The 114385-nt window shown below is 40.1% G+C and carries 117 protein-coding genes and 1 tRNA gene (1 of these 118 cut by a window edge); 55 read left to right on the top strand and 63 right to left on the bottom strand.

Features of this window, described 5'->3' with window-relative positions:
- From ACM44_RS03340 to ACM44_RS03330, 3 genes are all read left to right on the top strand, one after another.
- A protein-coding gene (locus ACM44_RS03340; protein ID WP_048498690.1) for a hypothetical protein crosses the window boundary here: on the top strand, nt 1-5 show its 3' portion. Its footprint begins 244 nt before the window's first position; 5 of the gene's 249 nt are visible here — the last part of the coding sequence; the start codon falls outside the window, past its left edge; its stop codon occupies nt 3-5.
- Nucleotides 5-403: a type II toxin-antitoxin system VapC family toxin gene (locus ACM44_RS03335; protein ID WP_221247155.1), complete on the top strand. Its 399-nt coding sequence runs from the start codon at nt 5-7 to the stop codon at nt 401-403. Before ACM44_RS03340 ends, ACM44_RS03335 begins: the two co-directional genes overlap by 1 nt.
- A gap of 73 nt (nt 404-476) precedes the next feature.
- Nucleotides 477-1490 carry a cation diffusion facilitator family transporter gene (locus ACM44_RS03330; RefSeq protein ID WP_048498688.1) on the top strand — a complete coding sequence of 338 codons (1014 nt, stop codon included), beginning with the start codon at nt 477-479 and terminating at the stop codon, nt 1488-1490.
- Nucleotides 1491-1502: 12 nt separating this feature from the next.
- On the opposite strand, the gene ACM44_RS03325 is transcribed toward ACM44_RS03330, so the two are convergent.
- A complete protein-coding gene (locus ACM44_RS03325) occupies nt 1503-2039 on the bottom strand; it encodes an RNA methyltransferase (RefSeq protein ID WP_048498806.1) in 537 nt (178 codons plus the stop codon).
- A gap of 270 nt (nt 2040-2309) precedes the next feature.
- Here ACM44_RS03325 and mutS point away from each other — a divergent pair, with 270 nt between their 5' ends.
- Complete coding sequence (mutS, locus tag ACM44_RS03320; protein ID WP_048498687.1) at nt 2310-4889, top strand: DNA mismatch repair protein MutS; 2580 nt, start codon at nt 2310-2312, stop codon at nt 4887-4889.
- A 71-nt stretch (nt 4890-4960) separates the two neighbouring features.
- Here mutS and ACM44_RS03315 read toward each other — a convergent pair whose 3' ends face one another.
- Entirely contained in the window at nt 4961-6799 is a 1839-nt protein-coding gene (locus tag ACM44_RS03315; protein ID WP_048498686.1) for an ABC transporter ATP-binding protein, read from the bottom strand.
- Between the two features lie 122 nt (nt 6800-6921).
- Nucleotides 6922-7311 carry a DUF4293 family protein gene (locus tag ACM44_RS03310; RefSeq protein WP_048498685.1) on the bottom strand — a complete coding sequence of 130 codons (390 nt, stop codon included), beginning with the start codon at nt 7309-7311 and terminating at the stop codon, nt 6922-6924.
- Between the two features lie 156 nt (nt 7312-7467).
- Here ACM44_RS03310 and rho point away from each other — a divergent pair, with 156 nt between their 5' ends.
- Nucleotides 7468-9246, top strand: coding sequence for a transcription termination factor Rho (gene rho / locus ACM44_RS03305; RefSeq protein ID WP_048498684.1), 1779 nt, complete (start codon nt 7468-7470; stop codon nt 9244-9246).
- 356 nt (nt 9247-9602) lie between these two features.
- Complete coding sequence (locus tag ACM44_RS03300) at nt 9603-10199, top strand: superoxide dismutase (protein ID WP_048498683.1); 597 nt, start codon at nt 9603-9605, stop codon at nt 10197-10199.
- A gap of 58 nt (nt 10200-10257) precedes the next feature.
- On the opposite strand, the gene ACM44_RS03295 is transcribed toward ACM44_RS03300, so the two are convergent.
- The 3 genes from ACM44_RS03295 to ACM44_RS03285 form a co-directional block, all read right to left on the bottom strand.
- Nucleotides 10258-10674 (bottom strand): DUF6146 family protein, encoded by a 417-nt coding sequence (locus ACM44_RS03295; protein ID WP_048498682.1) that lies wholly within the window; start codon nt 10672-10674, stop codon nt 10258-10260.
- A 129-nt stretch (nt 10675-10803) separates the two neighbouring features.
- On the bottom strand, nt 10804-11076 hold the full coding sequence (locus tag ACM44_RS03290) for a hypothetical protein (RefSeq protein ID WP_048498805.1): 273 nt from the start codon (nt 11074-11076) through the stop codon (nt 10804-10806).
- 175 nt (nt 11077-11251) lie between these two features.
- Nucleotides 11252-12088, bottom strand: a complete 837-nt coding sequence (locus tag ACM44_RS03285; RefSeq protein WP_048498804.1) for a GLPGLI family protein — start codon at nt 12086-12088, stop codon at nt 11252-11254.
- 151 nt (nt 12089-12239) lie between these two features.
- Between ACM44_RS03285 and ACM44_RS03280 the strand changes: the two genes are divergently transcribed.
- From ACM44_RS03280 to ACM44_RS03255, 6 genes are all read left to right on the top strand, one after another.
- On the top strand, nt 12240-12569 hold the full coding sequence (locus tag ACM44_RS03280) for a HesB/IscA family protein (protein WP_048498681.1): 330 nt from the start codon (nt 12240-12242) through the stop codon (nt 12567-12569).
- A 56-nt stretch (nt 12570-12625) separates the two neighbouring features.
- Complete coding sequence (sufB, locus tag ACM44_RS03275) at nt 12626-14074, top strand: Fe-S cluster assembly protein SufB (protein ID WP_048498680.1); 1449 nt, start codon at nt 12626-12628, stop codon at nt 14072-14074.
- A 127-nt stretch (nt 14075-14201) separates the two neighbouring features.
- Nucleotides 14202-14945: a Fe-S cluster assembly ATPase SufC gene (gene sufC / locus ACM44_RS03270; RefSeq protein ID WP_048498679.1), complete on the top strand. Its 744-nt coding sequence runs from the start codon at nt 14202-14204 to the stop codon at nt 14943-14945.
- Between the two features lie 53 nt (nt 14946-14998).
- Nucleotides 14999-15997 (top strand): PDDEXK nuclease domain-containing protein, encoded by a 999-nt coding sequence (locus ACM44_RS03265; RefSeq protein ID WP_048498678.1) that lies wholly within the window; start codon nt 14999-15001, stop codon nt 15995-15997.
- A gap of 6 nt (nt 15998-16003) precedes the next feature.
- Entirely contained in the window at nt 16004-17311 is a 1308-nt protein-coding gene (sufD, locus tag ACM44_RS03260; protein WP_048498677.1) for a Fe-S cluster assembly protein SufD, read from the top strand.
- 111 nt (nt 17312-17422) lie between these two features.
- Nucleotides 17423-17932 (top strand): hypothetical protein, encoded by a 510-nt coding sequence (locus ACM44_RS03255; protein WP_048498803.1) that lies wholly within the window; start codon nt 17423-17425, stop codon nt 17930-17932.
- Nucleotides 17933-17957: 25 nt separating this feature from the next.
- Here ACM44_RS03255 and scpA read toward each other — a convergent pair whose 3' ends face one another.
- Complete coding sequence (gene scpA / locus ACM44_RS03250; RefSeq protein WP_048498676.1) at nt 17958-20075, bottom strand: methylmalonyl-CoA mutase; 2118 nt, start codon at nt 20073-20075, stop codon at nt 17958-17960.
- A gap of 94 nt (nt 20076-20169) precedes the next feature.
- On the opposite strand from scpA, the gene ACM44_RS03245 reads away from it, so the two are divergent.
- Nucleotides 20170-22719 carry a DUF5686 family protein gene (locus ACM44_RS03245; RefSeq protein WP_048498675.1) on the top strand — a complete coding sequence of 850 codons (2550 nt, stop codon included), beginning with the start codon at nt 20170-20172 and terminating at the stop codon, nt 22717-22719.
- Nucleotides 22720-22771: 52 nt separating this feature from the next.
- On the opposite strand, the gene prfA is transcribed toward ACM44_RS03245, so the two are convergent.
- The 3 genes from prfA to ACM44_RS03230 form a co-directional block, all read right to left on the bottom strand.
- Nucleotides 22772-23857: a peptide chain release factor 1 gene (prfA, locus tag ACM44_RS03240; RefSeq protein ID WP_048498674.1), complete on the bottom strand. Its 1086-nt coding sequence runs from the start codon at nt 23855-23857 to the stop codon at nt 22772-22774.
- Nucleotides 23858-24085: 228 nt separating this feature from the next.
- On the bottom strand, nt 24086-24367 hold the full coding sequence (locus ACM44_RS03235; protein ID WP_048498673.1) for a hypothetical protein: 282 nt from the start codon (nt 24365-24367) through the stop codon (nt 24086-24088).
- A 114-nt stretch (nt 24368-24481) separates the two neighbouring features.
- On the bottom strand, nt 24482-26089 hold the full coding sequence (locus ACM44_RS03230) for a fumarate hydratase (protein WP_048498672.1): 1608 nt from the start codon (nt 26087-26089) through the stop codon (nt 24482-24484).
- A 359-nt stretch (nt 26090-26448) separates the two neighbouring features.
- Here ACM44_RS03230 and ACM44_RS03225 point away from each other — a divergent pair, with 359 nt between their 5' ends.
- Both ACM44_RS03225 and fumC read left to right on the top strand, forming a co-directional pair.
- On the top strand, nt 26449-27603 hold the full coding sequence (locus tag ACM44_RS03225; protein WP_048498671.1) for an ATP-binding protein: 1155 nt from the start codon (nt 26449-26451) through the stop codon (nt 27601-27603).
- Nucleotides 27604-27785: 182 nt separating this feature from the next.
- Nucleotides 27786-29168: a class II fumarate hydratase gene (fumC, locus tag ACM44_RS03220; protein ID WP_048498670.1), complete on the top strand. Its 1383-nt coding sequence runs from the start codon at nt 27786-27788 to the stop codon at nt 29166-29168.
- A gap of 122 nt (nt 29169-29290) precedes the next feature.
- Here fumC and ACM44_RS03215 read toward each other — a convergent pair whose 3' ends face one another.
- From ACM44_RS03215 to ACM44_RS03185, 7 genes are all read right to left on the bottom strand, one after another.
- Nucleotides 29291-30940 (bottom strand): DNA repair protein RecN, encoded by a 1650-nt coding sequence (locus ACM44_RS03215; RefSeq protein ID WP_048498669.1) that lies wholly within the window; start codon nt 30938-30940, stop codon nt 29291-29293.
- A 169-nt stretch (nt 30941-31109) separates the two neighbouring features.
- A complete protein-coding gene (locus ACM44_RS03210; RefSeq protein ID WP_048498668.1) occupies nt 31110-31466 on the bottom strand; it encodes a four helix bundle protein in 357 nt (118 codons plus the stop codon).
- 65 nt (nt 31467-31531) lie between these two features.
- A complete protein-coding gene (gene porD / locus ACM44_RS03205) occupies nt 31532-32437 on the bottom strand; it encodes a type IX secretion system protein PorD (protein WP_048498667.1) in 906 nt (301 codons plus the stop codon).
- Between the two features lie 37 nt (nt 32438-32474).
- Nucleotides 32475-33680 (bottom strand): bifunctional phosphopantothenoylcysteine decarboxylase/phosphopantothenate--cysteine ligase CoaBC, encoded by a 1206-nt coding sequence (coaBC, locus tag ACM44_RS03200; RefSeq protein ID WP_048498666.1) that lies wholly within the window; start codon nt 33678-33680, stop codon nt 32475-32477.
- 121 nt (nt 33681-33801) lie between these two features.
- Nucleotides 33802-34131 (bottom strand): DNA-directed RNA polymerase subunit omega, encoded by a 330-nt coding sequence (locus ACM44_RS03195; RefSeq protein WP_048498665.1) that lies wholly within the window; start codon nt 34129-34131, stop codon nt 33802-33804.
- 61 nt (nt 34132-34192) lie between these two features.
- Nucleotides 34193-35125 carry an outer membrane protein assembly factor BamD gene (locus tag ACM44_RS03190; RefSeq protein WP_048498664.1) on the bottom strand — a complete coding sequence of 311 codons (933 nt, stop codon included), beginning with the start codon at nt 35123-35125 and terminating at the stop codon, nt 34193-34195.
- A 94-nt stretch (nt 35126-35219) separates the two neighbouring features.
- The gene (locus ACM44_RS03185) at nt 35220-35846 is read right to left on the bottom strand and encodes a TetR family transcriptional regulator (RefSeq protein WP_048498663.1); all 627 of its coding nucleotides are present in this window, start codon (nt 35844-35846) and stop codon (nt 35220-35222) included.
- A 95-nt stretch (nt 35847-35941) separates the two neighbouring features.
- On the opposite strand from ACM44_RS03185, the gene ACM44_RS03180 reads away from it, so the two are divergent.
- The 4 genes from ACM44_RS03180 to ACM44_RS03165 all read left to right on the top strand — a co-directional run bounded on the left by ACM44_RS03180 (nt 35942) and on the right by ACM44_RS03165 (nt 38472).
- Nucleotides 35942-36592 (top strand): TatD family hydrolase, encoded by a 651-nt coding sequence (locus ACM44_RS03180; protein ID WP_048498662.1) that lies wholly within the window; start codon nt 35942-35944, stop codon nt 36590-36592.
- Entirely contained in the window at nt 36573-37307 is a 735-nt protein-coding gene (locus ACM44_RS03175) for a tRNA threonylcarbamoyladenosine dehydratase (protein WP_048498661.1), read from the top strand. Before ACM44_RS03180 ends, ACM44_RS03175 begins: the two co-directional genes overlap by 20 nt.
- Before the next feature lie 8 nt (nt 37308-37315).
- A complete protein-coding gene (gene rnpA / locus ACM44_RS03170; RefSeq protein WP_048498660.1) occupies nt 37316-37693 on the top strand; it encodes a ribonuclease P protein component in 378 nt (125 codons plus the stop codon).
- Nucleotides 37694-37824: 131 nt separating this feature from the next.
- Nucleotides 37825-38472, top strand: coding sequence for a DUF4126 domain-containing protein (locus ACM44_RS03165; RefSeq protein WP_048498659.1), 648 nt, complete (start codon nt 37825-37827; stop codon nt 38470-38472).
- Nucleotides 38473-38534: 62 nt separating this feature from the next.
- Here the strand turns inward: ACM44_RS03165 and ACM44_RS03160 are convergent, their stop codons facing one another.
- From ACM44_RS03160 to ACM44_RS03100, 13 genes are all read right to left on the bottom strand, one after another.
- Nucleotides 38535-38903 (bottom strand): sulfite exporter TauE/SafE family protein, encoded by a 369-nt coding sequence (locus ACM44_RS03160; protein ID WP_241477131.1) that lies wholly within the window; start codon nt 38901-38903, stop codon nt 38535-38537.
- Between the two features lie 7 nt (nt 38904-38910).
- Entirely contained in the window at nt 38911-40536 is a 1626-nt protein-coding gene (locus tag ACM44_RS03155; RefSeq protein WP_048498657.1) for a hypothetical protein, read from the bottom strand.
- A gap of 1 nt (nt 40537) precedes the next feature.
- Nucleotides 40538-41092, bottom strand: a complete 555-nt coding sequence (locus ACM44_RS03150) for an LptE family protein (RefSeq protein ID WP_083993634.1) — start codon at nt 41090-41092, stop codon at nt 40538-40540.
- A 1-nt stretch (nt 41093) separates the two neighbouring features.
- Nucleotides 41094-42374, bottom strand: a complete 1281-nt coding sequence (locus ACM44_RS03145) for a sigma-54 interaction domain-containing protein (RefSeq protein ID WP_048498656.1) — start codon at nt 42372-42374, stop codon at nt 41094-41096.
- Between the two features lie 351 nt (nt 42375-42725).
- Entirely contained in the window at nt 42726-44159 is a 1434-nt protein-coding gene (gene miaB / locus ACM44_RS03140; protein WP_048498655.1) for a tRNA (N6-isopentenyl adenosine(37)-C2)-methylthiotransferase MiaB, read from the bottom strand.
- A gap of 289 nt (nt 44160-44448) precedes the next feature.
- Entirely contained in the window at nt 44449-45177 is a 729-nt protein-coding gene (locus ACM44_RS03135; RefSeq protein WP_048498654.1) for a TonB family protein, read from the bottom strand.
- Nucleotides 45178-45212: 35 nt separating this feature from the next.
- Nucleotides 45213-45929, bottom strand: coding sequence for an energy transducer TonB (locus ACM44_RS03130; RefSeq protein ID WP_048498653.1), 717 nt, complete (start codon nt 45927-45929; stop codon nt 45213-45215).
- 12 nt (nt 45930-45941) lie between these two features.
- On the bottom strand, nt 45942-46664 hold the full coding sequence (locus ACM44_RS03125; RefSeq protein WP_048498652.1) for an energy transducer TonB: 723 nt from the start codon (nt 46662-46664) through the stop codon (nt 45942-45944).
- 187 nt (nt 46665-46851) lie between these two features.
- Nucleotides 46852-47160, bottom strand: a complete 309-nt coding sequence (locus tag ACM44_RS03120) for a GIY-YIG nuclease family protein (protein WP_048498651.1) — start codon at nt 47158-47160, stop codon at nt 46852-46854.
- 76 nt (nt 47161-47236) lie between these two features.
- Nucleotides 47237-47545 (bottom strand): GIY-YIG nuclease family protein, encoded by a 309-nt coding sequence (locus ACM44_RS03115; protein ID WP_048498650.1) that lies wholly within the window; start codon nt 47543-47545, stop codon nt 47237-47239.
- Nucleotides 47546-47580: 35 nt separating this feature from the next.
- Nucleotides 47581-47654 (bottom strand) — tRNA-Asn (locus ACM44_RS03110).
- 157 nt (nt 47655-47811) lie between these two features.
- Nucleotides 47812-49293, bottom strand: coding sequence for an RIP metalloprotease RseP (gene rseP / locus ACM44_RS03105; protein ID WP_048498649.1), 1482 nt, complete (start codon nt 49291-49293; stop codon nt 47812-47814).
- Nucleotides 49294-49397: 104 nt separating this feature from the next.
- Nucleotides 49398-49841, bottom strand: a complete 444-nt coding sequence (locus ACM44_RS03100; protein WP_048498648.1) for a DUF6646 family protein — start codon at nt 49839-49841, stop codon at nt 49398-49400.
- A gap of 117 nt (nt 49842-49958) precedes the next feature.
- Between ACM44_RS03100 and ACM44_RS03095 the strand changes: the two genes are divergently transcribed.
- The gene (locus ACM44_RS03095) at nt 49959-50720 is read left to right on the top strand and encodes an amidohydrolase (RefSeq protein WP_048498647.1); all 762 of its coding nucleotides are present in this window, start codon (nt 49959-49961) and stop codon (nt 50718-50720) included.
- Here ACM44_RS03095 and ACM44_RS03090 read toward each other — a convergent pair.
- From ACM44_RS03090 to ACM44_RS03030, 13 genes are all read right to left on the bottom strand, one after another.
- The gene (locus tag ACM44_RS03090) at nt 50717-51019 is read right to left on the bottom strand and encodes a thioredoxin family protein (RefSeq protein WP_048498646.1); all 303 of its coding nucleotides are present in this window, start codon (nt 51017-51019) and stop codon (nt 50717-50719) included. The two genes, ACM44_RS03095 and ACM44_RS03090, sit on opposite strands and share 4 nt — an antisense overlap.
- Nucleotides 51020-51068: 49 nt before the next feature.
- Nucleotides 51069-51278 carry a hypothetical protein gene (locus tag ACM44_RS03085; protein WP_048498645.1) on the bottom strand — a complete coding sequence of 70 codons (210 nt, stop codon included), beginning with the start codon at nt 51276-51278 and terminating at the stop codon, nt 51069-51071.
- Nucleotides 51275-51586, bottom strand: a complete 312-nt coding sequence (locus ACM44_RS03080; protein WP_048498644.1) for a rhodanese-like domain-containing protein — start codon at nt 51584-51586, stop codon at nt 51275-51277. Before ACM44_RS03080 ends, ACM44_RS03085 begins: the two co-directional genes overlap by 4 nt.
- On the bottom strand, nt 51579-51791 hold the full coding sequence (locus ACM44_RS03075; protein WP_048498643.1) for a DUF6132 family protein: 213 nt from the start codon (nt 51789-51791) through the stop codon (nt 51579-51581). Before ACM44_RS03075 ends, ACM44_RS03080 begins: the two co-directional genes overlap by 8 nt.
- Before the next feature lie 2 nt (nt 51792-51793).
- Nucleotides 51794-52090, bottom strand: a complete 297-nt coding sequence (locus tag ACM44_RS03070; RefSeq protein WP_048498642.1) for a cupin domain-containing protein — start codon at nt 52088-52090, stop codon at nt 51794-51796.
- Nucleotides 52090-52455, bottom strand: coding sequence for a rhodanese-like domain-containing protein (locus ACM44_RS03065; protein WP_160303956.1), 366 nt, complete (start codon nt 52453-52455; stop codon nt 52090-52092). Before ACM44_RS03065 ends, ACM44_RS03070 begins: the two co-directional genes overlap by 1 nt.
- Before the next feature lie 11 nt (nt 52456-52466).
- Entirely contained in the window at nt 52467-53870 is a 1404-nt protein-coding gene (locus ACM44_RS03060; RefSeq protein WP_048498640.1) for an MBL fold metallo-hydrolase, read from the bottom strand.
- Between the two features lie 100 nt (nt 53871-53970).
- Nucleotides 53971-54327, bottom strand: coding sequence for a hypothetical protein (locus tag ACM44_RS03055; protein WP_048498639.1), 357 nt, complete (start codon nt 54325-54327; stop codon nt 53971-53973).
- 12 nt (nt 54328-54339) lie between these two features.
- Nucleotides 54340-55131 (bottom strand): sulfite exporter TauE/SafE family protein, encoded by a 792-nt coding sequence (locus ACM44_RS03050; protein ID WP_048498638.1) that lies wholly within the window; start codon nt 55129-55131, stop codon nt 54340-54342.
- Nucleotides 55132-55214: 83 nt separating this feature from the next.
- Nucleotides 55215-55658 (bottom strand): hypothetical protein, encoded by a 444-nt coding sequence (locus ACM44_RS03045; protein ID WP_048498637.1) that lies wholly within the window; start codon nt 55656-55658, stop codon nt 55215-55217.
- 161 nt (nt 55659-55819) lie between these two features.
- Entirely contained in the window at nt 55820-57811 is a 1992-nt protein-coding gene (locus ACM44_RS03040; RefSeq protein WP_048498636.1) for a TonB-dependent receptor plug domain-containing protein, read from the bottom strand.
- A 66-nt stretch (nt 57812-57877) separates the two neighbouring features.
- Nucleotides 57878-58735: a FixH family protein gene (locus ACM44_RS03035; protein WP_048498635.1), complete on the bottom strand. Its 858-nt coding sequence runs from the start codon at nt 58733-58735 to the stop codon at nt 57878-57880.
- A gap of 109 nt (nt 58736-58844) precedes the next feature.
- On the bottom strand, nt 58845-59207 hold the full coding sequence (locus ACM44_RS03030; RefSeq protein WP_048498634.1) for a hypothetical protein: 363 nt from the start codon (nt 59205-59207) through the stop codon (nt 58845-58847).
- A 509-nt stretch (nt 59208-59716) separates the two neighbouring features.
- On the opposite strand from ACM44_RS03030, the gene ACM44_RS03025 reads away from it, so the two are divergent.
- From ACM44_RS03025 to ACM44_RS03010, 4 genes are all read left to right on the top strand, one after another.
- The gene (locus tag ACM44_RS03025; RefSeq protein WP_048498633.1) at nt 59717-61237 is read left to right on the top strand and encodes a helicase HerA-like domain-containing protein; all 1521 of its coding nucleotides are present in this window, start codon (nt 59717-59719) and stop codon (nt 61235-61237) included.
- Nucleotides 61238-61291: 54 nt separating this feature from the next.
- Nucleotides 61292-62515 (top strand): 3'-5' exonuclease, encoded by a 1224-nt coding sequence (locus ACM44_RS03020; RefSeq protein WP_048498632.1) that lies wholly within the window; start codon nt 61292-61294, stop codon nt 62513-62515.
- Between the two features lie 173 nt (nt 62516-62688).
- Nucleotides 62689-63888 carry a diaminopimelate decarboxylase gene (lysA, locus tag ACM44_RS03015; RefSeq protein WP_048498801.1) on the top strand — a complete coding sequence of 400 codons (1200 nt, stop codon included), beginning with the start codon at nt 62689-62691 and terminating at the stop codon, nt 63886-63888.
- Nucleotides 63889-63966: 78 nt separating this feature from the next.
- Nucleotides 63967-64458 (top strand): energy transducer TonB, encoded by a 492-nt coding sequence (locus ACM44_RS03010; protein ID WP_048498631.1) that lies wholly within the window; start codon nt 63967-63969, stop codon nt 64456-64458.
- Between the two features lie 75 nt (nt 64459-64533).
- Here the strand turns inward: ACM44_RS03010 and pepT are convergent, their stop codons facing one another.
- Entirely contained in the window at nt 64534-65793 is a 1260-nt protein-coding gene (gene pepT / locus ACM44_RS03005; RefSeq protein WP_048498630.1) for a peptidase T, read from the bottom strand.
- A 160-nt stretch (nt 65794-65953) separates the two neighbouring features.
- On the opposite strand from pepT, the gene ACM44_RS03000 reads away from it, so the two are divergent.
- From ACM44_RS03000 to ACM44_RS02990, 3 genes are all read left to right on the top strand, one after another.
- Entirely contained in the window at nt 65954-66802 is an 849-nt protein-coding gene (locus tag ACM44_RS03000; protein ID WP_048498629.1) for a hydroxymethylglutaryl-CoA lyase, read from the top strand.
- 42 nt (nt 66803-66844) lie between these two features.
- Nucleotides 66845-67249 carry an OsmC family protein gene (locus ACM44_RS02995; protein ID WP_048498628.1) on the top strand — a complete coding sequence of 135 codons (405 nt, stop codon included), beginning with the start codon at nt 66845-66847 and terminating at the stop codon, nt 67247-67249.
- A 108-nt stretch (nt 67250-67357) separates the two neighbouring features.
- Nucleotides 67358-67762 (top strand): OsmC family protein, encoded by a 405-nt coding sequence (locus ACM44_RS02990; protein ID WP_048498627.1) that lies wholly within the window; start codon nt 67358-67360, stop codon nt 67760-67762.
- 7 nt (nt 67763-67769) lie between these two features.
- Here the strand turns inward: ACM44_RS02990 and meaB are convergent, their stop codons facing one another.
- Nucleotides 67770-68750 carry a methylmalonyl Co-A mutase-associated GTPase MeaB gene (gene meaB, locus ACM44_RS02985; protein WP_048498626.1) on the bottom strand — a complete coding sequence of 327 codons (981 nt, stop codon included), beginning with the start codon at nt 68748-68750 and terminating at the stop codon, nt 67770-67772.
- A gap of 22 nt (nt 68751-68772) precedes the next feature.
- Nucleotides 68773-69768: an enolase C-terminal domain-like protein gene (locus tag ACM44_RS02980; RefSeq protein ID WP_048498625.1), complete on the bottom strand. Its 996-nt coding sequence runs from the start codon at nt 69766-69768 to the stop codon at nt 68773-68775.
- Nucleotides 69769-69844: 76 nt separating this feature from the next.
- On the opposite strand from ACM44_RS02980, the gene ACM44_RS02975 reads away from it, so the two are divergent.
- Genes ACM44_RS02975 through ACM44_RS02960 form a run of 4 tightly spaced genes read left to right on the top strand, consistent with a single transcriptional unit; the run spans nt 69845 to nt 71593 of the window.
- Nucleotides 69845-70126, top strand: coding sequence for a cytochrome c (locus tag ACM44_RS02975; protein ID WP_048498624.1), 282 nt, complete (start codon nt 69845-69847; stop codon nt 70124-70126).
- 7 nt (nt 70127-70133) lie between these two features.
- Nucleotides 70134-70478 carry a tRNA-binding protein gene (locus ACM44_RS02970; protein WP_048498623.1) on the top strand — a complete coding sequence of 115 codons (345 nt, stop codon included), beginning with the start codon at nt 70134-70136 and terminating at the stop codon, nt 70476-70478.
- Between the two features lie 51 nt (nt 70479-70529).
- The gene (locus ACM44_RS02965) at nt 70530-71225 is read left to right on the top strand and encodes a 3'-5' exonuclease (protein ID WP_048498622.1); all 696 of its coding nucleotides are present in this window, start codon (nt 70530-70532) and stop codon (nt 71223-71225) included.
- 41 nt (nt 71226-71266) lie between these two features.
- Complete coding sequence (locus ACM44_RS02960) at nt 71267-71593, top strand: iron-sulfur cluster assembly protein (RefSeq protein WP_048498621.1); 327 nt, start codon at nt 71267-71269, stop codon at nt 71591-71593.
- Nucleotides 71594-71611: 18 nt separating this feature from the next.
- Here ACM44_RS02960 and ACM44_RS02955 read toward each other — a convergent pair whose 3' ends face one another.
- The gene (locus ACM44_RS02955; RefSeq protein WP_083993633.1) at nt 71612-72151 is read right to left on the bottom strand and encodes a DUF4251 domain-containing protein; all 540 of its coding nucleotides are present in this window, start codon (nt 72149-72151) and stop codon (nt 71612-71614) included.
- A 105-nt stretch (nt 72152-72256) separates the two neighbouring features.
- Between ACM44_RS02955 and ACM44_RS02950 the strand changes: the two genes are divergently transcribed.
- Together ACM44_RS02950 and ACM44_RS02945 are read left to right on the top strand one after the other, a co-directional pair.
- Nucleotides 72257-73066: a M48 family metallopeptidase gene (locus ACM44_RS02950; protein WP_048498620.1), complete on the top strand. Its 810-nt coding sequence runs from the start codon at nt 72257-72259 to the stop codon at nt 73064-73066.
- Between the two features lie 69 nt (nt 73067-73135).
- Entirely contained in the window at nt 73136-73462 is a 327-nt protein-coding gene (locus ACM44_RS02945; protein ID WP_048498619.1) for a lipopolysaccharide assembly protein LapA domain-containing protein, read from the top strand.
- A gap of 35 nt (nt 73463-73497) precedes the next feature.
- On the opposite strand, the gene ACM44_RS02940 is transcribed toward ACM44_RS02945, so the two are convergent.
- From ACM44_RS02940 to pgi, 7 genes are all read right to left on the bottom strand, one after another.
- A complete protein-coding gene (locus tag ACM44_RS02940) occupies nt 73498-74124 on the bottom strand; it encodes an outer membrane beta-barrel protein (RefSeq protein WP_048498618.1) in 627 nt (208 codons plus the stop codon).
- Complete coding sequence (locus ACM44_RS02935; protein WP_048498617.1) at nt 74108-74926, bottom strand: ABC transporter ATP-binding protein; 819 nt, start codon at nt 74924-74926, stop codon at nt 74108-74110. The genes ACM44_RS02940 and ACM44_RS02935 overlap by 17 nt, the downstream gene beginning before the upstream one ends.
- Nucleotides 74926-75678 (bottom strand): MlaE family ABC transporter permease, encoded by a 753-nt coding sequence (locus tag ACM44_RS02930; protein WP_048498616.1) that lies wholly within the window; start codon nt 75676-75678, stop codon nt 74926-74928. The genes ACM44_RS02935 and ACM44_RS02930 overlap by 1 nt, the downstream gene beginning before the upstream one ends.
- 37 nt (nt 75679-75715) lie before the next feature.
- Complete coding sequence (locus ACM44_RS02925) at nt 75716-77092, bottom strand: exopolysaccharide biosynthesis polyprenyl glycosylphosphotransferase (protein ID WP_048498615.1); 1377 nt, start codon at nt 77090-77092, stop codon at nt 75716-75718.
- Between the two features lie 36 nt (nt 77093-77128).
- Entirely contained in the window at nt 77129-77758 is a 630-nt protein-coding gene (locus ACM44_RS02920; protein ID WP_048498614.1) for a 7-carboxy-7-deazaguanine synthase QueE, read from the bottom strand.
- A 103-nt stretch (nt 77759-77861) separates the two neighbouring features.
- Nucleotides 77862-78746, bottom strand: a complete 885-nt coding sequence (locus ACM44_RS02915; RefSeq protein WP_048498613.1) for a bifunctional 5,10-methylenetetrahydrofolate dehydrogenase/5,10-methenyltetrahydrofolate cyclohydrolase — start codon at nt 78744-78746, stop codon at nt 77862-77864.
- Nucleotides 78747-78774: 28 nt separating this feature from the next.
- Nucleotides 78775-80415, bottom strand: coding sequence for a glucose-6-phosphate isomerase (pgi, locus tag ACM44_RS02910; protein WP_048498612.1), 1641 nt, complete (start codon nt 80413-80415; stop codon nt 78775-78777).
- Nucleotides 80416-80617: 202 nt separating this feature from the next.
- Here pgi and ACM44_RS02905 point away from each other — a divergent pair, with 202 nt between their 5' ends.
- On the top strand, nt 80618-82444 hold the full coding sequence (locus ACM44_RS02905; RefSeq protein WP_083993632.1) for a DUF3857 domain-containing protein: 1827 nt from the start codon (nt 80618-80620) through the stop codon (nt 82442-82444).
- 71 nt (nt 82445-82515) lie between these two features.
- Here the strand turns inward: ACM44_RS02905 and ACM44_RS02900 are convergent, their stop codons facing one another.
- From ACM44_RS02900 to lon, 5 genes are all read right to left on the bottom strand, one after another.
- Entirely contained in the window at nt 82516-83421 is a 906-nt protein-coding gene (locus ACM44_RS02900; RefSeq protein WP_048498610.1) for a DUF4349 domain-containing protein, read from the bottom strand.
- A 134-nt stretch (nt 83422-83555) separates the two neighbouring features.
- The gene (locus ACM44_RS02895) at nt 83556-84665 is read right to left on the bottom strand and encodes an AI-2E family transporter (RefSeq protein WP_048498609.1); all 1110 of its coding nucleotides are present in this window, start codon (nt 84663-84665) and stop codon (nt 83556-83558) included.
- An 85-nt stretch (nt 84666-84750) separates the two neighbouring features.
- Nucleotides 84751-85080: a hypothetical protein gene (locus tag ACM44_RS02890; protein ID WP_183325330.1), complete on the bottom strand. Its 330-nt coding sequence runs from the start codon at nt 85078-85080 to the stop codon at nt 84751-84753.
- Complete coding sequence (locus ACM44_RS02885; protein WP_048498607.1) at nt 85046-85291, bottom strand: hypothetical protein; 246 nt, start codon at nt 85289-85291, stop codon at nt 85046-85048. Before ACM44_RS02885 ends, ACM44_RS02890 begins: the two co-directional genes overlap by 35 nt.
- Nucleotides 85292-85383: 92 nt before the next feature.
- Nucleotides 85384-87789: an endopeptidase La gene (gene lon, locus ACM44_RS02880; RefSeq protein WP_048498606.1), complete on the bottom strand. Its 2406-nt coding sequence runs from the start codon at nt 87787-87789 to the stop codon at nt 85384-85386.
- A 236-nt stretch (nt 87790-88025) separates the two neighbouring features.
- Here lon and ACM44_RS02875 point away from each other — a divergent pair, with 236 nt between their 5' ends.
- The 9 genes from ACM44_RS02875 to serS all read left to right on the top strand — a co-directional run bounded on the left by ACM44_RS02875 (nt 88026) and on the right by serS (nt 98450).
- Nucleotides 88026-90173 (top strand): peptidylprolyl isomerase, encoded by a 2148-nt coding sequence (locus ACM44_RS02875; RefSeq protein ID WP_048498605.1) that lies wholly within the window; start codon nt 88026-88028, stop codon nt 90171-90173.
- A gap of 126 nt (nt 90174-90299) precedes the next feature.
- Nucleotides 90300-91250, top strand: coding sequence for an MlaD family protein (locus ACM44_RS02870; protein WP_048498799.1), 951 nt, complete (start codon nt 90300-90302; stop codon nt 91248-91250).
- A 12-nt stretch (nt 91251-91262) separates the two neighbouring features.
- Nucleotides 91263-92591 carry a (Fe-S)-binding protein gene (locus ACM44_RS02865; RefSeq protein ID WP_048498604.1) on the top strand — a complete coding sequence of 443 codons (1329 nt, stop codon included), beginning with the start codon at nt 91263-91265 and terminating at the stop codon, nt 92589-92591.
- Nucleotides 92592-92654: 63 nt separating this feature from the next.
- Nucleotides 92655-93440 (top strand): (Fe-S)-binding protein, encoded by a 786-nt coding sequence (locus tag ACM44_RS02860; protein ID WP_048498603.1) that lies wholly within the window; start codon nt 92655-92657, stop codon nt 93438-93440.
- 186 nt (nt 93441-93626) lie between these two features.
- Complete coding sequence (locus ACM44_RS02855; RefSeq protein WP_048498602.1) at nt 93627-94118, top strand: hypothetical protein; 492 nt, start codon at nt 93627-93629, stop codon at nt 94116-94118.
- A gap of 101 nt (nt 94119-94219) precedes the next feature.
- Complete coding sequence (locus tag ACM44_RS02850; RefSeq protein ID WP_048498601.1) at nt 94220-95350, top strand: glycosyltransferase; 1131 nt, start codon at nt 94220-94222, stop codon at nt 95348-95350.
- Nucleotide 95351: 1 nt separating this feature from the next.
- Nucleotides 95352-96605: an MATE family efflux transporter gene (locus tag ACM44_RS02845; protein ID WP_048498600.1), complete on the top strand. Its 1254-nt coding sequence runs from the start codon at nt 95352-95354 to the stop codon at nt 96603-96605.
- A gap of 26 nt (nt 96606-96631) precedes the next feature.
- Nucleotides 96632-97114, top strand: a complete 483-nt coding sequence (locus ACM44_RS02840; RefSeq protein WP_241477130.1) for a hypothetical protein — start codon at nt 96632-96634, stop codon at nt 97112-97114.
- A gap of 70 nt (nt 97115-97184) precedes the next feature.
- Entirely contained in the window at nt 97185-98450 is a 1266-nt protein-coding gene (gene serS, locus ACM44_RS02835; protein WP_048498598.1) for a serine--tRNA ligase, read from the top strand.
- A gap of 151 nt (nt 98451-98601) precedes the next feature.
- On the opposite strand, the gene ACM44_RS02830 is transcribed toward serS, so the two are convergent.
- Nucleotides 98602-98775 (bottom strand): histone H1, encoded by a 174-nt coding sequence (locus ACM44_RS02830; protein WP_048498597.1) that lies wholly within the window; start codon nt 98773-98775, stop codon nt 98602-98604.
- Nucleotides 98776-99162: 387 nt separating this feature from the next.
- A complete protein-coding gene (locus tag ACM44_RS02825; RefSeq protein WP_048498596.1) occupies nt 99163-100653 on the bottom strand; it encodes a catalase in 1491 nt (496 codons plus the stop codon).
- A gap of 89 nt (nt 100654-100742) precedes the next feature.
- Here ACM44_RS02825 and ACM44_RS02820 point away from each other — a divergent pair, with 89 nt between their 5' ends.
- The 6 genes from ACM44_RS02820 (at nt 100743) to ACM44_RS02800 (ending at nt 105420) form a co-directional block, all read left to right on the top strand.
- Nucleotides 100743-101696 (top strand): hydrogen peroxide-inducible genes activator, encoded by a 954-nt coding sequence (locus tag ACM44_RS02820; RefSeq protein ID WP_048498595.1) that lies wholly within the window; start codon nt 100743-100745, stop codon nt 101694-101696.
- 189 nt (nt 101697-101885) lie between these two features.
- On the top strand, nt 101886-103166 hold the full coding sequence (gene metK, locus ACM44_RS02815; protein ID WP_048498594.1) for a methionine adenosyltransferase: 1281 nt from the start codon (nt 101886-101888) through the stop codon (nt 103164-103166).
- A gap of 87 nt (nt 103167-103253) precedes the next feature.
- A complete protein-coding gene (locus ACM44_RS02810) occupies nt 103254-103742 on the top strand; it encodes a hypothetical protein (protein ID WP_048498593.1) in 489 nt (162 codons plus the stop codon).
- Nucleotides 103743-103924: 182 nt separating this feature from the next.
- Entirely contained in the window at nt 103925-104515 is a 591-nt protein-coding gene (locus tag ACM44_RS02805; RefSeq protein WP_048498798.1) for an RNA polymerase sigma factor, read from the top strand.
- Between the two features lie 48 nt (nt 104516-104563).
- Nucleotides 104564-104698 carry a hypothetical protein gene (locus tag ACM44_RS15840; RefSeq protein WP_262486469.1) on the top strand — a complete coding sequence of 45 codons (135 nt, stop codon included), beginning with the start codon at nt 104564-104566 and terminating at the stop codon, nt 104696-104698.
- A 26-nt stretch (nt 104699-104724) separates the two neighbouring features.
- Nucleotides 104725-105420, top strand: a complete 696-nt coding sequence (locus tag ACM44_RS02800) for a YjjG family noncanonical pyrimidine nucleotidase (RefSeq protein WP_048498592.1) — start codon at nt 104725-104727, stop codon at nt 105418-105420.
- 6 nt (nt 105421-105426) lie between these two features.
- Here ACM44_RS02800 and msrB read toward each other — a convergent pair whose 3' ends face one another.
- The gene (gene msrB / locus ACM44_RS02795) at nt 105427-105876 is read right to left on the bottom strand and encodes a peptide-methionine (R)-S-oxide reductase MsrB (protein WP_407637843.1); all 450 of its coding nucleotides are present in this window, start codon (nt 105874-105876) and stop codon (nt 105427-105429) included.
- Nucleotides 105877-105986: 110 nt separating this feature from the next.
- Between msrB and ACM44_RS02790 the strand changes: the two genes are divergently transcribed.
- Nucleotides 105987-107231: a DUF445 domain-containing protein gene (locus ACM44_RS02790; protein ID WP_048498590.1), complete on the top strand. Its 1245-nt coding sequence runs from the start codon at nt 105987-105989 to the stop codon at nt 107229-107231.
- A gap of 66 nt (nt 107232-107297) precedes the next feature.
- Nucleotides 107298-107645: a hypothetical protein gene (locus tag ACM44_RS02785; protein ID WP_048498589.1), complete on the top strand. Its 348-nt coding sequence runs from the start codon at nt 107298-107300 to the stop codon at nt 107643-107645.
- A gap of 6 nt (nt 107646-107651) precedes the next feature.
- Here ACM44_RS02785 and ACM44_RS02780 read toward each other — a convergent pair whose 3' ends face one another.
- Complete coding sequence (locus ACM44_RS02780; protein ID WP_048498588.1) at nt 107652-108443, bottom strand: DUF2797 domain-containing protein; 792 nt, start codon at nt 108441-108443, stop codon at nt 107652-107654.
- Nucleotides 108444-108887: 444 nt separating this feature from the next.
- On the opposite strand from ACM44_RS02780, the gene ACM44_RS02775 reads away from it, so the two are divergent.
- The 4 genes from ACM44_RS02775 to ACM44_RS02760 all read left to right on the top strand — a co-directional run bounded on the left by ACM44_RS02775 (nt 108888) and on the right by ACM44_RS02760 (nt 114118).
- Complete coding sequence (locus ACM44_RS02775) at nt 108888-109916, top strand: GDP-mannose 4,6-dehydratase (RefSeq protein ID WP_048498587.1); 1029 nt, start codon at nt 108888-108890, stop codon at nt 109914-109916.
- A gap of 130 nt (nt 109917-110046) precedes the next feature.
- A complete protein-coding gene (locus tag ACM44_RS02770; protein ID WP_002662059.1) occupies nt 110047-110268 on the top strand; it encodes a DUF2795 domain-containing protein in 222 nt (73 codons plus the stop codon).
- A gap of 88 nt (nt 110269-110356) precedes the next feature.
- Nucleotides 110357-113428 carry a preprotein translocase subunit SecA gene (gene secA / locus ACM44_RS02765; RefSeq protein WP_048498586.1) on the top strand — a complete coding sequence of 1024 codons (3072 nt, stop codon included), beginning with the start codon at nt 110357-110359 and terminating at the stop codon, nt 113426-113428.
- Nucleotides 113429-113563: 135 nt separating this feature from the next.
- On the top strand, nt 113564-114118 hold the full coding sequence (locus ACM44_RS02760) for a DUF6252 family protein (RefSeq protein ID WP_048498585.1): 555 nt from the start codon (nt 113564-113566) through the stop codon (nt 114116-114118).
- Nucleotides 114119-114385 lie beyond the last annotated feature (267 nt).

Raw genomic sequence — 114385 nt, 5'->3', positions numbered from 1 at the left:
TATAATGTATCTTTTAGACACCAATATCTGCATCCATTTTCTTCGTGATAAATTTAAAATTGCGGAAAAAATCAAAAATATTGGATTTAGGAATTGTTTAATTTCTGAAATTACAGTTTTTGAACTCTATTTTGGTGCAGAAAAAAGCGAAGATCCGAAAAAATCGTTTAGAAATGTAGATGGCTTCGTAGAAGGTTTAGAGGTAATTCCAATTATTGGCTCAGCGAAAAGATATGCGAAAGAAAAATTGAGATTGCACAAATTAGGAAAACCTGTTAATGATGAGTTTGATATGCTCATTGCTAGTACAGCATTGCATTATGATCTGACTTTAGTAACTGAGAACCTCAAAGATTTCCAAAACTTTGAGCATTTAAAAATCGAAAACTGGATTCAAAGATAATAAAGCCCGCTCAATGCGGGATTTTTTATTCTTAGACGCCTCAAACAATATTAATAAAAATATTCAAACTTAGATGCCCATCATTCAAAATTCATCCAAATCCAATTTCGCTTTCCAAAGAAATGTTGCGATTGTAGGAATCATACTCTTCATCGGAAAACTGATTGCTTGGCATCTGACCAATTCCGACGCGGTATTTTCTGACGCCATGGAAAGCATTGTGAATATCATCGCTGCATTCATGGGTTTATACTCACTCTATCTTGCAGCAAAACCAAAGGACCTGGATCATCCTTATGGACATGGAAAAGTAGAGTTTGTAACTTCCGGAATCGAAGGTGCGCTCATCATTTTTGCAGGCATCATCATCATTGTGGAAGCGGTGGATTCACTGCTCCAAGGCAATGAACCCAAAAAGCTCGACTGGGGAATCCTGATTATCGCGGCCACCGCAGTCATCAATTATTTGATGGGATATATTTCCATAAAAAAAGGAATCAAAGAGAATTCTCTCGTTTTGCAAAGCTCCGGCAAACATTTGCAGAGCGATACCTTCACCACTTTAGGAGTGGTCCTCAGTTTGGTTTTGGTTTATTTCACCCAGATTTTCTGGATTGATGCGGCAGTTGCCTTAATTTTTGGCAGCTATATCATCTTTGTGGGTTACAAAATCATCCGAAAATCATTGAGCGGAATCATGGATGAAGCGGACCTGGGAATGATTTCGCGCCTCGCAAAAATCCTGGACGAAAACCGTGAACCAGAATGGATCGATGTTCACAACATGAGGATCCAGCAACATGGAAGTGGGCTGCATATAGATGCCCATTTGACATTGCCGTGGTATTTCGAGTTGAGAAAAGCCCACGAGGAAATGGAGCAGGTCTATAAATTAATCGCCAAAAATACGGATCGAAATATTGAGTTCAATTTTCATTTGGATGACTGCAAACCTTTCTCTTGCGAGATTTGCGAATATTGGGAATGTCCAGTTCGGGAGAGACCTTTCAAAAAAAGGATTACGTGGAATCAATCGAACATTTCACAAGTTAATAAACATTCTGCCGAAACGGATTCCAGCAGTTAGAAAAGCCGGATACTATTTTAAATCTTTAAAAAATTCCCACATCACGATTCCCGCACAAACCGAGACGTTGAGCGAATGTTTGGTTCCCAATTGCGGAATTTCCAGAAAAGTATCGTAAAGCGGAAGTGCCTCATCACTCAATCCATCAACTTCGTTGCCCAAAACCAGTGCGTATTTCCCCTTTTTGTCAATATTAAATTCGGTAATAAGTTCCGAATGGGTAGTCTGCTCAATCCCAATGATTTTGAAGTTTTCTTTTTTCAAATCTTCCAAAGCAGCAGAAATATTCTTCTCATAACTCCAAGTCACACTTTCTGTGGCACCCAATGCGGCTTTGTGGATTTCGCGGTGCGGCGGTTGTGGCGTGATTCCGCAAAGGATGATTTTTTCGACCAAAAAAGCATCCGCCGTTCTGAAAACTGCTCCCACATTATGCATGCTTCGGATATTATCCAAAACCACGACCAACGAAATTTTCTCGGTCTGCTTAAAAGTTTCAACATCGATTCTACCTAATTCTTCGAGTTTCAGTTTCTTGGTGGAGGGCATTTTCGTATTTTTGACAAAAGTACTGAAGAAAATAGGAAACTTAAAGCCCGGAGAAATCTTAATGCAAGAATTTCGGCAGATTTCGTACTGATCCCAAATGCCTTTTTTGAAAATTTCGCTAAACTTTGGCCGGAAATTCAAGTTGATTGCTAAAGCGAAAGGTCTTGCATGAATTTTTACAGCGACCCAAATATTTAACCAAACAATCAATGGTATCTTTTTTTTTTGTAAATCCCTTTTTTTATCTTGCAGAAATTTTCCACATCAAAAATGGCCAAGAAAGAAACCCCTTTAATGACGCAGTACAATACCATCAAAGCGAAATATCCGGATGCTTTGCTGCTGTTTCGTGTCGGGGATTTCTATGAAACTTTCGGGACGGACGCGATCAAGGCATCACAAATTCTCGGCATCGTTTTAACCAAAAGAAACAACGGCGATTCCCAGCTGGAACTGGCCGGATTTCCGCACCATTCCATCGATTCTTATTTGCCGAAACTCGTGAGAGCAGGACTTCGAGTGGCCATCTGCGACCAACTCGAAGATCCGAAAACCGTGAAAGGAATCGTGAAAAGAGGCGTCACAGAATTGGTAACTCCAGGTGTGACTTTCAACGAGCAGGTTTTGAGCTCTAAGAAAAACAATTTCCTGCTTTCCATCCATAAGGAAAAAGAGAAATTCGGAATGGCGCTGGTTGATATTTCCACGGGAGAATTTTTGGTTTCGGAAGGTAATCTGGAGAAATTACTGCATCTCGTTTCCACTTTCGATCCGAGTGAAATCATCTACCAAAGAACCACCGAACTCCCGACTCCACTTAAAAATAAAAATTCCTTTAAACTCGAAGATTGGGCATTTCAATTGAATTATGCTTATGAAAAACTGACCAACCATTTCAAAACCAATTCGCTGAAAGGATTCGGTGTGGATGAAATGAAATTGGGAATTATCGCAGCCGGAGCAATTTTTGCCTATTTGGTTGAAGACACACACCACGCTCTTTTACAGCACATTACGAAAATACAACTCATTCCGCAGGATAATTATCTGATGATGGACCAGTTCACCTTGAGGAATCTGGAAATCGTTTATCCAAGCAATCCGCAAGGAAAATCACTGTTGGATATTATCGATAAAACCTCGACGCCGATGGGAGGAAGACTGCTGAGAAGACGGCTGATTCTCCCGTTGAAATCCGTGGATGAAATTAACCGAAGATTAAACCTGATCGAGTTTTTCAATACCGAAGATGCTTTGAAATACGAGATTCTTCAGCTTCTGAAATCCATTTCCGATCTGGACCGTTTGATGGGAAAACTGGCTTCGGAAAAAATTACGCCGAAGGAACTCGGCCACCTCCGTCAAAGTTTGATCAACATTCATCAAATCAAAAGTTTGCTTCATTCTTCTGATCAGGTTTTGGCGTGGATTCAGCCGCTGAATGATTTGGAAGATATCATTAAATATTTGCAAAACTATCTGAATGAGGAACTTCCTGTATACATTGCAAAGGGAAATGTCATTAAAAACGGGATTTCCGAAGAGCTCGACCGGTTGAGAAATCTTCAAAACAAAGGAAAAAATTTCCTGGACGAAATGTGCGAAAGGGAAACCGAACGCACCGGAATTTCGAGTTTGAAAATCAGTTTCAACAATGTTTTCGGGTACTTTATCGAAGTTAGAAATACACACAAAGATAAAGTTCCGGACGACTGGATCCGGAAACAGACTTTGGTCAATGCCGAAAGATACATCACTGAGGAACTGAAGGAATACGAGGAGCAGATTCTCGGTGCCGAAGAAAAAATCTCGAAAATAGAACACGAACTTTACCGAAAAGTTTGCGAAAATGTGATGATCTACATCGACCAGATTCAGGAAAATTCCAGAATCATCGCTGAATTGGATTGCGGAGTCGGATTGTCCGAACTGGCTGTTTCTGAAAGTTACACCAAACCGATTCTGAATGACACGCTGGAAATTTCATTGACCGAAGCAAGGCATCCCATCATTGAAAATGCGCTACCTTTAGGCGAAAAATACATTCCAAACGACCTTTTTCTCGACCGCAACTCGCAGCAGATCATTATGGTAACCGGACCGAATATGGCGGGAAAATCTGCCATTCTCCGGCAAACCGCAATCATTTGTCTGATGGCGCAGATCGGAAGTTTCATTCCCGCAAAACATGCGGAAATCGGGATTCTAGACAAAATTTTTACCAGAGTAGGAGCAACCGACAATATTTCTGCAGGCGAATCCACTTTCATGGTCGAAATGAACGAAGCGGCCAATATCCTGAACAATATTTCCGAAAGAAGCTTGATTCTACTGGACGAAATCGGTCGTGGAACTTCCACTTATGACGGAGTTTCGATTGCATGGGCAATTGCCGAATACCTCCATCAACATCCGACGCAGCCGAAAACTTTGTTTGCGACCCATTACCACGAACTCAATGAAATGACAGTGAATTTCGAGCGGATCAAGAATTACCACGTTTCCATTCAGGAGAATAAAGGAAATATTATTTTCATGCGGAAACTCGTTCCGGGTGGAAGCGAGCACAGTTTCGGGATTCATGTTGCGAAACTCGCCGGAATGCCATCCACAGTGATAAATCGGGCGAATGAAGTTTTAAAAACTTTAGAAAAAAGCCGTTCCCACAAAAGTGGTAAAGAAAAAACCAAAGCGATTACCGAGGAAAATCTTCAGCTTTCATTCTTTCAGCTCGATGATCCGGTCCTAGAAAATATCCGTGAAGAACTCACAAAAATCGACATCAATACGCTGACGCCAATAGAAGCTTTAATGAAACTGAATTCGATCAAGAAGATGATTGGGCGGTGATGTCCTAATTTGACGATGTCGTTACACTAGTTTACGAATCTGCCAACTTATTCATGGATTCCTGGAGATTCTCAATCAAAATTCTGCAATTCCACCAACTTTCGGTAGATTCCATTTTTTGCGAAAAGTTCCTGGTGGGTTCCCTGTTCTATGATTTCTCCTCGTTCCATCACCACGATCCAATCCGCTTTTTGGATGGTGGAAAGCCGGTGCGCAATGACCAGTGAAGTTCGGTTTTCCATCATTTTTTCCAAGGCATCCTGAACGAATCTTTCGGATTCTGTATCTAATGCGGAAGTGGCCTCGTCCAAAATCATGATCGGTGGATTTTTCAGCACGGCTCTTGCAATGGAGACCCTTTGTTTTTGTCCGCCAGAAAGTTTGTTGCCATCGTCACCGATATTGGTGTAATATTTTTCCGGAAGATTTTCTATGAATTGATGGGCGTTTGCAATTTTCGCTGCAGCGATTACCTCCGCTTCGGTGGCATCCGGTTTTCCCATCAAAATATTGTTAAAAATAGAATCATTGAACAAAACGGATTCCTGAGTGACCATTCCCAAAAGGTTTCGGTAATCCTGAACTTTCAATTCTTTTAAATCAATGCCATCCACCAAGATTTCACCTTCTGAAACATCATAAAAACGGGCAAGCAAATTGGCGATGGTCGTTTTCCCGGAACCAGACTGTCCCACTAAAGCGATGGTTTTACCTTTGGGAATTGTGAGGTTAAAGTTCTTCAAGATGACATTGTCCTTATCGTAATAAAACCCGATTTCTTTAAATTCCACTTGATCTTTCAGGGTAGAAATCGGAATTGGATTTTCGGCTTCATCCACTTTTAAATCATAGTCTAATACTTCTGAGACACGGTCCAGACTGGCCATTCCGCCTTGAATCGAAGAAACGGCGTTGGAGAGTTTTTTGGCGGGATCCAGAATCTGGAAAAACAGACCGATGAACGCTAAAAACGTTACCGGATCGTTATTGGTTCCGGCGATAATGCTTTGTCCGGCAAACCACGTAATCAGGAGAATGGTGATAGAACCTAGAAATTCACTCGCCGGGGAAGCCAATTCTCTCCTCCTGCTCATTCCTATTGCATATTTCTGCCAGTTGTCATTTGTGGTATTGAATCGGTTTTTCAGAATTTTATCGGCATTGAAAATTTTGATGACTTTGGAGGATTTCAAAGTTTCATCCACCAACGAAAACAGGTTTCCCAATTCCTCCTGAGCTTGGGTCGCCTTTCTTTTCAGGCTTTTCCCCACGAAGGAAATGATCCAGCCCATGATCGGGAAAACCAAGAGCGAAAATAAAGTCAGTTTTGCGTCTAAAAGAAAAAGCGTGATCAGCGTGGAAATAATCATGAAAGGCGAATTGATCAAATCCACCAAAGCACCCATAATTCCGCCTTCCACCGCACCAATATCGTTTGAAATCCTCGAGATCATGTCGCCTTTTCGCTGTTCGGTAAAAAACGAAACGGGGAGTTTCAAAAATTTGTCATACATCGCCGTGCGGAGATCTTTGGTAATTCCAACCCGGTAATTAACCAAAAAATAGGCTCCCAAATACCTGAAGAGATTTCGGAGCAAAAATGCAATCGCGGTAATTCCACAAAGCCAGGCTAAAACGGTTACCGCTCCAAGTTCATTGATATTGAGCTGAATTTTGTAATAAGCCATTTCTTTAAGGTAACCGAAATAATCGCCTAATCTTCCGCTGTAGATGGGTGCTTTCGAGATATCCACGCCGTCATCCAGCTTGAAAACGATCCTCAGAATTGGCAGCATCGTGATCACCGAGAAAATGCTGAGCAGCGAGTATAAAATATTAAAGAATATACTCCCGAAAAAATATTTCCGGTGGGGTTTAGCGAAAGAAAGAATTCGGTTGATGGGCTTCATTCAATGAAATTAAGTCGCAAAATTACATAATTTCAATTTGATGGAAACCATCTTGGCAGTGGGAACAAGAAAAAAACAGTCCCAAGAAGGAACTGTTTCACTCAAAAAAAATCGTTGTGAGTTTAGCGGAGCCTGTCCACAGATTTTACGAGCCTTTCATCTTTCCGGATGTAGATGTTTGCGATGAACAAACAAATAATAGACAATAACGGAAAAATAGGCTCAATACCCTTCTCAGGAAAATCAATTCCTCCGGATAAAGTGAGTAGCCAATACGCCAATAAACCGAGCAACAAAGCGTTTATCATCATGCTGATATTATTCAGCTGGATCTGTCTTTTTCTTTCCTTATAACTCAGAATACTAATGAATCCAAACAAGACCAAAACCACAGAAGCGATGGAAATAAAAGGAGTCGGTCCGAATAGCGAAAAATCCTGCCCGGTAATGAACAGAAAAACCGCGCCCAAAATCGCCAAAAATATCCAGACGGTCTGTATTCTTTGTAACATCTTATCTGATTGTGAATTGCAAAAATAGCGATATTTTTTTGCATAATTAAATATTTAGCGTAGATTTGCACTATTATTGATCTGATTAAGAAAAGTCGCCCGACTTAATCTTCTTACTTACACACACTTATATAACACCTTTTTTACGTAACATTTATGTTCAACATCGAAACGTTAAGGTCGAAATCCGCTCTGGATTTGGACAAAATCTCGAAAGATTTAGGCGTTAAAGTTGCTAAAAACAGCACCGATAATGATAAAATTTTTGCCATATTAGACTTTCAGGCGTCTAACACCAAAGTAGCAAAAGATTATTACAACGCCACCGAAACCCCTATGAATACAGAAGACAAAACCACTCCTGCAGTGAAAAAGCCGGCAGCAAAAAAACCGGCAGCAAAAAAGAAGACCGAACAACCGGCAGAGATTTCCGCAGAAATTCCTTTCGAAAAAACGGAAATCATTGAAGCGAAACCCACAGACGAAATCACGGAAAACGCTCTGCAAGAGACAAAAACACAGACTCCTGCCGAACCAAATAGAAATCAGCAGAAGAAAAAAAGACAAAGAATCCCGAATCCGAAAGAGGAAGCGACTCCTGAACCAGTTGCCGCAGGAAATTCCACAGAAAAAGAAACCAGTCCGGAACAACCAAAACCTCAGCCAACAAACGAAAATCCAAACAGGAACCCCAACGGAAACGGAAATCAGAATCAAAACGGAAATCAGAACAAACAACAGCACCAACACAAGAATCAAAATAAAAACAAAAATCAGAATGCCGAAAACCAGGATGAAAACTCTAAAAAGGATTTCAATTTTGATGGATTGGTGACCATTGAAGGCGTTTTGGAAATCCTTCCGGATAACTACGGATTCCTTCGCTCTTCAGATTTCTCTTACATTTCCTCCCCGGATGACGTGTATGTTTCTACCAACCAAATCAGAAATTATGGTCTGAAAACAGGTGACACGGTAAAAGGAATTGTTCGCTTGCCAAAAGAAGGTGAGAAATATTTTTCCTTATTAAAACCTACAGAAGTCAACGGGAGAGATTTGGAATTCATCAAAGACCGGGTTGCTTTTGAGTTTTTAACACCACTATTCCCTGAGGAAAAATTCAACCTGACCGGGAAAAACTCCACCCTCTCCACAAGAATCGTGGATTTATTCACGCCGATTGGAAAAGGACAAAGAGCAATGATCGTGGCACAACCGAAAACCGGTAAAACCATGTTGCTGAAAGACATCGCGAATTCTATTTCTGCAAACCATCCGGAAGCCTATATGATGATTCTTTTGATCGACGAAAGACCGGAAGAAGTAACCGATATGGAAAGAAGCGTAAATGCGGAAGTAATCTCTTCAACCTTCGACGAACCTGCAGAAAAGCATGTGAAAGTGGCAAACCTTGTTCTTTCTAAAGCGCAGAGAATGGTGGAATGTGGCCATGATGTGGTGATTCTCCTCGACTCGATTACAAGATTGGCTAGAGCTTACAACACCGTGACTCCAGCTTCCGGGAAGATTCTTTCCGGCGGTGTGGATGCCAACGCGCTGCACAAACCGAAAAGATTTTTCGGAGCGGCAAGAAATATTGAAGGTGGCGGTTCTTTAACCATTATCGCAACCGCATTGATCGATACCGGTTCCAAAATGGATGAAGTCATTTTCGAGGAATTCAAAGGAACCGGAAATATGGAACTTCAGCTTGACCGAAAAATCGCCAACAAACGAATTTATCCGGCAATCGATTTGGTGGCCTCAAGTACCAGAAGAGATGATTTGCTCCTGGATGACACTACTCAGCAGAGAATGTGGATCCTAAGAAAATACCTTTCAGACATGAATCCTGTGGAAGCCATGGAATTCGTGCACAAAAACATCAAAGCAACTCTAAACAACGAGGAGTTCTTGATGTCGATGAACAAATAAACAAATGCCAAGTTAAAAATGAGTTTGCTTTGCAGTGGGTTCTTATTCCTATTAAAATGCAATCGGCTTTATCCATGAATTAACTGCAGCTTTGGCAATATCTTTTAAAGAGATGCTTTTTTGGCATCTCTTTTTTGCTTGCATAAAACTCCAAATCCAGATGGATCGATTATAGGGTAAATTCAATATTACATAAATTTTGGATATCTCATTTCGCATCAAGAACGTGAAGCATCGTGAAGAGATCATTCCACCGATTTCATCAATGTTAAAGATTTATTAAAGTGATTCCTCTATTTTGGAATTGGTCTAAATAATGGCTAAATTTGGGTATTCATTAATTAAACATCAAAATTATGGCATTCGAATTACCGAAATTAGGTTACGCTTATGACGCACTAGAACCTACGATAGACGCAAGAACGATGGAGATTCACTACACGAAACACCATCAAGCATATGTGACCAATTTAAACGCTGCAATTGCAGGAACCGATTTGGAAGGAAAATCCATTGAGGAAATCTGCAAAACAGGAACCGACAAAGCTGCCGTTAGAAATAATGGTGGAGGTCATTATAACCACACCCTTTTCTGGGACATCATGACTCCCGGTGGAAGCAAAGAACCGGTAGGAAACGTGAAAAACGCCATCGAAGCTTATGGCGGATTTGAAAAATTCAAAGAAGATTTCGCAAATGCCGCTAAAACCAGATTCGGTTCAGGATGGGCTTGGTTGTGCAAAAAAGCCGACGGGTCCGTTGCAGTTTGCTCCACACCAAATCAGGACAACCCTTTGATGCCGGTCGCAGATTGCCAAGGAACACCGGTTTTGGGACTAGATGTCTGGGAACATGCTTATTACCTTCATTATCAAAACAGAAGACCAGATTATGTGACCGCATTCTTTGATGTGATCAACTGGGACAAAGTGGAGGAAAAATTCAACAAATAAACAATCAACTAGACCATAAAAAAGGTTCGGGAAAATTTTCCCGAACCTTTTTTGTTCTCTACCGAACTTCGCCCATGCTCAAATTATTCATTTTAAGTCCATACCTCCACTGCACGAACGCAAAAACCTGGTACAGTTTATATTCTAACTTTAAACCATAATTTTCCTGGGGATCATAATCGATAAGATTTTCTATGATATTTGGAAATTTTCTGGCGTAATAATAAGAATTCCACTCGCTGACCAGAAAAGTGTTTTTTGTTTTCAGATAAGATTCCGAATACATTCCAACTGGTTTCGCAACCGCGTTTAGGAAATAGTTCCATTGCGGATCCAGGACTTCCAAATCCCATTCACCGTCATCATTTTTCTCGGGCTTCAGCGCGACGGTTTCACTGCTTTTCGGTGCAGTTTTCGTTGGCGCGCAATTGAGCGTGAGGAGAAAAATTCCAAGTAAAAAAAATACTTTTTTCATTTAGTTTGTTGATTTGTTGGTTGATCAAATATACGCACTCCTCATCCATCATAAATCAAGCCATGTTTTATCTTCCAAAAAAACCTCCCAGTAAGCTGAGAGGTCTAACCAAATTAAAATAATGAAACGCTATTTGTTTTCCTTATACCTTTTGTCTGGGGTTCCGTCTTTTTTCAGATGCATATTGGCTTTGTACCTTTTATCCGGAGTGCCGTCCTTTTTCATTTTTGCGGCTGGTTTTGTCGCTTCTGCTTTTGCCGCCATAGTTTCTTTTTTCGCTTCAGATTTGGTTGCTTTTTCAACTTTTGCCGGAGCTTGTTTTGTGGTTGTTGGCGCCACTTGCTGTGCATTTGCCAATCCCATTCCTAGAACCAGTGAAAATGCTGCTAATAATTTTTTCATAGCTTTTTTGTATTTGTGAATTGATTTTTGCATTGTAAAATTACACATATTTTTTGCTGCAAAATTGGTGTAGATAGACTTTAACCAAACTTTATCGCTTCTTAAAAAAACATTAAACCTACATTCAAATTAAAGTGCACAATTTTAGGCTTAGAACTTTTATTCACTAAAAAAATCATTTCAGCTCTATCGGATTATTGCTCTTTCTGATCTCTTCCTTTAATCGTTCCTCCATCTGTTTTCTCCTATTTGGATCTGGCGTTCTCATTCCGCCGCCACGTGTTTCTCCGCCAAACCCGCCTCTGCCGGTACTCATTTGCGCAGCAAAAAACGAGGCCGGATCTTTCCGGAATGCTTCGTTCTGCTTTTCGTAATCTTTCCTTTTTACTTTAATCACTGTTCCTCTGGAATCTGGATTTTGAATTTCAGTAATTTTTTTTGCTTCTTTTAAGTCAAAAGAATAATCACCGGCGGCATCTTCCACCTTTGCGATTAAACCCGGAAGTCCTGAGAATTTATAAGGACCGTCCTGAATCGGCATATCGGTAATAAACCACGCATACCATTTTCTTCCCGCAAATTCTGCTTCCGCTTTCTGTGTTTTGTAGTCTCCGATTTTTAAGGTTTCCGGGGTAATCTTCCAATCGATTGCGCGGTCTTCTTCATAGGAATACTGATCTCTGCCAATTCTAGATTTGAAGGTTTTCACACCGGTTTTAAGGTCTTTTTCAATGGTATAATCAATACTGGAACGCAAACTCTGCATTTGGTTTCTGTCGAAATTAAAACTTCCCGTTTGCCGCGCTCTGCTGAAAATGGAATCTCGTTTCATGGATTTTTCGGAATAGAAAACTGACTTTTGCCCGCTCACATCCAAATAGGCATTTTCCGTCCGCACGTCGTTGGGATTCGCAGAGTCAGGCTTCATGGTCACCTGATAGATAAATCGGTTGGCCTGCCCAAAGCAAAGCTGCGCAGAAAGTCCAAGTAAAAACAATACTAAGTTTTTCATATTTTTTTTAATATTTAAATTTTTGATGCCCAAATCTAGCAATAGTTAAAATAGGTTTTCCCATACGACCAAAATAAATGTGGGTGAACCACTTTGGTTTTCATTTTATTATTGTTAATTTTGCAATCTAAAATCATTCTAAATAAAAATAGTGATAAAAGTTAGCGATCAAGCAAAAGAAAAAGCAGCAATTTTAATGCGGGAAGACGGTTTCAATCCTGAAACCGACTTTATAAGAGTCGGCGTGAAAAGCGGCGGTTGCTCCGGTTTAGAATATGTTCTGAAATTCGATAACGAAAAAACCGATGCAGACCAAATCTTTGAAGACAATGGTGTGAAGATCATAGTCGATAAAAAATCAATTCTTTATCTGGCCGGAACTATTTTGGAATATTCCGGTGGATTAAATGGAAAAGGATTCATTTTCAACAACCCAAACGCAAACCGAACTTGCGGATGTGGTGAGAGTTTCTCGCTTTAAGAAAGTTTAGAAGAGAAATTTAAAATGTCGCCTTTGGGCGAATTAAGAAAGAAAAAATGGCTAAATATACCGAAGATGATTTAAGAGAAGATCTTAAAACAAAAGAATACGAAGCAGGTTTCTATACCGATATCGAATATGAGGAATTCCCGATCGGATTGAATGAGGAAATTATCAGAATGATTTCCGTCAGGAAAAACGAGCCCGAATGGATGACGGAATGGCGTTTGGAATCCTACAAAATCTGGCTGAAAATGGAAGAACCCAACTGGGCAAACGTGAAATATGAGAAACCCGACTTCCAATCAATCGCCTATTACGCCGCTCCGAAGAAAAAACCAGAATTGGCGAGTTTGGACGAAGTGGATCCGGAACTGCTGAAAACTTTCCAAAAACTGGGAATCAACATCGAGGAACAGAAAAGACTTTCCGGTGTTGCGGTAGATATCGTGTTGGACTCGGTTTCTGTGAAAACCACTTTCCAGGAAACCTTAAAAGAAAAGGGAATTATCTTCTGCCCGATTTCCGAGGCCATCCAAAAACACCCGGAACTGGTCAGAAAATACATCGGAAAAGTAGTTCCGAGAGGTGATAATTTCTACGCGGCATTAAACTCAGCCGTATTTTCAGACGGAAGCTTCTGCTACATTCCAAAAGGGGTGAAATGTCCAATGGAGCTCTCCACCTATTTCAGAATCAATCAATCCGGAAGCGGACAATTTGAAAGAACACTGCTCATAGCAGATGAAGGCAGCTATGTCTCTTACCTTGAAGGCTGCACCGCTCCTTCCCGGGATGAAAACCAGCTGCACGCAGCCGTCGTAGAATTAATAGCGATGGAAGGTGCCGAAATCAAATATTCCACCGTGCAAAACTGGTATCCAGGTGATGCTGAAGGAAAAGGCGGTGTTTTCAATTTCGTGACAAAAAGAGGATTGTGCGAGAAAAACGCCAAAATTTCCTGGACTCAGGTAGAAACAGGATCCGCAGTGACGTGGAAATATCCGAGCTGCATTTTGAAAGGAGATGGTTCCATTGGTGAATTTTACTCAATCGCGGTGACCAACCATTTTCAATATGCTGATACGGGAACCAAGATGATCCATATCGGAAAAAATACAAAATCCACGATTATTTCCAAAGGAATTTCCGCTGGAAAATCAAACAATTCCTACCGTGGTCTGGTCAAAGTGATGCCCACCGCAAAAGGAGCAAGAAACTTCTCCCAATGCGACTCTCTTTTGATGGGAAATGATTGCGGAGCGCACACTTTCCCATATATCGAAGTAAAAGAGCCCACTGCACAAATCGAGCACGAAGCAACGACCTCCAAAATTGGTGAAGACCAAATATTCTATTGCAATCAGAGAGGAATCAGCACAGAGCGGGCCATTGCACTAATCGTCAATGGATTCGGAAAAGAAGTTTTGAACAAACTTCCGATGGAGTTCGCAATAGAGGCACAGAAATTATTGGAAATCAGTTTAGAGGGAAGCGTTGGATAAAAAAGTGTTCCGAGTTCCAAGTTTCGAGTTCCAAGTTAAGGAATCTCGAGACTTGATTTTTTTAGAATTAAATAAATAGAGTTTTGCGGACTTAAAACCTGAAACTTGAAACCTGAAACATATAGAAATGTTAACAATAAAAAACCTACACGCCAAAATTCAAGACGGCGCAGAAATCCTGAAAGGAATAAATTTACAAATCAATCCCGGCGAAGTCCATGCGATTATGGGACCAAACGGAGCAGGAAAATCGACGCTTTCATCGGTCATCGCCGGTAAAGAAGAATATGAGGTAACAGATGGAGAAGTGAATTTCGAAGGCGAAAACATTGTGGAAGATGCTCCCGAAGACCGCGCCCACAAAGGAATTTTCATGTCCTTCCAATATCCGGTAGAGATTCCGGGAGTTTCGGTGACCAATTTTATCAAGGCGGCAATCAACGAGACCAGAAAAGCAAAAGGCGAAGAAGATATGGGCGCCAAAGAAATGCTCGGTCTGATCCGCGAAAACTCAGAAAAACTGGGCATCAAGAAAGATTTTCTTTCCCGCTCACTAAACGAAGGTTTTTCCGGAGGCGAGAAAAAAAGAAACGAAATCTTCCAAATGCTGATGCTTAATCCGAAACTGGCCATCCTCGATGAAACCGACTCCGGTTTAGATATCGACGCGCTCAGAATCGTGGCAGATGGGGTAAACTCTTTTAAAAACCAAGGGAACGCCGTTCTTCTCATCACGCACTATCAAAGACTTTTAGACTATATCCAACCAGATTTCGTTCATGTTTTGGCAGATGGAAAAATCATCAAAACCGGTGACAAAACCCTTGCTTTGGAACTGGAGGAGAAAGGGTACGATTGGTTGCTAAACTGATTTTAGTAAATCTCATTTGAAAATGTGGGACACTGTCTCACTTATTTATAGTTATGCTCCAAACCAATAATTATCAGGAACTTATACAGCAAATTGGCGTTTTGCTTTCTCAGGGAAGACAAAAGGCTGTGCAGTCTGTGAATACGATTCTGGTAAAAACTTATTGGGAAATCGGAAGATATATTGTTGAGTTTGAACAGAATGGAAGTGAGAGAGCAGAATATGGCTCAAAGTTATTTGAAAGAATTTCTAAAGACCTTTCACATTTATACGGAAAAGGATTTAGCCGTTCTAACATTCTGTATATGCGAAAGTTATATCTTTCTTTCCAAAAAAGTGAGACACTGTCTCACATATTGACGTGGAGTCATTATTTTGAAATTCTAAAAGCCGATTCCGATTTGGAAATAGGTTTTTATACCAAACAATGCGAACTGGAAAGGTGGAGTGTCCGTGAATTGAAACGTCAAATGAAAAGTCTTCTTTTCCAAAGAATTGCTTTAAGCAAAGACAAAGAAGGCATTCTAGAACTTTCGAAAAAAGGGCATCAAATTGGGAAACCGGAGGACTTAATTAAAGATCCCTTTGTTTTGGAATTCTTGAATATTCCAGAACATTTTCAGTGGCACGAAGACGATTTGGAGGAAGAAATTATTTCAAAGCTTCAAAACTTCATTATGGAAATGGGGAAAGGTTTCGCATTTATCGGGCGGCAATACCGAATGAGTATCGGTGGGAAGCACTTCCGTTTGGATTTGCTTTTTTATCATCGAATCCTGAAATGCTTTGTTCTGATCGACCTAAAAAAAGGTGAAATCACGCATGAAGATATCGGACAAATTAATCTCTATCTTAATTACTTCAAAAAAGAAGAAGCGACCGAAGGCGACAACGAACCTGTAGGAATCATTCTGGGAAATCACAAAAACGAAATCCTTGTAGAATATGCAACCGACAGCATCACCAACAAAATATTATTAAGTAAATATCAACTTTACCTTCCGAAGAAAGAAGATTTTCAGAACTTTTTGGAAGATAAACTGCTAAAATAGAATCTAATGGCTTTATTAGAAAACATACAACAAAACTTCACCGAATTTCTTTCCCGTCAAAAGAATTCTTCTTTGAACGAAGAAAGAAATGTGGCTTTGAAAAAATTCTTCCAACTCGGCTTCCCGACGAAGAAAGATGAAGAATACAGGTTCACCAACTTAAAGGAAGTTACCGAAAAGAATTATAATTTTTTCCCCGCGGAAGGAAATTCAATCTCCCAGGAAATGATTGACGAACTTCATTTTGGGGAGGAAGATTTCGATTGGGTCACTTTTATCAACGGAAAATATCATCCATCACTTTCAAAAATTACTTCTGAAATGGTGGAAATTGCACCTTTTGAAGAAGCAGAAAATCATCCGGAATTTCTAGAATACCTCAACAAAATTGCCGATAACGGACTTGCTTTTACGAATCTCAACCTCGCTTATGCGAACAACGGTCTGTTTGTGAAAGTCCCAAAAAATGCGGTGATCGAGAAACCGATCCATATTTTCTATCTTTCACAGGATCAGAAAGAAAATAGTTTCTATGCAATTAGAAATTTGCTAGTTGCGGAAGAAGGTTCCCACATCGAAATCATAGAAAGTCACCATAATTACGATGAATCCTTTGTTTTGACGAATACCGTGACCGAAATATACTCCGGTAAAAACGCGAAAACAGATTGGCATAAACTGCAAAATGACAGCGATTCCTCCTACATGATCGACCATACTTTTGCAAAACAAGAAAGAGACAGTTTAACGACGGTGAACACTTTCAGTTTTGGCGGGAAACTGGTCAGAAACAATCTGGATTTCATCCATAATGGACAGAATATCAATTCATTCATGAATGGAATCACGATGATTGGAAACGAACAATTGGTGGATCACCACACCGCAGTTCATCACAAAGAACCAAATTGCGAATCCTATCAAAATTACAAGGGAATCTACAAAGACCAGTCAAAAGGCGTTTTCAATGGGAAAGTTTTTGTGGACAAAATCGCACAGAAAACCAATGCCTATCAACAAAACAACAACGTTTTACTCAATGAAGGAGCCTCGATTGACACTAAACCACAATTGGAGATTTTTGCAGACGATGTGAAATGTTCGCACGGTTGCACTGTGGGTCAGCTCAATGATGACGCACTTTTCTATCTCAGAGCCCGCGGAATTTCCAAAAAAGAAGCACAGGCAATGCTGCTTTATGCATTTGCAAACGACGCGATGGAAAATATTGACATCGAGCCGCTCAAGGTAAAAATTTCTAAAATTTTAGCGGAAAAACTGGAAGTGGATTTGGCTTTTGAAGAGCTATTTTAATTTACGGAATTCTACGAACTAAATAACAATCATTTGCCACGAATGCACGGATATTTAATTGTGCAATCGTGGCATTTTTTGGGAATAAAGGAAAACAGTTATTTTTATAGCATGAATCTTGAAAATATCTCCGCCCATATCAACGCTTACAAATCCCACGATCAAATCCTCGACGCGGCGAATTTCCTCATCCGCAGTCTCGGTTTGGAGACCGAGAATTTCACAGGTTTCGGTTTTCGTCCGGAGCTGGAACCCAATAGGATGCTTCTGACTACCGAAGGTGAACTCGGTGGAAAGCAGATGGTGATGATTCCAAGGAACCTTTTCGATTTCGATTTGAATCTGGTGGCAAATATGGTTGCCCATGAAATGCTGCACGTGCGCCAAAAAGCACCCGAAACCTTGGTAGATGACAAAAACGAAAGGGAATTTCAGGCCTATTACGAAATGTTGTTCCACAAAGTATTCCCCAATATTCCTGATGTTTCGGATTTTCACAAGAAATTTTTCGGTGAGAAAGCATTGGAATATTACCGAAGAATGGGTGAAAATTCTGAGCTGCAAAAGAAATATGCGGCGCAAAAAACGGAGGTTGAAAACTTACTTGCTAAGTGTTGTTAGCGCTTCTAGCGCTAACAACGCTCCATCAACCTAAAAATCTCTCCAAAATCTCACAAGCAGACTGCGGCAGATTAGTTCCCGGACCAAAAATAAAATCTGCTCCATTTGCAAAAAGGAAATCGTAATCCTGCTGTGGAATTACGCCACCAACCACGATCGTAATATCATCCGCACCGAGTTTTTTCAGTTCCGTCACCACTTGTGGAACCAGGGTTTTGTGTCCTGCAGCCAAAGAGGAGACCCCCAAAATATGGATGTCGTTTTCCACCGCCTGTTTGGCGACTTCTTCCGGAGTTTGGAAAAGTGGCGCCACGTCCACATCAAATCCCATATCGGCAAATGCTGTTGCCACCACTTTTGCACCGCGGTCATGTCCGTCCTGCCCCATTTTTGCGACCATGATCCTCGGTCGTCTTCCTTCATGGTCCTCAAATTTTTGGGTTAAAGAAACCGCTTTTTGGAAATACTTATTTTTATCTGCATTCATTGCATATACTCCTTGGATTGTTCTGATATTTGCTTTATATCTGCCGAAACTTTCTTCCATCGCATCGCTCATTTCACCCAAAGTCACTCTTCTTCTTGCAGCTTCGATGCAGATTTCCAAAAGATTCCCGGTTCCGGTTTTTGCTGCTGCCCTCAATCTATTTAGAATTTCAGCAACTTTTTCCGGATTTCTAGCGGCTTTGATTTGGTTTAACCTTTCGATCTGTTTTCTTCGGACTTCGGAATTGTCGATATCCAAAATCTCCAATTCCATTTGCTTAAGATTTGATTTAAAGGAATTTACCCCGATAATGAATTCTTCGCCACTATCGATTTTCGCTTGTTTTTTTGCTGCGGCTTCCTCGATCCGCATTTTTGGAATTCCCGCTTCGATCGCCTTGGTCATTCCGCCTTCCTGTTCCACCTCATCGATGAATTCCATGGCTTCATCAATCATTTGCTGGGTAAGTGTTTCCACCAGATGACTTCCTCCCATCGGATCTACCACATCGCAAATTCCACTTTCCTGCTGTAAGATGATTTGGGTATTTCTTGCAATTTTTGCGGAATAATCGGTTGGTAAAGCAATCGCCTCATCTAATGCATTGGTGTGCAGAGACTGTGTTCCACCCAAAGCTGAAGACAGCGCTTCAATCGCGGTTCGGGTAATGTTGTTAAATGGTTCCTGCTCCGTCAAAGACCAACCGGAAGTTTGCGAATGGGTCCTTAAAGCCAAAGATTTCTGGTTTTTAGGATTGAATTGCGTCAACAGATCCGCCCAGATAAAGCGAGCGGCCCTCATTTTTGCAATCTCCATGAAATGGTTCATTCCGATCGCCCAGAAAAACGACAGTCTCGGCGCAAAATCGTCAATGTTCAGTCCGGCTTTGATTCCGGTTCTCACGTATTCCAAACCATCGGCTAAAGTATATGCCATTTCCAAAACAGGTGTTGCGCCCGCTTCCTGCATGTGGTAACCGGAAATTGAAATGGAGTTGAATTTTGGGATATTTTTCGAGGTATATTCAAAAATATCCGCAATGATTTTCATGGAAGGTGTAGGCGGATAAATGTAAGTATTCCGAACCATGAACTCCTTCAAAATATCGTTTTGAATGGTTCCTGAAAGTTTTTCCTGGGAAACTCCCTGTTCTTCCGCAGCCACGATGTAGAATGACAAAATCGGCAAAACTGCGCCGTTCATCGTCATGGAAACTGAAATTTCATCCAAAGGAATTTCGTTGAACAAAATCTTCATGTCCTCCACAGAATCAATGGCAACACCTGCTTTTCCTACATCTCCTACTACTCTTGAATGATCGGAATCGTAACCGCGATGGGTCGCCAAATCGAATGCCACGGAAAGTCCTTTTTGGCCCGCCGCCAAATTTCGTCGATAAAAGGCATTGGATTCTTCAGCAGTTGAAAATCCTGCATACTGACGGATTGTCCAGGGTTTTTGGACATACATGGTGGAATAGGGACCTCTCAAATAGGGTGCGATTCCGGCGGAATATTCCTGATCTGTAATGGTTTGTGAATCTAGTGCTGAGTACGAAGTCTTCATTTCAAGTCCGTCCTTCTCAAAAAAATAGGGAAGCTGACCTTCGATATCGATATTGAAATCTGGGGCTTGATTTTGGATTTTTTGGCGCATCAATTGGATATTTATAGCAAGTAAAGTTACGAAAATTTAAAAAAGCATAAATTGTTTAAACCAATTTTTGTAAGTTTGCTTACTGCCGAACCAAATGATAAGCATCTCTACTAAACGATTTTTACCGACGATTTTTCTGCTATTTTCTGCAGGTTTGTTCGCGCAGCAAAAAACACTAAAGGGGAAAGTCATCAATGCGCAAAACGGCGAAGCGATGGCTTTTGTGCCCGTTTACACTGTTGATTCAAAGGGTGACAAGAAATCCACCACTACGGATTTCGATGGTTTCTATGAAATTCTGTATGAAAGCAAACCCGATTCTTTAGTGGTGAAATTCGACGAGTTTTTGCCTAAAAGTATTTTCCTTCAAGAGGGTTTTGCAGACGAATTGAATTTGAGTATTACGCCCATTGACCCCAAAAAAAGTAAACCCAAAACGAAAAATATTGAAGGAATCCTTATCAAAAGAAAGAAAAAATACGCAAATCCTGCTTGGGAAATCCTGGAAAAAGTGGTTGCCAACAAACCGAAAAATAATCCCGATAAGCTAGAATTTTATTCCTACGAAAATTACAGCCGAATGGAAATCTCGATGAGTAACTTCGGGAAAAAGTTAGAAAAAAGAAAGGTTTTCAAAGACATTCGCGGAATTATGGATGCCACAAAAGATGTTTCCGGTGAGGACGGAAAACCGGTGATGCCCATTTTCATCTCGGAAAACTTATCGGATTACTACTTTAGAAAAAATCCGCACAATACTGCGGAATTCATCAAAAAAACAAAGGTGGAGGGAATCGGAATCGAGGACGGAAGCATGTTTTCACAACTTTTGACTTCCACTTTCATTAAATATAATTTTTACCAAAACTATATCCGGATTCTGGGGAAGGATTTTCTTTCACCGGTAAATGACAATTTCAAACTGCTTTATGATTACGATTTGGTTGACCGAAACGTGCAGATCGACAATCTGGGATACTACCGAATCAACTTTAAGCCAAAAAGAGAATCTGATCTGGCTTTTGAGGGGACAATGCTCATAGCGCACGGGGATTACGCGCTGTACAGAACTGACGCAAAGGTGATGCCCAGTGCGAATTTAAACTTTATCAATAATCTGAGGATTCAGCAGGAAATGAATTATCTGCCGGATGCTGAAAGCTGGTTTCCTGCGAAGACAAGGGTCATTGTGGAAACCGCGAAACCCGGCAAGGAAAGCGTGGGAATTTTTCTGAAATATTACTCTTCCGCAAAAGATATTGAAGTTAATAAACCAATCGAAGATTCCAAATTCAACAAGGAAATGGTGGTGCTGGACGATGCCTCCGAAAAGGACGAAGCATTCTGGAACAAAAGCCGCCACGATTCGCTGACCACCGCCGAAAAGAAAATGTACGGAATGATCGCGCAGGCGAAAAACCTTCCGTCGGTGAGAACTTATCTGGACATCATCGATTTAATCACAAATGGCTACTACAAAGCTGGAAAAGTGAGTTTCGGGCCCTATCTGTACACGATTGGCTACAATGATTATGAAGGACTTCGACTGCGGGCAGGTTTCAGGACCAACCAGGATTTTAGCAAGAAATGGATTTTGGGCGGCTACCTGAGTTACGGCTTCAAAGATCAAGATTTTAAATATGGCGCAAACGTGGACTATATTTTTTCACGGGAACCTTGGACTCAAGCAGGAATCAGCTATTTTCACGATTTGGGACAGGTTGCCTTTATGTATGAAGATTACTCGATGCGCAGGAACAATATTTTCGATTCCTTCACCAAAAATGGAAAAATGAGGTTGCGACGACCTTTTTGGCAAGATAATTACCAAGCCTATTTTCAGACCGATGTTTTGAAGACTTTGACCGAGAAAATCACTTTCAAGCATTTTAATTTCGACCCTCTTTTTCCTTTTTCATTTTCTGAAGACGGGAATGCAGAAATCCAAAATTTCAAAACTACCGAAATCATTGCCGAAACCATTTGGCGTCCCGGGAGAAGAATTCTTCAGACCCGCAACAACAAACAGTTGAACTTAAAGGACAATGTGTATAATCCAACCGTGACTTTCCGCTATACCAGAGGAATCAAGGGAATTTTCGGAAGCGATTTTGATTACAATAAATTCAGTTTAAATATTCAGCAAATTATTCCAATGGGGATTTTGGGTAGAGGTGAATATTCCTTGACCGGAGGAATTATTCCGGACAAAGTTCCTTATCCTTTGCTGGAAAACCATTTGGGAAACTCGTTTTTGTTCTACAATAAATATGCTTTCAATACGATGCATTTTTTCGAATTTGTGAGCAATAAATATGCGTCAATGCAATACACCCAAAACCTGGAAGGTTTATTGACCAACAGTATTCCACTCATTAAAAAGCTGAACTGGCGAAACCACGTTACTTTCAACTATCTGATTGGCGAGCTTAATCCGGATTTTGTGCAAGGAATGGGTTCGGACCATTTCGTGCAACGCAGCTTGAACAATCAGCCATTTATGGAAGTGGGTTATGGGATTTCAAATATTTTCCGCTTCGTACGAATTGACTTTATTCATCGGTTGAGCCATCTGGAAACCGTTACAAATCATGAACCGCCCCCGAAATTTAGGATGAAGTTTTCGGTACAAATCAGGCTATAAAAAAAGAACCGCCAAGAAAGCAGTTCAATTTTATATTCCTAAAATCCTAATCTTAATAGTTTTCCTCCTCGCCTTTCATTTTCTCGGCATTTTCTGCCATGATTACGGCATCGAACATTTCCTGCATATCTCCATTCATGTAGGCATCCAGGTTATAGATCGACTTGTTGATTCGGTGATCGGTCACTCTTCCCTGCGGATAATTGTAGGTTTTGATTTTTGCCGAACGGTCCCCTGTGGAAACCATAGATTTTCTTTGAGCGGCGACATCTCCCTGAACTTTTTGAAGTTCGATATCGTATAATTTTGTTCTAAGCATTTCCATGGCCAATTCACGGTTTGCCAACTGAGAACGCGCCTGCTGACAAACCACCACCAATCCAGAAGGTTTGTGAGTGAGCTGGACTTTTGTTTCCACCTTGTTCACGTTTTGTCCACCAGCTCCTCCGGAACGCGAAGTCTGCATTTCGATATCTGCGGGATTTAGCTCAAAATCTACTTCTTCAGCTTCCGGCAAAACCGCAACGGTAATTGCAGAAGTGTGGACCCTTCCCTGTGATTCGGTTTCCGGAACCCGCTGCACGCGGTGAACACCGGATTCGAATTTCATAATTCCATAAACTCCGTCTCCTTCCACCTTTAAAATCAATTCTTTATAACCTTTCGAAGCTTCATTGGAATCTGTGATTTCGTGTTTCCAGCCTTTCGATTTAAAGTACATGGCATAAGCTCGGTACACATCTTCCACAAAAATTGCGGCTTCATCACCGCCGGTTCCTGCACGAAGTTCCACGATCACGTTTTTATCGTCTGCCGGATCTTTCGGGATTAAAAGGATTTTCAACTCCTCTTCCAATCCGGGAATTTTCTCGATGGCCTCGTTCTTTTCAATTTTGGCGAGCTCCACAAAATCTTTGTCGGAACCGTCTGCGATAATTTCATCTGATTCCTCTATGGTGTTCAAAGCCTGTTTGTATTGGTCAAAAACAGCCACAATTTTCCCAAGATCGCTATATTCCTTATTTAATGAGGAATACCTTTTCTGGTCAGAGATGACGTCGGGTTGAATAATCAAATCGGCAACCTCGTTGTAACGCTGCTTGATGGCTTCTAATTTTGGAATAAGTGACTTTGACATTTCCTTGGAATTTGTGGGTGCAAAGGTAGGAAAAAACAGACAAATAACTTGTTTGCTGATAAGTGGAAACCCGTCTTTATCGGAATTATAATTCAGACTCCGGTAATTTGTTTTAAAGCTAAAGTGAAAAAAAAATCAGCTTCTGAAATTCAGAAACTGATTTTAAATATATTGTTTTGCTTTGTGACCACATTTCCCGGAAATTAGGCGGGAATGCAGTGACATCAACTAGTGATGACCGTGATCGGTATGCAGGAAAGGACCATTTCCTTTCGGGTTGCTGAAAATAATTTCTGCTCCCTGTTCTGGCAAAGTTTTTCTTCTCACATCTTCTGGATCAAATGGTTTTGTTTTCCCGAAGTATTCCATTAATCCGGATGTCAGCCAAAGTGGGATGATGAATCCAAAAAACATGAAGATACACCAGAATCCGATAAGGAACATGATGACGAAATAAACGGTCCAAAGAAATTGGTAAAACGGCCAGAATGATGATAGAATCGTTAGCATTTATTCAGATTTTAGGCAAAAGTATGACAATTTTCCTTTCAAGCAAAAGTTTTGAAGTGGATTTTTCTAATTTAAAATGATTTTAAACTTTCCTGTTTTTCAAACCTAGAATGTTTAGTGGGAGATACTCGCAAAAAAGTCATTCCCTTTATCATCGGTGATGATGAATGCAGGGAAATCTTTCACTTCAATTTTTCTCACCGCTTCCATTCCCAGTTCTTCAAAATCAACCACTTCTACCGATTTGATGTTTTCTTTGGCCAAAATTGCAGCAGGTCCGCCAATGGAACCAAGGTAGAAACCGCCGTGTTTTTTGCAGGCATCGGTCACGTCTTTGCTGCGGTTTCCTTTGGCAAGCATCACCATACTTCCGCCATGGCTTTGAAATTCGTCCACATACACATCCATTCTTCCGGCAGTAGTTGGCCCGAAACTTCCTGAAGGCATTCCTTCCGGGGTTTTTGCAGGTCCGGCGTAATAAATCGGGTGGTTTTTAAAATATTCCGGCATCGGTTTTCCGGCATCTAAAAGCTCTTTGATTTTGGCGTGGGCGATATCTCTCGCTACAATCAGCGTTCCGTTCAGTTTCAGGCGGGTCTTGATTGGATATTTTGAAAGTTCGGCAAGGATTTCCGGCATCGGTTTATTCAAATCGATTTCTACGGCTTTTTCCAGGTGAGGTGGAGTTTCGGGTAAAAATCTTGCTGGATTGGTTTCCAGTTGCTCCAAGAAAATTCCATCTTTGGTGATTTTCGCCTTAATATTTCGATCCGCGGAACACGAAACGCCCATTCCAACGGGACAACTCGCTGCATGTCTTGGCAAACGGATCACCCGAACATCGTGTGTTAGATATTTTCCGCCGAACTGTGCTCCGATAGCGGATTCCTGGCAAATTTTCTGGATCTTTTTCTCCCATTCCAAATCCCGGAAAGCGCGTCCGGTTTCATCGCCCGTTGTGGGCAGGTTGTCGTAATATTTTGCGGATGCTTTTTTCACGGCAGCCATTGTAGCTTCTGCAGAAGTTCCGCCGATGACCAAAGCCAAGTGATACGGTGGACAAGCCGCAGTTCCCAAATCAAGGATGGAAGTTTTGATCCATTCCGTTAAAGATTTTTCATTGAGTAACGATTTTGTCTTTTGGTAAAGGAAGGTTTTATTGGCGGAACCGCCGCCTTTCGTTAAGAATAAAAACTCGTAGGAATCTCCTTTCTTAGCATAAATATCAATCTGCGCCGGAAGGTTGGAACCCGAATTTTTTTCATCAAACATTGTTAAAGGAACGACTTGGGAATATCTTAAATTCTTATTATGAAATGTATTGTAAATTCCCTGGCTTAAATGTTCGGCGTCATCAACTCCGGTGTAAACATTTTCTCCTTTTTTGGCAACGCAGATTGCTGTTCCCGTATCCTGGCAGGAAGGAAGCGCGCCTTCTACCGCAACTGCGGCATTCTGCAAAAGGTTGTACGCCACAAAACGGTCGTTATCGGTTGCTTCAGGATCTTCAATGATATTTCTTAAACTCTGCAAATGTGCCGAACGAAGCATGAAGGAAACGTCTTCCATCGCTTTTTCGGCCAATAGTTCCAAACCTTTAGGATCTACGGTGAGGATTTCCCGGTCGCCGAGTTGTTCAATTTTTATGTAATCTGAAGTGAGTTTTTTGTACTGGGTATCGTCTTTCTGGATCTGGAAAGGTTCCGCGTAATTGAATGCCATTTTTATTAGAAATTTTGAAGGGTAAAATTACGGAAAATACGCCTATTTCCTGCCACAAATACACGAAATATTTTATTTAGCCAAAGCAACAAGAGATATTTTCTTTAACACCCAAGTCACCTGAGATTTCTGACTTTTGCTGATTTAAGAATAAAAAGTTTTTTCATCAAAATAAAAAATGGATTGCAAGAACTAAAGAATTAGAATTGCAGGATTCTTTTACTAATCCTGGAAGGATTGCGGTATGCAGATTGAAAATAAATTCTATGTAAATTGAAGAAATATTTTATGCAAATTGAAAATATTTTTTATGTAAATTGAAAATTTTATTTTATATTTGTATTGAAATACAATATATTATGTCGATTTTGAGACAACTTGTAAAAATCATAAATCAATATCTAAAACTCTATCCGATTATTGCCATTAACGGACCAAGACAATCGGGGAAAACAACGATGCTGAAAAACAGCTTTTCCGAGTTTGAATATGTGAATCTTGAAAATCCCGACATCAGAACCGTTGCAGAAAGCGACCCCAATTCTTTTCTGGAGAAATATTCCGGCAATGTGATTTTTGATGAAGTGCAAAGGGTTCCGAAACTCTTTTCTTTTCTACAAACAAAGGTGGATGAAGACCAAATAATGGGGCAATATATTTTGTCCGGTTCGCAGAACTTCCACTTATTAGAGAATATTACCCAGAGTTTGGCGGGAAGAGTGGCGATGTTTCAATTGTTTCCGTTTGATCTTGAGGAACTTTCTGCGGCAGATTTACTTCCTGAAAATTTTGAAGCGCTGATTCCACATGGTTTTTATCCTGCGATTTTCGACCGTAAAATTCCGTCGTCATCCTACTACAAAAATTATATTGAAACTTATATTCAAAGGGACTTAAGTCAATTGCTGAACATTCATGATCTTACAAATTTCCGAAGGTTTCTTAGGCTTTGCGCGGCGAGAACGGGACAGATTCTGAATATTTCGGATTTGGCAAAAGACTGCGGAATTTCCGCGCCAACCGCCAAATCTTGGCTGTCGATTCTGGAGGCGAGTTTCATTGTTTTCCGGCTGGAACCCTATTTCGAGAATTTTAACAAGCGAATAATCAAAAGTCCGAAACTGTACTTTTGCGATACCGGTCTGCTCTGCTATCTGCTGAACATCAACAGTGCAGAAAAACTTACCCAAAACCGCCTGTTCGGAAATATCTATGAAAACTATGCTGTTGCAGAATTGCACAAACTTAATGCCCACCGCTACGAAATGAAGAACTTCTGGTATTGGCGCGACAGCAACGGCAACGAAATCGATCTGATTATGGAAGGAAACGGCAGTTTTGATATCGCCGAAATAAAATCGACCAAAACCATCAGTGAAAAGCTGCTGAAAGGACTTCACTATTTCGCCAAGATCTATCCCGAAAAAATCGACCGGAAACTGTTGATTTATGGAGGCGAAGAATCTTATAAAGTAAAAGAAATTGAAATTCAGGGATGGAAAGATTTCTCTTGAGCAAGATTGCAAAATCCTATAAACAAAGACATTACGCGAGAGATTCACCAATGTGGATTGAAAAAAAATTCTATGTAGATTGAAGAAATTTTTTATGTAAATTGGAAATTCTTCAGTAGAAAAATCAGAATTAACATCAGATTAAATCAGAATTCATTAACTTTATAAAAAATCACAAAGCAATGAACTACCGAACAGAACACGACACTATGGGAGAAGTGCAGGTTCCTGCAGATCAGTTTTGGGGCGCACAAACCGAGCGATCAAGAAACAATTTCAAAATCGGTCCCGAAGCAAGCATGCCGCATGAAATCATTGAAGCATTTGCAATTCTGAAAAAAGCAGCCGTATTTGCCAATGCCGATTTGGGCGTTTTGCCTTCCGTGAAAAGAGATATGATCGCCAAAGTTTGCGAAGAAATCCTTCAAGGTAAACTCAACGGCCAGTTTCCGCTCGTGATTTGGCAAACCGGAAGCGGAACCCAAAGCAATATGAACATGAACGAGGTGATTTCCAACAAAGCACATGTGAACAACGGCGGAAAACTGGGCGAAAAATCAGAAATCCACCCCAATGACGACGTGAACAAATCCCAAAGTTCCAATGACACTTTCCCGACCGCGATGCACATCGCAGCCTACAAAAAAGTAGTGGAACACACGATTCCCGCAGTGGAAAAATTAAGAGACACCCTCCATGAAAAATCACGAAAATTTCAGAATATCGTCAAAATCGGGAGAACACATTTAATGGATGCGACACCTCTGACTTTAGGTCAGGAGTTTTCAGGCTATGTTGCTCAACTAAATTTTTCGGTGAAGGCGATAAAGAATACTTTACCTCATCTTTCAGAACTTGCTTTGGGTGGAACCGCAGTCGGAACAGGATTAAACACCCCAAAAGGTTACGACATGAAAGTTGCGGAATACATCGCAAAATTCACCGGACTTCCTTTCGTTACAGCCCAAAACAAATTCGAAGCACTCGCAGCACATGATGCGATTGTGGAAACGCACGGCGCACTGAAACAACTGGCGGTTTCACTCTACAAAATCGCGCAGGATATCCGTCTCCTCGCTTCCGGACCCAGAAGTGGAATCGGCGAAATCTTTATTCCTGAAAATGAACCCGGCTCTTCGATCATGCCCGGAAAAGTAAACCCTACCCAAAATGAAGCACTGACGATGGTTTGTGCGCAGGTTTTAGGAAACGACACCACCATTTCTTTTGCCGGAACTCAGGGAAATTATGAGCTGAATGTCTTTAAACCCGTAATGGCTTACAATTTTTTGCAGTCCGCCCAACTTTTGGGGGATGCCTGTATTTCGTTTAATGACCACTGCGCCATCGGAATTGAAGCCAATGAACCTAGAATCAAAGAATTGGTGGATCAATCTCTGATGCTGGTCACCGCTTTAAACACGCACATCGGTTATGAAAACGCAGCGAAAATTGCAAAAACCGCCCATAAAAACGGAACAACCTTGAAGGAGGAAGCGGTTAAACTCGGTTTGCTCACTGCCGAACAGTTTGACGAATGGGTGAAACCGGAGGATATGGTTTAATCTATTTTAAAGCGGGTTTGTTTTTGTAGTAGGTGAGTAAGAGCAATTGGAGAATTGGGATGAACGATGAATACCATCAAATTATGGCAATGGCGGTATTAGTTTCAATCACCCCGACCAAATCACTTCATCAACTCTTCTGCCTGCTTCAGCGCGGCATCGGTGATTTTGGAGCCTGAAAGAAGCTGCGCGATCTCTTCGAGCTTTTCTTTATGATTTAAAGGAATAATGGTAGATTGTGTTCTTCCGGAAACATCTTCTTTCAGAACTTTGTAGTTATTGTCGCCTTTTGCAGCAACTTGAGCGAGATGGGTGATGACGATGAGCTGCATGTCTTTAGCCATTTCCTGCATCACATTTCCCATTTCCTGGGCCACTTTTCCTGAAACGCCGGTGTCGATTTCGTCCAGGATTAAAGTTGGAAGTTCCGCATTTTCGGCCATCAACTTTTTGATGGAAAGCATTACTCTTGACCTTTCTCCACCAGAAATCGCAGTTTGAATAGGCTTTAACGGAAATCCAGAATTCGCTTGAAATAAAAGTTGGATCTGCTCTTTTCCAAAATCGTTGAACACCGCCGTATCGGAAAGTTCCACTTCAATTTTTGCTTTTTCGAGGCCGAGTTGCTTTAATAAGGTCTCGGTTTTTTTGATGAAAATTGGAATCGATTTCTTTCTGTTTTTTGAAAGCTCGGCAGCATCTCTTTCTAAAAGTTTTTCCGAATCTGAAATCTTTTTTTCAATCTCTGAAATGTAATGCTCCAACTCTGCAAAACCACTTTGCTCACCGGAAAGTTGGTCGCGAATTTCTTTCAATTCACTGATTGATTTTGCTTGATGCTTCAAAAATAATGAATTGATTCTATTCAATTTCGCGTTCAACTCAAACAGGACTTCCGGGTTGGTTTCAATTTTTTCGGATTCGTTTTGAAGTTCGAAAATAATGTCCTTAAACTCCAGGAAATTTTCTTCTAATCTTTGATTCAGCAAAGAAAACTCATGTGAAAGTGAAGCAACTTTCGACAGTTTGCTTTTTATTTCGTTAAAAGAATCGAGCATTCCAATTTCTTCCCGATCGAGTTTGGCAAAAATCTGCGAAAGGTTTTCGGTAATCGCTTCGGCATTTTCATTTTTGTTGATGGAATTCTGCAAATCCTCCAGATCAACTTCATCCAGATTGGCTTCCAGAAGTTCATTCAGCAAAAAAGATTTGTAATCGCTTTCTTTGTTCCCCTCCGAAAGTTGTTTTTTTAAATCTCTCAAATCTTTCTGAAGCTTCTTGTATTCGGCAAATTCCTTTTGATAATCAAGAATTAACTTCTTATTGGCCGAAAGTCCGTCGATAATTTTGAACTGGTATTCTTCCTCAAATAAGTGAGAAGATTCAAACTGCGAATGAATATCGATAAGCTGTGACGAGAGGTTTTTGAGCGTATCCAGCGTTGTAGGAACGTCATTCACAAATGCTCTGGATTTCCCGGTCGGAAGAATTTCTCTTCGAATGACCGTGTGTTTTTCAAAATCCAAATCATTTTCTTCAAAGAAATTTTTAAAACCATCATTCAGATGGAATTCGGCTTCAACGATACTTTTAGTTTCAGAATTCTGGATGAATTTCGAGTCGGCTCTTTCGCCCAAAATCAATCGCAAAGCGCCAAGAATAATGGATTTTCCCGCACCCGTTTCTCCGGTAATTACCTGTAAACCTTTGTTTAAAGTAATTTCAAGGGAATCGATTAGCGCAAAATTTTGAATGAAAATCCTGGAAAGCATTTTTTGAAGTACGAATTACGAGATTAATGCTGTAAAAATACGAAATACGAAATTAGAAATACGATAATAATGTAGCAAAAATCGGAAATACAAAATTAGAAAAACCGAACCTGTCCGCCTACCGCTACGTGCAAATTATGAAAATAGTTTTGAAACTGGAACTGTGGAATTACTTCAAATTTCTTTTTTTTAATATCATTGAAACTACTATGGAAAGAATTTCATTTCCTTCATTCCAAAGTGCTTTGATTTTTTCAGCTTCATTGGGTAATTTTATTTGGAGTATTTCTAAGAAAAACAGACATTCATCACATTCTTCCTCAACAATTTTTAGTTTGTTAATGTAATCACTGGTGGATTTTGTCCTGGAAACAACACGAAAATTAGCACCGACCGAAAGCGCAGCTCTTCCTAATTGATTATGAATAATGTTGAAAGTCCTGTCACTAGGTAATTTTTCAATTAAACTGAGGGCATCAAGGCTGAATTCTTTGGTTCTAAGCTTCAAATCAAATGGCTTCTCCATAAATATTGTCTTTTTGATTAAAAACTAATACTTCGTAATTCAAATTTCGTACTTCGTACTTCTGACTATTTCCATTTATTCCATTTGCTATCGATATCTTTCGGAGCAAACGTGACGAACAATGCCTTCAGGTCAGACATATTTACACCGGCATTATTTCCGTTGTTGAAAATATCGAAGATTTCCTGTTTTTTGGTGTCGATGAAAAGATTGATTGGGTAATTCATCTGGAAGCTGTTTTCGTAGGTTTTCAGCTGCATCAAAGCATCGAAAATAATTCGTTTTGCTGATGACTGGTCCTGCTTCCCGAGATTGTCTAATCCCGCTCTGTGATAAGTATAATAAAGGTTTCGCAATGTTGCCTGCTCAGGTTTCATCAAATTGTCGATCAACGCTCCGCGAGTTTTAGTGCCTTCCATCACAGACCAACCCGCGAAATTTTGATTTTGGGAATTGTTGGAGATTTTAAGTGCTTTTTCGAAATATTCTTGTCCGCCACGAACCTTAAAGCTATCGCCATCATAACCCAAAATCGTGTACACATAAAAACTGATGACATCAATCAAATTCTTCCCGGAAAATTGCCTTTCGTTGAAAACCAGATTTTCATTTTCGGTGTATTCAAAGGAAAAATTGGTATCATTGATATTGATTAGCGGACTTTCATAGGTCGTTCCAAACACGGGACGAACCGCCTGCACCACAATGCTTCCCTTGAAACCATTGCTCCCGCTTCTTTCGCTGATAACGATTGCAAAATTGCATTTGATCTTCTCGAAGTTCTGCATCTTTTTTCCTGACCAACTGGTATTGTTGATGAAATCCCGGAGACTTTTTTCGAGCGTTCTGAAAACTTGAGTATTACTTCCGGCAATTTGTTGCGAGTTGATTTGCACAGTTGCCAAAAGTTCCTGAGAAAAACTGGCGTTAAAGGTGAAAACAAGGATGAATATGGTGAGGATTTTCTTCATTTTTAACTTAAAATTTGAGAACGGAAATTTAGCAATATTATTTCAGAATCTGGCTTTCCATGAAATTTAAAATGTCTTTGGCCACCTCATTTTTGGACTTTAAAGGAAATTCTGAATTTTTATTCTTGGTGAGGATCTTGATCTTATTGGTGTCATTCCTAAAACCTGCGCCTTCATCACGAAGTGAATTCAGCACGATCATGTCCAAGTTTTTCTTGACCAGTTTTGATTTTGCGTTTTCGTCCTCATTTTCGGTTTCCAAGGCGAATCCGACCAAAAACTGTTTCGCCTTCCTTTCACCCATCGTTTTTAGGATATCCGGATTTTTGATCAGTTCAATGGTCAGCGAATTTTCAACTTTTTTGATTTTTTCTTTGGCCGCTTCCTTTGGCGCATAATCTGCGACTGCGGCACTTGCAATCGCGATGTCCACCTTTTCATAATACTTAAAAACCTCATCAAACATCTCTTTTGCTGAAGTCACTTTATGGATTTCAATGTTGGAGTCTTCGATTTTTTGAGAAGTCGGGCCAGAAATCAGAATCACTTTGGCCCCTCTTTTTGAGGCTTCTGCAGCCAAAGCAAAACCCATTTTCCCAGATGAATGGTTCCCGATAAACCGCACCGGGTCGATCGCTTCGTAGGTGGGTCCAGCTGTGATCAGAACTGTTTTTCCTTCAAGTGTTTTGCGATGCTTATTTGAACTAAAAAATGTCTCAATATGATTTAAAATGGTTTCCGGTTCTGCCATTCTTCCCTGTCCGACGAGTCCACTTGCGAGTTCGCCCGTTTCTGCAGGAATGATGAAATGGCCGAAATCTTCGGCTAGCTCCAAATTCTGTTTCGTGGATGGATGTTGATACATATCCAAATCCATCGCAGGTGCGATCAACACTGGACATTTTGCAGACATATAGGTCGCCAAAACCAAATTGTCGCACAGTCCGTGAACCATTTTTGCCAAAGTATTTGCAGTGCAAGGCGCCATTAGGATCAAGTCTGCCCAAAGTGCCAATTCCACATGATTATTCCAGGTTCCGTTTTCGGAATAAAAATCTGAAAAAACCGGTTTCTTCGAAAGTGTGGAAAGCGTCAATTTAGAGATGAAATCTGTTGCAGAAGGCGTCATGAGGACTTGAACTTCTGCTCCTTTTTTAATCAGATCCCTGATCAGGAAATTGATTTTGTATGCAGCGATTCCACCGGAAATGCAGATGATGATTCTTTTTCCCTGAAGTGTCATTGGATGATTTTTTAGGCGAAACGAATTTACTTAAATTTTTAGAAATGCCCGAATTCCGCAGCAACGAAAAAGTCCCAGAAAGTATTCCTGAGACTTTTTTAATAATTAAGAAAATAAATAATTAATTTTCTGATTCAGCATTTGTGTTTCTGAAATAGATTTCGTCATCAAGCCATTCCTGAATAGCGATCGATGTAGGTTTTGGAAGTTTTTCGTAATGTTTTGAAATCTCGATTTGCTCTCTGTTTTCAAAAACCTCTTCCAACGTAGAATTGTGAACTGCAAATTCGTCCAGTTTATTATGAAGCTCAGCACGGATCTCTGCATTGATCTGCTCCGCTCTTTTACCCATAATCACAATGGCTTCATAGATTGAATCCACTTTTTCTTCGATTTTGTCTCGGTCATAAGTGATGGTGGTTAATTCGGCTTTAGAATCTTTTACGCTCATTTTCAGTTCTTTGTTAAGTTTTGAGTGTGCAAATATACACTTTATTTTTTTGGTAAGAAAGTTACGGGCGAGTCAGTTTCAGGCTGTCTGCTTTTAATTTCTCCGCAATTTCCTTTTCCTTCTCATAATGCTGTTTCAATTCGGCCTCTTTCTGTTTTTCCAGGAGTTCCTGTTTTCTGGCCTCCACTTTTTTCTCCAAGACCAAGAAGTTTTCTTTTTCCTTTAGAAGCTTTGCTTGCAAATCGGCAGCCGTTTTTGCGTTTTCAGAATTTGGAACTTCTCTTTCAACCTGCTTCGTAAAAGCCAATGCGCTCTCTATACGGTCTTTTTTCAGGTCATACACGGAATTCACTGCAAGCTCGTATTTTGACTTCAAAATGAAATCATAAATTTTGGGTCTCAATTTCGTGCTCGGAAAATCTTCCAAAACATTTTCCAGCGCTACGCTTGCCGCTCTGTAATCAGCCATTTTGTAGTACTGACGTGCATTTTCATAAGCTTTAAATTCGAGTTTGTAGCTCAGCTCGTCAATCAGTTCATTGATGTTTTTGCTCCTTTCAGAATTCGGATAGGTATTGATAAAGTTTTGCAGCTCATTGATTGCGGAGTTCGTGCTGGTTTGATCCAGGTTATAATCCATGGATCCTTGGTAATAGCACAGTGCAGACATGTAGGCTGCTTCTTCCACTCGGCTGTCTTGTGGGAAAGTCACCGAAAAATTTTTGAACTGATGTCCTGCCAATTTGTAGTTTTTGTCATAGTAATTGGCATACGCAGAATTGTAAACCACGTTTGGAGCATCATCTGTTCCGGCTACTAGGTTTGAAAGCCTTTCATAAAGCGTAATCGCATCCCGCCACTTCTTCTTTTCGAATTTTTCATTGGCCACCTTCAGGATGAAGTCTTTATCAGCACTTTTCATCGCTTTGTCTTGAAGCGATTGACAACCGGAAAACAGGAATATAGACAGTAGAACAAACAGTATCTTTTTCATAAATCGGTAAAAGCAGAGCAATCTCTGCGGTTCAGTTTGCAAAAATATAATTTTTTTGCCAATCCGCCTTTATTTATGATTATTTAACTAAATATTAATGAGGCTGAAATCCAAGCACAGAAAAAACCGTTACCAAAAGATTTGCAAGTACTTTCTTCTCTGCTTCCTCCAGATAATTTTCGTCTTTTCCGGCAACGTAGTGGCTGAAAAAATTCTTATTTCTAATGACAAACAGAGAAGTCCCGATAATGGTGGACAAAAGATCTTCCGGCTTTGGCGCGTTGGAGAAAACTCCGCTTGCAATTCCCTTTTTAATCACCTCTTCCATTTTAGTAGCAAAGGTGGTATAAAACTCCATCATGTCCTGCTTCAAACTGTCGTCATGGCGCATCTCCTGTGTGACGAAACCATGAAAGTAATTGAACTTAAACAATTGGCTCACGACATATTTCACCAGTTCCTTCATCTGCATCTCCGGCTTGCCATCCCGAATAACTTCTGCAAACTCGGCAAAACTTTCCCTCGTTTTTTGGATTCGGTAGCGGTAGAGATACGCCATCATCTTTTCTTTAGAGCCAAAATAATAAGAAATCATGGCTACATTGATTTTCGCCTGGTTGGAAATATCTCGCACGGAAGTCCCATCAAAACCTTTCTTTGCAATGAGCTTTTCCGCTACATCCAAGATATGCATCTGTTTTTCTGTAAATTTCCTTTTCATCGCTGCTCTTATTTTTTGATAAAGTTAAGAAATAATTAACAGATTTTAAAACGAATGTTTAATTATTTTCAATTTCGAATTAATTATTTTTGAAGATGAATTTTTTCGATTTTCATCATCATCAACCAGAAAATAAATTTGGAATCTACAATCTGAGGTTTGGCGAAGCCGTTCCAGATCATTTCTTTTCCGCGGGTATTCATCCCGATTCAATTTCAGAGAATATAGAAGAACAGTTTTCTTGGCTTAATGAAATCTCTAAACAGAAAAACTGCGTCGCCATCGGAGAATGTGGGTTGGACGGGCTAATTGATGTGGAAGAAAAATTACAGGAATCTGTTTTTGAAAGACAAATCGCAATTGCCAACGCAATCGGAAAACCGATCATTATTCATTGTGTGAAAAGATTTTCGCAGCTGATCCATTTCAAGAAAAAATCAAAAGTCCCAATGATTGTGCACGGTTTCAACAAGCGAAAAACAATAGGCGATGATCTGCTTCAGCACGATTTTTTCCTGAGTTTTGGAAAATCTGTTTTGCATAACGTAAATTTGCAGGATTTTCTGAAGGATTTCCCGATTGAAAAAATTTTCCTAGAAACTGATTCTGCTGATTTTGAACTGAAAGATTTGTATGAAAAAGTGGCCGAATTGAAAAACTTGAATTTGCAAGAATTTAGACTGAAAATCACCGAAAACCTTCGCTTTTTAAATATTATTGCCGAAAATGAAGAAAAACTGGCTTGAAAGAACCGAACTGCTGATTAAAGAAAACAATCTTGAAAAACTCCGAAACTCCAATGTTTTGGTCGTTGGTTTAGGCGGAGTTGGATCTTTTGCGGCAGAATTTTTGGCTAGAGCCGGAATTGGAAAAATGACTATTGTTGATGGTGATGCGGTAGATTTGTCCAATATCAATCGACAGCTTCCGGCACTTCATTCCACAGTGGGAAAACTGAAAACCGAAATCATGTCCGATCGACTGCTGGACATCAATCCGGATTTGGAACTTCAAAAACTGGACGAATTCCTGAACCCGGAAAACATGGAGGAAATTCTGAATTCGCAAAAATTCGATTATGTTCTAGACTGCATTGACAGTGTTTCGCCAAAAATAGCTTTAATCAAAGCCGCCAGGAGAAAAAAAATCAAAATCGTAAGCTGCATGGGAGCCGGCGGAAAAATCGATCCGTCTAAAGTGATGGTTCGAGACATCAGTAAAACGCATAATTGCTTTTTGGCAAAACAGGTGAGAAAGCGGCTGAAGAAAGAAGGGATCAATAAGGGTTTCCGCTGTGTTTTTTCCAATGAAATCCAAAATGAAGAAAGCTTGAAAATGACGGACGGAAGTAATTTCAAGAAGTCTTTTTATGGCACAATCAGCTATATTCCGGCTGTCTTCGGATTATACGCGGCTGCAGAAGTGGTAAACTATTTAATCAGTAAATTACAAGAAAAATAACCGTTATTCTGAACCAGAAATATCCAAAAAAAGAAAAGCTCAAGAAAAAGAGCGAAATCGATTTGCTTTTCGCGAAGGGCAAGTGGCATTCTTGTGGGAATCTGCGGATTATTTCTATGAATTTGGAACAAAAACCACAAGAGAATTTTGAACTGAAAAATCAGAAAGTGGGCGTTTCGGTATCAAAAAAATATTTCAAGAAAGCGGTTGACAGGAACAGAATCAAAAGACTCTTACGCGAATCTTACCGTTTGAACAAAAGTATTTTCATCCCAAAATTTGGAACACAATCTATATCGATGCTCTTCTGGGTTTCCAAAGAAATTCCTCGCCACTATTCTGAAGTAGAACAGGAATTCGTAAAACTTTGTGAATCAAAAAAATAAAATCCAAAATATTGCGCACTTTTTGTAAATTTGGTTGAATAAAATTCATTCAAACTCATTTTCACATCGCTGAAAGGATTGATTTTGAATGAATTTTCAACCAATCATCCTCCAACCTTAATCATTGAAAAATGCCGGACCACATTCCCTACTTACCTTATATTTTAAGCGCCTTTATTGGAGTTGGATTAGCTGCAGCAACTGGCTTCCGGGTTTTCCTTCCGATGTTTGCCGTGAGTTTGGCTTCTTACATGGGTTGGATTCCGATGAACGAGAACTTCCAGTGGTTAGCCGGTTTGCCAACTTTGATCACGACCGGAATTGCAACCATTGTTGAAATACTGGCTTATTACATTCCGTTTGTGGACCATCTTCTGGACACCATGTCAGTTCCGCTCGCCACTATTGCAGGTTCTGTTTTGTTTGCAAGCCAGTTTGCAGACATCGGCACATTTCCGCAGTGGGCTTTAGCTTTAATTGCCGGTGGAGGAACTGCAGCCGCGATCAGTTCGGGTTTTGCCGGAACACGCGCCGCGTCTACTGCCACCACGGGTGGTTTAGGAAATTCCGTGGTTGCAACTACCGAAACTGCAGGAGCCGGAATCATGACTTTTTTGGCGATGGCTGCTCCGATCATTGCTTTTATCTGTGCAGTAATCCTGATTATTGTGGTATTAATTTTAGGCAGAAAAATCTGGAGGAAATTCCGAAATTTCAATTCGGACAAACCAGAGAAGACGATTGATGTGGAAGCAGTGGAGCGGAAACATCTGGAATAAAATCAACTCAAAAAATCCCTTCTAACTGACTTTAAAAGAGATTGTTTGAACAATAGCAAGATCTACTTCTGAAAAAACATCTTCACGGCCACTACAAACATTAAGATTGCAAATACCTTCCTCAATGTTTCCTGAGACAAAGTAATCGCCGTTTTGCTGCCGAGATAACTTCCGAGAACGAAGCCGCAGCAAAGAAGGAGCGCGGTTTTGACATCAACATTTCCTGTTTTATAATAATTCATCACCCCGAAAATCCCCACAGGAATCATCAGTAAAGCGAGCGTAGTTCCCTGCGCTTTGTGTTGGGTGAAACCGAAGAGCAAAACCAAAACCGGAACCATCACAATTCCGCCACCGATTCCGACCAGTCCACTTAGATAACCGGCCAATAAACCAAGGAGAATAATTCCCAAAATGATGGTCACATCCATTTTCATTTTATTTATTTTGTCTCAATTCCTTGATTTCCTTTATTTTATCTTCGAAATAAGATTTCTTTTCCGGGAATTTGTTGGAGAGGATTTCGTAAGCTTTTACCGCTTTGGAATACAGTTTCTGTTCAGTATAAAGTTGCGCCAATGTTTCGGTCATCAAATGGGAAATGTCATCGCTTTTCTCTTTTACCACAAAATTTGAATCTTCTTTGAGTCTAGAAATTTTGGGCTCTTTTTCAATGAAATTATCGATGACTTTATTTTTGATCTCCGTTATCGAAATCGATGGCTTTTCTTCAGGTTTTGATTGATTTCTGTCAATTTTCAGCCAATTTTGCCAAGTATTGATGAAAACAGGGATATTACTCTGCTCCGAAACTTCCTTTACATCAGTTTCAATGGGTGCTACATTTTCGCCAAAAAAAGAAGCATTTATTACCGGTAAATCAACCTTCTCGGTTAAAGATTCTTCAGCCGAATCCGCAGGTTTTGATTCCACGAGCTCCGGTTTTTGTGGTTCAACATGCTCTTTTTCCAAGATTAAGGAATCTGGAATGTTTCCCGAAAACGACATAGGTTTCCATTCTTTGGATGCCGATTGAAATGGAATTTCACTGCTTTCTAGCGTTTCCTCTTCGATTTCAACCAATTTTTGTTCAAATTCTTCAATTTTTGTTGAATTTTCAACTTTTTCAGCTTCATTGGAGTTTTGAGTTTCAAGAACCTCTACTTCTTGCGGGAGTGCTTCAGCATTTTCTTTTTCGTCCACATTTTCAACGAAGAAAGATTCCGTTCGTGCAAAGTTCACGTCGAAATTTTGATCTTCCACTTCCTCTTTTTGAGCGCTAGGTTTTCGATCTTTTTGAGCGGATTTCATTTTTGCCTCTACCTCTGCAATCAGGCGCTGCATTTCAATTTCGTGTTTATTCGGGGGAGATTTTGGCTTTTCAAAATGTTCCACTACCGGATTTCCGGGCGGAATTTTTACCGAAGACAAAAATTCATCCGTCCCCGAAAAACTCAATTGTGCAGGGTTTTCAATGATTTCAATTTCCTGCGGGAGCTTTTTTTCGTCAATTTCTGTTTCTGTGGCGAATGTTTCGGCATCTTCTGTTTCTTTGAATTGATGCCCTTCAAAATTTTGCACCTCCGAGTTTTCCGAAGCTTCAATTTCCGGCAAAAACTCCGGAGTTTCCTGGAAACTCACCATAGAAGGTTCCTCAATCAATGGTGCTTCCGCTGAAATGCGATCTTCATCGATAATTTCTACTTTGCTGAAGTTTTCCGCATCTGCAGATTCCGAGAAATCAGCTTTTATTTCACTGGACTTTAGTTTCTGTTTTTCAGATGTTTCAGATGAAACCGTTTCCACATTTGGACTGGATTCCGATTTCGGTTCATTTTTTTTGTTGATCAGCCGATAGAGAATCTTTTTATCGGTAGTGTAAGCGGCTGTTCTGGAAAGTTTTTCATTGTAGCTTCCAGCGTCAAAAAGATGGGTTCCATAAAGTTGCAACGCCCGTAAACTTTGGATATAGGGCTGTTTTTCAATTTCATGAGTCAGCAGTTCCAAGTCTTTTGGCTGAAACAATTCGGGGTTTTTTATTAACTCTAAAACTCTTGCGTTCATTTTACCAGTTGGCTACAATATCATTAAAAATCTTGTTGATGATCCTTTCGTTCACAATCTTGACTTGGGTCGCTTCGATGGTGTTGATGTCCAAATCGCTGCTGAAAACTGCTTCATCAGAATAGGTTCTGTCAAAACTTTTATTGGGTTCAATTTTGTTTTCATAGTGCACTTTCACGGTAATGGTCATTTTGTTTTGTGCCGCCTGAATAATTCCTCCGGGAGCGTTTACCCCGCTGGAAATCGTGGTTGGCGAAGAAGGATTATAATCCACGATTTCTCCTTCGATCAGGATATCGGGATTATTTTTTGTTCCTTTTAAGGTCGTTCGCTGCAAAAACCGGTTTTGGATGTCGATCGAAAATTGCTGTGCCAAACTTGGATTCACCAATGCGGCATTATTGAGAAAGTCATTGATCTGAATCGTTTTGGTTTCAGGACTCAGAGAGGATCCGGTAAAGGAATAACAGGAACCAAGCAAAAAAAGCCCAGTGGCAATGAACCAAATTTTTAGAAATCTGATATTTTGGATTTTAAATTTTGAATTTTGGGACATCCTAATCTTCGAGGTTATATTGTTTAATTTTCCTGTAAAGTGTTCTTTGGGAAATTCCCAACTCATCGGCGGCTTTGTTTCTTCTTCCACGGTGTTTTTCCAACGCTTTTACAATCAACTCGCGCTCATTATTTTGAAGCGAAAGTGAATCTGATTTTGCATCTTCAATTTCGATGTCTTCCACATCTTCATAGTCTGGATCCTTCTCATGGACAAAAGTCGGATGATGGATCTGATGGGATGGGTTGTTTTCAAAATACAACAGCGAGTTTGGATTCTGAACCGGATTTTCAGACGTGAAAACCCTGTTGATCAGATTCTTTTCCTGATTGCTAAAATCACTGTTTCCTCTATTTTTTATCAATTCCGAAGTTAAGGATTTTAAATCATTTAAGTCGTTTCTCATATCGAAAAGAATCTTGTACATGATTTCTCTTTCATTGTGGAATTCGCTTGTCGAAACTCCCGCAGCTTTGTTCACCACTGCCGGAAGATTCGCCTGCATCGGGATATATTCTGCCAATTTCACCGAATTGATGCTTCGGTTTTGTTCCACCACGGTCATTTGTTCCACCAAATTTCTCAACTGGCGAACGTTTCCGGGAAATGGATATTGCTCCAGATAATTCACCGCGTCATCGGTCAGTTCCAACTCCGGCATCCTGTATTTTTCGGCAAAATCGATTGCAAATTTTCTGAAGAGAAGATGGATGTCTCCTTTTCTTTCCCTTAATGGCGGCATATCGATTTGCACGGTATTGAGTCGGTAGTACAAATCCTCCCGAAATCTTCCGTCATTGATGGCGTTCAACATATTGACGTTGGTGGCCGCCACAATCCGCACATTGGTTTTCTGGATTTGCGAGGAGCCGACTTTCATGAATTCGCCGCTTTCTAAAACCCGGAGCAACCGAACCTGCGTCTGCAAAGGCAGTTCGCCCACTTCATCCAAAAAAATAGTTCCTCCGTCTGCTACTTCAAAATACCCTTTTCTGGTAGAAGTAGCACCGGTAAACGCACCTTTTTCGTGGCCAAAAAGCTCGGAATCTATCGTTCCTTCGGGAATTGCGCCACAGTTCACCACGATGTAAGGTTGATGTTTTCTTCGGGATTCCGCATGGATGATTTTCGGGATAAATTCTTTCCCGGTTCCGGATTCGCCGATGACCAAAACGGTAATGTCGGTCGGAGCAACTTGTATGGATTTTTCCAAAGCTCGGTTCAGTGCGGGAAAATTCCCGATAATTCCGAAACGGGTTTTTATGGATTGTAGTTCTGTCATTTTTTTTAGTTCAAAGGTTCAAACTTGCATATTTCAGTTCAAACGGTTTTTAAGATCATGGCTTTGGCAACATCAAAAGGAAATCCAAAGATTTTCGAAAGTCCAAAATGTCATATTCAAATCTTAATTTTCTGATGCTGTCGTCAGATTTCAGATGGTTATTTTGATAATATTCCCACTTTGCAAAAACCGACCGAACGGAATTCTGAAAGCCAAAATTTTAAGTGGAAATTTCTGCTGCTCTTCTGCCATCTACTTTCTCCGAAATAAGCTCCAAGTTTTGAAGAGGTCCGGAAAAGTGTGGCGATTTTATTGATGGCAAATTAACCATTAACCTCTCTGGAATAGCATCTAAATCACTCTCCCCAAAAGCGTTCCCTGAGTATTATCATAAACAAAAACGGTGACTGTATCTCCTAATTTTTGGCCTTCGATTTTATCGAAAACACAAACTGCGTTCTGGGAATTCCGTCCTTTCCACTGGTTTTCGTTTTTTTTGGAAGTTCCTTCGATGAGGATTTCGTGCGTTCTTCCGACATAGCTTTGCATCCTTTTTCGGGAAAGTTCACCTTGAAGCGCGATTACTTCCGTTAACCTTCTTTGTTTCACGTCGGCCGGAATATCGTCCTCCAATCGCTTATGGGCCGGAGTTCCGGGTCTTTCCGAGTATGCGAACATATATCCGTAATCGTATTCCACTTCGCGCATCAAGCTTAAAGTCATTTGGTGGTCTTCTTCGGTCTCGGTACAGAATCCCACAATCATATCTTGCGAGAATGAGATTTCCGGAACGATTTCTTTTGCCTTTTTAATTAAAGCCAAATAGTCTTCGCGGGTATGTTGGCGATTCATCAATTCCAATATTCTGTTGCTTCCGCTTTGCACGGGAAGGTGGATGTATTTGCAGATGTTGTCGTATTTCGCCATTACCTCGAAAACGTCGGTCGTCATATCGTGCGGATTTGAGGTAGAGAAACGGATTCTCATTTCCGGAACGGCTTCTGCGACCATCTCCAAAAGTTTGGCAAATCTCACCGCAGTAAGTTGCTGCATTTCTGACGCCTTCGCGAAATCTTTTTTCGGACCGCCTCCATACCAAAGGTAAGAATCCACGTTTTGACCGAGGAGGGTGATTTCCTTGTAGCCATTGTTCCACAGCTCTTTACATTCCTCAATAATCGAATGTGGATCGCGGCTTCGCTCCCGACCGCGTGTGAACGGAACCACGCAGAAAGTACACATATTGTCGCAACCGCGCGTAATCGTGACGAATGCGGTGACCCCGCTTCCACCAAGACGGACCGGATTGATGTCTGCATAAGTTTCTTCCTTCGAGAGGATTACATTGATCGCATCTCTTCCGTCATCTGTTTGCTTCAAAAGGTTCGGCAAATCCCGGTACGCGTCGGGACCGACCACCAAATCCACCAGATGTTCCTCTTCCAGGAATTTGGTTTTCAGCCGTTCCGCCATACAACCTAGAACACCGACTGTAAGATTCGGGTTGGTTTTTTTCTGATTCTTAAATTGGGAAAGCCTCATTCTGACGGTTTGTTCCGCCTTTTCACGCACGGAGCAGGTATTGAGTAAAATCAAATCTGCCTCTTCCTGATTGGTGGTGGTGTTGTAACCAATATCGCTCAAAATGGATGCAACAATCTCTGAGTCAGAGAAGTTCATTTGGCAACCATAACTTTCCAGAAAAAGTTTTTTGGTATTTTGGGGTTTCTCAGCGATTGCGAGTGCTTCACCCTGTTTGGTTTCGTCTATGTATTTTTCTTGCACTTTGACTATATTTTGAGAAGGTTTGATGGGATTTGAAACCGGTTAACGATTTCAAACTACCTTAAATAGGTTCAAACCTAAAGTTAGGGTGCAAAGATAAGGTTTTTTGTGACAGAATGGCAGATTAATGGGATTCAAAATTAAGCGGTAAATGATATCGAAACAGCTCCGTGCGAGAATCATAATCTTTTGGCAAGATCCATTTATCCTTTATTTTAGCAGAGGAAAAGATTAACTTTCCTATTTCGGATAAAGTCGATTGACATAGAATTATTTTTAAAAAAAGGCATTAATTATACTCCACTTCTGTGATCCCCTTTATGGCAAAGCTGTAACGGTCTTCAATTGGATTTCCATTAATGGTGGCTGGTTTCCAGGTTTTTGAGAGGATGTTGATCGTGTTCTTGATTTCCTTATCAAACTGCTCCACTCCGGATGATTTGGTAATCACGATGTCTTTCACCTTTCCTTCGGTAGTCACGGTAAATTCCGCCATAATTAAAAAAAGGTCATACCAGTTGAAACGCTTCTTGTCGAATTTCATCACAAAATCTTTTGAAAAATTTCTTCTTTCCCCAGTTTTCTTGTCATAATAAATCGGAGGTGTATAATTTGGAACGTAACCTTCCGTGTAATTCTCGAAAAGATCTGCAGGATAAATGATAAACCTCGCCACTGCCGATTTCTTTATTCTGTCAACCACTGCGGGATTCCAGTTGTTCTGGTATTTTGCCACCTCTCTTGCGAGTTGGTACGCGCATTTGTTGTTATTCACATTTTTTTCGTTCAGGTCTTTGATGAACTGTAGCGAGCCATCCTCCGTAACCAGAACCGTGAACAGGTAAATTTCGTTTGGATTGGAACACGGCTGCAGATTTTTCTCTTTGACGATATCATGGAAATCCTTGTAGTATGCCTGATAGCCGCCGATATAAGGTGTCTGAAAATCCGGGTAATTTTCTAAAACTTGGGCGTTAAATGAGAAGGCAAAAAATAAAAATAATGGAATAAACTTCATGGTTTCAAGAATGAGATTAACCTTAATTGATAAAATTATAACACGAAATTTAAATGCACGGTATACCTAAAATCGTATGGGACACCGTTTCGCATCGCGGGTTTCCATTTCTTAAAGGATCTGAACGCATTAAGGACATCATCCTTTATCCTAAAAAAGACCGGATGATTAATTTGAATATCTTTCATATTGCCATCTTTCGCAATGATAAAGGAAACGGAAACTGAGGTGTTTCCCATTTCTAGTCGATAATTATCAAAAATTGGAATCAAAACTTTGTCTAGCTGAATCTTAAATGCGGTTTCACCTCCTCTATATTCTGGTCTTTGGAATTCTGTCTTCAGTGAAGAATCTATTTTGTACATGAAAATCTCATTGGGTCTGATCATATATTCGGCAATTGCGGAATAGGATTTCCCCTGATGAACCACGGGTTTCCAACCCTCCAAATATTTGAAGATTTCTCTGGAGAAGTCAAAAGCACATTTATTCTTGGCAATATTCACAGAATCCATGTCCTTGATGAAACTAATCGTGCTATCTGGAAATACGATCCACCTCATCAAATACTCCTCATTCCTATTTTCACAGGGTTTGCTATTGTTTTCTAAAGCTGCATTTTGCATATCTTTTAGAAAATTCAATTCTCCTTTTTCATAGAAATATTGTCCGGAAGGATAGCCATCCAAGACATCATTTTGCGCACGCAGCAAACTTGAAAAAACGAATAGTAAAAGGCAGATTCTTTTCATAAAAATTAAACTTTATTCCATGGTAAAAGCCAGAGGCAATCTGTAATGGGAACGCACAGGAATATTACTGATTCTGGCTGGCTGCCATTTGCCTTTGATGGTTGAAACTCCACGAAGCACCATGTCATCAAATTCCTTTAATCCACTGGATTCTGCGAGTTTCACATTGCTCATCGTGCCGTCCCGCTCCACAATGAAAGTCACCTGCAACCTGAAAGTTCCCTTAAAAGTAAACCTGTTTAGATCGATGTTTTGAAAAACCTTGTTCCGAAATTTATTGATCCCACCATCATAGACCGCGACTGCTTCCTCTTCAAGTGGATCATAATTGGGCTTCAAATCACCAAAAAGATCATGCGGAATAATGAGTACATTAGTGATTGCCGCAACCTTCTTACCATCTACTTCTGCGGGAACCCACCCATCTAAATATTTCAAAACCTCTCTGGTCAAATCAAATGTACATTTGAACTCCTGCATTTCTTTTTCATCAGCGGATTTCACATATTTTATGGAGCGGTCCGGATACACCACGATTCCCATGGAGTAATTCTCATATCTGTTTTCACAGGGTTTCATGTTTTTTTCGACCAATATTTTCTGGAAATCTTTATAAAACTGCACCCTTCCTCCCGTATAGAAATTTTGCTTTTCCGGATAACTTTCGTAGATCTCCTGAGCGTAAAAAGAAATTGAAATTAAGGCTGCAACAAACAGATAGATTTTTGACCTCATCTTTTAGATTTAAATGGTTTGAAATCGAAGTCATAAATATAAAAAGATTTCGTGGAACAATAAATCTTTTCTGCAAATCAGCACATTTCTTCATATTAGGAATAAAAACAAAAAAAAAAAACCACCAGATTTCTCTGATGGTTTTGCTCCTCCTCTTGGAGTCCCGAAACTTCGGGAGACCCTCTGATTAATCCCGAATACTCGGGACTCTAACCAACTTCGACAAAACTCCGGTTAATTCAGTATTCGAATCAATAATCTTCTCGATAAATTTCGATGATTTCTGCTTCTTTATGAATCTCTCAATCCTCATCGCTTCGGATTCGTCTCCCAACACTTCAAAAGCTGCCACCAATTTCCACGGCCGGTGTTTCGACGTAAATGAATTCACGGAAATTTCGTTGTGTTGCACAAAGCGATTTGAAACATCGGTGGTATAACCGACATAATAAATCATTGAAGACTCCGAAAACAAAATGTAAATGAAGTATTTCATAACAAAAAAACCACCAGATTTCTCTGATGGTTTTGCTCCTCCTCTTGGAGTCCCGAAACTTCGGGAGACCCTCTGATTAATCCCGAATACTCGGGACTCTAACCAACTTCGACAAAACTCCGGTTAATTCAGTATTCGAATCAATGATCTTCTCGATAAATTTCGATGATTTCTGCTTCTTTATGAATCTCTCAATCCTCATCGCTTCGGATTCGTCTCCCAACACTTCAAAAGCTGCCACCAATTTCCACGGCCGGTGTTTCGACGTAAATGAATTCAAGGAAATTTCGTTGTGCTGCACAAAGCGATTTGAAACATCGGTGGTATAACCGACATAATAAATCATTGAAGACTCCGAAAACAATATGTAAATGAAGTATTTCATAACAAAAAAACCACCAGATTTCTCTGATGGTTTTGCTCCTCCTCTTGGGCTCGAACCAAGGACCCTCTGATTAACAGTCAGATGCTCTAACCGACTGAGCTAAGGAGGAATATTCTTTTTATTTCAACCTCTCACTTTACCCTCTGATTAATCCCGAAGTTTCGGGACTCTAACCGACTGAGCTAAGGAGGAATTTTGCCTTCGCTTTTAGCGTGTGCAAATATAAAAACTTTTTTATTTCTGCCAAAATATTTTCTCGAAAATTATCAAAAACTTCCCGTAATCCACTTGAAGATGTCGTTTCCAAAGATCAGAACCATTAATCCGAGCAGAAAAACCACCCCAATCATCTGCGCATTTTCCAAAACTTTTTGAGGAACCGGTTTTCCGGTAACCATTTCCCAAAGCGTGAATACCACGTGACCTCCGTCTAACCCCGGAATTGGGATCAGGTTCAGAAAAGCCAGCCAAACCGAAAACATCGCGGTGAACCCCCAGAAAAAAGTCCAGTCGATTGACACATTTCCAGCTTGGTCCTTCGCAATCGGCATTTGGTTGATAATTCCAATGGGTCCCGAAACTTTTTTATATCCCTGCACTTTCTTATTGAAAACAAGTTTAAACTGTTTGATTTGGTAAGTCAGCACTTCAATCGATCTGGTAAAACCCCGTCCAACCGCCTGTGCAAACGTAAAATTCTTTTGTGAGATGAATTTTTGAACTTGTTTGAAAGATCCGAAACCAATTTTACCTTCCGCATCAACGGGAATTGCCAAGGGAACGGTGTTCCCGTTTCGGTCCACTGTGATTTTGGCAACTTTTCCTGCCAGTGGATTTAGCAACACTGGAACTTCGTCGTAATATTTCACCTGCTGGTCTTCCACACTTAGGATGCGGTCCCCAATTTTTAACCCGGCGTCAACAGCTGTTTTCGATGTCAAAGTATCTACTACAGGTGAAATTCTTGGCGAAAGGAAACTCTTCATTGCATTGTCCTGAAAAACCATCGCCTTTCCGTCATCACTCGTATGGAAGGTAACTTCCTTCCCGTTTCTCAAAACCGTGATATGGTCGCTTAATAGTACGTCCAGCGTTAATTTATCGAGATTGGTTTGAGTTTTCCCGTCCACTTTCAAGATTTTGTCCCCGTCTTCAAAACCCATCTTTTTTGCAGGCGCCCCATAATTCATGGCGATGTCAGATTTCCCTGTATCGAAAACGGTTTCCCCTTTAGCATAGGAGAGCCAAGAGTAAATAAACCAAGCCAAAAAGAAATTCACGGTAACTCCGCCCAACATGATGATCAATCTCTGCCACGCCGGTTTGCTTCTGAATTCCCATGCTTGAGCAGGTTTCTTCAGTTGCTCGGTGTCCATACTTTCGTCCACCATTCCCGCGATTTTCACATAACCTCCCATGGGTAACCAGCCGATTCCCCATTTGGTTGCTTCGGGGTGTTTTCTCCAATCATCATCCGGAAGCTGGTCCAAATCAATTGGAACCTCTTTTTGCTCTCCATTTGCTTCCACGATTTGGGTGTCCGGCAAATTTCTAGAAAGGAATTTGTATTGCCATTTCCCATTGATTTTTTTCATTGCGAAAAGTGAAAACCAAGGATCGAAGAAAAGAAAAAACTTTTCAGCTCTGGTTTTAAACCATTTGGCGGGTATGAAATGTCCCAGTTCGTGGAGAAATACAAGGATAGATATGCTGAGAATAAATTGCAGTATTTTTAAGGTGATTTCCATTAAAATGTATTAAAATTTCGATTTGCGAAGATACGAATTATCAAAACCGTGCCAAATAAAAAAGGTCCTCATTTCGAGAACCTTTTGTCTGATATAGAATCTTCTTACAAGTTAAATGACACCCCTAAAGAACCATTGTTTCCGAATTCTCCATAGATACCCACATTTTTGTTGAAGAAATACCTAACTCCTACGTGTGCCCCGAAATAGGTTCCGCTTTTACCAAGCAATCCCAAGTCGATTCCAGGATAAATATCCCATTTTTCAGGCATTCCGAGTGGTTCCTGCAAGTGGAAATTTACACGTCCGAAAACTCCGAAATCATCATTCGCATACTTATCATTGTTATGGTTAAAGAAGAAATTAGCACCTGCACCCAAAGAAACTATATTTCCCAAACCATAATCATAAGTTGCAGTAATGCCGGTTCCATATCCCCATCCATTGAATCCGACCTGAATTTTCTGGTCCCCTTTTCCGTTCCAAGCTTGTGCAAACGCAGACTGTCCTAAAAAAAGCATTGCGCAAGCAAATACCAACTTTTTCATAATTTTATAATTTAATGTTATACCTTGCTGCTATCAAAAACAAAGCCAAAATTAGTATGTGTTTAAGAAAGTTTTAGGGAATTTCGTATATTTAAGGATATTTTTTAGAATCAAAATATGAAGCGTTTAAAAATAACGGCATTAAATTTAGACATCATTTGGAAAGACAAGGTGGCTAATTTTAATCTTTTAGAAAAAAAATTAGAAAATATTTCAGCAGAAATTTTTCTTTTGCCCGAAATGTTCTCCACAGGATTTTCCATGGAGCCGGAAGAAATAGCCGACCGGAATGAAGAAAGCCTAAGTTGGCTGAAAAAATATGCCAAAGCCAGAAATACTGCAATCTGCGGAAGTGCCTCGATTGCGGAAAACGAGAAATACCACAACCGCCTTTATTTCGTAACTCCAGATGGGGAAACCGCTCATTACGATAAAAGACACCTGTTCTCCTATTCGGGAGAAGATAAAGTTTATTCGCCGGGAAATGAAAGAATCATCGTAGATTTCAAAGGTTGGAAGATTCTGCTGCAGGTTTGTTACGATTTAAGATTTCCGGTTTTTGTTCGAAACAATGGGGATTACGACGCTATTTTTTATGTTGCGAATTGGCCGGAAACAAGAATCGATGCATGGAAGACTTTATTGAAAGCCAGGGCGATTGAAAACCAGTGCTATGTTTTCGGGGTCAACAGAATCGGGACAGACGGAAACAATCTTCACTATCCGGAAAGCTCGTATTGCTTTTTTGCCGATGGAAGCATGGTTTCCGAAGTTGACGGCAATATCGTTTCCGCGGAATTTGACCGCGAAAAATTATCTGAATTCAGGAAACGGTTCCGGTTTTTGGATGACCGGGATGAATTTGAAATCAAATACTAGTTTGCAAATCTTTTCAAAAGTTCCGTCAAAGTATTCACATCATGCACGCCGCTTTCTTTCCAAAGCATATCGCCGTTTTTGAAAACTGCCAAAGTCGGGACTCCCCGAACTCCGTATTGAGCGGCAATCGACGGGAATTGGTCCACATCCACTTTTACGATTCTCGCCAATTCGCCTACATTGTCCTTCACCGTGTTTAAAACGGAAGACTGCACTTTGCACGGACCGCACCAAGTCGCAAAAAAATCGATGAGGACAGGTCTTTCTGAATGGATCAGTTCATTGAATTTATCGTTCATCTTTTAGATATGTTTTTATAGATTAATGTTCAGGTTTTAAACTAAAGTTTTAGTTTTGACCTTCTGATTCTTTTTTGGAAGCAGGAATTTCACAGTTTCCCGACGCACAACCAAACCGAAAGATCGCCATTGCCACAAAATACAGCCCAAAAGGAATCATCCACCACGTTTGGTCTTTGATTGCAACGATCGTGAAGAAAATTCCGCCCACCAAATAGAGGATCCTTCTCAAATCCCAATTTGTCAATACATTTTTCATCTGTTCAATTTATTTTGAAGGGTATTCCAGCCACCTCCGTTATATGCCTCGAAACCGTTTTGTTTCAGAATTCCTTTTGCTGAAGCACTTCTCATTCCACTTGCACAGCAGGTGATGATCGGTTTCTTCAGATCTAATTTTTTCATTTCTGCAGCTAATTTTTGCAGCGGGATATTCTTTGCATTTTTAATATGTCCGTTTGCAAATTCCACCTCGGTACGCACATCGATGATTTGCGCTCCGTTTTTCACCAACTCTTTATAATCAACGGTGTTTCCGGTAAATAGTTTTTTGATGAAATCAAACATCTTTCTTTGATTTTGAGGATTTGTCAAACATAGAAAACATTAGAAATCCCATCAACATTCCATAAACAGAGGAGTTAACCGGTTTTGAAGTGATCGCGCAGCTTCCGGAGTTGCAACCGATAAAATGGTAATATGCGTACCCCAAAACTCCACCGACAAAAATACCAATGATTCCAAGTTTATATTTTAAGATCAAATTTTTCATTATTAAAATTCTTGATTTACCGTAAAAAGATTCTCGTCAAAAAGTCCGTGTACTTCATGCTCAATGTCCAAAGGAATTTCAAAAACATCAAATGGTTTCAGGTGATGAACTTTTCCGTCAAGGATAAAGTTGATTTCGCCCTTCAAAACGACTAAGGTGGAAACAACCGGTGCGGTATGTTTTTTCAACACTGCATTTTTTCCCAATGCAATGGCGAAATATTTCACCTTTTCGTTTTTTCTTAGGTAGAGCACATTTGGTTTTTCAGTACTGAAGGTGATGTTTTCTAGAATATTCATTATTTACTATTTTGAATGGCGGAAACATTATCCAAAGTCTTCGCAGAAACCACGTTTTCAATTCCATTTTTCTTTAAAATATCCAAAGCGGATTGTGCCTGCTTTCCGCGATTGCAAAACAATACGACCTGTTTTTGTTTCCTGAAAAAATCCAGGTTGTTTTCTATTTCTGCCAATGGAATATTCACTGCATTTTTGGCAGTTTTCTCTTCAAATTCTGATGGTATTCTCACATCAACCAAAGTGGTTTCAGGATTATTGACCAGTTCCACCATGTTTGGTCTTGGTGTTTCTGCGGTATTCACGGCAGTTTTACAGGAAATGGCCACAAATCCAGCAATCATGATACATATTAGGAATTTCATTTTCATTTTTTTTAGGATTTACTTTGACAGACAAAATTAGTTCTCGGAACCGCGGTTTCCTTAATTTTTTTGAAACCACCTTCAATCTCGGAAAAATTTCTTATTCCTCTCGAATTCAAGATACTTGCCGCAATCATACTTCTGTACCCTCCTGCACAATGGATGTAGAAATGTTCTTTTTTATCCAAACTTTTCGCCCAGTTGTTGATTTCGGAGAGTGTGTTGAAAGACGCATTATTCACATGTTCGGCAGCAAATTCGGATTCTTTTCTCACGTCGATGACTTTGGTATTTTCATTAAATGATTTTGCAAATTCATCTGCAGGAATCCTGTTCACCGTATCGATTTCTTTGCCCGAGTTTTTCCAGGATTCAAAACCGCCGTCTAAATAGCCCACCACATTATCAAAACCAACTCTCGCCAATCGTGTGATGGCCTCTTGCTCGGTTCCCAAATCTGTAACCAGAATTATAGGGTGTTTCACGTCCACAATCATTGCGCCCACCCAAGGTGCAAAATCCCCCTTCAACCCAATATTGATCGAGTTTGGAATATATCCCCGGTAAAAATCTGCGGCATTTCTGGTATCTAAAATCAGCGCACCGCTTTGTTCTGCCACGTTTTCAAAATCATCCGGGGAAATGGGCTGGCTCCCTTTTTTCAGCACGTTTTCAAAACTTTCGTAACCGCCTTTGTTCATCGCCACGTTCATCCCGAAATATTCCATCGGTGCGGCAAGTCCATCCAAAACCTCTCTTACAAAGGATTCTTTGTCCGGTTGGTTCAATGCATAATTGGTTTTTTTCTGGTTTCCCAAAGTATCCATGGTTTCCTTCTGCATATTCTTTCCACAGGCGGAACCCGCTCCATGTGCCGGATACACCATGATTTCATCGGAAAGCGGCATGATTTTGTTCTGAAGGCTTTCGTATAAAATTCCCGCAAGTTGCTCGGAGGTCATATTGGTTGCCTTCTGAGCCAGATCCGGTCTTCCGACATCGCCCAAAAACAAAGTGTCACCACTAAAAATCGCAGTTTCTTTTCCATTTTCATCAATTAAGAGATAAGTGGAACTTTCCATGGTATGTCCAGGAGTATGCAAAACCTTTAGCTTAATTTTTCCGATTTCGAAGATTTGGTTGTCTTCTGCAATCATGGCTTCAAACGCCGGATTCGCGGTTGGTCCGTACACAATCGGAGCGCCGGTTTTCTTTGACAAATCCACGTGTCCGGAAACAAAATCCGCATGAAAATGGGTTTCGAAGATATATTTCAATTTCACGCCGTCTTTGGCAAGCCGATCAAGATAGGGTTGGGTTTCACGCAATGGATCGATGATGAACGCCTCGTTTTCTGAAACTACATAATATGCTCCCTGAGCGAGACAGCCGGTATATATTTGTTCGATTTTCATTTTGATAAGGTTTTAGAATATTATAAATTTTGGCATTAAGCATACCAAAACTGAATATGAAGCCAAAAAGTCAATTAATGGCATAGGTTTTAAAAACGATTTATTTGTATTCTGAGGAATTCCCTGCTTTGTCGGTCAGTTTTCCCGCTTTTCCGTCCTGCGTCATTTCCCACATCACCTCTTCATTGGTGAAGATTGGATTTCCTTTCGCATTGGTCGTTTTGGCAGAAAGTTTCTGTTCCTTGTCGCCTGTTTTTTGAATTTTTACAGCTACCACGCCGCCTTCCGCAAAATAAGTGACCGAAACCTCCTCACCTTTATCATTTTTCAGTTTGGTGACTTCCTGTACCAAACTCACTTCTTTGGAATTAGGGTCGGAAATTGAATTCGTTTCACTCTCTTTTTTACAGGCATTCAGAAAAAATAAAGCGGCTAAAAGCAATGTCAGCTTTTTCATATTTAATAATTTTTATTGAAGAAATATTTCTTTAATGATAATGAAGATTCCCATTCCCAGGACAATCCATCCGAAAAGGGGTTTCAGCTTTGTTCCATCCATCCGTTTTGAAATGGCGATCCCGACAAATATTCCCACTATGGCTAATCCACTAAAAATCAGTAGAAAATTCCAATCCTGCTTCACCATTCCCATTGTGCTCAAAAAACCCAGCGAAGAATTCATTGCGATAATGAAAAGCGAGGTGGCAACAGCTTTTTTCATCTCCAAACCAAGCAGCATCACCAAAGCTGGGACAATTAAAAATCCACCTCCTGCTCCGATCAATCCGGTGACGATTCCTACCAAAAGTCCTTGTGAGATGAGAATCGTGTAATTGATGTCATCATCTTTCCCGACTTTTGGCCGCTCAATTTTGCGAATCATTCTGAAAGAGGCAATCAGCATCAAAATGGAAAACAAAAGCAGCAGGAACATGTCTTTGGTCAGCGTAATTCCCCATCGGTGAATGATATAATGCGGCAAATGCGGCAAGACCAACCGCCTGGAAAAAAGCACTCCCAAAATCGACGGAATCCCGAAAATAAACGCCGTTCTGAAATCCACCAATTGCTGCCTGATGAAACCCACACTTCCCACCATACTGGTAACTCCCACCACAAAAAGCGAAAGTGCGGTTGCCGTAACCGCATCAAATCCAAAAACATACACGAAAATAGGAACGCTTAAAATACTTCCGCCACCGCCGATAAGTCCCATAACGAGACCGATGATGATTGCGGAAAGATAACCTATGATTTCCATGAAATATTTTTGGCAAAGTTACTTTTGATTACTCAAAAAGACCGTGACCAAAGTTACAGAAGAAATAACAAATAGCATGGGTATTAGGAAATCGAAATGATCTTATAGGAATTGCTTCCGATTTCCACATGATCTCCTACTTTTTTGTCCCGAATTTTTTTGAAAATCGGTGCCTCGTCAGAAAAAGAAACCACATCTTTGCCATCCACCTTGAAAACGGGAACCGGAATTCCTACAAACAGGTAATTTTTATCTGTTTCTATAATGGTTCCGAATTCAATCTCGTCATGAACGGCTTCATGTTCATCCTGTAAAAATGCAAGATTTCGCTGTGCTTCTGCCAGCATTTGCTCATAGCGGAGCTGCATGTCTTTTGCCTGACTGATGTGGGAATAATCTTCGGTATCGTGTGTGCTTTCTTCATCCATATCAGCTGCAGCCCGATAATTTTCAGTAGTTTCCTGCAAACCCAGAATCGTCTTTTTTTGTTCGGCAATGATGCGTTCTATGATTTCTTTCCTTTTCATTTCAGTTGATTTTTTTGTCCTACAAATTTTTCCAACACAGCAAAATACATTCTATTTGCGAAAAATCCAATTCCGGCACTGAAGATTTTGTTACCTAACAAATTTAATGAAAAATATTTTTGGAACATTTCATGCCCGTCATGCGAAAAGTCATACCTAAGTTAAAAACTATAATTCACATTCACGAAGAAATTCCTTCCTGGTCGTGGAATATTGTTCCAGTCGGCATAAGTGGTGTAGTTCCGGTTCAGCAGATTTTCAGCACCCACTTTCGTAAAAATTTTGCTGCGTCCAAAATCAAACCGATATCCCAAATTAGCATTGAACAGAATGAAATCCGCTACAGGTTTTTCCCCATAAACCTCACTGTAATCGCTATGCTTTAAATTACCTTTCACGGAAACTTCCGCATTGAACCTGCTTTTTTCAAAACGAAGTTTCGAGAAATAAGAAAACGGACTGATAAATGGAAGATTCACTTCTTCAAAATCCCTTCCGCGGCTGTAAACAACCTGGGAATTCCATTTCAATTCCGGCAAAATCCTAATTTCTGCATCCAGACTCACATTAAAAATCGTGGCATAATCTAGTGCGGAATAAACTTTCACCCCTTTTGCGCCAATGGTCATCGGGATAAAATCCGGGTGAATTTTTCCCACGATATAATTCGAAATATGGAAATAGGAGGAAGATATTTTCGCAAAAAAATCGGTTTTCTTTAAACTGATATATGCGTTTCCTTCCAATGAGTTTTCATTTTTCAGACATGGATTACCGATGTAGTCATAGTTTTCAAAACTGTTGAACAAATAAAATCCGTAACCTTCAGATACAGAAGGCGCTCTGTCTCCGTAACCCACCCCGATTCCATATTCAAATCCAAATTGATTTCTGCTGAAATTGGCGGAAAAATTTTTCAGCACCCTGCTTTTTTGCTGGTCCATATCGGGATAAAATATCCGCATGCTGTTCAGCGCAAACTCATTGTCAATTCTGTTGGAATGATATCCTGCAGATGCCGTAAACTTCATCTCCATGAAATCATCCATTTGAAAATGGTCTTCGAAGAAAATTCCCTGATAAAGCGTTTTCACATCGGGCCACGTGTACATGAACATGGGGGATTCAGCGGGATTTGTGGGATACATCGTCATTTCTGCAATGGATTGGTTGTAATATCCGTTCAGGTTCAAACTCAGATGGTGTCTTTCAAAATCACTTCTGAATTTGGAATAATATCCGGCGGTTTTGCTCCAACCCGGCATATCCATGTGGATTGGAACTTCGGGACGTTTCGTATCATCCATTCGGTGCGTGATATTGTTAAAGTAAAGTTTTGTTTCCCAGTCTTTGATGAAAAAATCATTGGTAAGGATCTGGAATTTCAATGAACCGATGAGAGCTTCCGCCAGAGAAACATCCATGGGCAAAGCGGGATAACCCACGTCGCTGGCTTTATCATAAATCACAGAAGCTTCAATCAGCTTGTTTTCACCGATTTTCACTCCGGAAATTCCGGAAATATTAAATTTTCGAAATTGCGAAAAAGGAATTTCCTGACCGTTTCCTGCCTTATAATTATCTGCATCGCGGTTCATGAAATTCAAATCCACATAATATTTGGAATTCCGATAACTTGTCGCTGCCCCAAAAATCTTTTGGTTGTTCACGCTTTCAAAACCGGAATTAATCCCCACACGAAATCTTTCGTCACCCCAACTGCTTTTTTCACGGACCAAATCGATTGAACCTCCGATCGTGCTTCCGTGAGCCGAACCACCTTGTCCTGAGGAAATTTCCGCCTTGGAAAGATTGGAAACTTCGACGTAAGAAGTCACCGGGTCCATTTTATCGGTGCATGCCCCGAAAATCCGCATCCCGTCAATGGTGACCAAAGTTCTTTCGGTCGGCATATTGTTGATGAGCGGTTCCCATGCATAAGCTCCGCGTTTCAGCATATTGATGTTCGAAGATTGCTCCAGATATTCGTCCACGGAACTTAGCGGTTTTGCCTGTTTCTGTGAGATCTCTTTGGTGCCGATGACGATTACTTCTTGAATATTGCTGTGTTTCAGGGAATCGTGCTGTGTTTCCTGAGCAGAAAAGTTCAGGCAAGAAACGATCAGAAAAAACAGCGTTATTGTTTTTTTCATTTTTCAGAATTAAATGAAAAAGCAATGTCCACCTTGATTTGCAGACATTGCTTTTAACCAAGATTTTTAGAATTCGATTTCAAAGTAAAGCGTACTTCCTGGATTGGTGTCTGTGACGGGTTCTCCCTTCAAAACAGTACCATCAGCTTTTGCCAGTTGCAGATTCAGTTTCCAGTAACCTGTCATGGTCAGGGAAAGTTTTCCGTAATAAAGACCACCGGCTTGAGTTTGTCTGGCGTCCACATTATTTGGCGAGGAGTGATTTCCCATTCCCGGCATTCTTGGGTCAAGTTTTACAGTAAGTCCATCTGCCACAGGAAAATTCATCATGTCCTGCATTTTCCAAACACCTACCGTCCAATCGTTTACGGCGACTTTCGGGCTTTTCGGTTCTATGTAAGCCACAATATACCTGCTGTTGTCTGATCCTAAAAATGAACTCACTGTCTGTTTTGATTCTTGCGGAACCGAAACTCCCGTGGTTACGGAATAAGCGGTCCCGTTGATCGTATAGTCAATTTTTAGATCCCAGTATTCCGTTGCGTTTTCCGCCATTTGAAAAACGATATAACCTTCATACAAAGTTCCGTCTGCGGAAACTTTTTTAATGTCGGATTTTGGACAGGAATGATTCATTGTAGCCATGTGCATCAAAGGATTCCAAGTCGCGGTGGCGTTTTTCTCGTATTGGTTGGTGGATTTGTTTTTGATTCTGAATTTCAGGCTGTTGTAGCCTTGCTTCGTGGTTCCGGATGCGGAATACAGTTCAATGATGTGGGTATCGTTGGAGACTTCCTTGATCTTGGTCAAACCATCCAATTCGTTTATGGGCGGAGTTACCGGATCGTCAGAAGATGTTCTGCATGAAGAAAGGAAAAGTGCCATTGCAAAAAATGCAATGAATATTTTGATAGAAAATTTCATTTTATTAAATTTTTGATATTAAAGGAGTTGTACTTTAAAGAGTTTTGGTCTTTAAAAAAACAGGATTCATTCCGTCCAAGGAATTGAACAGAACGAGCAAATCAAAAATTTAAATTTGTGGCGGGTGTGGAAGAATGTTTAAGTAACCTTTATTTACGAAAAATGGTGCATAATCGCTTGCCGGCTTCGATTCTTTAAAAACCATCAACTTCTCGACATTTATTTCCAAAGGTTTTGTCGGCAGAATATTGAACTCGAAACTGCTTTTCAAGATTTTGAAAGGCGAGTTTCCCTTTTCGCTTTCCTTTTTCATCTCACATTTTCCGTGACAAGCCATGGCTGGTTTGTCCTTGTTCACGCAATGCAGCTCATAGAAATCCCTGTTGATTTGATAATCCACCAAAAGCAATGAGTTTTGGAAGCTTGCCAAAAAAATAATTGCGGATAATATGGAAACGAAAAAGCTTTTCATTTTGATGCTTCAAATTTAAGACTTTTTAGTCCGAATATGAAGATGATTTTGGTCAGTTTGATTTCCCGGGATTTCACGGATTATATTCCGCCTTAAAAACCGACGAATTCAAAGATAATGAAATAACAAATTATGTGCAGACTTTGCCGAAGTTTTAATCTTTGGGAAAGTGTTCAGAAATCACTTGAAATATTCAAAATCAGCTACTTGTCACTTGCTAATTTCGACAAAAAAAATGATATATGGTAAAAATTTCGATCAAAACTTCTTCCCTGGACAATTTTGAAATCCTAAAATTCTCAATAATGCGCTAAAACCCAAAAGTATTTCGAGATATTTTAAAAACTTACTGAAGAATCCAAAAACTCATGAAGACTAAGGTCACCTGACTTTTTCTATGCATTGTTTTTTCAGATTACGACACGACAAATTTTTACAAACCACCTCAATTCAAAATCCCAATTCTTCATATTATTTTTTATCTTTATCCTTTCAAACCAATCAAGAAAATGGCAGATAAGGCAAAATTTATTCAGGAACTTTCCACCAGATATACTCCAAAAGGCGAATTCATCACCCTAGGAAAAGGAATGCTCGATGGTGAAGTGGTTACAGAAGTGGATGTTACGATTCCCCTGAAAACGGTCAATAGACACGGATTAATTGCGGGTGCAACCGGAACCGGGAAAACCAAAACGCTGCAGGTTTTTGTGGAACAACTCTCCAAAGCCGGTGTTCCGTCCTTGGTTCTCGATATCAAGGGAGATTTCTCCGGGATTGCGGAACCGGGAGTTGAAAATACGATTATTCAGGAGCGTTACTCGAAAACCGGTTTCAGCTTTACGCCACAGCGTTTTCCGGTGGAACTGATGTCTATTTCAGCTGAAAAGGGTGTTAAACTTCGTTCCACCGTTACTGAATTCGGACCGGTTTTATTGGGGAAAATTTTACAGCTGAATGAGACCCAGCAAAGTATCCTTTCGATTGTCTTTAAATATTGTGATGACAAAGGGTTGCCTTTGATCGACTTGGATGATTTGAAGAAGGTGTTGCAATATGTCACCGATGCCGATGGCGGAAAAGCTGAATTGGCGCAGAATTATGGAAATATTGCTCCTGCTTCGTTTGGCGCAATTCTTCGATCGATTGTCGCACTTGAACAGCAGGGAGCGGCACAGTTTTTTGGTGAACCCAGTTTTGATGTGTATGATTTACTCGCCAAAGAAGGTGAAAAAGGAGTTGTGAACATTCTGCGAGTAGGCGACATTCAGAATAAACCAGAATTGTTTTCCACTTTTATGCTTTCCCTTTTTGCGGAAATCTACATGACTTTCCCGGAAGAAGGCGATTCCGGAAAACCAAAACTCGTTTTGTTTATCGATGAGGCGCATTTAATTTTTAATGAAGCATCTAAAGCCCTTTTAAACCAAATTGAAACGATGGTGAAACTCATTCGTTCGAAAGGAGTCGGGATTTATTTCATCACTCAGATTCCGGGCGATGTTCCTGAAAATGTACTTTCCCAATTAGGTTTAAAGATTCAGCACGCGCTCCGCGGATTTACGGCGAAAGACCGAAAAGAAATCGACAAAGCCGTTGAAAACTACCCGATTACGGAGTATTACAATGCAGGACAACTGATCCAAAATCTGGGAATCGGCGAAGCTTTTGTAACCGCTTTAGACGAAAAAGGGATTCCGACACCCTTGGTTCAAACTTATCTGATTTCTCCGGAATCCAGAATGGATGTTCTAACTCCCGGGGAAGTTCTTGACCTTACGAACCAGTCCGCCTTGGTTGCAAAATACGAAACACCGGTCAACAAAGAATCTGCGTATGAAATATTGAGCGCAAGAATGGATGCTGCGGCGGCAAATCCAGCACAACCGGCGGTAAAACCAGCGAAACAAGAACCAGGAATGTTTGAACAGGTCATGAAATCCAGCGCCGGAAGAACCGTGACCAACATTATAGTTCGTGAAGCTACCAACGCATTCTTGGGGATGATCGGTTTAAAAAGAAGGAGATAAATTGCGAATGGCTTTTGGCTAAATGCTAATTGCCAAGCGTCATAAGCTAATTGCATGTATTCAATAATAGACATAGAAAGTAACGGAGCGGGTTTCAGGAATGAAAACATTATTGAGGTCGCGATATACAAATATGATGGTCACGAAATTGTGGACCAGTTTATTTCTTTGGTTAACCCGCAAAGTGAAATCACTCCTTTTGTGCAAAAATTGACCAAAATCACCCCAAAAATGGTGAAAACCGCACCAAAATTCCATGAAATCGCAAAAAGAGTGATCGAAATCACCGAAGGAACAACTTTGGTCGGTCACAATATTGATTTTGATTACCGGATGCTCCGACAGGAGTTTAAAAGACTTGGTTATGAATTCACCATCAATACTTTAGACACGATTCCATTAGCGAAAAAATTAATTCCCGAAGCGGAAAGTTACTCGTTGGGAAAATTGGTGAAATCACTGGGAATCCCTCTCAGCGAGCAACACAGAGCCGGAGGAGATGCGCGTGCAACTTTGGATTTATTGAAATTATTAATCATCAAAGATGCAGATTCGGAGATTATTCAACAACAGTTTGAAGATAAAAACTCCGATTCCTATTTCAACAAGGTTCGAAATCTCACCCAGGATTTGCCTTCGGAAAGGGGAATCCTCTATTTTCAAAATCTGGATGGAAAGATTATTTTCTTCGATTTCGTGGATGATTTAAGCAAATCGGCCAAAAAGATTTTCGCGTCAAAATTAAAACGCTGGGAAACCATCCAAACGGAAACCGAAAAAATCCATTACGAACTTACCGGAAATCAAATCCTCGGCAAACTGATGATGAAAACCAAAGGATTGCAAAAAAGGGAAAGTCTGCCTTTTGGACTTTATCATCAAAATGGAAAATATTTTGCGGATAAAATATCCCAACGAAAAGATGAAAAACCCATCTTAAGATTCAGTTCTTTTACCCAGGGATTAAAGGCGGTCACTCATTTGAAATCCAACGAAAACTTCAATGATGTGCAGGAATTGCTGAAATTTATCGACCTGAAAAAGCGCAATGAACTTTGGCTTTCCTCCGGAAGGACGTTAGGAGAAAAATCATTTTTGGTGCTCGAAAACGGCAAATTAACCGCTTATGGATTTTATGAGTTTCATACCCAGATTAAGTCAAGAAAGCAAATCAACCAATTGAAAATAGAAATCAAAACCAGCAGTCACGATTTACAAAATGATTTGAAACTGGGACTTTTACGTGGAGATTTCGAGGTTGTGTCGCTTCCGAAATAGCAGCTGTTTTTGGAGGAACCCCATTACGCTTTTGGCTGATTCTGCTCCAGTTTGAACCACTCCGTTTATCATTTCCATAATTTTAGAATCTGTTGTTTGGAAATTATCTAAATTTGCATCTTATTAAAGAGGTCGATTTCCCGACTTTAAACTTTAAACATCAAATAAATAAAGTGACCAACAAAGAATTATTAAAAATCGCCGAGCAATTTGGAACGCCGACTTATGTTTATGACGCCGATTCCATCAAGACACAATATGAGAAACTCACCTCATCTTTCCACAAGACGACCAGGTTTTTCTATGCATGCAAAGCGCTTTCCAACATCAATATTTTGAAATATGTGCAGCAATTGGGAGCTGGTTTGGATTGCGTTTCGATCAATGAAGTGAAGCTCGGATTGAAGGCGGGATTCCCTAAGGACAAGATTTTATTTACCCCAAATTGCGTGGATTTATCCGAGATTGAGGAAGCCATGTCTTTCAAGGTACATATCAATATTGACAATATTTCGATTCTGGAACAGTTTGGAAATAAGTTCGGAGGTTCTTATCCGATTTTTGTGAGAATCAATCCGCACATTTACGCTGGTGGAAACCACAAAATTTCAACGGGACACATTGATTCCAAGTTTGGGATTTCCATTCACCAATTGAGGCATATTGAAAGAATCATGAAATCAACTAAGCTTTTAGTTGAAGGGCTTCACATGCACACCGGAAGCGAAATCAAAGACCCGGACGTTTTTCTGCAGGGCTTGGAAATCATGTTTGAACTCGCCGATCATTTTCCGGATTTGAAATACCTGGATATGGGAAGCGGCTTCAAAGTTCCGTATCAGGAGAGCGATATGGAAACCGATGTAAAAACTTTAGGCAAAAAGGTAGAAAAAGCCATTTCCGATTATGAGAAAGAGTCTGGCAAAAAATTCCAGCTCTGGTTTGAACCCGGAAAATTTCTGGTCAGCAAATGTGGTCATCTTTTGGTGAAAACCAATGTCATCAAGCATACCACGGCGACTACTTTTGCGGGAGTGGATTCCGGTTTTAACCATTTGATCCGTCCGATGTTTTATGATTCCTATCACATTATTGAAAACATCTCCAATCCGAAAGGATCTGAAAGAATCTACACCGTGGTCGGAAACATCTGCGAAACCGATACTTTTGCATGGGATAGAAAAATCCCCGAAATCCACGAAGGTGACATTTTGGTGTTTAGAAACGCAGGAGCTTACGGTTTTGAAATGAGTTCCAACTTTAACTCAAGATTGAAGCCTGCAGAGGTTTTATACCTTGATAAAAAAGCGCACCTCATCAGAAAAAGAGACGAGTTTGAGGACTTGCTGAAGAATCAGATCGAGGTCCTTTAAAATAGAAGACAAAAGTGGTCCAGAAATGAACCGCTTTTTTGTGGGATTTTCGTAACTTTACTTTCCAATTTTTTAGCAATGAGGAAATTATTATTTTTATTAGTGTTTGCATTTTCGTTTTTTCATGCACAGGAAATCGAGGAAATGCAGGAAGGTTATTTTTATGCGGAAGGAAGCAATAGCTTTTTCAGGGTAGATATCAAGAAACCTTTTGATTACTACAAAAACGCAAAATGCGGTGAAAGTCAGAATTTCATCCGTGCTCAATTTGAAGGTGGTGACGCAGCTTTCACCCGAGAACTTTTCAAGTATATTTCCGCTTATGTGGACAAGCAGATTTATGTGGTCAACGGCAATTTTTTCCTTCATGTGGATATTGATGCCCAGGGAAAAGTTACACATTTAGACATCACTCCCAAAGTGGAAAACAGCGAAATGTTCCTGAAGGATTTGTCTTACGCCTTTAGCCGCGTAAAAAAGAATTGGACCCCATCAAAATGTGACGGAACTCCTGTGGATTCCAAGATCAGGATCAAAGTGAATTTCATGACGGAGAATGGAGACACCTAAAGCTCGGCAAAATCATGGACTAAAAATGAAGAAGCCATCAGATTATTCTGATGGCTTCCCTATTTACTTTCTGAATTACTTCTTTTTCACCGCTTTCGCAATATTCACAATCACTTTCACCGCTTTTTCCATAGATTCCAGAGCGACATATTCGTAAGGACCGTGGAAATTGATTCCGCCTGCAAAAATATTCGGACAAGGTAATCCCATGTAAGAAAGTTGCGCACCATCAGTTCCGCCGCGAATCGCCTTGATTTTTGGGACAATGTTCGCATCTTTCATCGCCTGTTCGGCGATATCGATGATGTGCATTTTCCCTTCAAACTGCTGCTTCATGTTTCTGTACTGTTCCTTGATTTCAATTTCCGCAGTTCCCTCGCCAAATTTCTTATTGAATTCTTCCACCTTTCCGGTGATGAATTTTTTTCTTGCTTCGAATTTATCTGCATCGTGGTCACGGATGATGTACTGAATTTTCGCTTCGGATACGTCAGATTTCAAGTCCGTCAAATGATAAAATCCTTCAAAACCTTTCGTGGTGGAAGGAGTTTCATTTTCTGGCAACATCTTGATAAATTCGGCAGCTAGTAAAGAAGCATTCACCATTTTTCCAAACGCATAACCAGGATGTACGCTTAATCCATGGATTTTCACCACTGCTCCGGCTGCGTTGAAATTCTCATATTCCAATTCGCCTACTTCACCGCCATCCATGGTATATGCCCACTCTGCACCGAATTTTTTTACATCAAATTTATGTGCGCCTCTTCCGATTTCTTCATCCGGCGTGAAACCGATCGCAATTCTGCCATGCTTGATGTCGGGATGCGCAAGCAGGTATTCCGCTGCAGTTACAATTTCTGCAACTCCCGCTTTGTCGTCTGCACCGAGAAGTGTGGTTCCATCTGTAGTAATCAGGGTTTTTCCGACATAATCCTTTAAACTTTCAAATTTTGAAGGGGACAAAGTAAATCCGGTTTCCTTGTTTAAAACCAAATCTCCGCCATCATAATCATCCCAGATTTGCGGATTCACATTTTCACCGGAAAAATCGGGCGAAGTATCGTAATGTGCAATGAAACCAATCACCGGTTCGTCGTCATTTTCCAAATTGGATGGGACATAAGCATAAATGTACCCGTTCTCATCCAAAGAAACGTCCTCCAATCCAAGATCTTTCAGTTCCTCAAAAATATATTTGGCGATATTCCACTGTCTTTCGGTAGAAGGCGTGGTTTCGCTTTCCGGATCACTTGTAGAATAAATTTTAGCATAATTAATGAATCTGTTCTGAAGTTTCAGCTTCCACTCGAGGTTAAATTCAATCGTCGTCATAAACTCTATTATTTTGAACAAAGTTAAGGATTTTGTAGTGAATTCGGTTCAGGTTTCAGGCACCAAATTCCATGATATTGCTTCGTTTTGGAAAACTTCGGTCCTGCATTTCCAGCTTCCCTCAAAATGATTATCTTTACGAAAATCTTAAACGGAAAAAATGTTTCTTACCGAATGTCCAAGAGATGCGATGCAAGGTTGGGGTGAATTCATCCCAACCCAAAAAAAGATTGAATACATTAACTCGTTGATGGACGTTGGTTTTGATGTTTTGGATTGCGGCAGTTTTGTTTCGCCGAAAGCGATTCCACAAATGGCAGATTCCGGAACGGTGATTGATGAGATTGACAAGGGAATTTCCAACACCAAACTTTCCGTGATCGTTGCCAATTATCGCGGTGCGGAGAACGCTTTGGAACATCAACAGGTGGATATTTTAGGGTTCCCATTCTCCATTTCCGAAACATTCCAACATCGAAATACGAATAAAAGCCAGGAAGAGGCTTTTGAAGACATCGTGAAAATCACATCGCTTTTGAAATCTGACGGAAGGAGCTTAAATTTATACTTCTCCATGGCTTTCGGAAATCCTTATGGCGAGATGTGGAAATGGGAAGATGTGGATTTCTGGGCGAACCGCTTCCATGAAATAGGCATTAAAAACATCCTGCTTTCCGACACCACCGGAACCGGAACTCCGGAACAAATAGCACTTTTGTTTGAAAAAATACCGGGTAAATATCCGGAAATTGATTTCGGCGCACATTTCCATAACCGGTATGAAGACTCTTATCCAAAACTAAAAGCTGCTTATGACAATGGCTGCCGAAGATTTGATTCTGCGATCAAGGGAATTGGCGGTTGTCCGATGGCGAAAGATGACCTGGTTGGAAATATGCCGACAGAACAGGTCATCAACTTCATGGCCATGGAAAAAATAGAACATTCCCTGAATTTGCTCAACTTCGAAAGTGCCTATAATAAGGCGAAAGACATATTTCATTTTTAAAAGAATGCGCAAATTTTCCTAATATTAAGAATTTCCCCATATATGACTTCAAAAGTAATCTACACCGGCGATTTGAGATGCGAATCCGAACATCTGCAATCCGGAACAAAAATTATCACTGACGCTCCAACTGACAATCACGGAAAAGGTGCCGCCTTTTCGCCCACCGATTTGTGTGCAACTTCTTTGGCTCAATGCATGCTGACCACGATTGCGATACTGGGAAAAAACAATGGTGTGGAAATCGAAAATTCCTATGCGGAAATCCAGAAGGTGATGAACCCGAAACCGAGAAAAATCGCAGAAATTGTTTGTGACCTCTATTTCCAGGGACATTATTCCGATGAGCAGAAAGCGTTTATAGAGGAAACCGCGATGAACTGTCCCGTTGCGTTGTCATTGAATGCTGACTTGAAAAAAACGGTCCGTTTCCATTACGGAAATTAGGGATTATCCAAAAAAACGAGTAAATGTTAATTTTTGATTAAAATCATATCGCATTTATTTGAATATTTGGCAATAATCTCTATCTTTATCACTCCATAAACTCAAACTATGACTTCAACAATTACTTACTTGGGAGACTTCAAAATTGTCTCCCAACATGAAAAATCAAAAGCGGAAATCATTACCTGTGCACCATTACGGGAAGGGGGCACTTCCGAATATTTCTCACCCTCCGATATTTTTGGGATTTCCTATGGACAATCGATGCTAATGGCGGTTGCTGTTTTGGGAAAACCTAGAGGAATCGATATCACCGGTGCTACATGCGAGCTGAAAAAATCCACGCATCCGGATCCGAAAAGAATTGGAACCATTTTCTGCATCGTTCGTTTCCCAAAAAATTATTCTGATGATGATAAACAGTTCATCGAGCACACTGCGTTGAACTGTCCGGTTGCATTGTCGATTCATCCAAATGTGCAGAAAACCGTAATCTTCGAGTATCCGGATTAATTCCCGCCTACTTTTTAAATAATTTTTCGACAAATATTTTCGCTTCCGAACTTGGATTGGATTTCAGTTCGGAAGCATTTTTTTTGTGGAGTTCATAAGCATTTTCAATGTTTTTTTCCTGTTTCGTCTTTTGAAGAATGTATTCCTGAACCCAGTAATCAAATCGTTTCCTCGCCTGAATTTCACGAGTTTTAGTAAAGGAATTATTTTTGATTTTTAAAGAAATAAACGCTTGAATTTCACCAAAAACATCATCCAATCCTTTGTTATTTAGCGCAGAACCCAGCAAAACCGGAACTTTCCAGTCTTTTTCTTTTGATGGCATAAAATGCAGCGCACGCATCAGTTCGATTTTGGTATTTTTCGCCTTGGTCAAATTTTCCTCATCCACCTTATTGATGAAAATCACATCCACCATTTCCATGATTCCCCGTTTGATTGCCTGCAACTCGTCACCACCGCCAATTATTTTCAGAAAAAGAAAAACATCTGTAATATCCGAAACCAAAACCTCGCTTTGTCCCACTCCCACAGTTTCTATCAAAATAAAATCGTAACCTGCCGCTTCGCAAATCAGCATGGTCTCAAAAGTGGTATTCGCCACACCGCCCAAAAATCCGGAACTCGGACTTGGCCGAATGAAGGCGTTTTGCTCTTTTGCCAATTCTTCCATTCTGGTCTTATCGCCTAAAATGGAACCTTTGTTTAATGACGAACTCGGATCAATGGCCAGAACCGCTACTTTTTTCCCTTTGGAAACCGCAAGCCGCCCGAAATTTTCAATGAAGGTGGATTTTCCGGCACCCGGAGTTCCCGTAATCCCAATCCGGATGGAGTTTCCCGTGAATGGCAAAATCGCTTTCAGCAATTCTTCCGCTTGAATTCGGTGTTCCGGCTTTTTGCTTTCCACCAAAGTGATGGCTTTACCGAGGATGCGTTTGTCGCCGGATTTTATTCCTTCTGTAAGTTCTTTGATGGAAAAATTCATTGAATCAAAAATACAAATTCTTTTAGGAAATCAGTTCAATTCCCAAACCCGGTTTTTCAGATAGGAAGAGTTTTCCTCTTTCCACAAAACTCCCTTTCGCAAAATCATTCGAAATCAGGTTCGCCCCGTCCAAATCTGCGAAATCACATAATTGAGACACTGCAATTCCGGCGGAAATCCCGACCGAGGATTCCGTCATGCATCCGATCATCACTTTGTATCCGAGTTTTTTCGCCTCGCAAATCAGCTCCAAAGCCGGAGTGATTCCACCGCATTTCATCAACTTGATATTGATTGCCGAATAATGGGGAAGCAATTTCTCTAGGTAGGTTATGTTTTGGCAATCTTCATCCGCCATCCAGACTGCGTTTTTATTTTTATCTAAAATTTGGTATTCGCCAATTGGTCGCGGTTGTTCGATATAGAGAAAATTTTGGGATAATGGATTACTTTGGAGGAAATCGCAGTCCGGATCTGAAAAACTGGTGTTGGAATCCAACGCAATTTTCTTTCCGGTCGCTAAAATTTTGAAGATGTTTTCCGGGTCCAGACCATTGCATTTTACTTTAAAACAATTCCAGTCCGAATTTTTGATTTTCCTGATTTGTTCGTCAATTGGCGCGATGCTGATCGTGTACGAAGATTCGGGAAGTTTTTGATCATGAAAACCGTTTAACTCAGAAAAAGTTTTGCCTTCAAGTTTTCCGTATAAATCCCAATAGGCACAGTCTAAAGCAGAAGCCAGGAAAGCGTGAAGGTCCAAACCAGATAAAAACCGGTAGAAATTTTTCGGTGGTGCGATTTTTTGATTTTCAACAACTAACTGAATTTCCCTTAATTTTAAAATGAAATCATCAAGATCAATTCCATAATAATTGATGGCGACACATTCACCGAAACCGGTTTTGTTTTGATGTGAAAGCGAAATCAACAGCGCGTCCCGAAAATCGTAATTCCCATAAGCAATGGAAAATGTTTCTTTCAGATTTAATCGGGTTTTCTGCCAACTGAGCTTCATTACGTCTAATTTTATGGAATCAAACAAAAATAAGCAGAAAATTCTTTATTTTTGAGAACATTAAATATTAAGAATTATGAAATTTTTAGCTCTCGCCGCTATTTTGGGAAGCGCATTCATTGTTTCCTGTACTCCAAAAACTCCCGCTGTCACAGGAACCCAAACCATTAATGCCGAACATCTTGCGCAAGGAAAAAACATCTTCGAAAATTCCTGCAAAAAATGCCACGATTTGCCAAATCCTACCGATCACTCCGCAACAGCTTGGGTGGGAATCATGAATTCTATGGCACCGAAAGCAAAACTCAATGAGGGGCAACATCAAATGGTCTATGACTATATTGTTTCGGTAAAATAAGGATTTCATGGAACGAAAACCTGAAATATCATGGTCAGATTTTGAGAAAATCGATATGCGGAGCGGAACGGTGGTTTCCGTTTCCGATTTTCCGAAAGCCATGAATCCATCCTATATTTTGGAGGTTGATTTCGGCGAACTGGGAATCCTGAAATCTGCCGCCCAGATCACAAAACGGTATTCCAAGGAAGAGCTCATTGGAAAACAGATCATTGCGGTGGTAAATTTTCCCAGGAAACAGATTGCCAACTTTTTTAGTGAATGTCTGGTTTTGGGAGTTTATGGTGAAAACAGAGCGGTTACGATTTTGTCACCATCACTCGAAGTGGGGAACGGTTTTCAGGTTGGGTAATTCTGTCCTGAAAAAAAATCCCTAAATTCACTTTCCATAAAACCACAAGTCATGCTTAAAAATATTCCCTTAGAAAGAGTACTCTTCCTGGATATAGAAACCGTTCCGCAATTCGGAAACTGGGAGGAAATGGAAGAATCTGAACAAAAATTATGGGATAAAAAAACGCTGCATCAGAGAAAAGATGATTTCACCGCAGAAGAATTTTATAAGGAACGTGGCGGAATCATGGCAGAGTTCGGAAAAATCATCTGTATTTCCGTAGGACTACTTGATAAAAGCAATAAGCTGAATATCAAAAGTTTTGCGGATGATGACGAGAAAAAGCTGTTGGAGGAATTCGGGGAGATTTTCAACCATACCAAACTTCGTGACGCAATCTTATGTGCACACAACGGGAAGGAGTTCGATTTTCCGTGGATTGCGAGAAGGTTTCTGATCAATGGCATTGAACCGCCGAAACCTTTTCAATTATTCGGAAAAAAACCTTGGGAAATTCCACATCTTGATACGATGGAACTTTGGAAATTCGGGGATTACAAATCCTACGTTTCATTGGAATTACTGGCACACGTCTTCGGAATTCCCACTCCAAAGGACGATATAGACGGTTCAATGGTCGCGTCAATTTACTGGATAGAAAAAGACTTATTTAGAATAGTTCAATATTGTGAAAAAGATGTCTTAACTTTGGCAAACATTTTCCGCCGGATGAGGCAGGAAGATTTATTACAAAAATTAGAATAAAAAAAAACGCTGGATGCATTGTGCTGAAAGCTGATTGCCACATGAAATATACTGACGAACAAATAGCCGATATCGGTGAAAATATAATCAGAGTACTTAAGACCATTTATGATCCGGAGATTCCAGTTGACATTTACGAACTGGGACTCATTTATGATGTGCAGATTTCCGACGAAGCCGCCGTGAAAGTCATCATGACACTTACTTCACCGAACTGTCCTGTCGCGGAAAGTCTGCCCGCAGAAGTGAAAGAAAAAATTGCACTGGTGGAACATGTTTCCGAAGTGGAACTGGAACTCACCTTCGAACCCACTTGGAATCGCGATATGATGAGTGAAGAAGCCCGTTTTGAGTTGGGAATGATTTAATCCCAAAAACCTCAGGGATTACTTTTTTTTAGAATTTTCCAAGATATAGCCATCATAAGAAATCGGTTGCCTGTCATTAGAATCAATAGAAAGATAGGCCTTTCCGTTTTTGAAAACTTCCAGAATCATTTTTTTCAAAAATTGCTGGTCATTGGTACTGATTTGATAAAGGGTGCTTCCTTTTCTACCCGGAGTTTCCATAATCTTATAATCTTTTGAAACGAAACGATAGCCATTCTTGGTGGAATCGTAACTTGGATTATAGAGCCTGCCAAAATAGGGAAGGTTCACATTCAACTCATTTTTTTTAATAACCACGGTATATCCGTAATCCAAATCCAGGATTCTGCTGGCGGAAGAATTCGGAAATGAGTTCAAAATATTGTTCACATCTCCACCGACCGGATTGGCCCGTTTTGCCATAAAAGTGAATTCCTGCGATTGAAGAATCGCCGCCAATTTCTCCGCAGACATTGCACTTGACGCACTGGAGTTTGATGCACATGAAAACAGAAACATGGGAAAAATTAATACCATGATTTTCGCTAGATTTTTCATAACTTTAATTTTGCATTTTTGATTCGGGAAATAGACGATGGTTAAAGTTAAAATTTTTATTTGGAATAAAAATTGTTTTAAGAAAGGAAATTCAAATTCAACGCTATGAAAAAAGTAAATAAATTTTTGTCCGCCGGTATTTTGTCCCTTGCATTGATTGCCTGCACAACCAATCCCATTACCGGTAGAAAAACTTTGCAGCTAGCGAATAATCAAGAAATTGCCGCGGCAGCTTTACAGCAATACCACCAGGCGATTTCAGCAGCAAAAGTGATTTCAGGAACCACCGCTTCCAAAAGTGTTCAGAATGTGGGATTGCGGCTGAAGAATGCTGCGAATAATTATTACAGAGGTATTGGTAGAGAAGCCGACATTGCGGATTATCAATGGGAGTTCAATCTTTTGGACGATAAGCAAATCAACGCATGGTGTATGCCGGGTGGAAAAGTGGCGGTTTACACTGGAATTTTACCAATTACCAAAACCGATACCGGAATGGCGGTAGTTTTGGGTCACGAGATTTCCCACGCACTTGCTGGCCACGGAAATGAAAGAATTTCCCAAGCGATGGTGGCACAATACGGTGGAGCGATACTGGGAAGCACCATCTCTAACGCTCAGTTGGCACAGATCTTCCAACAAGCGTATCCAATCGGTGCACAAGTGGCCTTGCTGAAATATGGCAGAAGTCAAGAGTTGGAAGCCGACGAAATGGGTCTTTATCTAATGGCTATGGCTGGATATGACCCAAGAGAAGCTTATCCTTTTTGGCAAAGGATGGAAGCTGCCGCAACCGGAAACCGAACACCGGAATTCCTTTCAACGCACCCGAATCCGGAGACAAGACGCGCAGACCTTGAGAAACACATGGCAAAGGCACTTCAGTACTATCAAACTGCAGGAGGGAAAATCTAAAAAGCAAAACATTTAATCTAACCTTCCCTAAAAATCATTAAATTTGGGAAGGTTTTTAATTTCTAAACTATGAAAAATTTGCACTTTATTGGGTTTCTGCTTTTGGGCCTGGCTTTTCTGCTTTATTATATGCTGCCCGAGTTTTCAATGGTGAAACTGTTCGAACCTATCAGTTTGATGGGAATCCTCGCCGGAATCGGAATTGGTTTAATCATCGGAGGAATCGTGGGATATGTGAGCAAGGGAACCGCCCTGAAAGAGGAGCAGAAGAGAAAAGAGCTGAAGCAACTTAGAAAAGAAAAAGAGGAACTGGAAAAACAGGCCGCAGAACTGGCCAATCAACAGCCGCAAACTCCCGTGACACCGATAGAAAATAAAAATCCGCAGAATTACTAATCTGCGGATTTTTTTCTTGTAGTGTAAGTTAGTATTTAGAACTGATAACCTACCCCGAATATCAACATACTTGGTCTGCTGTCATATCTCACCACGTAATCGGAAGGATTTGTTTTGTTGATGAAATCCCGCTGATCCTCGCTGAATGCACCTTCATATCTAGCATTCAGAATCATTTTTGAAATTTGAACCTGTGCACCAAACTGATATCCCATTCGAAATTTATTCTTAGTATCTTCAGTGAAATCTTTGAACTGGTCGTTTTTGTCAAAATTATAAGACGCGACCGGACCTGCGAAAACCCCTAAAGTATCACCGAAAAGATCATATCCTAACAATACCGGAATGTCAATACGATTACTTTTGATCTCCAGTGTTACGTTTTCATCAGGAACATCAAATTCAGATTTGAAAGTGGTGTAGTAGATTTCGGGCATAAGGAAAAAAGAAGTTGCGGGTAATTCAATTTTGGCCGATACACCAAAATTAAACCCGATATTGTTCTTTCCGGATTCTTTGTAGGCCGCAGTTGCCGTATTAGAGATTGCTTCCCACGTCGGTTTGTCGGTCTTAAACAATAAGTTCCCTTTGGCAGCTAATTTAATTTGAGCGCTGGCAAATGTAGTGGCTGTAATTAAAATTAGGCTAAAAATCTGTTTCATTAGGATTTGGTTTAGTGATTATATTTTCTATGGATGTCTTATTTGTTTCTAAGAAATACTCACGCAATTCTTTGAATAACTCTGATGAATAAACGAAATCAATCAGGTTTTTATTTCCCGCGTTGATCAAAATTTCTTTGTTTCCTTCCCATTCTTTAATTCCGTGACGAAGATAAACAATCTTTTCGCCAATCGTCATCACAGAATTCATATCGTGGGAATTGATGATGGTGGTAGTATTATATTCCTTGGTAATTTCCAGAAGCAGGTCGTCAATAATATTTGAAGTATAAGGATCGAGGCCGGAATTAGGCTCGTCACAAAATAGGTATTTCGGATTATTTACTATTGCTCTTGCGATGGCGACTCTTTTCTGCATTCCACCGGAAATTTCAGACGGGTATTTTCTGTTGGCTTTATTGAGATGAACCCTTCCCACCACATCAAAAACCCGGCGTTTTTTTTCGCGGAAAGAAAGATTTGTAAACATATCCAGTGGAAACATGATGTTTTCTTCCACCGTCATGGAGTCAAACAGCGCACTTCCCTGAAAAACCGTTCCAATCTCCGAACGCAGCGACATTTTTTCGTCCCGCGACATTTTATTGATATCTCTCCCGTCAAAAAGAATTTCGCCCGAGGTGGGTTGGTAAACATTCAACAGACTTTTGAGGAACACGGTTTTCCCGGATCCGCTCTGCCCGATGATCAGGTTTACTTTTCCCGTCTCAAAAGTAGTGCTGATTCCTTTCAGTACCTCTACTCCGTCGAAGTTTTTCTCTAAATTTTTTACTTCAATCATCAGCTGAGGAACATTTGGGTTAAAATTAAATTCATGATGATGATGGCCACAATGGTCCAAACAACAGCTTGTGTACTTGCACGACCAACTTCCAGCGAACCGCCCTTCACATTATATCCGAAATAAGCCGGGATGGTTGCAATCAAAAATGCGAAGACCACAGTTTTAAAAAATGCGTACCAGATAAAATGTTGAGGCATATAAATCTGAACACCCGTGATATAATCTGCTTTGCTCCAGTTCCCGGTGGCGAGTCCCGCCAAATAACCGCCCCACAATCCAATAAAAATACTGATGGCAATTAACAGCGGATTAAAAATTACGCTCGCCAAAATCTTAGGCATAATCAGGAAGTTTGGCGAGTTCACGCCCATAATGTCCAATGCATCGATCTGCTCTGTAACCCTCATCGTTCCGATACTTGACGCAATATATGAACCGACTTTCCCTGCCAAAATCACAGAGATGATGGTGGGTGCAAATTCCAGAATCAGTACCGCTTTGGTGGCATAACCGATAAAAGCTTTCGGAATCGGGATGGATGATGCGCTGAAATTGTTGAACATCTGAATCGCTACTACCGCTCCTACAAAGATTGAGGTAAATAAAACCAAACCAAAGGAATTCACTCCCAAATCGTTGATCTCACGCATCAATAATTTGCCAAAAACCGACATTTTTTGTGGTCTTTTGATCGATTTCGACAAAAGAAGAAAATAAGCGCCAACTTCACTCAAAAATCTTTTTAACATTCCGCTAAATTAGTGTTTTTATTTTTTTGAGCAGATTTTAATTGGCATTTTTGTCTCCGGCAATCACCAGAAAAATGGTTTTCAGGATAATGACGAAATCCAGGCTCAAACTCCAGTTTTTCACATAAAAGGCATCAGCCAAAATCCTTTTCTGCATTTCAATTTCCATGTCTTTCGCCGTATCTCCACGAAGTCCGTTCACTTGTGCAAGTCCGGTTACTCCTGGTCTCACAAGGCTTCGAATGGAATATCTACCAATTTTCAATTTATAGAAATCATCCACCAAAAGCATATGCGGTCTGGGTCCCACAACCGACATGTCGCCTTTCAAAACATTCAGAAACTGCGGCATTTCATCCAGGCTTGTCTTTCGCAGAAATCTGCCGATTTTGGTGATTCTCGTGTCGTTTTCCTCCGTGGTTTTGGTAGCGGAGTTTCCGTTCACATACATGGTTCTGAACTTGATACAGTTAAAAACATGGTCATGAAAGCCATATCTTTTCTGAATAAAAAACACCGGCCCCTTGCTTCCGATTTTGATTAAAATCGCAATTATTGGGAATAGCCAGGAGCAAATTCCAACGAGAACCAATATGGAGAAAAGGATATCAATACTTCTTTTCACGATGGAATTGGTTAAATATTCCAAAGGAAATTTCGCCCGCACCAAGATGGGCTGCGTTTCAATATATCCCAAATCATATTGAAAAAAATTGTTTTCAATAATGCTAGGAATCAGCGATATCCGTATTTTGTGCAAATCTGCGAGTCTGAATATTTCCCGCTCGAATTCTCTGGAACCATTTTTGGGCTCATTGGAAAGGTACATGGTGTGGATTCCATTTTCCTCCCAGAAATGCGTTAGTTTGTCAAAATCGTTTCGGTCCGTTTGGGGATAATCAAAAATTTTGAAACCATAATCCTTTCTTTCCTCCAGGATGTTCCTCAATATTTTTGCGGAGGCATCTTCGGTCAAAAACATTACGTTTCTGTGGTTGATTCCCAAGGTTCTGAAATACTTTAATGCAAAAAATACCAAAGACTTAATGAGGTAAAGAAAAATAAACAGACTGATTGCGATGAGAAAGCGATCTTGCTTGAGAAAATCATTGTTACTGACCTTTGCCAACAAAATCACTCCGAAAATAAAAATAAAAATATGGGTGATCAGCCGCTCCAAATAAATTGTGTAGGTAAGGTTTCGCGCGATGGAATACAGTCTGGTTCTACCGCTGAGCAAAATCCAGAACAATGTGAGAAGAATTAATGAAAGCAGGTTTTGCTCCCAAATTTCGCGATCATACTTGAACTCATTATTGCGCAAGAAAAAATACAGAAAAACTCCCGCAATGACCAATACATCCAGCAAAATAAAAATGACCTTGAAATATCGAGAAAATCGAATTTTTTGCATAAAGCCTTATTTACAAGAATGTAAATGTACCAATAATCACGGAATATTCAAATATTTGTGGGTCTGAACGGATGCTTTCCACTTCGGGTGGGCCAAAATGAAATCGGTGATTTTCGGGTACATTTCATTCCGCTTGCTCCATTCGCTTTGCAGGTAAAGTACACAATCTTCTGAAACTTTTGCCGCCTGTTCCTCCGCAAATTTGAAATCGCTCTGGTTATAGACGATCATTTTCAGTTCATTAGCTTCGGCATATATTTCTTCTGTAGGCAACTTGGTTTTTTTGGGCGAAAGCGTGATCCAGTCCAGAATCCCGCTCATTTCATACGCTCCGGAAGTCTCTATATGGATTTCGCAGCCGAGTTCCTTTAATTTTTGGGTCAAAACATCCAGGTTATACATCAAAGGTTCGCCACCGGTCAACACAATGGTTTTGCAATATTTCGCGGCGGTTTTCGCCACTTCTTCCGCATCCATCAAAGGATGCAATTCCGGATTCCAGCTTTCTTTCACATCACACCAATGGCAGCCTACATCGCAACCACCCAATCTGATGAAATAGGCGGCTTTTCCGGTATGTGCACCTTCTCCTTGCAAGGTATAAAAATGCTCCATCACTGGAAGCATTCTGCCTTGGTTCAATAATATTTCTTCTTCGTTCGTCATAATTCTCACCTTAAAATCTTTTCTGATGGAGCGTTAAAGCTCGCTTTCCACATTTTGAGATTTGTCAACTATTCTTTCTTCGATCGCTGTTTTCCAGCCGAATTTAATCTTTATAAATAGTATGCTTATATGCTAAAATAGTGTTTTTCAGCAGCATTGCTCTGGTCATAGGTCCCACTCCTCCGGGAACCGGCGTGATCCAGCTTGCTTTTGGCGCGCAACTTTCAAAATCCACATCCCCTTCCAAATGATACCCTTTTTTGGAGTCATCTTCCACTCTGGAAATCCCCACATCCACAACCACGGCACCTTCCTTGATCATATCAGCTTTTAGGAATAGCGGATCGCCCAAAGCGGTAATCACAATATCTGCATTTCTGGTAAAATCTTCAATATGCGGCGTGTAGGAATGGGTTACCGTAACGGTGGCGTTCCCTGGGAAATCTTTTCTTCCCATCAAGATGCTCATCGGTCTTCCCACGATTTTACTCCTTCCGATAATCACACAGTTTTTACCTTTCGTTTCAATATTATACCTTTCCAAAAGCGTCAGAATTCCAAATGGTGTTGCCGGGAGGAACGTGCTCATTTCCAAAGCCATCCTTCCGAAATTTTCAGGATGGAAGCCATCTACATCTTTGTGCGAATTGATTGCCATAATGACCTTTTCCTGATCCATCTGTTTCGGGAGCGGAAGCTGCACAATGAAACCGTCCACTTCGGGATCCATGTTGAGTTCTTGGATTTTCTCTAAAAGCTCCGCCTCGGAAGCAGTGCTCGGAAAACGGACCAATGAAGATTTGAAGCCCACTTCAGCGCAGTCATTGATTTTGCTTCGGACATAGGTTTCACTCGCGCCGTTATTTCCCACCAAAATTGCCACCAAATGAGGCGCCCTTTTTCCCGATGCCAGGATCTTCTGTACATCGTTTTTGATCTCTTCCTTGATCTCTTTTGAAACTTTCAGTCCGTCAAGAATTTGTGCCATTTTTAACTTTTTTAGATTTATTTCAACTTTACTTTTTTTGCAGAAAGTAATTCATCAAACCGTTTGTTGACGAATCATGGGCGCTCACTTTTTCACTAATTTCCAGTTCTTTCAGGATTTTTCCTGCCAAAACTTTTCCCAGTTCCACCCCAAATTGGTCAAAACTGAAAATATTCCAGATTACTCCCTGCACAAAAATTTTATGCTCATAAAGCGCAATGAGTTGACCTAATGAAAAAGGAGTTAATTCATTGATTAAAAGTGAGTTCGTCGGCGTATTTCCATGGAAGACTTTGAAGTTCACCAAACGTTCCACTTCCTCCTCTGGTTGCCCTGATTGGAGCAATTCTTCTCTTGCTTCTTCTTCGGTTTTTCCAAAAGCCAAGGCTTCAGTTTGTGCGAAGAAATTGGCCAATAATTTTTCCTGATGGTCGGAAACCTGATTTGGGGATTTCACATAGGCGATAAAATCCGCGGGAATCAATTCGGTTCCCTGATGAATCAGCTGATAAAATGCGTGTTGACCGTTTGTTCCTGGTTCACCCCAAATAATCGGCCCGGTTTCATATTGCACAAACTCGCCATTTCTATCCACGCATTTTCCGTTGCTTTCCATGTCTCCCTGCTGAAGATAAGCTGCGAAACGATCCAAATATTGTGAATAAGGCAGAATTGCATAAGTAGGTGCATCAAAAAAGTTTCGGTACCAAATCCCCAAAAGCGCCATCAGAACCGGGACATTTTCTTTGAAATCCGCATTCTGAAAATGATTATCGGTTTCATGGGCACCTTTAAGCAATTGTTCGAAATTCTCGAAACCTACAGCGAGCGAAATGCTTAAACCAATTGCACTCCAAAGCGAGTATCTTCCACCGACCCAATCCCAAAATTCAAAAATATTCGCTTCCGCAATTCCGAACGATTTAACCGATTGAATATTAGTGGATAAAGCCACAAAATGTTTTGCAACATCCTCCCGTTTTCCCCGCTTCAAAAACCATGATTTCGCAGATTCCGCATTGGTCATCGTTTCCTGGGTGGTAAATGTTTTGGAGGCGATGATGAAAAGGGTAGTTTCGGGGTTCAGCGTTTTTAAGGTTTCCGCGATATGGTTTCCATCTACGTTTGAAACGAAATGCACATTTAATCTGGTTTTAAAATGCTTCAGTGCAGAAACCACCATCACCGGACCCAAATCTGATCCACCAATTCCGATATTCACCACATCGGTGATTACTTTTCCTGTAAAACCGGTATGTTCGCCGGAAATGATGCTTTCGGAAAAAGATTTCATCTGATCCAGAACTTTCCTGATTTTTGGTTTTATGTTTTCGCCATCCACCAAAATCGGCTGATTTGAAAAATCCCGCAAAGCTGTGTGAAGAACCGCCCTTCCTTCGGTTTCATTGATTTTTTCGCCTGAGAACATTGCGGAGATCGCTTCTTTCACTTTACATTCCACCGCTAAGTTTTGAAGCAGCTCAAAAGTTTTTTCGTCGATCAGGTTTTTAGAAAAATCAAAAAGATAATTTTCCCTTTTCACAGAAAACTGGTCAAACCTTTTTGGATTATTCTGAAAAAGGGATCGCAGTTCGAAATCATTTTGGGCAAAATAATCGTTGAGATCTTGCCATGCTTTGGTTTGGGTGGGATTTATTTTTGGAAACATTTTTTTCTGGTTTCGGTTGACATGGCCTTCATTTTTCTGACAACTCAGATTTTAAGGCTTTTTTTAATCACTTTCTTGTTCCAAAGTTTTTGCGGTACTGCTTTCAACTTTAGAAATGCAAAATTAAGGATTTCAGATGACTGTATTTGATTACCGAATATGATTTATTATTAAATTTGAAAAAATTATACTTTGAACGGACATGAAACAGACTTTACGTTTTGCGCTGTGTTTCGTAATGTTTACCGCAGCTTCGCAGGACACGAAATGGGGAAAATTGTCCCCAGAAGAGATTGCACTCACGGAAGTGTCTTATGAGCCCACTGCAGATGCGGTAATACTTTCAGAAGTGGGCAAACTTAAAATTACTGATTACGGTTACGAATTGGAAGAGTATGGCCGCACGAAAATCCTTGCGCCTTCCGGATTTGGCAAAGCGGAGCGAAAATGGAGCTTTAGGACAAAAAGGATAAATGACAATGTAGTTCTAAAAGGTGCGCAAACCATCAATATCGTGGATGGGAAAACGGTGATTTCGCCAGTTGAAAAAAAAGACATTATCGTGAGCAATGTGAATGGAATTCAAGAAATTGCGATCGCTTTTCCGAATGTGGGAGTTGGTTCAGTCATCGAATATAAAGTGGAGATTTCCAGACCTTATGATTTATTTGCATCACCTTGGAGATTTCAAAACGATATTCCGACTTTATCCTCCAAACTCAGTCTGCAATTGGCGTCGAATTTCGCATATCGCATGATTTTAAACGGTGCAAAATTAACCAAGAAGTACGGCGGCAAAAAAAACGTGAGAGAATGGGAACTATTCAATCTTCCGAGTTCCCAAGTTTTTACCCACATCTATAATCCCGAGGATTTTCGGGAAAAATTATTCTTTCAGTTTACAGCAGAGCAAAGGTTTCATGGTACTTATTATTCCGAAAACTCATGGAACGGATTTAAAAGAGTAGTGGCGACCGATTTGTCAAAAAGCATGAAAAATGTTGATTTTGCCACGATTTCAATGAAGATACCCAATGGAGCGACCAAGTTCGAAACTTTGAAAAACACCGTGGAATACCTTCGTGGAAATTTTGAGTGGGATCGATATGTCGCATTTAGAACCGGCAATCTGCAGGATGATTTTCTGAAGACAAAAAAAGGAAATTCCGCAGATTTCAATATTCTGCTTCAAGGGATTTTGAAGACAAAAGGAATCCGTTCAGAACTGGTCATCAACAGTTTACGAAGCACCGGACAAATTATTACCGCATATCCCATCTTTTCTCGGTTGCAGACTATAAATAATATTGTGGAAATTGACCAAGGTGAAAAACTACTGATTGACGGTGCAACTTCTGACCCTAAAAACCTGAAATATCCATCTCTAAATTTCTTTAACAATATTGTTTTGGAATTGGAAAGTCCCGTGGAATCATTCTTGTCAATTTCTCCCAATCTTTCACAGTTTATTTCGGTTCAGGAGCTTGAACTGAATAGTGAACAGGGAAAATTATCCATTCAGGATCGTGTGAATGGCTACCTGGATACTCCCAAATTTAAACCTGAACATTTCTATGTTTTTAAAGGAGCTAAAAACCGCGATTCAAAAGAGGTCCTTCAAAACGACTGGAAAATCAGTGAGTCCACGGTCACGTTTGAAAAATCCACCGATTCGTTTTTAATGATAGAAAACCCTTTTTCAAAAACCATGCGCGAGTTATCCATAGAAAAAGACCGAGATTATCCGATCATGCTGGATTACCCTTTTCAGGCAACCGTTCAGTTGAAAACAAAACTTCCGACCAATTTTTCTGCGAAAACGGACGGCTTTGAACAAAAGGTTTCGGCGTTCGGGGGTAATCTGCAATTTGTACAGGGAAGTGAAAAAGTTGACGAGCAAAATGTTTTCACGTGGACACTTTTGATTAATAAAGTCGTTTTTAATACGAACGAAATAGCAGAATATCAAGTATTTATGAACAAAGTGAATGAGGCGATTTCAAAACCGGCCGTCATCAGAAAAAACTGAGGAATCCAAAAAAACTTCCGGGAAACTTCCGGAAGTTAAAGGTTTTAGATTTTAAAAAATCAGCAGATAGCCTATTTTGCAAGTTTTACCAAAGACTTTCTCTTTCTGAAAATCCAGAAAACAACGCCTCCGATCAGAATTAATGGCCAGATTGAAACCAAACCTACCGTTAGTTTTTGAATCAGATAAAATCCTTCCACAAAAGCATTTTTCAGGTCATAGAAAAAGTTGAACTTGTATTTATTGTCCATATTTTTCGAGTTGGTGACCGGAATTGCCGCAATGCTGATTTTCGGTTCTTTGATGTAGATATCCACCGTGGAATATTTCAGCTGATCGGTCATTTCAAAACTGGCCACTTTTTGCTGATTTCCTTCGCCCATGTTTTCATCGCTCAATTTCACCTTGTCTTTGTCGGTTTTCAGTTTTTCAATATTTTCGCCGGTTTTCGAAATTCTTTTGGCTTCCAGTTCAGCAAGTTTGATATTGGAAGTGACATCTTCTGCAAGGATTACCCGGGAATTCAGAAATACTTTTTTGTCATTGATAAAAGTGAGAAAAACTCCCAGTTTCTCAGTGGGAACACGAACCTGCATGGAATTTTCAGTTTGGAATTTTCTTACCAGAGTGGCATTTTCATCGGAAGTATTGAAGGTTTCCTCAGACAAAATCCTTGAATTTAAATTGCTCGAAGTCACGAAACCTCCCAAATCTTCCAGGCTTTTTTCAATGGAAATGGTGGCTTCATAAACATCTTTCACCTCCATGTTTACCTCGGCAGATTTGACGAACTGCTTGTCTTTCACCTGCAATGTGGCAACGGAAGAAACGGAATCTGAAACTGCTTCGGCATAATCTTTTGCAAGCGGAACCGCACTTTCTGCCGCATATCCGCCGGAAGTTTCATTTTTGTTACACGAAAAAATGGCTGCAAGGATAAGCGAAGCCAGGACGATTTTGGATGCTGAATTTTTCATAATGGAAATATTTTCTGATTTGTTAAAACCAAATTTCCGTATGAAATTGGGAAGATCTTTGTAAACAGATTTTAAACCAATTGTAAAGTGATCCTACAATTTTAAGGGCTTGATTAGATGAGCTTTGTAAATTATCACTCTTTTTCGTGCAGGGTGATGTTCTTGGTAATCTTGTATTTTCGGCGTGGTTTTCTGATTCGGGTTTCTTCACCGAGCACTTTTCCCCAAGGTTGAAGACCTTCTACCCTTTCAAAAATAATTTTTAAGATTGCCAAGAATGGAATACTCAAAAACATTCCCGAAATTCCCCAAATCGCCTCACCAACCAATAATCCGATGAAAGTGAATAACGCATTGATTTTCACTTTGGATCCTACCACCAAAGGCAAAATGATATTCCCATCGATCACGTGAATTCCCACATAGCCGATCAGCACAAAAAGCGTTGCGGTTCCTCCGGTTGCGAACGAAATCAAGCAAGCAAGCAAACAAGAAACGAAAATTCCGATATAGGGAATCAGATTCATCAATCCGGTCAAAACACCGATCAAAATCGCGTATTTCACATCAAGCAACGTGAGCAAACCAATTGTTAAAACACTGACAATCAGAATCTGAATAAAAAGTCCGGAAATATAGGATTTGATGATTCTTTGAATCTCTGCCATCACCTCATGAACTTTCATGGTATGTTTTTCGGTAAATACGGCAACTATGAAATGGTAGAGCAGCCTTCTGTAATTTAAAATGAAAATGAAAAACAAAATGCTGAAAATCACGAACGCCAATGAAGATGAGAACATGGCAACCGTGAAACCCAAAATTATTCCCGTGGAGGAAAGCAGTTTTTCCAATCCCTGGTTGATGTATTTCCACTGGTTGCTGATATTGAGATGAAAGGTTTTCGATATCCAAACCTGCAGTTCAAGCAGTGATTTGGTGACCTGTTTCTGCAAAACGGGGAAATCTTTTGTGAAATCGCTTAGCTGCGACGCAAAAAAGTAGAGAATCGCCGTGAGAACCACTCCCATAACCAATACTGAAGAAAATGTGGAAAGAGCCCGCCTGAACTTCAGCCTTGTTTCCAAAAACTTGGCAAAAGGAAGGAGCAAAAGCGCCATTAAAAAAGAAAAAAACAAAGGCGCCAAAATGGTTTTCCCGATCACCGCCAAATAACCCACTGCCAAAATGCTAATCAAGACAAAGGTTAATCTGACCAGAAAAGGGAGTTTGATTTCTTTCATGGAATTAGGTTTGAATTTCTCTAAACAAAGAAACGACAAAAATTTTCTCGGGAATTATTTTTTTTTATGAAATCTTGATTTTTGATTATTTTCGTCTAGAAAAGTCGATATTCCCCATTTTTCCGAAAATCACTGCAAGAACAATCACCTGCTTTCTTTCTTCATCTATAACATAATGAATGTGATAAGGGAACTTTAACAGAAGATGAAGCCGGATGTTTTCACCGTAAATCTCGTCGTTTGCATAAGGAAATTTGGAAATGAATTCTCTCGCAATATGAAACTCATCCAAAAAACGGTTTGAAAGTTCGATTGATATTTGAGCATAATAATAAGCACCTTCAAACAAATCTTCATCGACTAACTCCTTATTTATGACCTCATAAATCATTAATCCGCTTTCTAACGTTTTCAATTGTTTCGTCAAAACCCTGAACACCATCTGGATTTCTACAGTACTCATCCCATCTTTCCATCACCATTTTCTTGGTTTCTTCAGAAATTTCATACTGCAGTTTCGTGGGTAGAACGATTACTTCAACTTCATCCGCAAGAAAGTCATCCGGAATAGAAATCTTGATTTCTCGGGTTTCGTCTATTTTATAGTATTGGCGTATTGCGTTCATTTTAAATATTTTGCGTAATCAAAGATAAAAAAATACCACGAATGCAGTTTAATTTTTTCTTGCATTCGCGGCAAATTTTCATTTTCGAAAAGTTATTCCTCAATCGCCAAATCAATCACTTCCCGCATTCGCTTTACATAATTGATTTTCAAATCTTTCAAGTATTCTTTCTTGATTTCTTCCACATCTTTTTGATTCGCGTCAGAGAGAATGATTTCCTTGATTCCAGCTCTAGCTGCTGCAAGTAATTTTTCCTTGATTCCGCCTACCGGAAGTACTTTTCCGCGAAGCGTAATTTCACCGGTCATTGCCAAATGCGGTTTCACTTTCTTATTTCTAAAACTTGAAACCATGGAAGTCAGCATCGCAATTCCTGCAGACGGTCCGTCTTTCGGAGTAGCTCCTTCCGGAACGTGGATGTGAATGTTTTTTTCCTGCATTTCTTCGCTGGAAATTCCCAGTTCATCATGTTTCGCCTTAATGTATTCCAGTGCGATCGTTGCAGATTCCTTCATCACGGTTCCGAGATTTCCCGTCATCGTGAGGTTCCCTTTTCCCTCGCTCAAAATACTTTCGATGAAGAGAATATCGCCTCCCACTTGTGTCCACGCCAAACCGGTTACCACACCTGGAGTTCCGGTAATTTCCGAAATACTTTTCGGACGTGGAACCCCCAAAATCTCATCCACTTTATCGATTGAAATTTTTGGATCATATTGCGATTCCATCGCGGTTTGCAAAGCCACCCACCTTGCAACGGAGGCAATCTGTTTTTCCAGTCCACGAACGCCGCTTTCGGAAGTATGTGCCTCGATGATATGCTTCAGTTCAGGGTTTCCGAGTTTGAAAGATTTTGGGTCCAAGCCATTTTCCTCCATTTGTTTTTTAATCAGGTGCCTTTTTGCGATTTCCACTTTTTCTTCTAAAGTGTACCCTGCGATTTCAATGATTTCCATCCGGTCCAAAAGCGGTCGCTGAATGGTGGAAAGGGAGTTTGCAGTTGCAATAAACAATACTTTCGACAGGTCGTAACCCAATTCAAGGAAATTGTCGTAAAAGGAATTATTCTGTTCGGGATCCAAAACTTCCAGCAGTGCGGAACTCGGGTCTCCATGAACACCCTGACCAATTTTGTCGATTTCGTCTAAAACAATCACCGGATTAGAGGTGCCGGTTTTTTTGATGGATTGCAAAATTCTTCCCGCCATTGCTCCAATGTAGGTTTTTCGGTGTCCGCGGATTTCGGATTCATCGTGAAGTCCACCGAGTGAAACTCTTACATATTTTCTTCCCAAAGAATCCGCAATTGATTTTCCGAGGGAGGTTTTACCCACTCCTGGAGGACCGACCAAACAAAGAATCGGGGATTTCATGTTGTTTTTAAGTTTGAGAACCGCCATGTGTTCCAAAATCCTTTTCTTAATATCTTCCAGTCCGAAATGTGCTTTATCCAAAACCCTTTCCGCTTTCTTGATATCAAAAATATCTTTCGAATAAGTTTCCCAAGGCAAATCTGTGAAAAAATCAAGATAATTCCTCTGAACATTATAATCAGGGGAATTGGGGTTTTGTCTTTGGAGGCGGTTGATTTCTTTTTTGAAATGAGCATCTACCTCCTCATTCCATTTGATTTTTTTTGCTTTCTCCAAAAGTTCATTCACATCAGATTCCGGACCACCACCTAATTCTTCCTGGATCGTTCTCATCTGTTGGTTCAGGAAATATTCCCGCTGGCTTTTATCGAGTTCTTTGTTGGTTTTCAGGTGGATTTGGTTCCTGAGTTCCAATTTGCGGAAATCGTCGTGCATCAATTGGTATAATTTCTCGGCACGGAGGGTCAAACTTTTCTCTTCCAAAAGTTTTTGCTTATCTGCAGTAGGAAAATTGGCATTGGTGCAAATGAAGTTCAGTAAATCCTCATTGTCGCTCATATTATTGATCGCAAAATTGGCGGCATTTGGGATATTAGGATCAAGTTGGATGATTTTCAGAGCCAGATCTTTAATGTTTTCCAAAAGTGCATCGTATTCTTCGGGTTGCTTTGGTGCAACATCTTTGAGCTTGGTGATTTCAGCTTTAAAAAAAGGGGTTGAAGCGGTGAAGCCTTTTACTTTAAACCTTTGGAAGCCTTTGGTAATCGCGGTGGTATTTCCATCCGGAAGTTTGATGATTTTCACAATCTTCGCCAAGGTTCCCACTTGGTACATATCGCTGAACGTGGGATTGTCAACCTGGGAATTGTTTTGGCTCAAAATCCCGATGAACTCATTTTTACGCTGCGCTTCCTCCAGAAGTTTGATGGACATTTCTCTACCTGCAGTGATCGGAATCACCACTTTTGGAAACATCACCATATTTCTAACCGGAAGAATAGGAAATACTTTCTGATCTTTATTTTCGGGAGTCTCCACAAAATCATTCAGGTTGATTTCCTCTGCTACTATGCTGAAACTATCGCCCATCATTTCTTCAAAATTGATATCTTCAAATTCTGTCATAATTATTCTAATGACATATTGTCACTTTAATTGGAGTATTAATTAAACCTTTTCCGCCATTTCCATCAAATTACTTTCTGTAAAAAGGCACCAATAAATGGACAACCTTTGTGCCACATGAAAATTTAGACAAAATTTCCATATTCTTAAAAACCCCTTCAGAAATTAATTTTTAATTTTTTTTCTAATCTGTTAAAAATGTGTATTTTCGCAGACTGATAAAATTATACAAAAAGATGGCAGTTTTAGGCGAGATTAGAAACAGACCCTGGCTTTTGATGGGGATTATCGCGGTGGCAATGTTGGCATTCGTGGTAAATCCAGACAGTTTAGAAAAATTATTTGGGGCAAAACCAGGTATTTTCGGAAAAGTAAATGGCGAAGAAATCACCAAAGAAGATTTCGACAACCAGCTTTTCATCCTTCAGCAACAGGCACAGCAACAAGGCAGACCAACAAAAGGTTTGGAAGAACAGGCATGGCAACTCACAGTGCAATCCAAATTAATCAAACAGCAGTTTGAAAAAATGGGATTGAAACTGACTGACGAAATGTTCTGGAACCAACTTCAGTTTGACCCGATGTTTGCCCAAAACAAAGAAAACTTTGACGCCAAAGGCAACTTTAAAATCCAGGAAATCAAAAAACAGGTTGAAGAATTAAAAGCAACCAACGCGGAAATGTATAACAACTGGCTGAAAACCAGACAAGCCATTGAATATAGAATGATGGCTAGACAAGTTTTCGCAAATGTTTCTGCAGGGGTGACTGTGAGTAAAAAGGAAGCCGAAGAAATCATGAGACAGCGTGATAATATGGCCGAAATCGATTTCGTGAAAGTGGATTACGATGCCTATGCTCAAAAAAATCCCGTGAAAGTGACCAGAGATGACTTGGCGGCTTATGTGAAAAAACACCCGATCATGTTCAAGAGAGATGCGAGCAGAAATTTGGGAATCGTACATTTTCCTGCTGTTCCAAGTGCTGCTGACGATGCTGCCACTTTAAAAGAAATCAACAAACTGTTTACAGAAGGAAGCGACCTGAGTGAAGGGAAAGAAAACTTCCAAAACACTACTCATGATTCCATGTATGTGGCGTTGAATTCCGATATTCCATTTAATCCACAGTATTTCTCGGCAAACCAACTTCCTGCTGAGATCAAGGACAAAGTCGCTTCAGCGGCAATTGGCACTACATTCGGACCTTACAAAGAGGGAGAATTCTATGTAGTTTCCAAATTGGTTGACAAAAAACCTTCGGATTCCACGCTTTCCAGACATATCTTAATTTCTTACAAAGGAAATCAAGCCGGAGCAGATGTTACCAGAACCAAAGAAGAAGCCAAGAAATTGGCAGACTCTATAGGCGCAGTAGTGAAAGCTGACCCTGCAAAATTTACTGAATTTTTGAAATATTCCTCAGACCCGGGTTCTGCCGCACAAGGTGGAAGTGTGGGTTGGACAACTCCTGCAACTCCTTTTGTTCCGGAATTTCTTCATTTCCTCGCTACAAACGGGAAAGGCTCAACCGGAGTGGTGGAAACACAGTTCGGTTACCACATCATCAATATCCAGGATAAAAAGTCCGGATCAATGGGCTATAAGGTTGCGAATCTGGTAAAACAAATCAAGGCTTCAGATAAAACTGAAAATGATGTTTACACCAAAGCAACTAAATTCATCCAGCAAATTCAGGGGAAATCCTTCAACGAATTTGCCAATGTGGCCAAGAAAAACAATTACCAATTCCTGAATCCAACGGAAGTAGGAAGATTCCAAGGACAAATTCCAGGTTTGGGAACCGATAAAGACGAAGAAGTAATCGCTTGGGCTTTCAACAAAAAAAGAAATAAAGGCGACACCGATATCTTCACAGTGGAAGGAACGGGTGACAGAATCGTAGCTTACCTGAACGGAATCCAGGATGCAGGAACAGCTGATCCGGAAGCGGTTAGAAACCAAATTGAACCGATTGTAAGAAACCAAATTATTGCAAAACAGATCATCGCTAAAATAAATTCTGCGAAAGCGGCTAATTTGGATCAAATCGCAAAACAATTCAGCGCAACCAAACAATCTGCACAGGTCAATTTACTTAACCCACAAGTTGCTGGCTCAATGGAACCAAAAGTTGCCGGTGCCGCATTTGGAGTGGCAAAAGGAAAAATTTCGAACCCTGTGGAAGGAATGACCGGCGTTTATGTATTGGTGAAAAAATCCGAAACGATCAACAAACAACCTGGAGATCTGAAACAAATTCAAGAAGGAATTCAAGGGCAGAATGCACAACAATTTGGGCAACTGTTTCTGAAGAGCCTTCAAGATAACGCGAAAATCAAAGACTACCGCATCGAGATTTACAACCAGCAAGCTGCACAGTAAAATCTTGATCATAATCAACATCAAAGCGACTTTCAAAAAGTCGCTTTTTTTGCGCAATTATGCAAGCTAAACGCTAATTGGTTTATTTAAAATGTACTATATTTGTTCATTAAAATCCCGAAAATAGTGAAATTCACAAAAGAAATAAAAGCTGGTCTCATAGCACTTTTTGCCATCATTGGTTTCGTGTTTTTGTTTCAGTTCATGAAAGGCAAAAGTCTCTTTACAACAGACAATATTTTTTACGCGAAATTTGACAATGTAGAAGGTTTAGCAGCCTCCAATCCGGTCTCTATCAACGGGTTGAAAGTTGGTCAGGTTGACAGAATTATTCCGATTACCGAAAAAGACGGGAAAATCCACTTTGTGGTGAAAGTAATGGTTGATGATAATTTTGAGTTTTCAAAAAAATCAACCTTAGAAATTTTCGAACCGGGATTGATGTCCGGAAAAGAAATGAGGATTAATCTAGCTTATGGACAACCGATGGCAAAAGACGGCGACACATTGGAAGGCGCATTCAAACTTTCACTGATGAATAATATTTCGTCGCAAATCGGTCCGGTAAAAGATCAGGTGCAAGTGGTTCTGAAAAGAATCGATTCCTTGACCAATAATGCAAATCAGCTGTTGAACGATGAAAACAAAGCGGAAATACGGGCGATACTCATCAACCTGAACAAAACAGTTTCCGCATTTGAAAGGACTTCCAGACAAACCAACGAGCTTCTCGCCAACAATGACCCACGAATCCAAAAAGTACTTGACAATGCGAATCTCGCCACCATAAGCGCGAAAACCACCATCGACAAATACGGTAAGGTGGCCGATGAAGTGGATGTGAAAAACCTTAACAATGCCATAACCAAACTGAGCCAGACCTCGGACAAACTAAACAATGTTATTACCGGCATACAGAATGGCGAAGGTTCACTTGGTAAATTGACTAAAGATGAATTACTTTACAATAATTTAACCACCGCTACCGAAAATCTGAATAAATTAATCGAGGATATGAAGGCGAATCCGAAACGCTACATTAATTTTTCGGTTTTTGGGAAAAACAGCAAAGACTAAAACCCTTTCAATATGCAATATATTGACAACCTTATTTTCGTAATCGCAATCGCAGTAGGTTTCGGGCTTTTCTTTAAAAGCTTAAAAGAAATTTACCGAAACATCAAACTCGGCAAAGAAATCAACCGAAGCGACCAGGCATCAGTCCGATGGAAGGTCATGGGAAAAGTGGCACTCGGACAAAGCAAAATGACAAAGCGGCCAATTGCGGGGATTCTGCATATCTTCGTGTATGTGGGATTCGTCATCATCAATCTGGAATTGTTGGAGATTTTAGTGGATGGAATTTTCGGGACGCACCGTTTTCTGGCGGGCGTTTTTGGAGCCTCCGTGTATCGCGCGTTCACTGCGACCTTAGAAGTTCTTGCTTTACTGGTAATCATCGCAGTGGTGATTTTCTTCATCCGAAGAAATTTCTATGGCGTGAAAAGATTGACGATGAAGGAACTTTTCGGTTGGCCAAAACAGGATGCAAACTGGATTCTGATCATCGAATTCGCATTGATGATGGCTTTCTACAAAATGAATGCGGCAGATTGGGTACTTCAGCAAAGAAATATTTTGCCTCCACACGGAAGTTTTCCGATTTCTTCAAACACTTTGGGACTACTATTTCAGAATTTCAGCGATGGAATGCTACATTTCACAGAACGTGGGGCGTGGTGGTTTCATATCATCGGGATACTGTTTTTCATGAACTACCTCTATTGGTCCAAGCATTTACATATTATTTTGGCGTTTCCGAACACGTGGTTTTCAAACCTGAAACCGAAAGGCCAGTTCAATAATCTGGCTTCCGTGACCCAGGAAATTAAGCTCATGATGGATCCTAATGCAGATCCGTATGCAGCCGCTCCGGAAGCAGACCCAAATGCTGTCCCAGAAAAATTCGGGGCGAGCGATGTTTTTGATCTAAATCAAGTTCAGCTGCTCAATGCCTATTCCTGTACCGAATGTGGAAGGTGCACTGCGGTTTGTCCGGCGAACATGACCGGCAAGAAACTTTCACCGCGAAAAATCATGATGGATACTCGTGACAGAATCGAGGAAGTGGGAAGAAACATCAACAAAAACGGAAAATTCGTGGATGACGGCAAAAAACTCCTGGACGACCATATTTCCAGAGAAGAAGTTTTAGCGTGTACCACCTGCAATGCCTGTGTAGAAGCTTGCCCAGTATTGATTGATCCGCTTTCAATCATCGTGGAATTACGCAGATTTATGGTGATGGAAGAATCCTCAATGCCGCACGAATGGCAGCTGATGAATAACAATATAGAAAACAACGCTGCTCCATGGCAATATAATCAGGCAGATCGCTTGAACTGGGTAACCGAATAACTTGAAAAATTATCCTGAATTTTAAGCCAATTTTTATCGCTGACTACTAATTCTTATAAGAAAATGGAATTCCAAATAAAGACGATGGCAGAATATGCTGCCGAAGGAAAAATGCCCGAAGTTTTATTTTTCGTGGGCTGTGCAGGAAGTTTTGACGACCGCGCGAAAAAAATCACCAAAGCTTTGTGCAAAATCTTGCATAAAGTCGGCGTAGAATTCGCTGTGTTGGGTCAGGAAGAATCGTGCAACGGTGATCCCGCAAAACGTGCCGGAAACGAATTCATTTACCAAATGATGGCTTTCACCAACATTGAAATCATGAATGGTTATGGAATCAAAAAAATCGTCACGGCTTGTCCGCACTGTTTTAATATCATCGGAAATGAATATCCGGAATTAGGCGGAAATTACGAGGTGATGCACCACACCCAGTTCCTGAAAAAATTAATGGAAGAAGGCCGTCTGAAAATTGAAGGCGGCAGTTTCAGTGGCAAAAAAATCACATTCCACGATCCATGTTACTTGGGAAGAGGAAACGGAGAATATGAAGCACCGAGAGACCTTCTCAAAAAACTGGATGCAGAACTGGTCGAAATGAAACGATGCAAATCCAATGCACTTTGCTGCGGTGCAGGAGGTGCACAAATGTTTAAGGAACCGGAAAAAGGAAATAAAGACATCAATGTGGAAAGAACCGAGGAAGCTTTGGAAGAAAAACCAGACATTATCGCAACCGGTTGTCCATTCTGCATGACCATGATGACCGACGGAGTGAAACACTTCAACCGAACCGACAATGTGGCGGTGAAAGATATTGCAGAACTTTTGGCGGAAGCGGAGGATCTTTGATTTGACCTGAAAAACAATAGAGGATTTCTTTTCTGAATTTAGATCCACAAGTTCTGGCACTTTCGAAAACTGCTGTTGTAAAGCTTTGGGTTCTCGACTTGCTGCTTTTATTCATCATGTTCTCTATGCAATCACACCGGTTGAAACTAAAAAAATTGCCTAAATTTGTGCCTTAGAATCAACGAAATGAAAATAGAAGAATCCACCATAGTAGAAACCAACGATTACCGGGTGATTATTTTTCCCGCATCCAGACCATTCACCACCAAGGAAGCCAAAATTATTTCTGAGAAATTATACGATTTCCTTTCAGATTGGGCCGCTCATGAAAAAGCGCTTTCCTCTTCCTTTAAAATCGAGAAAAACCAATTCATCATCATTTGTGTGGACGAGGAAAAAGAAGAAGCTTCAGGATGTTCCATCGATACTTTGGGCAGATTTATGAAAAAAATCGACCAGGAATTTGAACTGGGACTTTTCGACAGAATGAAAGCAAGTTTTGTGGAAAATGGCGAAATCAAGACCATGAAACTGCAGGATTTCAAAAAAGGGTTGAAGGAAGGTTCCATTTCGAAAGACATCCAGGTCTTTGACTTTTCTAAAGATACTTATGTCGCATTTTTAAGTGATTTCCTGCTGCCTTTGAACAGAAGTTGGGCAGGAATTTATCTGGATTAAATGCCCTGAAAATATTGGAAACCTTTTCAACAGAGCAAAAGTTGAAAAGGTTTTTTTGTTGATGGAAATTAAAAAGGTATTTTTGTAAAGCAATCAAAACCATGTCCAAAATCCTCTTCCTTACCACTTCCCACCGATATGATGATGACAGGATTTTTCACCATCAGGCGAAAGAACTTTTGAAACAGGGAAATGAGGTGAAAATCTGCAGTCTTTGTGCTGATTTTCGGGGTGATTTGGCCGGAATTGAAATTGAATCCTATTCAATACTAGAAAAGTCTTCAGAGGAGAAAGTTGCTGCATTCCAAAAAGTTATCAACTCCTTTCAGCCGGATTGCTTGATTTGCTCAGAACCTTTAGCAATTATCGCAGCAAAAAAATATTCCAAATCAGAAAAAGTCAGCCTGATCTATGACATCACCGAATGGTATCCTTCCATGAGGATGGTCGCAAATTTTAAATTTCCTTTAAATATCATTCATGCGGTCAAGTTTTTTTTAATTCAAGTATATGCGGGATTTCTAAGCACGCATTTTATTTTCGGTGAAAAAACAAAAAAATTTCCACTGGCTTATTTTTTCCCGTTTAAGAAAAAGCTATTTCTGCCCTATTTTCCGAATGAAGAATATATTCATGAAAACATCAAAACTTTAGCAACAAACGAAATCAAGCTTTGCTATACCGGACAATTTTCCGAAGAAAAAGGGATCGGAAATTTTTTTGAAGCCGTCTCAAAAGTGAAAGAAAAAAATCCGGATTTGAAGGTATCCATCCTCTTAATCGGTGGAACCAGAAAAGACAAAGACCAAATTTTTTTCGAAAATCTCTTGGAAAAATACCGTTTCGAAAATCTTGAAATAAGGAAATCCACTTCATTTGAAAGATTCACCGAAACTTACTCCGATGCGGATATTTGTTTTGATTTAAGGGAAGTGAATTTCGAAAACCACCACTGCAGTCCGATCAAAATTTATTATTATGCCGGTTCGGGAAAACCGGTGATTTATACCGATTTGAAGGCAACCAGAAATGATGTGGACACATCAAAATTTGGATATTTGGTCAACCCGAAAGATTCCGGTCTGATTTCGGATTTGATTTTAAAATACATTGAAAATCCGGATCTTTATCGCCAACACGCCACAAATGCGCGACAACTTTTCGAACAAAAATACAACTGGAAACTCATCAGCAAATCGTTTGTTGATTTCGTGAATTTTGCCTTGAAATAAGATGAAACAAACCGCCATACAGACTTTCGTTTCCAGGTTTTTGATCTTGATCTTAAATTTCGGGCTGGTTATTTTCACAACCAATTATTGGGGAAGTTCGGGTAAAGGCATCATTTCCATCGTGATTGCGGATTTGGCGATCGTGGGTTTTGTGGGGAATATTTTCGTGGGATCAAGCGTGACTTATTTCGCATCAAAATTGAAGACCGAACAGATTTTGCCTTATGCCTATCTTTGGGCGGTTCTTTCGGGTGTTTCGGTTCCTTTCCTTATCGGATTTACCCATCAACAGGAATTTTTATCCTACTTGATTATTCTTTCGGTCCTCACTTCTTTGCTTTCGGCAAATATCAATCTCTTCGTGGGACGGCGGAACATCAAAAACTTCAATATCTACACGATTTTGCAGCAGGGATTGCAGATTCTGTTTATTTTGGGATTGGTTTATCTTTTCAATGAAACTGAAGTTCAAACGTATTTTGTGGGACAGATCCTGTGCTTGCTTCTTTTGGTCGCCGTTAGTACCTATCAGATTTTGAAACACTGTGACTTTTCAGCGGTTTCCTTTTCAAAAGACATTATCACAAAATTATTCGATTACGGCTACAAAACCCAGCTCAGTTCATTTCTGCAGTTTCTGAATTACCGGCTGTCCTTTTATTTCATAGAGTTCTTCAAAGGATTATCCAGCGTGGGAATCTATTCGATCGGAGTTGCTCTTTCCGAAGCAATTTGGACGGTGAGCAGAAGTTTATCTTTGGTCCTTTATTCGGATGTAGTCAATACCTCGGATCAGAATGCAGCGATTGTCAAGACCAAGATCTCCCTAAAAATCAGCACTTTGGCAACCCTCATTTTCATCCTCATTCTTTTTGCAATTCCGGCACAAATTTATGTGCTGATTTTCGGCAAAGATTTCGGCCAAAGCAAAGAAGTGATCTTCCTTTTATCTCCGGGAATTTTGGCGATTGCAGCGAGTAATATCTTGGGAAATTATTTTGCCGGTATGAATAAGCTTCGGATTTTAAACGTGAAATCGATTGTAGGAGTTCTGTTTACGATTGCCGGTTCATGGTATCTCATTCCAAAATGGGGAATTGCGGGAGCGTGTATCGTGACCACGGTATCTTATTGCGTTTCATCTGCAATACTGTTTTGGAAATTCTACCAGATTACCGATTTCGATATCCGGGATTTTCTTTTGTCTAAAGGTGAAATTTCACTTTTGCTAAAAAGTCTTCAACGTAGAAAATAATTATCTTTGCCATCATGAAAAATCTAATGGCTGTCTTAGTGGTTGTTTTTTTTGCGTTTCTTTCCTGCAGAAATGACGAATCCGGAATGCAGCAAATTGACCAGATTATCCATCTTTACATCGATTCTGCAAACCAGGATATGCTGAACCCCAAAATCGCCGGTTCGTACACCAACATCAGAATGAATGATGTGTACGGAATTACCGACAATGCGCCGGTTTCCTTTAATCCAAAAAAAGATGCGGACACCATCAATTTCATTGAATATGTGGCTGGTGCAAAAAGGAAACTAATAGATTCCACCGGAAACAACAAAACTTATCAGTCTAAAATCGCACTGATTCTCACCAAAAAAGTCAATGATACCAACCGGATTTCCAATGACACCATGACCATCAATTACTCCTTTTCTCCGACACTCTTTCAGGTTTCAAAAATATGGTACAATGGCATCCTGAAATTTTCAAAAGTGGACGGCGAGCCAAACATCGTGAAAATCACCAAATAATCCTTAAATTTGCACTTCATTTTTGTGCAATATTTTATTGCTCCTAATCCATTACTTATTACCCAACAAGATGTTACAGGTTAATTTTTTACGCGAAAATAAGGAACGCGTTATCCAAGGTTTAAATAAGAGAAATTTCAAGCAGCTGGAATTGGTTGACGAAGCGATTTCTACTGATGACGAACGAAAAAAATACCAATTTGAACTCGACCAAAATTTGGCGGAGATGAATAAAATCTCGAAAGAAATCGGGATTTTGATGAAAGAAGGAAAAAAAGAAGAAGCTGAAGCTGCCAAAGCAAAAACCGCGGAATACAAAGAAAATTCGCAGGTTCTTCAACAAAAATTACGGGATTCCGAAAGTAAACTGCAGGAAATTCTTTACCTGATCCCAAACATTCCATACGAAAAAGTAATTGCGGGAACTTCTGCAGAAGACAACGAAATCATTTACCAATCCCACGATGTGAAAGGTCTTGGAGAAGGCGCAATTCCGCATTGGGAATTGGCGAAAAAATACAATTTGATAGATTTTGAACTCGGCGTGAAAATCGCTGGTGCCGGTTTCCCTGTTTATTTGGGAAAAGGAGCGCGCTTGCAGAGAGCGTTGGTTCAATTTTTCCTAGATACCAATACTGATGCAGGTTACCTGGAAGTTAATCCCCCACATGTGGTCAATGAAGCATCCGGTTACGGAACCGGCCAACTTCCGGATAAAGAGGGACAAATGTATTTCATCAATGAAGATAATCTCTATTTGATCCCGACCGCAGAAGTTCCGGTGACCAATATTTACCGCGATGTTTTGTTGGAAGAAAAAGATTTGCCCATTAAAAATACAGCTTTTTCGCAATGTTACCGAAGAGAGGCCGGAAGTTACGGAGCGCATGTTCGTGGATTGAACCGTCTTCACCAATTTGAAAAGGTGGAAATCGTGCGGATTGAAAAACCGGAAAATTCTTATGCTGCTTTGGAAGAAATGGTGGAGCACGTGAAAGGAATCCTAACCGATTTGGAACTGCCATTCAGAATTTTGAGATTATGTGGTGGTGATATGGGATTCACTTCGGCAATGACTTATGATTTCGAGGTTTGGAGTGCGGCTCAGGAAAAATGGCTTGAAGTTTCTTCCGTTTCCAATTTCGAGACTTTCCAGGCAAACCGATTGAAATGCAGGTTTAAAGGCGAAGGAAAAACCCAATTGGTTCACACGTTGAACGGTTCCGCAATGGCTTTGCCAAGAATTATGGCGGCACTTTTGGAAAATAACCAAACCGAAAACGGCATTAAAATTCCGGCGAAAATTGCAGAATATGCAAGGTTTGATATGATTTAAGGAATATTCTAATCAGAAATAGAAATCAGGGGTTATTTGGAGTATTGCTCCAGGCGAAAACACTTTAGCAAAGAAATCGAAAATCTATTCCCTTAGTCCTATTCTCTTACAAAATAAAAACCCTCTCGGAATTTCGGGAGGGTTTGTTTGATTACTTGGTAGCTTCTAGTGAAGTTTTTCTGAATTCCTTCAGCATTTTCTCCAAAGCCAAAGTAGATTTTCTAGCTCTTGTTCCTGCAGCTTTATTTCCTTTTTCTGCTTGAGCGTCTGCTTCAGTTTTGAAATTTTCAAATTCTGCAGTGATTTTTTCGATTAGTTCTTTCATGTGTAAATTAACTTATTTTTGTTAGGCCCCAAAAATAGCGATAAAATCATTATCATGCCGAAAAGAAAAACCAATTTTGCAAAAAAAAATCGGCCGTAACCACCATCTGCTTATCCTTGCGGGTCAAATTTTTATCGCCATCCGGCAAATCGTTGCTGCAATCATTGATTGGAATGGTCTTATGGTCGATATGTTCCCCAAAATCATGTTTCCCTACTATTTATAGGATTGGTCTCCGAAACTTTAGGGATTGGCAAAATTCATGTTAAACATTTTGATCCCCCAAAAACCCAGACAGCGACTTTAATCTTCATTTTTCCATTTGATTGGCTTTCACTTGACTCAAAAAAGATCCCAATTCATCAGGAAATTTGACTTTTTTATGATTTAAGATTTCGCGTGGTTAATCATATTCGCGTCAATGTTCACTTGCAGCTGCATGGCGATTTTCATTCCCAACTCAATATTTGCCCGGAAAAAATGACACAGTTGACGATTGATAATTTCGTCGCGTTTCGGACCCGAAATTCCCTGCATGGACTGCACGATATTATGGACCAAATGTTCGCGGTCTTCCTGGCTCATTGCTTTTGTATAAAGCAATCCGGGTTGGGTGAAATGGTCATCATCATTTTCATTGCGGTTAAAATTTGCGACCCGGGTACTGTCCAAATCATATTCAAAATCCTGGTACGATTCATCTTGTTTAATTCCGTCAAAACTGTTCGGGAAATAATTCGGAGCATCCTGATAACGCGATGAATCCGCCATGAAACCATCTCTTTGGTAATTATGGGTTTGGTAAGGACAGCGGTTCACTTCCAACAAATGCGAGTTCACGCCCACTCTGTAGCGGTGCGCATCAGGATAGGAAAACAATCTCCCTTGCAGCATTTTGTCTGGAGAAAAACTGATGCCATGAACTAAATTTGAAGGCGAAAAAGTAGCTTGTTCCACATGTGCGAAATAATTCACAGGAATTTCATTCAATTCCAGTTCGCCGACTTCGATCAAAGGGAACTCGTCGTGGAACCACACTTTCGTCACATCAAACGGATTCCAGCGGAATTCCTGGGCTTGCTCCTCGGTCATGACCTGGATGAACATGGTCCATTTAGGGAAGTCACCGTTCTCAATCGCATTCACTAAATCTTCCTGGCCGAAATCCGGATTTTCACCTTTCATCCTGATGGCTCCTTCATGGGTGAAATTTTTGATTCCCTGTTTTGATTTCATGTGGAATTTCACCCAAACACGTTCATTTTTAGCATTAATCATTGAAAAGGTATGCGACCCGAAACCATGCATGAAGCGGTATCCAAAAGGAGTTCCACGATCCGACATCAGAATCAGGACCTGGTGCAGTGATTCAGGATTTAAGCTCCAAAAGTCCCACATTGCGGTCGCACTTTTCAAGTTGGTTTTCGGCAGACGTTTCTGGGTGTGGATAAAATCTGGAAATTTCTTAGCGTCCTTGATGAAAAAAACGGGTGTATTATTTCCCACCAAATCCCAGTTTCCGTCTTCGGTATAGAATTTTACCGCAAAACCTCTGGGATCTCTTTCAGTGTCGGCACTTCCCTTTTCTCCACCCACCGTGGAAAAACGGATAAATATTTTGCAGGAGTTTCCAATATTTGAAAAAATCTTTGCTTGTGTATAATTTGAAATATAATGGGTCACCGTGAACTTGCCATATGCTCCTGTTCCTTTTGCATGCACGATTCTTTCCGGTATCCTTTCCCGAACAAAATGGGCCAGATTTTCCTGCAGCACAAAATCCTGCAACAGAACCGGACCACGCGGACCGACCGTTTGGGAATCCTGATGATTTCGATACGGATTTCCAGCCGAAGTGGTGAGTTTTTTACCTTCCATTATGATGAATTTATGAACTCCAAATTTATTTAAAAATAATGGAAATCCCGCAAATAGTAGTTACCTTTGTCATAGACAAAATTCATGATATGAATATTCAGCAATTGGAGTACCTGATCGCGGTTGATAAATACAAACACTTCGGAAATGCGGCTCAAGCATGTTTCATTACGCAGCCCACATTAAGCGCGATGATTCAAAAGTTTGAAGATGAATTAGATGTGAAGATTTTTGACCGGACCACGCATCCGATCCGAACTACTGATGTGGGAACCCAAATCGTTGCAGAAGCAAAAAGGGTAATAGACGCTATAAATGAGCTGAAAAACAAGGCAGATTTACTGAACAATGTCTTGGCAGGAAAACTTAATCTTGGAATTATTCCCACTGTGGCCGCTTTTATTTTACCTTCTGAAATATTCGATTTTTTGAAGGAACATGCTAAGATTGAATTCAACGTTAAGGAGATGACGACAGATAACATTATCAAGGCACTGAAATCTGGCGAACTTGATGCGGGAATTATCTCGACGCCATACACTGCGGCAAATGAATTTTATCAAGATTTCCTTTTCAACGAAGAATTGATGCTGTATACCACTGAAAACGCATCAAAAGGAAAAGACGACACTTTTGTGGTACCGGAAGAAGTTGACGTGCAGAAGGTTTGGCTGCTGGAAGAAGGAAATTGCCTCAGAACTCAGTTTGAAAACATTTGCGAGCTGAAGGAAAACTCCATGAAACCGAAAAATTTGGAATATCTCGCCTCTAATATTTCGACTTTAGTTCAGATGGTTGATAGAGTGGGCGGCATCAGTATTTTGCCGGAACTAGCGGTAAATCAGCTCTCCGATGAGCAAAAACACAAAGTGAAAAGATTCCGGGCACCGTTTCCATACCGTGAAATCTCCCTTATTTACTACAAACCTACCTATAAACAGAAAATCCTGGATGAACTGATCGCCTTTATTTCTGATTCCATGAAAATGAAACTGAATTTTTCAAAAAATCCAGAAGATTATGTGGCGGTCAAACCACAATGATTTTTATTGACCACAATTATTTTGTGGTTCAGGAAATTGTATATAAATTTGCACCCGAATCATTTACGAGGAAAAATTTGAGCTGATTGCAACCTCACAAAAAAATGCTAAAACAGATTTTCTCTCTTTTAGTTTCTTTTGTAATCTCCCCGGTTTTTCTTAAAAATTTTAACTTAAAACAAAAGAAATATGTCTTATCTATTTACTTCTGAATCCGTTTCAGAAGGACATCCAGACAAAGTTGCGGATCAAATTTCAGATGCGCTTATCGATAATTTTTTAGCATTCGACCCGAATTCCAAAGTGGCTTGCGAAACTTTGGTAACCACCGGGCAAGTTGTTTTGGCCGGTGAAGTGAAATCCAACGCTTACCTTGATGTACAGGATATTGCAAGAAGAGTAATCAACGGAATTGGCTACACCAAAGGCGAATATATGTTCAACGGGGATTCATGTGGCGTGATTTCTGCAATCCACGAACAATCACCGGATATCAACCAGGGAGTTGACCGCGTGGGAGAAGATGCAGACTTCGAAACCAGAGCAAACAGCCAAGGAGCGGGAGATCAGGGAATGATGTTCGGTTATGCCACCAATGAAACTGAAAACTACATGCCACTTGCTTTGGATTTGGCTCACGCCATTCTGAAAGAACTCTCTGAGCTGAGAAAAGAAAACGGAGCCATCAACTATCTTCGTCCGGATGCAAAATCCCAGGTAACGATCGAATATTCAGATGACCACAAACCAATTAGAATAGATTCCATAGTGGTTTCTACGCAGCATGACGATTTCGGAAGTGAAGAGGCAATGCTGGCCAAAATCAGAAAGGACATTATAGAAATCTTAATCCCGAAAGTAAAGGCGAAGCAGAAAAGAGAAATTCAAGACCTTTTCAACGACCAAATCAAATACCACGTAAATCCTACCGGAAAGTTCGTGATTGGAGGCCCACACGGGGACACCGGATTGACCGGAAGAAAAATTATCGTGGATACCTACGGTGGAAAAGGAGCTCACGGAGGTGGAGCGTTCTCCGGAAAAGATCCTTCAAAGGTGGATAGAAGTGCAGCTTATGCAGTGCGCCATATCGCAAAAAACCTTGTTGCAGCAGGAGTTGCAGATGAAATTTTAGTTCAGGTTTCTTACGCGATTGGTGTTGCTGAACCATGCGGACTTTATATCAATACTTACGGGACTGCCAAAGTGAACCTGACCGATGGAGAAATTGCCAAAAAAGTGCAGAAAATTTTCGATCTGCGACCTTATGCAATAGAGAAAAACCTGAAGCTTAGAAATCCGATTTATCAGGAAACCGCTTCTTATGGACACATGGGAAGAGATTATTATGTTGCCGATAAAACATTCAGGGCAGCAAACGGAGAAGAAAAAACCATTAAGGATTTGGAATTCTTCACCTGGGAAAAACTGGATAAAGTGGACGAGATCAAGAAAGAATTCGGAATCTAATCCCACCACATAAAAAATTGAACTGCTTTTTCAGAAATGATTAAGCAGTTTTTATTTAACTTTAAGACCAGAAATTTTTCATTAACAATGAACAGAAAATCCTTGATTTTTTTCATATTCTTATGGTATTCGGGAATTGGCTTGAAGGCTCAAATGACGATGCATAAAATGGTGACGGTAGGTTATGAATACCAAAACCAGAGTTTCGGCGAAGTGGGGGCTAAATTACTTTTTCTGAATAATGATGATATGGTTTACCGAATCGGAGCATCCGCGTTAGTGGGATCGGTGGACTCCAAATTTGCGGTCATACCGAAAGTGCAGGGAGATGTATTGCTGAATTTCGAGCGAAATGTGGATTTCTACCATTCCTGGTATTTTTTGGCGGGTGCCGAAGTGACCACCAAATTTATCGCTCCCAAAGTCGGCTTCACGCTGTTTGGAATTATAGATTTAACGGGAGGTTACGCTTTTTCGCTTGACCAGAAAGGAATCAACGGCAAAAAACTGAATGGATTAAATTTGAATTTCACCGTCAATCTGCCGATTCCCTTTTTGAACGATATGTTAAAATAAAAAGAATTTTTTAATTTTTTGATATTATATTAACAAAGTATTAACTTTTTTATTAATTTAGCCCACTCAACAAAACAACACCTATCGATTACATAAATCTACCTATTTCTAAAATGACCGAAAGACGGGCCCAAAAAAATTTGGTACTAGATTTCGTGGACTTAAAAATAGAGAAAAGAGCTATGAACACAAAAACCGATAGTTGGCTGATTACAAACTTCAAGAACGGCGACGAAAAAGCACTTGCCATCTTAATTGAGCGGCATCAAAGCGACCTTTTTACATTCATCTACTATAAAGTAATGGATGAGGACCTTGCCAATGACATTTTCCAGGATACTTTCATGAAAATCATTGTCACGCTAAAAGAAGGGCGTTACAATGAGGAAGGAAAATTCATACTTTGGGCAAAAAGAATTGCACATAACCTGATTATTGACCATTACAGATTGAAGACCAAACACAACAAAGTCTCCGAATCTTCTTATGATAATGATGAATTCTCGATTTTCGACCTCATTTCCTCACAGGATGAAAACATTGAGGAACAGCTCGTCAGCAGGCAGATCAAGGATGATTTGATGAGAATGTTGAAATTTTTACCAGAAAACCAACAGGAAGTCATCAAACTCCGCTTCTTTGACGGTTTGAGTTTCAAAGAAATTGCCGACCACACAGACACCAGCATCAATACCACGCTCGGTAGAGTTCGGTACGCGCTAATTAACCTGAGAAAAATCATGGATGAGCACAACATTATTTTAACCCGATAAATAATATTTTCAAAATACTTTCGTTTTTAAGTCAAATTAGGACTGCCTATGAAAAAATTTGACATTTTAAATGAAAAACTTTTGAAACCAAAAAAGCAAACCATTGACTTTTTACTAAGTTATTCACGAAACATCGAAGTGGTGAAAACCAAAAGTAAAATCCACATTGTTTCCAAGAACTAATCTTAAATTATCTAAATTTGTGCTGTATGAAAATTCAGCACATATTTTTTGACCTCGACAACACCTTATGGGATCACCGCAAAAATGCGTACCACACTTTAAAAGAAATTTACCGGGCAGAACGGGTTAAAGAAAATCACAACCTAGATTTCGAGGACTTCCATCGGGAATATTTCACGATCAACGAAAGACTTTGGGAACAAATCCGAGATGGCGAAATAGACAAGGAATACCTGAGAAAACACCGTTTTTATGATTCTTTCCTGTTTTTTGGGATTGATGATTTCGAGCTTGCACAGACCTTTGAAAACAATTTTCTAGATACCATTCTGAAATATAACGATCTGGTCGAAGGCGCGTTTGAAATTCTGGAATACTTATCTGCAAAAAAATATCAGCTCCATATCCTCTCCAATGGTTTCAAAGAAGTCACCTACCGAAAATGTGAACTTTCGGGAATCAAAAACTATTTTGAAACCATCACTTCTGCTGATGAAATCAACATCCGGAAACCACAACCCGAAATCTACGAATACGCCCTAAAAAAATCCGGCGCTCAAAAAGAGGAATCCATGATGATCGGCGACGATTGGATTGCCGATGTGGAAGGTGCAAAATCTTTCGGACTGAAAGTGGTTTTCTTTGATGTATTCAGCGATAATTTTTCCGGCGAAGATATTTTGGTCATCAAAAAACTGGAAGAATTGCGGCAGATTCTCTAAGCAAAATTATTTTTTCTCAGAATCTCCCACAAAATCTAAACTAATAGAATTCATGCAAAACCGCACTCCGGTTGGTTCTGGACCGTCATTGAAGACGTGTCCGAGGTGTGATGCGCATCTTTTGCACAGCACCTCGATCCGCTCCATTCCATGGGAGGTGTCGCGTTTATAGATCACGCCCTCTTTATCAGCCTCGAAAAAGCTCGGCCATCCGCAGGTTGATGAGAATTTGGCATCCGAGCGGAAAAGGTGATTTCCGCAAACCGCGCAGTAGTATTCCCCTTTCTCGTCAAACTGGTTGTATTTTCCGGTGTGCGGTCTTTCGGTAGCCGCCTCTCTGGAAACGGCATACAGATCGGGTGAAAGGATTTTTTTCCACTCGTCATTTGACACGGTGAGCAAAGTTCTATCTGTTCTTGAGTAATATGGATTGGTTTTTGCGGTAGAATTTTCCATTGAAGTTGATTTAATAGGTTGCTGTGTTTGCGAACAAGCTTGCAAACAAAAAAGTAGCATTATAGAAACTAAAAATTTCATTACCCCCAAATTTACTAAATTTGAATTAAATGAACGATCAACAGAAACGCATTTCGCTCCGCAAATTCAAGGCATTCGCCACCGGACTTTTTCTTCTGATGGCGGTGATCTTCATCATTACCACCATACTTCAGAAAACAAATGATTCGCATTGGATCGGCTATATTCGTGCTTTTTCAGAAGCGGCCATGGTCGGAGCTTTGGCGGATTGGTTTGCAGTGACCGCACTTTTTAATTATCCGCTGGGACTGAAAATTCCGCACACCAACCTCATCGAGAACAGCAAAGAAAGAATCGGTGACAACCTGGGAAGTTTCGTGGTGAACAATTTTCTTTCACCACAAAATATTCGTCCATATATCTTAAAATTAAAGGTTTCGGGTTTCGTTGGCGAATGGCTTTCAAAGGAGAGGAACCAGCAAAATCTGGTTCGTGAACTTTCAAATGTGGTTTTGGATATTTTAGCCAAACTTGATGATTCAGCGGTTGTGAATTTCATTGGTAAAAAAGCAAAAGAGATGTCCAATGATCTGAAAATCAATAAAATTGTTGGGAATGGAATAGAATATGTCTTAATCAAGAACGACCATCAGCGGTTAATCACCAATCTCTCCAAACAAATAAAGGATTATGTGATCCAAAACCGCGAAATGGTGCAGGAAAGAGTGAAAAAAGAAAGTTATTTTTTGGTTCCAAAATTTGTGGATGATGCCATTGCAGAGAAAATAACTTCCGGTCTCACGAAATATTTTGACGAGGTCGAAAACGATGAAAATCACCAATTAAGGGCCGAAATCACAAAAAAATTGTATGCTTTTGCTCAAGAAGTTCAAACTGAGCAAAAATGGGAAAATGAATTCCAAGGCATTAAAAATGATTTTCTGAAAGAGGAAAAACTGCAACAATATTCGAAAGACATTTGGCAATCGATTAAGAAAACGCTCTCAAATGAGTTGGCTGAAGAAGACTCGGCGCTGAAAAATTACGTCAAGAAAAATTTGGCCGAACTTTCACAAAGCCTGAAATCTGACGAAGATCTTCAGCAGAAAATAGACCACTGGATCCGTGTCACGGCTTACAAATATATCCTGAAAAACACCCATCAGTTTGGCGAATTAATCAGCAACACGATTGGAAACTGGCAGGGAAAAGAACTCTCTGAAAAACTGGAACTGGAAGTGGGAAAAGACCTGCAATTCATCCGTGTCAACGGCACTTTAGTGGGCGGATTGGTCGGTTTGCTGATCTATACCGTGGCTCATTTTTTTATTTAATGATCGTTTTATTCTTTTTCAAGTTCATATTTTCGTAATTTTACTTGCACCAAAATCAAAAATATCATGGAAAATAATCATCACTTAAAACCACTTTCCGAGGTTTACAATACTTTGCGCAATAGAGGAATTACCAAAGAAATCCGGATGAATGACCGCCACCAAATGGTTCTGGGCGAAAATGAAAAAATATATAGCTCGCCAAATGATCTTTGCATCGTGAAATCTTACCGTTTCGAAGGCATGAGCAGCGCCGATGACAATGCGGTTCTTTATATTTTAGAGGATAAAGACGGCATCAAAGCAACAATCCTCGATTCCTATGGTTCGGAAAGCAATTACGAAGGTCCGGAATTTGGAAATTTCCTGCGTCAAATCCCTTTTGAGGAAAAGGAGGAGTATAATATCGACTAGCTCTGTTTACACCTCCAGTTCAATTACATAACCTTCGTGGTTTCTCACGTTCATGAAGTTTCCGCCATCGAAGGAAAGATATTGACCTTTAATTCCATTTAATACCGCCTCGAATTCGGGGTTTTTGTCCAGGGTGAATGCGCTGATTTTTTCAGGTTTTTCATAGGGATAATCAAATTTCATGATTTCACCTTGCTCAGAATAGAAATTTTTGAAACCCTCCGGAAAATATTGGGCGACCTTCTCCCGAAAATCCGCCAAATCCAATTCATCCTCAAAATCATCCTCCAACATTTTTCGCCAGTTGGTTTTGTCGGGAAGATGTTCTTTCAGCGCGACTTCAATCATTCCCGCTTCATATCGGTTTTGGGTTCTTGCAATCGGCAATGCAAAGGTGGCGCCCTGATCAATCCAACGGGTTGGAATCTGGGATTCCCGCGTCACCCCCACTTTTACATCTCCGGTGTAGGCGAGGTAAACCACGTGTGGCTGAAGCTGGATTTCCTTTTCCACTTCCAAATCCCTTTCCTCAATTCCGAGATGTGCCGTGGAAAGTTCCGGGCGAATAATGGTATCGCTTGCATATGGACTTTCAAAAAAACATTTTTTACAAAAACCCATTCTGAAGATTTTTTCGTCTCTACCGCAGTTTACACATTGATAACCAACGTGTTTTATTTTAATTTTCCTTCCAATCAACTGATTCATGCTGATTAAGTCGTTTGAAAGATTAAGAAAATATTGGATGGGTTTCCCGTTTTGGGTGGTCATTTTTAGGATTTGTCCGTGAAAGTGCATGTGAGAATTTTGAGTAAATTTAAGGAATAAAATTTGAAGTTTTAATTTGTATTTTTGTATAAAATAAATGTGATGGAAACATTACAAAAAGAAATGCGACGTTTCACTTACAAAAGGATACTGAGGGGTTTCAAAGTTGGGATGTAAGTAGATTCCGAATCCTTAAATTTTAAAATTATTGAGGGAAATAGAAGAAAACAAACTAATCCTGAATATTTTAAGAAGAAGTTCGAAACATTTGTTTAGAATAAAATATCGGAAAGTATAATGTGAGTGTAAGCGAAAAGGTAGATCCGAATTTGAAATAACGCTATTCATCAGGATGAGCAGAATAACAAATCGAAAGATCAACTTGATTATCTAATTAAAGAAACGGAGTCATTGTTTTGGTTCTTTCCATTTTAGGCCATTACTCAGACAAATAAAATCCACAACCCATACACCATGCATTACCTCGTCACCGGCGGAAGCGGATTTATCGGTTCGCACCTCGTAGAGCATCTTCTGAAAAACGGACATTCTGTCATTAATATTGACAATTTTGATGATTTCTATGACTACAAAATCAAAGTGAAAAACACCTTGGAATCAGTGGGTATTGGTCAAGAATTTAAATTTTCAAATAAAAGCCATGACATCCAGAAGCTGATTTTCGAAACTTCACGCAAAAAATATCAACTTTATTATCAAGACATTAGAGATAAAAATGGTTTAGAGAAAATCTTTCAAAAACATAAAATAGACCAGGTCATCCATTTGGCGGCGTTGGCCGGAGTGCGCCCTTCCATTGAAAGACCGCTCGAATATGAGGAAGTGAACGTGAAAGGAACAATGAATTTGTGGGAACTATGCAGGGAATTTAAGATTAATAAATTTATTTGCGCCTCTAGTTCAAGCGTTTATGGCGAAAGAAAAACCATTCCTTTTGCAGAAACCGATTCAGTGGACCACCCTATTTCACCATATGCCGCTACCAAAAAATGTGTGGAAATTTTAGGTCACGTCTATCATCATCTTTACAAAATAGACATCATTCAGTTAAGGTTTTTTACGGTTTACGGACCGAGACAAAGACCTGATTTAGCGATCCATAAATTTACCAAACTGATTTTTGAAAATAAGAAAATCCCTTTCTACGGCGATGGTTCTACTTCCAGAGATTACACTTATATCGACGATATCATTGATGGAATCATGAAATCGATCCATTACCTGGAAACCCATGACGATGTTTATGAAATTGTGAACCTTGGCGAAAATGAAGTAATTGAGCTGGAAGAGATGGTTTCTATCCTGGAAAGTCATTTGGAAAAAAAATCTGCAAAAAAAATCCTGCCGGTCCAGCCCGGAGATGTGCCAAAAACCAATGCAGACATTACAAAAGCCAAAACTTTATTGGGCTACAACCCGAGCACAAAATTCCAAAATGGCACAAAAAAATTTGTGGAATGGTTTTTGAGAAATGCCGATTAGCAAATGGTAATTTGCAATTATTTTCAAACAATCAGGCAATTTGCCGGGAGAAATCAGCAAAACGCTAAAAATCAGCGGTGAAACGCTTTGATTTCTCACCTAATTTTTTACTTTTGCAAAAATTTAATTTATGTACTGGACATTAGAATTAGCATCTTATCTAAGTGACGCACCTTGGCCAATGACAAAGGCAGAACTTATTGATTACGCAATCAGAACGGGTGCACCGATGGAGGTGGTTGAAAACCTGCAGGCAATCGAAGACGAAGGTGAAATCTACGAATCAATTGAAGAGGTCTGGAGCGACTATCCAACCGACGAGGATTTCCTCTGGAACGAAGACGAATATTAATTAGCATATGGCTTCTGGCGACTTGCCTTTAGCCATTTTTATATAACAAACAATGCGATTAGCCAAACGCTAAAAGCCAAAAGCAAATATGGGTTTATTAGACAAAGTTCTGAGAGGTTTCCTAGGTGACAAAAATGCCGCCGACCTTAAGGAAGTAAAAAAAGTTTTAACAAAAATAAAAGCCGCAGAACCAAAAATCCAGGAACTTACTGATGATGGTTTAAGGGCGAAAACTACCGAATTCAAAGAAAAAATTAAAGCGGCAACCGCTAATATCAGTTCGCAAATCAACGATCTGAAAGAGCAAATCAAAAAATCCAGCAATGTGGACGAAAAAGAAGCGCTCTTCGCAAAAATTGAAAGTTTAAAGAAAGATTCTTACGAAATCGAGGAAAAAGTGCTGAATGATATTCTTCCGGAAGCATTTGCACTCGTCAAAGAAACCGCAAAAAGGCTTGCAGTAAACGGTGAAATCAAAGTAACCGCTACCGAAATGGATAAAGAACTTGCTTCAACTAAAGATTTCGTTGAAGTGCAGGGAGAAACCGCAATCTGGAAAAATAAATGGGATGCGGCAGGAACTGCAGTGACTTGGGACATGGTCCATTATGATGTTCAGTTCATTGGTGGAGTCGTTTTACACAGCGGTAAAATTGCGGAAATGGCGACCGGCGAAGGTAAAACCTTGGTAGGAACCCTGCCTATTTATTTGAATGCACTTCCTGGGAGAGGAGTTCACGTGGTTACCGTAAACGATTATTTGGCAAAACGTGACTGCGCCTGGATGGGCCCAATTTATCAGTTCCACGGTTTGTCCATCGATTGTATTGACAATCACCAGCCGAATTCTGATGCAAGGCGAAAAGCATATCAATCCGATATTACTTACGGTACCAATAACGAATTCGGTTTCGATTATTTGAGAGACAACATGGTGACTTCACCAGACGAATTGGTTCAGGGAGAATTAAATTTCGCCATCGTGGATGAGGTGGATTCCGTTTTGGTAGATGATGCCAGAACGCCGTTGATTATTTCCGGACCCGTTCCGCAGGGAGACCGGCAGGAATTTGATACTTTGAAACCATCGGTAGACCGAATCGTGGAAGTTCAGAAAAAAACCGTTTCCCACATCTTCAACGAAGCCAAAAAATTGATCGCTGCCGGAAATACCAAAGAAGGTGGATTCAAACTTTTGCAGGCTTACAGAGGTTTGCCGAAAAACCGACAGCTGATTAAATTCCTTTCAGAAAGTGGAAACAAAGCACTTCTTCAAAAAGTGGAAGGACAATACATGCAGGACAACAACCGTGATATGCCGATTGTTGACAAAGACCTTTACTTCGTCATCGATGAGAAAAACAACCAAATCGATTTGACCGACAAAGGTGTTGAATATATGTCCGCAGGAAATGAGGACAAAGATTTCTTCGTCCTTCAAGATATCGCTACCGAAATTGCAGAACTGGAATCTAAAGGCCTCAGCAAGGAAGAAGAATTTGAAGCCAAAGAGAAATTGTTTGGTGATTTCGCGGTAAAATCTGAAAGGGTTCACACTTTAAACCAATTATTGAAAGCCTACACTTTATTTGAAAAAGATGATGAATACGTGGTGATTGATGGCGAAGTGAAAATCGTGGACGAACAAACCGGACGGATCATGGAAGGAAGACGTTATTCCGATGGACTTCACCAAGCGATTGAAGCGAAAGAAAACGTGAAAATCGAAGCAGCAACACAAACTTTTGCTACCATTACGCTTCAGAATTACTTCCGTATGTATAACAAATTGGCGGGAATGACCGGTACTGCGGAAACAGAAGCCGGTGAGCTTTGGGAAATCTACAAACTTGACGTGGTAGTAATTCCAACCAACCGACCAATTCAGCGAGATGACAGACAAGATTTGGTTTACAAAACCAACCGTGAAAAATACAACGCGGTCATCGAAGAAATCGAAAGACTCACTGCACAGGGAAGACCTGTTCTGGTGGGAACAACTTCGGTAGAAATCTCCCAATTATTGTCCAGAGCGCTTCAATTAAGAAAAATCCAACACAATGTACTGAATGCGAAACTCCACGCAAAAGAAGCTGAAATTGTTGCTTTAGCAGGAGGACCCGGAGTGGTTACCATAGCAACGAATATGGCAGGTCGTGGTACCGACATCAAATTGCAGGGTGACGTTAAGAAGAACGGCGGTTTGGCAATCATCGGAACTGAAAGACACGATTCCAGACGTGTTGACAGACAGTTGAGAGGTCGTGCCGGAAGACAGGGAGATCCGGGAAGTTCACAATTCTATGTTTCTTTGGAGGATAACTTGATGCGACTTTTCGGTTCAGAAAGAATCGCGAAAATGATGGACAGAATGGGCCATAAAGAAGGTGAAGTGATTCAACATTCCATGATTTCCAAGTCCATTGAAAGAGCACAGAAAAAAGTAGAAGAAAACAACTTTGGTATCCGAAAAAGATTGTTGGAATATGACGACGTGATGAACAAACAGCGTGACGTGATCTACAAACGAAGAAAAAACGCATTGTTCGGCGACCACTTGAAATATGATATTTCCAACATGATTTTTGATGTGGCGCAATCCATCGTTACCAAAACGAAAATAGAAGGTGATTACAAAGATTTCGAATATGAAATCATCAAAAATTTCACCATGGAAGCACCAGTTTCTGAAAATGACTTCAAGACCAAACAGGTTCAAGAATTGACGAATATCGTGTTCAAAGCGGCTTCCGAAGATTACCAGATGAAGCTAAATCTGTTGAAAGAAAAATCGTTCCCAATCATTGAAAACGTTTATCAAAACCAAGGTTCGATGTTTAAGATGATCCAGGTTCCGTTTACAGATGGAATTAAAACCATGACCATTGTAACGGATTTGAAAGAAGCTTACGAAACACATTGTGACTCATTGGTAAACGACTTCGAAAAGAACATTTCACTCGCCATCATCGATGAAAACTGGAAACTTCACTTGAGAGAAATGGATGATTTGAGACGTTCTTCACAAGGTGCGGTTTATGAGCAGAAAGATCCGCTTGTGATTTACAAACAGGAATCCTACTACCTTTTCAGCGAAATGGTGGAAAAAGTAAACAAGGAAATTGTTTCGTTCTTATTCAAAGGAGAAATTCCGGCGTAAGAAACAGCGACAAATATCATAAAAACTTCTTCAGAAATGGAGAAGTTTTTTGTTATTGAAAAAAACATGCTTCACATAATAACCATTGTATGAAGAATATTGTAAATTTTCAACAACCACAAATTATAAAATCTTATGAAAACAGTCTTTCTTTTACTCTTTCTTTTTGTCGTGCTCTCATGTGGTAGAAATTCTTCCAATGATGCTACGCCGCAAGATGTATTACCGGCTGCAACCACTTCGGGGGCAAACACCGCCGGTTGCCTGGTAAACGGAAAAGTTTTAATTCCAAAGAATGGCAGTCAAAGTATTGGGGGGCAACCGCTCTACGGACTACTCTCGAGTGTTGGGCCAAATTTCAATTTTCCGCCAGTAGGCAATGACACATGGGATTTATTGATAACTAACCATTCCACTAAAAATTCATTATCAATTAATTTAGAGAATTTATCTCAAGGCATAGGAGAATATCAATTAAATTCATCAAACACGATAGCATATAAGGATGGAAGTGGTAATTATTTTACTTCTTCTAACAATTCCGGTATAGTAAAAATAACCCGATTTGATTATTTATTAGGTATTTATTCCGGTCAATTTTCTTCATCATTAAAGAATAGTAACACCGGAGAAATTATCGAAATTAAAGAAGGTAGATTTGACATTAATTACACCACCCTAAACCATTAAAATCATGAAAAAATTTTACACACGACTCCTACAGATTATTTTCTGTAATTTTTCGGTAGTATTTGTTGTGTCGCAGACAAAAACATATACGCAATCAATGGACAGTTTGCTTGTATATCTTGACAAAAGCCAGATGGTGACTCCAATATTGTATGACCGGGTATTTTCTAATTACAATAGTAAACGACAAATATCATAGAAACTTCTTCAGAAATGGAGAAGTTTTTTTTGTTAGAAACAAAACATGCCTCAAATCATATTCATTAC

Source organism: Chryseobacterium koreense CCUG 49689 (assembly GCF_001045435.1).
GTDB classification, from domain to species: domain Bacteria; phylum Bacteroidota; class Bacteroidia; order Flavobacteriales; family Weeksellaceae; genus Kaistella; species Kaistella koreensis.
The sequence above is the reverse complement of the archived record's forward strand: the minus strand, read 5'-3'. Positions and strand labels throughout refer to the sequence as shown.

Excerpts from the sequence above, each read along its gene's own strand:
- ACM44_RS03335 (WP_221247155.1), top strand. The coding sequence starts at position 5 with ATGTATCTTTTAGACACCAATATCTGCATCCATTTTCTTCGTGATAAA.
- ACM44_RS03330 (WP_048498688.1), top strand. The coding sequence starts at position 477 with ATGCCCATCATTCAAAATTCATCCAAATCCAATTTCGCTTTCCAAAGA.
- ACM44_RS03325 (WP_048498806.1), bottom strand. The coding sequence starts at position 2,039 with ATGCCCTCCACCAAGAAACTGAAACTCGAAGAATTAGGTAGAATCGAT.
- mutS (WP_048498687.1), top strand. The coding sequence starts at position 2,310 with ATGGCCAAGAAAGAAACCCCTTTAATGACGCAGTACAATACCATCAAA.
- ACM44_RS03315 (WP_048498686.1), bottom strand. The coding sequence starts at position 6,799 with ATGAAGCCCATCAACCGAATTCTTTCTTTCGCTAAACCCCACCGGAAA.
- ACM44_RS03310 (WP_048498685.1), bottom strand. The coding sequence starts at position 7,311 with ATGTTACAAAGAATACAGACCGTCTGGATATTTTTGGCGATTTTGGGC.
- rho (WP_048498684.1), top strand. The coding sequence starts at position 7,468 with ATGTTCAACATCGAAACGTTAAGGTCGAAATCCGCTCTGGATTTGGAC.
- ACM44_RS03300 (WP_048498683.1), top strand. The coding sequence starts at position 9,603 with ATGGCATTCGAATTACCGAAATTAGGTTACGCTTATGACGCACTAGAA.
- ACM44_RS03295 (WP_048498682.1), bottom strand. The coding sequence starts at position 10,674 with ATGAAAAAAGTATTTTTTTTACTTGGAATTTTTCTCCTCACGCTCAAT.
- ACM44_RS03290 (WP_048498805.1), bottom strand. The coding sequence starts at position 11,076 with ATGAAAAAATTATTAGCAGCATTTTCACTGGTTCTAGGAATGGGATTG.
- ACM44_RS03285 (WP_048498804.1), bottom strand. The coding sequence starts at position 12,088 with ATGAAAAACTTAGTATTGTTTTTACTTGGACTTTCTGCGCAGCTTTGC.
- sufB (WP_048498680.1), top strand. The coding sequence starts at position 12,626 with ATGGCTAAATATACCGAAGATGATTTAAGAGAAGATCTTAAAACAAAA.
- sufC (WP_048498679.1), top strand. The coding sequence starts at position 14,202 with ATGTTAACAATAAAAAACCTACACGCCAAAATTCAAGACGGCGCAGAA.
- ACM44_RS03265 (WP_048498678.1), top strand. The coding sequence starts at position 14,999 with ATGCTCCAAACCAATAATTATCAGGAACTTATACAGCAAATTGGCGTT.
- sufD (WP_048498677.1), top strand. The coding sequence starts at position 16,004 with ATGGCTTTATTAGAAAACATACAACAAAACTTCACCGAATTTCTTTCC.
- ACM44_RS03255 (WP_048498803.1), top strand. The coding sequence starts at position 17,423 with ATGAATCTTGAAAATATCTCCGCCCATATCAACGCTTACAAATCCCAC.
- scpA (WP_048498676.1), bottom strand. The coding sequence starts at position 20,075 with ATGCGCCAAAAAATCCAAAATCAAGCCCCAGATTTCAATATCGATATC.
- ACM44_RS03245 (WP_048498675.1), top strand. The coding sequence starts at position 20,170 with ATGATAAGCATCTCTACTAAACGATTTTTACCGACGATTTTTCTGCTA.
- prfA (WP_048498674.1), bottom strand. The coding sequence starts at position 23,857 with ATGTCAAAGTCACTTATTCCAAAATTAGAAGCCATCAAGCAGCGTTAC.
- ACM44_RS03235 (WP_048498673.1), bottom strand. The coding sequence starts at position 24,367 with ATGCTAACGATTCTATCATCATTCTGGCCGTTTTACCAATTTCTTTGG.
- ACM44_RS03230 (WP_048498672.1), bottom strand. The coding sequence starts at position 26,089 with ATGGCATTCAATTACGCGGAACCTTTCCAGATCCAGAAAGACGATACC.
- ACM44_RS03225 (WP_048498671.1), top strand. The coding sequence starts at position 26,449 with ATGTCGATTTTGAGACAACTTGTAAAAATCATAAATCAATATCTAAAA.
- fumC (WP_048498670.1), top strand. The coding sequence starts at position 27,786 with ATGAACTACCGAACAGAACACGACACTATGGGAGAAGTGCAGGTTCCT.
- ACM44_RS03215 (WP_048498669.1), bottom strand. The coding sequence starts at position 30,940 with ATGCTTTCCAGGATTTTCATTCAAAATTTTGCGCTAATCGATTCCCTT.
- ACM44_RS03210 (WP_048498668.1), bottom strand. The coding sequence starts at position 31,466 with ATGGAGAAGCCATTTGATTTGAAGCTTAGAACCAAAGAATTCAGCCTT.
- porD (WP_048498667.1), bottom strand. The coding sequence starts at position 32,437 with ATGAAGAAAATCCTCACCATATTCATCCTTGTTTTCACCTTTAACGCC.
- coaBC (WP_048498666.1), bottom strand. The coding sequence starts at position 33,680 with ATGACACTTCAGGGAAAAAGAATCATCATCTGCATTTCCGGTGGAATC.
- ACM44_RS03195 (WP_048498665.1), bottom strand. The coding sequence starts at position 34,131 with ATGAGCGTAAAAGATTCTAAAGCCGAATTAACCACCATCACTTATGAC.
- ACM44_RS03190 (WP_048498664.1), bottom strand. The coding sequence starts at position 35,125 with ATGAAAAAGATACTGTTTGTTCTACTGTCTATATTCCTGTTTTCCGGT.
- ACM44_RS03185 (WP_048498663.1), bottom strand. The coding sequence starts at position 35,846 with ATGAAAAGGAAATTTACAGAAAAACAGATGCATATCTTGGATGTAGCG.
- ACM44_RS03180 (WP_048498662.1), top strand. The coding sequence starts at position 35,942 with ATGAATTTTTTCGATTTTCATCATCATCAACCAGAAAATAAATTTGGA.
- ACM44_RS03175 (WP_048498661.1), top strand. The coding sequence starts at position 36,573 with ATGAAGAAAAACTGGCTTGAAAGAACCGAACTGCTGATTAAAGAAAAC.
- ACM44_RS03165 (WP_048498659.1), top strand. The coding sequence starts at position 37,825 with ATGCCGGACCACATTCCCTACTTACCTTATATTTTAAGCGCCTTTATT.
- ACM44_RS03160 (WP_241477131.1), bottom strand. The coding sequence starts at position 38,903 with ATGGATGTGACCATCATTTTGGGAATTATTCTCCTTGGTTTATTGGCC.
- ACM44_RS03155 (WP_048498657.1), bottom strand. The coding sequence starts at position 40,536 with ATGAACGCAAGAGTTTTAGAGTTAATAAAAAACCCCGAATTGTTTCAG.
- ACM44_RS03150 (WP_083993634.1), bottom strand. The coding sequence starts at position 41,092 with ATGTCCCAAAATTCAAAATTTAAAATCCAAAATATCAGATTTCTAAAA.
- ACM44_RS03145 (WP_048498656.1), bottom strand. The coding sequence starts at position 42,374 with ATGACAGAACTACAATCCATAAAAACCCGTTTCGGAATTATCGGGAAT.
- ACM44_RS03135 (WP_048498654.1), bottom strand. The coding sequence starts at position 45,177 with ATGAAGTTTATTCCATTATTTTTATTTTTTGCCTTCTCATTTAACGCC.
- ACM44_RS03130 (WP_048498653.1), bottom strand. The coding sequence starts at position 45,929 with ATGAAAAGAATCTGCCTTTTACTATTCGTTTTTTCAAGTTTGCTGCGT.
- ACM44_RS03125 (WP_048498652.1), bottom strand. The coding sequence starts at position 46,664 with ATGAGGTCAAAAATCTATCTGTTTGTTGCAGCCTTAATTTCAATTTCT.
- ACM44_RS03120 (WP_048498651.1), bottom strand. The coding sequence starts at position 47,160 with ATGAAATACTTCATTTACATTTTGTTTTCGGAGTCTTCAATGATTTAT.
- ACM44_RS03115 (WP_048498650.1), bottom strand. The coding sequence starts at position 47,545 with ATGAAATACTTCATTTACATATTGTTTTCGGAGTCTTCAATGATTTAT.
- rseP (WP_048498649.1), bottom strand. The coding sequence starts at position 49,293 with ATGGAAATCACCTTAAAAATACTGCAATTTATTCTCAGCATATCTATC.
- ACM44_RS03100 (WP_048498648.1), bottom strand. The coding sequence starts at position 49,841 with ATGAAAAAGTTGGTATTTGCTTGCGCAATGCTTTTTTTAGGACAGTCT.
- ACM44_RS03095 (WP_048498647.1), top strand. The coding sequence starts at position 49,959 with ATGAAGCGTTTAAAAATAACGGCATTAAATTTAGACATCATTTGGAAA.
- ACM44_RS03090 (WP_048498646.1), bottom strand. The coding sequence starts at position 51,019 with ATGAACGATAAATTCAATGAACTGATCCATTCAGAAAGACCTGTCCTC.
- ACM44_RS03085 (WP_048498645.1), bottom strand. The coding sequence starts at position 51,278 with ATGAAAAATGTATTGACAAATTGGGATTTGAGAAGGATCCTCTATTTG.
- ACM44_RS03080 (WP_048498644.1), bottom strand. The coding sequence starts at position 51,586 with ATGTTTGATTTCATCAAAAAACTATTTACCGGAAACACCGTTGATTAT.
- ACM44_RS03075 (WP_048498643.1), bottom strand. The coding sequence starts at position 51,791 with ATGAAAAATTTGATCTTAAAATATAAACTTGGAATCATTGGTATTTTT.
- ACM44_RS03070 (WP_048498642.1), bottom strand. The coding sequence starts at position 52,090 with ATGAATATTCTAGAAAACATCACCTTCAGTACTGAAAAACCAAATGTG.
- ACM44_RS03065 (WP_160303956.1), bottom strand. The coding sequence starts at position 52,455 with ATGAAATTCCTAATATGTATCATGATTGCTGGATTTGTGGCCATTTCC.
- ACM44_RS03060 (WP_048498640.1), bottom strand. The coding sequence starts at position 53,870 with ATGAAAATCGAACAAATATATACCGGCTGTCTCGCTCAGGGAGCATAT.
- ACM44_RS03055 (WP_048498639.1), bottom strand. The coding sequence starts at position 54,327 with ATGAAAAAGCTGACATTGCTTTTAGCCGCTTTATTTTTTCTGAATGCC.
- ACM44_RS03050 (WP_048498638.1), bottom strand. The coding sequence starts at position 55,131 with ATGGAAATCATAGGTTATCTTTCCGCAATCATCATCGGTCTCGTTATG.
- ACM44_RS03045 (WP_048498637.1), bottom strand. The coding sequence starts at position 55,658 with ATGAAAAGGAAAGAAATCATAGAACGCATCATTGCCGAACAAAAAAAG.
- ACM44_RS03040 (WP_048498636.1), bottom strand. The coding sequence starts at position 57,811 with ATGAAAAAAACAATAACGCTGTTTTTTCTGATCGTTTCTTGCCTGAAC.
- ACM44_RS03035 (WP_048498635.1), bottom strand. The coding sequence starts at position 58,735 with ATGAAATTTTCTATCAAAATATTCATTGCATTTTTTGCAATGGCACTT.
- ACM44_RS03030 (WP_048498634.1), bottom strand. The coding sequence starts at position 59,207 with ATGAAAAGCTTTTTCGTTTCCATATTATCCGCAATTATTTTTTTGGCA.
- ACM44_RS03025 (WP_048498633.1), top strand. The coding sequence starts at position 59,717 with ATGGCAGATAAGGCAAAATTTATTCAGGAACTTTCCACCAGATATACT.
- ACM44_RS03020 (WP_048498632.1), top strand. The coding sequence starts at position 61,292 with ATGTATTCAATAATAGACATAGAAAGTAACGGAGCGGGTTTCAGGAAT.
- ACM44_RS03010 (WP_048498631.1), top strand. The coding sequence starts at position 63,967 with ATGAGGAAATTATTATTTTTATTAGTGTTTGCATTTTCGTTTTTTCAT.
- pepT (WP_048498630.1), bottom strand. The coding sequence starts at position 65,793 with ATGACGACGATTGAATTTAACCTCGAGTGGAAGCTGAAACTTCAGAAC.
- ACM44_RS03000 (WP_048498629.1), top strand. The coding sequence starts at position 65,954 with ATGTTTCTTACCGAATGTCCAAGAGATGCGATGCAAGGTTGGGGTGAA.
- ACM44_RS02995 (WP_048498628.1), top strand. The coding sequence starts at position 66,845 with ATGACTTCAAAAGTAATCTACACCGGCGATTTGAGATGCGAATCCGAA.
- ACM44_RS02990 (WP_048498627.1), top strand. The coding sequence starts at position 67,358 with ATGACTTCAACAATTACTTACTTGGGAGACTTCAAAATTGTCTCCCAA.
- meaB (WP_048498626.1), bottom strand. The coding sequence starts at position 68,750 with ATGAATTTTTCCATCAAAGAACTTACAGAAGGAATAAAATCCGGCGAC.
- ACM44_RS02980 (WP_048498625.1), bottom strand. The coding sequence starts at position 69,768 with ATGAAGCTCAGTTGGCAGAAAACCCGATTAAATCTGAAAGAAACATTT.
- ACM44_RS02975 (WP_048498624.1), top strand. The coding sequence starts at position 69,845 with ATGAAATTTTTAGCTCTCGCCGCTATTTTGGGAAGCGCATTCATTGTT.
- ACM44_RS02970 (WP_048498623.1), top strand. The coding sequence starts at position 70,134 with ATGGAACGAAAACCTGAAATATCATGGTCAGATTTTGAGAAAATCGAT.
- ACM44_RS02965 (WP_048498622.1), top strand. The coding sequence starts at position 70,530 with ATGCTTAAAAATATTCCCTTAGAAAGAGTACTCTTCCTGGATATAGAA.
- ACM44_RS02960 (WP_048498621.1), top strand. The coding sequence starts at position 71,267 with ATGAAATATACTGACGAACAAATAGCCGATATCGGTGAAAATATAATC.
- ACM44_RS02955 (WP_083993633.1), bottom strand. The coding sequence starts at position 72,151 with ATGAAAAATCTAGCGAAAATCATGGTATTAATTTTTCCCATGTTTCTG.
- ACM44_RS02950 (WP_048498620.1), top strand. The coding sequence starts at position 72,257 with ATGAAAAAAGTAAATAAATTTTTGTCCGCCGGTATTTTGTCCCTTGCA.
- ACM44_RS02945 (WP_048498619.1), top strand. The coding sequence starts at position 73,136 with ATGAAAAATTTGCACTTTATTGGGTTTCTGCTTTTGGGCCTGGCTTTT.
- ACM44_RS02940 (WP_048498618.1), bottom strand. The coding sequence starts at position 74,124 with ATGAAACAGATTTTTAGCCTAATTTTAATTACAGCCACTACATTTGCC.
- ACM44_RS02935 (WP_048498617.1), bottom strand. The coding sequence starts at position 74,926 with ATGATTGAAGTAAAAAATTTAGAGAAAAACTTCGACGGAGTAGAGGTA.
- ACM44_RS02930 (WP_048498616.1), bottom strand. The coding sequence starts at position 75,678 with ATGTTAAAAAGATTTTTGAGTGAAGTTGGCGCTTATTTTCTTCTTTTG.
- ACM44_RS02925 (WP_048498615.1), bottom strand. The coding sequence starts at position 77,092 with ATGCAAAAAATTCGATTTTCTCGATATTTCAAGGTCATTTTTATTTTG.
- ACM44_RS02920 (WP_048498614.1), bottom strand. The coding sequence starts at position 77,758 with ATGACGAACGAAGAAGAAATATTATTGAACCAAGGCAGAATGCTTCCA.
- ACM44_RS02915 (WP_048498613.1), bottom strand. The coding sequence starts at position 78,746 with ATGGCACAAATTCTTGACGGACTGAAAGTTTCAAAAGAGATCAAGGAA.
- pgi (WP_048498612.1), bottom strand. The coding sequence starts at position 80,415 with ATGTTTCCAAAAATAAATCCCACCCAAACCAAAGCATGGCAAGATCTC.
- ACM44_RS02905 (WP_083993632.1), top strand. The coding sequence starts at position 80,618 with ATGAAACAGACTTTACGTTTTGCGCTGTGTTTCGTAATGTTTACCGCA.
- ACM44_RS02900 (WP_048498610.1), bottom strand. The coding sequence starts at position 83,421 with ATGAAAAATTCAGCATCCAAAATCGTCCTGGCTTCGCTTATCCTTGCA.
- ACM44_RS02895 (WP_048498609.1), bottom strand. The coding sequence starts at position 84,665 with ATGAAAGAAATCAAACTCCCTTTTCTGGTCAGATTAACCTTTGTCTTG.
- ACM44_RS02885 (WP_048498607.1), bottom strand. The coding sequence starts at position 85,291 with ATGAACGCAATACGCCAATACTATAAAATAGACGAAACCCGAGAAATC.
- lon (WP_048498606.1), bottom strand. The coding sequence starts at position 87,789 with ATGACAGAATTTGAAGATATCAATTTTGAAGAAATGATGGGCGATAGT.
- ACM44_RS02875 (WP_048498605.1), top strand. The coding sequence starts at position 88,026 with ATGGCAGTTTTAGGCGAGATTAGAAACAGACCCTGGCTTTTGATGGGG.
- ACM44_RS02865 (WP_048498604.1), top strand. The coding sequence starts at position 91,263 with ATGCAATATATTGACAACCTTATTTTCGTAATCGCAATCGCAGTAGGT.
- ACM44_RS02860 (WP_048498603.1), top strand. The coding sequence starts at position 92,655 with ATGGAATTCCAAATAAAGACGATGGCAGAATATGCTGCCGAAGGAAAA.
- ACM44_RS02855 (WP_048498602.1), top strand. The coding sequence starts at position 93,627 with ATGAAAATAGAAGAATCCACCATAGTAGAAACCAACGATTACCGGGTG.
- ACM44_RS02850 (WP_048498601.1), top strand. The coding sequence starts at position 94,220 with ATGTCCAAAATCCTCTTCCTTACCACTTCCCACCGATATGATGATGAC.
- ACM44_RS02845 (WP_048498600.1), top strand. The coding sequence starts at position 95,352 with ATGAAACAAACCGCCATACAGACTTTCGTTTCCAGGTTTTTGATCTTG.
- ACM44_RS02840 (WP_241477130.1), top strand. The coding sequence starts at position 96,632 with ATGGCTGTCTTAGTGGTTGTTTTTTTTGCGTTTCTTTCCTGCAGAAAT.
- serS (WP_048498598.1), top strand. The coding sequence starts at position 97,185 with ATGTTACAGGTTAATTTTTTACGCGAAAATAAGGAACGCGTTATCCAA.
- ACM44_RS02830 (WP_048498597.1), bottom strand. The coding sequence starts at position 98,775 with ATGAAAGAACTAATCGAAAAAATCACTGCAGAATTTGAAAATTTCAAA.
- ACM44_RS02825 (WP_048498596.1), bottom strand. The coding sequence starts at position 100,653 with ATGGAAGGTAAAAAACTCACCACTTCGGCTGGAAATCCGTATCGAAAT.
- ACM44_RS02820 (WP_048498595.1), top strand. The coding sequence starts at position 100,743 with ATGAATATTCAGCAATTGGAGTACCTGATCGCGGTTGATAAATACAAA.
- metK (WP_048498594.1), top strand. The coding sequence starts at position 101,886 with ATGTCTTATCTATTTACTTCTGAATCCGTTTCAGAAGGACATCCAGAC.
- ACM44_RS02810 (WP_048498593.1), top strand. The coding sequence starts at position 103,254 with ATGAACAGAAAATCCTTGATTTTTTTCATATTCTTATGGTATTCGGGA.
- ACM44_RS02805 (WP_048498798.1), top strand. The coding sequence starts at position 103,925 with ATGAACACAAAAACCGATAGTTGGCTGATTACAAACTTCAAGAACGGC.
- ACM44_RS15840 (WP_262486469.1), top strand. The coding sequence starts at position 104,564 with ATGAAAAAATTTGACATTTTAAATGAAAAACTTTTGAAACCAAAAAAG.
- ACM44_RS02800 (WP_048498592.1), top strand. The coding sequence starts at position 104,725 with ATGAAAATTCAGCACATATTTTTTGACCTCGACAACACCTTATGGGAT.
- msrB (WP_407637843.1), bottom strand. The coding sequence starts at position 105,876 with ATGGAAAATTCTACCGCAAAAACCAATCCATATTACTCAAGAACAGAT.
- ACM44_RS02790 (WP_048498590.1), top strand. The coding sequence starts at position 105,987 with ATGAACGATCAACAGAAACGCATTTCGCTCCGCAAATTCAAGGCATTC.
- ACM44_RS02785 (WP_048498589.1), top strand. The coding sequence starts at position 107,298 with ATGGAAAATAATCATCACTTAAAACCACTTTCCGAGGTTTACAATACT.
- ACM44_RS02780 (WP_048498588.1), bottom strand. The coding sequence starts at position 108,443 with ATGCACTTTCACGGACAAATCCTAAAAATGACCACCCAAAACGGGAAA.
- ACM44_RS02775 (WP_048498587.1), top strand. The coding sequence starts at position 108,888 with ATGCATTACCTCGTCACCGGCGGAAGCGGATTTATCGGTTCGCACCTC.
- ACM44_RS02770 (WP_002662059.1), top strand. The coding sequence starts at position 110,047 with ATGTACTGGACATTAGAATTAGCATCTTATCTAAGTGACGCACCTTGG.
- secA (WP_048498586.1), top strand. The coding sequence starts at position 110,357 with ATGGGTTTATTAGACAAAGTTCTGAGAGGTTTCCTAGGTGACAAAAAT.
- ACM44_RS02760 (WP_048498585.1), top strand. The coding sequence starts at position 113,564 with ATGAAAACAGTCTTTCTTTTACTCTTTCTTTTTGTCGTGCTCTCATGT.